The 112,153-nt window shown below is 71.1% G+C and carries 108 protein-coding genes, 12 tRNA genes, 1 other RNA gene and 1 pseudogene (1 of these 122 running past the window's edge); 54 read left to right on the plus strand and 68 right to left on the minus strand.

Annotated elements, in window-relative coordinates; all coding sequences use genetic code 11:
* The 5 genes from ACIQK6_RS10700 to ACIQK6_RS10720 all read right to left on the minus strand — a co-directional run.
* Positions 1-1,961: DEAD/DEAH box helicase (locus tag ACIQK6_RS10700; protein ID WP_402694688.1), on the minus strand; the 1,961-nt coding region annotated here is incomplete at its 3' end.
* A 308-nt stretch (positions 1,962-2,269) separates the two neighbouring features.
* Positions 2,270-2,815, minus strand: a complete 546-nt coding sequence (locus ACIQK6_RS10705) for a hypothetical protein (RefSeq protein ID WP_329100412.1) — start codon at positions 2,813-2,815, stop codon at positions 2,270-2,272.
* 177 nt (positions 2,816-2,992) lie between these two features.
* A complete protein-coding gene (gene crcB / locus ACIQK6_RS10710) occupies positions 2,993-3,367 on the minus strand; it encodes a fluoride efflux transporter CrcB (RefSeq protein WP_329100409.1) in 375 nt (124 codons plus the stop codon).
* Positions 3,364-3,849, minus strand: a complete 486-nt coding sequence (locus ACIQK6_RS10715; RefSeq protein ID WP_402694689.1) for a CrcB family protein — start codon at positions 3,847-3,849, stop codon at positions 3,364-3,366. The genes crcB and ACIQK6_RS10715 overlap by 4 nt, the downstream gene beginning before the upstream one ends.
* Positions 3,850-3,890: 41 nt before the next feature.
* Positions 3,891-4,241 carry a metallopeptidase family protein gene (locus tag ACIQK6_RS10720; protein ID WP_030012899.1) on the minus strand — a complete coding sequence of 117 codons (351 nt, stop codon included), beginning with the start codon at positions 4,239-4,241 and terminating at the stop codon, positions 3,891-3,893.
* Between the two features lie 103 nt (positions 4,242-4,344).
* Here ACIQK6_RS10720 and ACIQK6_RS10725 point away from each other — a divergent pair.
* From ACIQK6_RS10725 to ACIQK6_RS10735, 3 genes are all read left to right on the plus strand, one after another.
* A tRNA-Glu gene (locus tag ACIQK6_RS10725) sits at positions 4,345-4,417 on the plus strand.
* A gap of 39 nt (positions 4,418-4,456) precedes the next feature.
* Positions 4,457-4,530, plus strand: a tRNA-Asp gene (locus ACIQK6_RS10730).
* A 22-nt stretch (positions 4,531-4,552) separates the two neighbouring features.
* Positions 4,553-4,629: transfer RNA gene (locus ACIQK6_RS10735), tRNA-Phe, on the plus strand.
* Positions 4,630-4,667: 38 nt separating this feature from the next.
* On the opposite strand, the gene ACIQK6_RS10740 is transcribed toward ACIQK6_RS10735, so the two are convergent.
* Genes ACIQK6_RS10740 through ACIQK6_RS10750 form a run of 3 tightly spaced genes read right to left on the minus strand, consistent with a single transcriptional unit; the run spans position 4,668 to position 6,809 of the window.
* Complete coding sequence (locus ACIQK6_RS10740) at positions 4,668-5,513, minus strand: cytochrome c biogenesis CcdA family protein (RefSeq protein ID WP_402694690.1); 846 nt, start codon at positions 5,511-5,513, stop codon at positions 4,668-4,670.
* On the minus strand, positions 5,510-6,247 hold the full coding sequence (locus ACIQK6_RS10745; protein ID WP_329100404.1) for a thioredoxin domain-containing protein: 738 nt from the start codon (positions 6,245-6,247) through the stop codon (positions 5,510-5,512). Before ACIQK6_RS10745 ends, ACIQK6_RS10740 begins: the two co-directional genes overlap by 4 nt.
* A 58-nt stretch (positions 6,248-6,305) precedes the next feature.
* On the minus strand, positions 6,306-6,809 hold the full coding sequence (locus tag ACIQK6_RS10750; protein ID WP_402694691.1) for a hypothetical protein: 504 nt from the start codon (positions 6,807-6,809) through the stop codon (positions 6,306-6,308).
* 111 nt (positions 6,810-6,920) lie between these two features.
* On the opposite strand from ACIQK6_RS10750, the gene hrpA reads away from it, so the two are divergent.
* Complete coding sequence (hrpA, locus tag ACIQK6_RS10755) at positions 6,921-10,868, plus strand: ATP-dependent RNA helicase HrpA (RefSeq protein WP_402694692.1); 3,948 nt, start codon at positions 6,921-6,923, stop codon at positions 10,866-10,868.
* 69 nt (positions 10,869-10,937) lie between these two features.
* A tRNA-Asp gene (locus ACIQK6_RS10760) sits at positions 10,938-11,011 on the plus strand.
* A 672-nt stretch (positions 11,012-11,683) separates the two neighbouring features.
* Here ACIQK6_RS10760 and bldC read toward each other — a convergent pair.
* Complete coding sequence (gene bldC / locus ACIQK6_RS10765; protein WP_003949541.1) at positions 11,684-11,890, minus strand: developmental transcriptional regulator BldC; 207 nt, start codon at positions 11,888-11,890, stop codon at positions 11,684-11,686.
* Between the two features lie 567 nt (positions 11,891-12,457).
* Positions 12,458-13,312 (minus strand): hypothetical protein, encoded by an 855-nt coding sequence (locus ACIQK6_RS10770; RefSeq protein ID WP_329100399.1) that lies wholly within the window; start codon positions 13,310-13,312, stop codon positions 12,458-12,460.
* A 193-nt stretch (positions 13,313-13,505) separates the two neighbouring features.
* Here ACIQK6_RS10770 and ACIQK6_RS10775 point away from each other — a divergent pair, with 193 nt between their 5' ends.
* Both ACIQK6_RS10775 and ACIQK6_RS10780 read left to right on the plus strand, forming a co-directional pair.
* Positions 13,506-14,600 (plus strand): amino acid dehydrogenase, encoded by a 1,095-nt coding sequence (locus ACIQK6_RS10775; RefSeq protein WP_329100398.1) that lies wholly within the window; start codon positions 13,506-13,508, stop codon positions 14,598-14,600.
* A 290-nt stretch (positions 14,601-14,890) separates the two neighbouring features.
* Positions 14,891-15,154: a DUF3073 domain-containing protein gene (locus ACIQK6_RS10780; protein ID WP_150261950.1), complete on the plus strand. Its 264-nt coding sequence runs from the start codon at positions 14,891-14,893 to the stop codon at positions 15,152-15,154.
* 80 nt (positions 15,155-15,234) lie between these two features.
* On the opposite strand, the gene purM is transcribed toward ACIQK6_RS10780, so the two are convergent.
* Positions 15,235-16,305: a phosphoribosylformylglycinamidine cyclo-ligase gene (gene purM / locus ACIQK6_RS10785; RefSeq protein WP_402694693.1), complete on the minus strand. Its 1,071-nt coding sequence runs from the start codon at positions 16,303-16,305 to the stop codon at positions 15,235-15,237.
* Positions 16,306-16,396: 91 nt separating this feature from the next.
* Positions 16,397-17,914 carry an amidophosphoribosyltransferase gene (purF, locus tag ACIQK6_RS10790; protein ID WP_030009390.1) on the minus strand — a complete coding sequence of 506 codons (1,518 nt, stop codon included), beginning with the start codon at positions 17,912-17,914 and terminating at the stop codon, positions 16,397-16,399.
* A gap of 149 nt (positions 17,915-18,063) precedes the next feature.
* Between purF and ACIQK6_RS10795 the strand changes: the two genes are divergently transcribed.
* Both ACIQK6_RS10795 and ACIQK6_RS10800 read left to right on the plus strand, forming a co-directional pair.
* Complete coding sequence (locus tag ACIQK6_RS10795) at positions 18,064-18,159, plus strand: putative leader peptide (RefSeq protein WP_324617183.1); 96 nt, start codon at positions 18,064-18,066, stop codon at positions 18,157-18,159.
* A gap of 118 nt (positions 18,160-18,277) precedes the next feature.
* A complete protein-coding gene (locus tag ACIQK6_RS10800) occupies positions 18,278-19,711 on the plus strand; it encodes a sulfatase (protein WP_402694694.1) in 1,434 nt (477 codons plus the stop codon).
* Positions 19,712-19,744: 33 nt separating this feature from the next.
* Here the strand turns inward: ACIQK6_RS10800 and ACIQK6_RS10805 are convergent, their stop codons facing one another.
* From ACIQK6_RS10805 to purS, 6 genes are all read right to left on the minus strand, one after another.
* Entirely contained in the window at positions 19,745-20,551 is an 807-nt protein-coding gene (locus ACIQK6_RS10805) for an META domain-containing protein (RefSeq protein ID WP_402694695.1), read from the minus strand.
* A gap of 50 nt (positions 20,552-20,601) precedes the next feature.
* On the minus strand, positions 20,602-21,390 hold the full coding sequence (locus tag ACIQK6_RS10810; RefSeq protein WP_402694696.1) for a sterol carrier family protein: 789 nt from the start codon (positions 21,388-21,390) through the stop codon (positions 20,602-20,604).
* A 17-nt stretch (positions 21,391-21,407) separates the two neighbouring features.
* Positions 21,408-22,676: a hypothetical protein gene (locus tag ACIQK6_RS10815; protein WP_402694697.1), complete on the minus strand. Its 1,269-nt coding sequence runs from the start codon at positions 22,674-22,676 to the stop codon at positions 21,408-21,410.
* Positions 22,677-22,818: 142 nt separating this feature from the next.
* The gene (gene purL / locus ACIQK6_RS10820; protein ID WP_329100384.1) at positions 22,819-25,068 is read right to left on the minus strand and encodes a phosphoribosylformylglycinamidine synthase subunit PurL; all 2,250 of its coding nucleotides are present in this window, start codon (positions 25,066-25,068) and stop codon (positions 22,819-22,821) included.
* Positions 25,065-25,745 carry a phosphoribosylformylglycinamidine synthase subunit PurQ gene (purQ, locus tag ACIQK6_RS10825; protein ID WP_266594917.1) on the minus strand — a complete coding sequence of 227 codons (681 nt, stop codon included), beginning with the start codon at positions 25,743-25,745 and terminating at the stop codon, positions 25,065-25,067. Before purQ ends, purL begins: the two co-directional genes overlap by 4 nt.
* 2 nt (positions 25,746-25,747) lie before the next feature.
* Complete coding sequence (purS, locus tag ACIQK6_RS10830) at positions 25,748-25,993, minus strand: phosphoribosylformylglycinamidine synthase subunit PurS (protein ID WP_030009438.1); 246 nt, start codon at positions 25,991-25,993, stop codon at positions 25,748-25,750.
* 326 nt (positions 25,994-26,319) lie between these two features.
* Between purS and ACIQK6_RS10835 the strand changes: the two genes are divergently transcribed.
* From ACIQK6_RS10835 to ACIQK6_RS10870, 8 genes are all read left to right on the plus strand, one after another.
* On the plus strand, positions 26,320-26,637 hold the full coding sequence (locus ACIQK6_RS10835; protein WP_329100382.1) for an Lsr2 family protein: 318 nt from the start codon (positions 26,320-26,322) through the stop codon (positions 26,635-26,637).
* Positions 26,638-26,725: 88 nt separating this feature from the next.
* A tRNA-Gly gene (locus ACIQK6_RS10840) sits at positions 26,726-26,797 on the plus strand.
* 79 nt (positions 26,798-26,876) lie between these two features.
* A tRNA-Gly gene (locus ACIQK6_RS10845) sits at positions 26,877-26,949 on the plus strand.
* Positions 26,950-27,092: 143 nt separating this feature from the next.
* Complete coding sequence (locus tag ACIQK6_RS10850) at positions 27,093-28,040, plus strand: ABC transporter ATP-binding protein (protein WP_402694698.1); 948 nt, start codon at positions 27,093-27,095, stop codon at positions 28,038-28,040.
* A complete protein-coding gene (locus tag ACIQK6_RS10855) occupies positions 28,037-28,801 on the plus strand; it encodes an ABC transporter permease (RefSeq protein WP_329100378.1) in 765 nt (254 codons plus the stop codon). The genes ACIQK6_RS10850 and ACIQK6_RS10855 overlap by 4 nt, the downstream gene beginning before the upstream one ends.
* Before the next feature lie 22 nt (positions 28,802-28,823).
* Positions 28,824-30,065, plus strand: coding sequence for a histidine kinase (locus ACIQK6_RS10860; protein ID WP_329100376.1), 1,242 nt, complete (start codon positions 28,824-28,826; stop codon positions 30,063-30,065).
* Positions 30,062-30,673: a response regulator transcription factor gene (locus ACIQK6_RS10865; protein ID WP_327384496.1), complete on the plus strand. Its 612-nt coding sequence runs from the start codon at positions 30,062-30,064 to the stop codon at positions 30,671-30,673. The genes ACIQK6_RS10860 and ACIQK6_RS10865 overlap by 4 nt, the downstream gene beginning before the upstream one ends.
* 22 nt (positions 30,674-30,695) lie before the next feature.
* A tRNA-Gly gene (locus tag ACIQK6_RS10870) sits at positions 30,696-30,768 on the plus strand.
* Between the two features lie 47 nt (positions 30,769-30,815).
* Here ACIQK6_RS10870 and ACIQK6_RS10875 read toward each other — a convergent pair.
* From ACIQK6_RS10875 to ffs, 6 genes are all read right to left on the minus strand, one after another.
* Complete coding sequence (locus tag ACIQK6_RS10875; protein WP_402694699.1) at positions 30,816-31,721, minus strand: phosphoribosylaminoimidazolesuccinocarboxamide synthase; 906 nt, start codon at positions 31,719-31,721, stop codon at positions 30,816-30,818.
* A gap of 155 nt (positions 31,722-31,876) precedes the next feature.
* Positions 31,877-33,364: a N,N-dimethylformamidase beta subunit family domain-containing protein gene (locus tag ACIQK6_RS10880; protein ID WP_266594910.1), complete on the minus strand. Its 1,488-nt coding sequence runs from the start codon at positions 33,362-33,364 to the stop codon at positions 31,877-31,879.
* A gap of 242 nt (positions 33,365-33,606) precedes the next feature.
* Positions 33,607-35,430, minus strand: coding sequence for a hypothetical protein (locus tag ACIQK6_RS10885; protein ID WP_329100372.1), 1,824 nt, complete (start codon positions 35,428-35,430; stop codon positions 33,607-33,609).
* A 309-nt stretch (positions 35,431-35,739) separates the two neighbouring features.
* Positions 35,740-36,993 carry a phosphoribosylamine--glycine ligase gene (purD, locus tag ACIQK6_RS10890; protein WP_329100370.1) on the minus strand — a complete coding sequence of 418 codons (1,254 nt, stop codon included), beginning with the start codon at positions 36,991-36,993 and terminating at the stop codon, positions 35,740-35,742.
* 61 nt (positions 36,994-37,054) lie between these two features.
* Positions 37,055-39,226, minus strand: a complete 2,172-nt coding sequence (locus tag ACIQK6_RS10895) for a DNA polymerase III subunit gamma and tau (protein ID WP_329100368.1) — start codon at positions 39,224-39,226, stop codon at positions 37,055-37,057.
* Between the two features lie 77 nt (positions 39,227-39,303).
* An RNA gene (ffs, locus tag ACIQK6_RS10900) (signal recognition particle sRNA small type) lies at positions 39,304-39,402 on the minus strand.
* A 107-nt stretch (positions 39,403-39,509) separates the two neighbouring features.
* Here ffs and ACIQK6_RS10905 point away from each other — a divergent pair.
* Positions 39,510-39,594, plus strand: a tRNA-Ser gene (locus ACIQK6_RS10905).
* Positions 39,595-39,968: 374 nt separating this feature from the next.
* Entirely contained in the window at positions 39,969-40,418 is a 450-nt protein-coding gene (locus tag ACIQK6_RS10910; protein ID WP_329100366.1) for a hypothetical protein, read from the plus strand.
* Positions 40,419-40,574: 156 nt separating this feature from the next.
* Here ACIQK6_RS10910 and ACIQK6_RS10915 read toward each other — a convergent pair whose 3' ends face one another.
* The 3 genes from ACIQK6_RS10915 to ACIQK6_RS10925 are packed head-to-tail and all read right to left on the minus strand — an operon-like array spanning position 40,575 to position 42,413.
* Positions 40,575-40,799, minus strand: a complete 225-nt coding sequence (locus tag ACIQK6_RS10915) for a hypothetical protein (RefSeq protein ID WP_329100363.1) — start codon at positions 40,797-40,799, stop codon at positions 40,575-40,577.
* A 31-nt stretch (positions 40,800-40,830) separates the two neighbouring features.
* Positions 40,831-41,844 carry a CU044_5270 family protein gene (locus ACIQK6_RS10920; protein WP_329100361.1) on the minus strand — a complete coding sequence of 338 codons (1,014 nt, stop codon included), beginning with the start codon at positions 41,842-41,844 and terminating at the stop codon, positions 40,831-40,833.
* On the minus strand, positions 41,841-42,413 hold the full coding sequence (locus ACIQK6_RS10925) for an RNA polymerase sigma factor (RefSeq protein WP_329100359.1): 573 nt from the start codon (positions 42,411-42,413) through the stop codon (positions 41,841-41,843). Before ACIQK6_RS10925 ends, ACIQK6_RS10920 begins: the two co-directional genes overlap by 4 nt.
* Before the next feature lie 394 nt (positions 42,414-42,807).
* On the opposite strand from ACIQK6_RS10925, the gene ACIQK6_RS10930 reads away from it, so the two are divergent.
* On the plus strand, positions 42,808-43,767 hold the full coding sequence (locus ACIQK6_RS10930; RefSeq protein ID WP_329100357.1) for a phosphorothioated DNA-binding restriction endonuclease: 960 nt from the start codon (positions 42,808-42,810) through the stop codon (positions 43,765-43,767).
* A 109-nt stretch (positions 43,768-43,876) separates the two neighbouring features.
* A complete protein-coding gene (locus ACIQK6_RS10935) occupies positions 43,877-44,656 on the plus strand; it encodes an ATP-grasp domain-containing protein (protein ID WP_329100354.1) in 780 nt (259 codons plus the stop codon).
* 34 nt (positions 44,657-44,690) lie between these two features.
* Here the strand turns inward: ACIQK6_RS10935 and ACIQK6_RS10940 are convergent, their stop codons facing one another.
* The 3 genes from ACIQK6_RS10940 to ACIQK6_RS10950 all read right to left on the minus strand — a co-directional run bounded on the left by ACIQK6_RS10940 (position 44,691) and on the right by ACIQK6_RS10950 (position 46,801).
* Positions 44,691-45,038: a DoxX family protein gene (locus ACIQK6_RS10940; protein ID WP_329100352.1), complete on the minus strand. Its 348-nt coding sequence runs from the start codon at positions 45,036-45,038 to the stop codon at positions 44,691-44,693.
* Between the two features lie 123 nt (positions 45,039-45,161).
* Positions 45,162-45,734, minus strand: coding sequence for a hypothetical protein (locus tag ACIQK6_RS10945; protein ID WP_329100350.1), 573 nt, complete (start codon positions 45,732-45,734; stop codon positions 45,162-45,164).
* Between the two features lie 254 nt (positions 45,735-45,988).
* On the minus strand, positions 45,989-46,801 hold the full coding sequence (locus tag ACIQK6_RS10950) for a VOC family protein (protein ID WP_329100347.1): 813 nt from the start codon (positions 46,799-46,801) through the stop codon (positions 45,989-45,991).
* Between the two features lie 112 nt (positions 46,802-46,913).
* Here ACIQK6_RS10950 and ACIQK6_RS10955 point away from each other — a divergent pair, with 112 nt between their 5' ends.
* On the plus strand, positions 46,914-47,552 hold the full coding sequence (locus ACIQK6_RS10955; RefSeq protein ID WP_329100345.1) for an HhH-GPD-type base excision DNA repair protein: 639 nt from the start codon (positions 46,914-46,916) through the stop codon (positions 47,550-47,552).
* A gap of 82 nt (positions 47,553-47,634) precedes the next feature.
* Positions 47,635-48,108 carry a cupin domain-containing protein gene (locus tag ACIQK6_RS10960; protein ID WP_329100343.1) on the plus strand — a complete coding sequence of 158 codons (474 nt, stop codon included), beginning with the start codon at positions 47,635-47,637 and terminating at the stop codon, positions 48,106-48,108.
* Here ACIQK6_RS10960 and opcA read toward each other — a convergent pair.
* A complete protein-coding gene (gene opcA, locus ACIQK6_RS10965) occupies positions 48,057-48,989 on the minus strand; it encodes a glucose-6-phosphate dehydrogenase assembly protein OpcA (protein ID WP_329100340.1) in 933 nt (310 codons plus the stop codon). The two genes, ACIQK6_RS10960 and opcA, sit on opposite strands and share 52 nt — an antisense overlap.
* 20 nt (positions 48,990-49,009) lie before the next feature.
* Positions 49,010-50,629: a helicase HerA-like domain-containing protein gene (locus ACIQK6_RS10970; RefSeq protein WP_402694700.1), complete on the minus strand. Its 1,620-nt coding sequence runs from the start codon at positions 50,627-50,629 to the stop codon at positions 49,010-49,012.
* A gap of 88 nt (positions 50,630-50,717) precedes the next feature.
* Between ACIQK6_RS10970 and ACIQK6_RS10975 the strand changes: the two genes are divergently transcribed.
* On the plus strand, positions 50,718-51,014 hold the full coding sequence (locus tag ACIQK6_RS10975; RefSeq protein WP_030010424.1) for a type II toxin-antitoxin system VapB family antitoxin: 297 nt from the start codon (positions 50,718-50,720) through the stop codon (positions 51,012-51,014).
* Positions 51,015-51,107: 93 nt separating this feature from the next.
* Positions 51,108-51,779 (plus strand): LytR C-terminal domain-containing protein, encoded by a 672-nt coding sequence (locus ACIQK6_RS10980; RefSeq protein WP_329100336.1) that lies wholly within the window; start codon positions 51,108-51,110, stop codon positions 51,777-51,779.
* A gap of 105 nt (positions 51,780-51,884) precedes the next feature.
* Here the strand turns inward: ACIQK6_RS10980 and upp are convergent, their stop codons facing one another.
* Positions 51,885-52,520, minus strand: coding sequence for a uracil phosphoribosyltransferase (gene upp / locus ACIQK6_RS10985; RefSeq protein WP_329100334.1), 636 nt, complete (start codon positions 52,518-52,520; stop codon positions 51,885-51,887).
* A 164-nt stretch (positions 52,521-52,684) separates the two neighbouring features.
* Here upp and ACIQK6_RS10990 point away from each other — a divergent pair, with 164 nt between their 5' ends.
* From ACIQK6_RS10990 to ACIQK6_RS11035, 10 genes are all read left to right on the plus strand, one after another.
* Positions 52,685-53,677, plus strand: a complete 993-nt coding sequence (locus ACIQK6_RS10990; protein ID WP_329100333.1) for a universal stress protein — start codon at positions 52,685-52,687, stop codon at positions 53,675-53,677.
* 81 nt (positions 53,678-53,758) lie between these two features.
* Complete coding sequence (locus ACIQK6_RS10995; protein WP_030768873.1) at positions 53,759-53,938, plus strand: hypothetical protein; 180 nt, start codon at positions 53,759-53,761, stop codon at positions 53,936-53,938.
* Between the two features lie 274 nt (positions 53,939-54,212).
* Positions 54,213-54,761, plus strand: a complete 549-nt coding sequence (locus ACIQK6_RS11000) for a hypothetical protein (RefSeq protein WP_329100331.1) — start codon at positions 54,213-54,215, stop codon at positions 54,759-54,761.
* A gap of 56 nt (positions 54,762-54,817) precedes the next feature.
* Complete coding sequence (tadA, locus tag ACIQK6_RS11005) at positions 54,818-55,246, plus strand: tRNA adenosine(34) deaminase TadA (RefSeq protein ID WP_329107794.1); 429 nt, start codon at positions 54,818-54,820, stop codon at positions 55,244-55,246.
* Between the two features lie 120 nt (positions 55,247-55,366).
* Positions 55,367-55,451: transfer RNA gene (locus ACIQK6_RS11010), tRNA-Ser, on the plus strand.
* Between the two features lie 75 nt (positions 55,452-55,526).
* Positions 55,527-55,850, plus strand: a complete 324-nt coding sequence (locus ACIQK6_RS11015; RefSeq protein WP_329100329.1) for a hypothetical protein — start codon at positions 55,527-55,529, stop codon at positions 55,848-55,850.
* Positions 55,851-56,316: 466 nt separating this feature from the next.
* Entirely contained in the window at positions 56,317-56,478 is a 162-nt protein-coding gene (locus ACIQK6_RS11020; RefSeq protein WP_167745563.1) for a hypothetical protein, read from the plus strand.
* A 228-nt stretch (positions 56,479-56,706) separates the two neighbouring features.
* Positions 56,707-57,597, plus strand: coding sequence for an RNA polymerase sigma factor SigF (locus ACIQK6_RS11025; protein ID WP_329100327.1), 891 nt, complete (start codon positions 56,707-56,709; stop codon positions 57,595-57,597).
* Positions 57,598-57,827: 230 nt separating this feature from the next.
* Positions 57,828-58,679, plus strand: coding sequence for an RNA polymerase sigma factor SigF (locus ACIQK6_RS11030; protein ID WP_329100325.1), 852 nt, complete (start codon positions 57,828-57,830; stop codon positions 58,677-58,679).
* Between the two features lie 50 nt (positions 58,680-58,729).
* Positions 58,730-59,542 (plus strand): hypothetical protein, encoded by an 813-nt coding sequence (locus ACIQK6_RS11035; protein ID WP_329100323.1) that lies wholly within the window; start codon positions 58,730-58,732, stop codon positions 59,540-59,542.
* Between the two features lie 31 nt (positions 59,543-59,573).
* Here ACIQK6_RS11035 and ACIQK6_RS11040 read toward each other — a convergent pair whose 3' ends face one another.
* On the minus strand, positions 59,574-59,810 hold the full coding sequence (locus tag ACIQK6_RS11040; protein WP_329100322.1) for a hypothetical protein: 237 nt from the start codon (positions 59,808-59,810) through the stop codon (positions 59,574-59,576).
* A 254-nt stretch (positions 59,811-60,064) separates the two neighbouring features.
* On the opposite strand from ACIQK6_RS11040, the gene ACIQK6_RS11045 reads away from it, so the two are divergent.
* Together ACIQK6_RS11045 and ACIQK6_RS11050 are read left to right on the plus strand one after the other, a co-directional pair.
* Positions 60,065-60,457, plus strand: coding sequence for a MarR family transcriptional regulator (locus ACIQK6_RS11045; RefSeq protein ID WP_329107792.1), 393 nt, complete (start codon positions 60,065-60,067; stop codon positions 60,455-60,457).
* Positions 60,458-60,471: 14 nt separating this feature from the next.
* Positions 60,472-62,097 carry an MDR family MFS transporter gene (locus ACIQK6_RS11050; protein WP_329100320.1) on the plus strand — a complete coding sequence of 542 codons (1,626 nt, stop codon included), beginning with the start codon at positions 60,472-60,474 and terminating at the stop codon, positions 62,095-62,097.
* Here ACIQK6_RS11050 and ACIQK6_RS11055 read toward each other — a convergent pair.
* The 9 genes from ACIQK6_RS11055 to ACIQK6_RS11095 form a co-directional block, all read right to left on the minus strand.
* On the minus strand, positions 62,087-62,746 hold the full coding sequence (locus ACIQK6_RS11055; RefSeq protein ID WP_329100318.1) for a TetR/AcrR family transcriptional regulator: 660 nt from the start codon (positions 62,744-62,746) through the stop codon (positions 62,087-62,089). The genes ACIQK6_RS11050 and ACIQK6_RS11055 overlap by 11 nt on opposite strands.
* An 89-nt stretch (positions 62,747-62,835) precedes the next feature.
* Positions 62,836-65,049: an ArnT family glycosyltransferase gene (locus ACIQK6_RS11060; RefSeq protein WP_402694701.1), complete on the minus strand. Its 2,214-nt coding sequence runs from the start codon at positions 65,047-65,049 to the stop codon at positions 62,836-62,838.
* Positions 65,046-66,314 (minus strand): glycosyltransferase, encoded by a 1,269-nt coding sequence (locus ACIQK6_RS11065; RefSeq protein WP_329100315.1) that lies wholly within the window; start codon positions 66,312-66,314, stop codon positions 65,046-65,048. Before ACIQK6_RS11065 ends, ACIQK6_RS11060 begins: the two co-directional genes overlap by 4 nt.
* Before the next feature lie 25 nt (positions 66,315-66,339).
* Positions 66,340-67,803, minus strand: a complete 1,464-nt coding sequence (locus ACIQK6_RS11070; RefSeq protein ID WP_402694702.1) for a sensor histidine kinase — start codon at positions 67,801-67,803, stop codon at positions 66,340-66,342.
* A gap of 74 nt (positions 67,804-67,877) precedes the next feature.
* Positions 67,878-68,645, minus strand: a complete 768-nt coding sequence (locus ACIQK6_RS11075; RefSeq protein WP_329100313.1) for a response regulator transcription factor — start codon at positions 68,643-68,645, stop codon at positions 67,878-67,880.
* A gap of 152 nt (positions 68,646-68,797) precedes the next feature.
* Positions 68,798-69,679 carry an amidohydrolase family protein gene (locus ACIQK6_RS11080; RefSeq protein WP_402694703.1) on the minus strand — a complete coding sequence of 294 codons (882 nt, stop codon included), beginning with the start codon at positions 69,677-69,679 and terminating at the stop codon, positions 68,798-68,800.
* Positions 69,663-69,959, minus strand: a complete 297-nt coding sequence (locus ACIQK6_RS11085) for an antibiotic biosynthesis monooxygenase (protein WP_329100311.1) — start codon at positions 69,957-69,959, stop codon at positions 69,663-69,665. The genes ACIQK6_RS11080 and ACIQK6_RS11085 overlap by 17 nt, the downstream gene beginning before the upstream one ends.
* Before the next feature lie 192 nt (positions 69,960-70,151).
* The gene (locus ACIQK6_RS11090) at positions 70,152-71,045 is read right to left on the minus strand and encodes a DUF2797 domain-containing protein (protein WP_329100310.1); all 894 of its coding nucleotides are present in this window, start codon (positions 71,043-71,045) and stop codon (positions 70,152-70,154) included.
* On the minus strand, positions 71,042-71,476 hold the full coding sequence (locus ACIQK6_RS11095) for an Lrp/AsnC family transcriptional regulator (RefSeq protein ID WP_329100309.1): 435 nt from the start codon (positions 71,474-71,476) through the stop codon (positions 71,042-71,044). Before ACIQK6_RS11095 ends, ACIQK6_RS11090 begins: the two co-directional genes overlap by 4 nt.
* Positions 71,477-71,583: 107 nt before the next feature.
* Here ACIQK6_RS11095 and ACIQK6_RS11100 point away from each other — a divergent pair, with 107 nt between their 5' ends.
* Positions 71,584-72,495 (plus strand): SMP-30/gluconolactonase/LRE family protein, encoded by a 912-nt coding sequence (locus ACIQK6_RS11100; protein WP_329100308.1) that lies wholly within the window; start codon positions 71,584-71,586, stop codon positions 72,493-72,495.
* Between the two features lie 12 nt (positions 72,496-72,507).
* Here the strand turns inward: ACIQK6_RS11100 and ACIQK6_RS11105 are convergent, their stop codons facing one another.
* On the minus strand, positions 72,508-72,873 hold the full coding sequence (locus ACIQK6_RS11105) for a PH domain-containing protein (protein ID WP_329100307.1): 366 nt from the start codon (positions 72,871-72,873) through the stop codon (positions 72,508-72,510).
* Positions 72,874-73,156: 283 nt separating this feature from the next.
* Between ACIQK6_RS11105 and ACIQK6_RS11110 the strand changes: the two genes are divergently transcribed.
* Positions 73,157-73,552, plus strand: coding sequence for a DUF6188 family protein (locus ACIQK6_RS11110; protein WP_402694704.1), 396 nt, complete (start codon positions 73,157-73,159; stop codon positions 73,550-73,552).
* A gap of 451 nt (positions 73,553-74,003) precedes the next feature.
* A complete protein-coding gene (locus ACIQK6_RS11115; protein ID WP_329100305.1) occupies positions 74,004-74,147 on the plus strand; it encodes a hypothetical protein in 144 nt (47 codons plus the stop codon).
* Between the two features lie 344 nt (positions 74,148-74,491).
* Here ACIQK6_RS11115 and ACIQK6_RS11120 read toward each other — a convergent pair.
* Positions 74,492-74,564: transfer RNA gene (locus ACIQK6_RS11120), tRNA-Arg, on the minus strand.
* A 218-nt stretch (positions 74,565-74,782) separates the two neighbouring features.
* A tRNA-Ser gene (locus ACIQK6_RS11125) sits at positions 74,783-74,873 on the minus strand.
* 188 nt (positions 74,874-75,061) lie between these two features.
* On the opposite strand from ACIQK6_RS11125, the gene ACIQK6_RS11130 reads away from it, so the two are divergent.
* From ACIQK6_RS11130 to ACIQK6_RS11140, 3 genes are all read left to right on the plus strand, one after another.
* The gene (locus tag ACIQK6_RS11130; protein WP_329100304.1) at positions 75,062-75,487 is read left to right on the plus strand and encodes an SSI family serine proteinase inhibitor; all 426 of its coding nucleotides are present in this window, start codon (positions 75,062-75,064) and stop codon (positions 75,485-75,487) included.
* 120 nt (positions 75,488-75,607) lie between these two features.
* Complete coding sequence (locus ACIQK6_RS11135; RefSeq protein ID WP_402694705.1) at positions 75,608-78,967, plus strand: PAS domain-containing protein; 3,360 nt, start codon at positions 75,608-75,610, stop codon at positions 78,965-78,967.
* Between the two features lie 13 nt (positions 78,968-78,980).
* Entirely contained in the window at positions 78,981-79,556 is a 576-nt protein-coding gene (locus ACIQK6_RS11140) for an antibiotic biosynthesis monooxygenase (RefSeq protein WP_329100302.1), read from the plus strand.
* A gap of 13 nt (positions 79,557-79,569) precedes the next feature.
* Here ACIQK6_RS11140 and ACIQK6_RS11145 read toward each other — a convergent pair whose 3' ends face one another.
* From ACIQK6_RS11145 to ACIQK6_RS11205, 13 genes are all read right to left on the minus strand, one after another.
* Entirely contained in the window at positions 79,570-81,219 is a 1,650-nt protein-coding gene (locus ACIQK6_RS11145; protein WP_402694706.1) for a long-chain fatty acid--CoA ligase, read from the minus strand.
* 160 nt (positions 81,220-81,379) lie between these two features.
* On the minus strand, positions 81,380-81,913 hold the full coding sequence (locus ACIQK6_RS11150) for a SigE family RNA polymerase sigma factor (RefSeq protein ID WP_329100300.1): 534 nt from the start codon (positions 81,911-81,913) through the stop codon (positions 81,380-81,382).
* Between the two features lie 134 nt (positions 81,914-82,047).
* Entirely contained in the window at positions 82,048-83,214 is a 1,167-nt protein-coding gene (locus tag ACIQK6_RS11155; protein ID WP_329100299.1) for a lipid-transfer protein, read from the minus strand.
* Complete coding sequence (locus ACIQK6_RS11160; protein ID WP_329100298.1) at positions 83,211-83,624, minus strand: MaoC family dehydratase; 414 nt, start codon at positions 83,622-83,624, stop codon at positions 83,211-83,213. Before ACIQK6_RS11160 ends, ACIQK6_RS11155 begins: the two co-directional genes overlap by 4 nt.
* Entirely contained in the window at positions 83,621-84,652 is a 1,032-nt protein-coding gene (locus ACIQK6_RS11165; RefSeq protein WP_402694707.1) for an acyl-CoA dehydrogenase family protein, read from the minus strand. Before ACIQK6_RS11165 ends, ACIQK6_RS11160 begins: the two co-directional genes overlap by 4 nt.
* Positions 84,652-85,665 carry an OB-fold domain-containing protein gene (locus tag ACIQK6_RS11170; RefSeq protein ID WP_329100296.1) on the minus strand — a complete coding sequence of 338 codons (1,014 nt, stop codon included), beginning with the start codon at positions 85,663-85,665 and terminating at the stop codon, positions 84,652-84,654. Before ACIQK6_RS11170 ends, ACIQK6_RS11165 begins: the two co-directional genes overlap by 1 nt.
* A complete protein-coding gene (locus tag ACIQK6_RS11175) occupies positions 85,662-86,813 on the minus strand; it encodes an acyl-CoA dehydrogenase family protein (RefSeq protein WP_402694708.1) in 1,152 nt (383 codons plus the stop codon). The genes ACIQK6_RS11170 and ACIQK6_RS11175 overlap by 4 nt, the downstream gene beginning before the upstream one ends.
* Positions 86,814-86,977: 164 nt before the next feature.
* Positions 86,978-87,274, minus strand: coding sequence for a hypothetical protein (locus ACIQK6_RS11180; protein WP_329100294.1), 297 nt, complete (start codon positions 87,272-87,274; stop codon positions 86,978-86,980).
* A 636-nt stretch (positions 87,275-87,910) separates the two neighbouring features.
* Positions 87,911-88,402 carry a DUF6344 domain-containing protein gene (locus ACIQK6_RS11185; protein ID WP_329100293.1) on the minus strand — a complete coding sequence of 164 codons (492 nt, stop codon included), beginning with the start codon at positions 88,400-88,402 and terminating at the stop codon, positions 87,911-87,913.
* A gap of 354 nt (positions 88,403-88,756) precedes the next feature.
* Positions 88,757-88,882, minus strand: coding sequence for a hypothetical protein (locus ACIQK6_RS11190; protein ID WP_329100292.1), 126 nt, complete (start codon positions 88,880-88,882; stop codon positions 88,757-88,759).
* Positions 88,879-89,547 carry an ATP-binding cassette domain-containing protein gene (locus tag ACIQK6_RS11195; RefSeq protein WP_329100291.1) on the minus strand — a complete coding sequence of 223 codons (669 nt, stop codon included), beginning with the start codon at positions 89,545-89,547 and terminating at the stop codon, positions 88,879-88,881. Before ACIQK6_RS11195 ends, ACIQK6_RS11190 begins: the two co-directional genes overlap by 4 nt.
* Positions 89,548-89,575: 28 nt before the next feature.
* Positions 89,576-91,666, minus strand: coding sequence for a bacteriocin-associated integral membrane family protein (locus tag ACIQK6_RS11200; protein ID WP_402694709.1), 2,091 nt, complete (start codon positions 91,664-91,666; stop codon positions 89,576-89,578).
* Between the two features lie 113 nt (positions 91,667-91,779).
* Positions 91,780-92,067, minus strand: a complete 288-nt coding sequence (locus ACIQK6_RS11205) for a lactococcin 972 family bacteriocin (RefSeq protein WP_329100289.1) — start codon at positions 92,065-92,067, stop codon at positions 91,780-91,782.
* A gap of 285 nt (positions 92,068-92,352) precedes the next feature.
* Between ACIQK6_RS11205 and ACIQK6_RS11210 the strand changes: the two genes are divergently transcribed.
* Positions 92,353-92,976, plus strand: a complete 624-nt coding sequence (locus tag ACIQK6_RS11210) for a hypothetical protein (RefSeq protein WP_402694710.1) — start codon at positions 92,353-92,355, stop codon at positions 92,974-92,976.
* A 105-nt stretch (positions 92,977-93,081) separates the two neighbouring features.
* Here the strand turns inward: ACIQK6_RS11210 and ACIQK6_RS11215 are convergent.
* The 6 genes from ACIQK6_RS11215 to ACIQK6_RS11240 all read right to left on the minus strand — a co-directional run bounded on the left by ACIQK6_RS11215 (position 93,082) and on the right by ACIQK6_RS11240 (position 98,621).
* Positions 93,082-93,169: transfer RNA gene (locus ACIQK6_RS11215), tRNA-Ser, on the minus strand.
* A 52-nt stretch (positions 93,170-93,221) separates the two neighbouring features.
* Positions 93,222-94,169: a peptidase gene (locus tag ACIQK6_RS11220; RefSeq protein ID WP_329100273.1), complete on the minus strand. Its 948-nt coding sequence runs from the start codon at positions 94,167-94,169 to the stop codon at positions 93,222-93,224.
* 275 nt (positions 94,170-94,444) lie between these two features.
* Complete coding sequence (locus ACIQK6_RS11225) at positions 94,445-95,491, minus strand: putative sulfate exporter family transporter (protein ID WP_329100272.1); 1,047 nt, start codon at positions 95,489-95,491, stop codon at positions 94,445-94,447.
* Positions 95,491-96,039 carry a cysteine dioxygenase family protein gene (locus ACIQK6_RS11230; protein ID WP_329100271.1) on the minus strand — a complete coding sequence of 183 codons (549 nt, stop codon included), beginning with the start codon at positions 96,037-96,039 and terminating at the stop codon, positions 95,491-95,493. Before ACIQK6_RS11230 ends, ACIQK6_RS11225 begins: the two co-directional genes overlap by 1 nt.
* A gap of 79 nt (positions 96,040-96,118) precedes the next feature.
* Positions 96,119-97,024, minus strand: a complete 906-nt coding sequence (locus ACIQK6_RS11235; RefSeq protein WP_329100270.1) for a LysR family transcriptional regulator — start codon at positions 97,022-97,024, stop codon at positions 96,119-96,121.
* A gap of 100 nt (positions 97,025-97,124) precedes the next feature.
* A complete protein-coding gene (locus ACIQK6_RS11240; RefSeq protein WP_329100269.1) occupies positions 97,125-98,621 on the minus strand; it encodes a trypsin-like peptidase domain-containing protein in 1,497 nt (498 codons plus the stop codon).
* A 240-nt stretch (positions 98,622-98,861) separates the two neighbouring features.
* Between ACIQK6_RS11240 and ACIQK6_RS11245 the strand changes: the two genes are divergently transcribed.
* The 3 genes and pseudogenes from ACIQK6_RS11245 (at position 98,862) to ACIQK6_RS11255 (ending at position 101,549) form a co-directional block, all read left to right on the plus strand.
* On the plus strand, positions 98,862-99,650 hold the full coding sequence (locus ACIQK6_RS11245; RefSeq protein WP_329107788.1) for a glycerophosphodiester phosphodiesterase: 789 nt from the start codon (positions 98,862-98,864) through the stop codon (positions 99,648-99,650).
* 59 nt (positions 99,651-99,709) lie between these two features.
* Positions 99,710-100,347: pseudogene (locus ACIQK6_RS11250) on the plus strand (ATP-binding protein).
* Positions 100,348-100,574: 227 nt separating this feature from the next.
* Entirely contained in the window at positions 100,575-101,549 is a 975-nt protein-coding gene (locus tag ACIQK6_RS11255; RefSeq protein WP_329100268.1) for a DUF5926 family protein, read from the plus strand.
* Positions 101,550-101,730: 181 nt separating this feature from the next.
* On the opposite strand, the gene ACIQK6_RS11260 is transcribed toward ACIQK6_RS11255, so the two are convergent.
* The gene (locus ACIQK6_RS11260; RefSeq protein WP_329100267.1) at positions 101,731-102,303 is read right to left on the minus strand and encodes a hypothetical protein; all 573 of its coding nucleotides are present in this window, start codon (positions 102,301-102,303) and stop codon (positions 101,731-101,733) included.
* A gap of 109 nt (positions 102,304-102,412) precedes the next feature.
* Positions 102,413-103,180: a bifunctional DNA primase/polymerase gene (locus ACIQK6_RS11265; protein WP_329100266.1), complete on the minus strand. Its 768-nt coding sequence runs from the start codon at positions 103,178-103,180 to the stop codon at positions 102,413-102,415.
* Between the two features lie 397 nt (positions 103,181-103,577).
* Between ACIQK6_RS11265 and ACIQK6_RS11270 the strand changes: the two genes are divergently transcribed.
* Positions 103,578-105,134, plus strand: a complete 1,557-nt coding sequence (locus ACIQK6_RS11270) for a PP2C family protein-serine/threonine phosphatase (protein WP_329100265.1) — start codon at positions 103,578-103,580, stop codon at positions 105,132-105,134.
* Positions 105,135-105,271: 137 nt separating this feature from the next.
* Positions 105,272-106,738, plus strand: a complete 1,467-nt coding sequence (locus tag ACIQK6_RS11275) for an aminopeptidase P family protein (RefSeq protein ID WP_329100264.1) — start codon at positions 105,272-105,274, stop codon at positions 106,736-106,738.
* A gap of 102 nt (positions 106,739-106,840) precedes the next feature.
* On the opposite strand, the gene ACIQK6_RS11280 is transcribed toward ACIQK6_RS11275, so the two are convergent.
* Complete coding sequence (locus ACIQK6_RS11280) at positions 106,841-107,284, minus strand: ATP-binding protein (protein ID WP_329100263.1); 444 nt, start codon at positions 107,282-107,284, stop codon at positions 106,841-106,843.
* A gap of 210 nt (positions 107,285-107,494) precedes the next feature.
* Here ACIQK6_RS11280 and ACIQK6_RS11285 point away from each other — a divergent pair, with 210 nt between their 5' ends.
* From ACIQK6_RS11285 to ACIQK6_RS11305, 5 genes are all read left to right on the plus strand, one after another.
* Complete coding sequence (locus tag ACIQK6_RS11285) at positions 107,495-108,337, plus strand: hypothetical protein (RefSeq protein ID WP_329100262.1); 843 nt, start codon at positions 107,495-107,497, stop codon at positions 108,335-108,337.
* 108 nt (positions 108,338-108,445) lie between these two features.
* Positions 108,446-109,171, plus strand: a complete 726-nt coding sequence (locus ACIQK6_RS11290; RefSeq protein WP_329100261.1) for a YcnI family protein — start codon at positions 108,446-108,448, stop codon at positions 109,169-109,171.
* Positions 109,172-109,240: 69 nt separating this feature from the next.
* Positions 109,241-109,894, plus strand: coding sequence for an SCO family protein (locus ACIQK6_RS11295; RefSeq protein ID WP_329100260.1), 654 nt, complete (start codon positions 109,241-109,243; stop codon positions 109,892-109,894).
* A complete protein-coding gene (locus ACIQK6_RS11300) occupies positions 109,891-110,370 on the plus strand; it encodes a copper chaperone PCu(A)C (RefSeq protein ID WP_329100259.1) in 480 nt (159 codons plus the stop codon). Before ACIQK6_RS11295 ends, ACIQK6_RS11300 begins: the two co-directional genes overlap by 4 nt.
* A 21-nt stretch (positions 110,371-110,391) precedes the next feature.
* On the plus strand, positions 110,392-112,153 hold the 5' portion of the coding sequence (locus ACIQK6_RS11305) for a copper resistance protein CopC (RefSeq protein WP_329100258.1). It continues 293 nt past the right edge of the window; 1,762 of the gene's 2,055 nt are visible here — the first part of the coding sequence; the start codon lies at positions 110,392-110,394; its stop codon lies beyond the right edge, outside the window.

Consider the following 112,153-nt stretch of genomic DNA (forward strand, 5'->3'; position numbering starts at 1 on the left):
ACACCGGAGCGGAAGCCACCCGACGGACGGTCATCGCGGCGGAAGCCACCACGCTCGCCACCACGGTCATCGCGGTTGAAGCCACCGGACGGACGGTCGTCACGACGGAAGCCACCACCGGACGGACGGTCGCCACCGGAGCGGAAGCCACCCGACGGACGGTCATCGCGGCGGAAGCCACCACGCTCGCCACCACGGTCATCGCGGTTGAAGCCACCGGACGGACGGCCACCGCGGTCACCGCGGTCACCGCGGTCGTCACGGCGGAAGCCACCACGGTCGCCACCGCGGTCGCCGCCACGGTTGTCGCGACGCTCGAAGTTGCCACGGTCGTCACGCTGGGCGCGGTGCTCCTCGCGGCGCTCCTGCGCCGCGATCTCGGCGGCAGCGGCAGCGGCGGCAGCCGCGACCTCGGCCTCGGCGGCCTCGGCCACCTCGGCGACAGCGGCCTCCGGGTCCTCGCCGCGCTCACGGGCGGAGCGGGCGACGAGGCGGTCGGCCTCCTCGCGCAGCTCGCCGGCACGGCGGGTCAGGCGCTCCAGCTGCTTGGTCAGCTCGGCGACCTCGCGCTCGGCCTGCTTGGCGGCGTTGTTGGCGGAGTCGGCTTGGACCTCGGTCAGCGAACGGGCACCGGTGATCTCGGCGACCTCCGGCTCGAAGGCGCCGGCGCCCTGGACGATGTGACGCGAGGCGTCGACGCCCGCGTCCTCCATCAGGCGGAAGATCTGGCGACGCTGATGCGGCAGCGCGAGGGAGACCACGACACCGGACTTGCCGGCGCGGGCGGTACGGCCCGAGCGGTGCAGGTAGTCCTTGTGGTCGCCGGCCGGGTCCACGTTCAGGACCAGGTCAATGCCGTCGACGTGGATGCCGCGGGCGGCGACGTCGGTGGCGACGAGCGCGTTGACGTAGCCGTCCTTGAAGTCGGCGAGGACGCGGGTACGGGCACCCTGCGTCATGCCGCCGTGCAGCGCGTCGGCCTTCACGCCGGCCTCGACGAGCTGCTCGGCGATGCGGTCGGCGCCCAGCTGGGTGCGGACGAAGATGATGGTGCGGCCCTTGCGGGCGGCGATGGCGGCCGTGACCGGCGCCTTGTCCTTCGGCTTCACGACGAGGACGTGGTGCGTCATGGTCGTGACGTTGCCCTGCGCGCTGTCGACCTCGTGCGTGACGGGGTTGGACAGGTAGCGCTTGACCAGCGTGCCGATCTCGTTCTCCATGGTGGCGGAGAAGAGCATGCGCTGGCCGCCGCCGGGAATCTGGTCGAGCAGCTCGGTGACCTCGGGCAGGAAGCCCAGGTCGGCCATCTGGTCGGCCTCGTCGAGGACCGCGACCTGGACGTTCTCCAGGGAGCAGGCGCCACGGTTGATGATGTCGCGCAGACGGCCCGGGGTGGCGACGAGGATGTCGACGCCGCGCTCCAGGGCGTAGATCTGGTTGCTCATGGAGGTACCGCCGCAGACGACCTTCATCTTCAGGCCGAGCACGTCGCCGTACGGCTGGAGGGCGTCCGCGACCTGCATCGCGAGCTCACGCGTCGGCGTGAGGATGATGGCGCGGGGCTTCTTCTTCTCGGTGAAACCGCCGGCGAGCTGCGCCAGGGTCGGCAGACCGAAGGAGAGGGTCTTGCCGGAGCCGGTGCGACCACGGCCGAGGATGTCCTTGCCGGCCAGGGCGTCCGGGATGGTCGCGGCCTGGATCGGGAAGGGGGTGGTGACGCCGTTCTGCGCGAGCTTGCGCACGACGCCCTCGGGGAGACCGAGGTCGCCGAAGGTGATCGAGGGCTCCGCGTCAGCGTCAGCGTCGTCGTCGAAGTCGGTGGTCGAGTCCTCGTAGGACCCGTCGGTGTTCACGTCGGCCTCAAGAGCCTCGATGATCTCGTTGGCCTCAGCGGCCTCGATCGCCTCGGTGACCACGAGGGCCTCGGCGTCGATCATCTCGTTGGAGTCGTTCTCGGGCATGACGGAACGGTCAGAGCTGGAAATGGACATGCGAAATGCGAAACCTTCCGGAGTCTCGGCACGCGCCCAAACTCCGTGAATCGCAAATCGACCGCCTCAATGCGGTCAGCCACGGCTAGGGAGAGTACGCGCCACACGGCGCTCTTCGGATTCGGCGCCGGGCAATGGGATCAAACGATCTATAACCATACGCACCCTCCTGGGGGTCTGGCAAGTCGCCCCCGCAGAAACGTCTCTGACCTGCGAAGACGCCTCCGGCATCGGTAGCGGACCGGGTCCTGCCGGACCCGGCCGGACGCCCGCCCGGCCTAGAGCTCGGGGGCCGGCTGGGTGGTCGGCTCCGGCTGCGGGCTCGGCGGCGCCAACGTGGGTTCCGTCACAGGGGGAGTCGTGGCCGGGGGTGCCGGGGTCGGGCTCGCCGACTGCTGTCCGCCGGCCGAACCGCCCGGGCCGCCGGGCCCACCGCCCGACCCGCCCGACCCGCCCGTGGTGGGTTGCTGCGGGCCCTGCCCGCCCGCGCCGCCGCCCGGTCCCGCTGACGGCGCGGGCACCCCCGGCCGGCCGGTCGGCGCGCCCGGGCTCGGCGAGGCTCCGGTCGCGCCGGAGGCCTTGCCGTCGTCCTTGTGCCGGCCGTCCTGGCTCCCCGTACCGTCCTTCGTGCCGTGCCCGTTGCCGCGGACCCCGGTGCCCCGTCCCGAGACGTTCCCCGGGCCGGCTTCGGCGCCGCTGCGGCGGTCCCCCGGAGCGGAGGGCCCGGGCTTCGCCGCGTTCTCACCGACACTCATGCAGCCGGCCGTCGCCGCGACCGCGAGCGCGGTGACGGCCAGTCGGAGGGAAGCGGACAACTGGCGCACGGGGGCACCTCCGGAGCCTGAGGGCGAACGTTCCGCATGAGCGGGTCAATGTGCCCAACTCCCTTTGACCCGTAAGGGACACGCCCTGCGACGAACACCCGGGGGCGGAGCCCAGTAACGGAGCCCCGGAGCGGAGCCCGGGAGCGGAGCCCCGGTGGAGCCCCCGAGCCGAACCCCTCAGCCGAAGAGCTGCCGCGCCACCTGCGACCCGAGGTGCACCGCGCCGAGCCCGACCAGCACCGACATCCCCACGTTCGCCGCGGCCAGGAACCCCCGGCCGCGCTCGGCCAGCCGCAGCGTCTCGTACGAGAACGTCGAATACGTGCTGAGCGCCCCGCACAGCCCGGCCCCGAGCAGCAACTGCAGCCGCGAGGGAGCGGCCCCCGCCAACGCCGCCCCGGTCAACCCCCCGAGCACCAGGCAGGCGACCGCGTTGACCACGAAGGTGCCCCAGGGGAAGAGGGAGTCGTGCCGCGCCTGCACCGCACGGTCCAACAGGTAGCGGAGCGGCGCGCCGACGGCCGCGCCCACCACCACGAGCAGCCAGTTCACCGCGGAACGCGCCCGCGCCCGCTTCCGGGCCCGCGGACCGCGAGCCGGGTCGCTGCAGCCGCCGCCCACACGGCGCCGAGCGCCGCCACCACCGTGAGCCCGCCGTAGGCCAGGGCGGTCCCCGTCTCCCCCTCGTCCAGGAGCCTCGAGAAGTCCACCGCGTAGGTGGAGAAGGTGGTGAAGCCGCCCAGCACGCCGACCCCGACGAAGGGCCGCAGCAGCGAATGCGGGGCCGTCCGGCCGCCCTCGCTGATCAGCACCATGAGCACGCCGATCAGCGCGCTGCCGGAGGCGTTGATCCACAGGGTCGCCCACGGGAAGGCCCCGGGCCCGGCCGGCCACAGCAGGGAGATCCCGTACCGTGCCGCGCCCCCGACCGCGCCGCCCGCCGCCACCGCCGCGAGCACCCGGCCCTGCGGCTCGGTGCGCTGCGCGGGTACGTGCAGGTCGACGTCCGGATCAATTGCCTCCGGATCATCCACCGCCCGCTCCGCCCCGTCGCCGGGCACCGGGAGCGGCCGCGTCACCCGTACCCCAGCGCGTGCAGCCGCTCGTCGTCGATCCCGAAGTGGTGGGCGATCTCGTGCACCACGGTGACCTCCGTCTCCGCGACCACGCTCTCCCGGTCCTCGCACATGCGCAACGTGGGATTGCGGTAGATGGTGATCCGGTCCGGCAGCACCCCGGCGTACCACTCGCCGCGGTCCGTCAGCGGAGTCCCCTCGTACAGACCGAGCAGCTCGGGATCGTCGGCGGGCGGCTCGTCCTCGACGAACACCGCCACGTTGTCCATCAGCCGCGTCAGCTCCGGCGGGATCCGGTCCAGGGCCTCTGCGACGAGCTCTTCGAACTCCTCGCGCGTCATCTCCAGCACCCGGCCATTGTCGCTCCGGGGGAAACCGTTTTGGCGATAGCTCCCCGGATCCCATATGCTTCTCACGTCCCCGACGCGCTGAGAAGTGCCCGGCGGGCCTTTAGCCCTCATCGTCTAGTGGCCCAGGACGCCGCCCTTTCAAGGCGGTAGCACGGGTTCGAATCCCGTTGGGGGTACGCATTACCGTGTGCAAGACTTGGTCTCGCACACTGCAAGGTCCTGTGGAGCAGTTGGTTAGCTCGCCACCCTGTCAAGGTGGAGGTCGCGGGTTCAAGTCCCGTCAGGATCGCTGAAACCGGAAACGGTTTCGTGGCTGGGTAGCTCAGTTGGTACGAGCGATCGCCTGAAAAGCGATAGGTCGCCGGTTCGACCCCGGCCCCAGCCACCATCAAGAAGGCCCCGTCCATCGGACGGGGCCTTCTGTGGTTACTCCCCTTCGGTCTCGGCCGCCGCCGCCCGCTCCCTGCGGCGCCACTGCACCACGCCGACGGCCGCCGCTCCGGCGGCGACCAGGGCGAGCAGCGCCCCGTCCGGAACCGCGTCGGCCAGCGCGCGGACCCGCTGCTCCACGGCGAACGAGTCGTCCACGTCCAGCAGCCCCGGCAGCGCGCTCGCCCCGTCGTAGGCGAGGAACAGCACGCCCAGGGTGATGAAGAACAGCCCGGACAGCAGCGAGGTGGTGTGCAGCTCGAAGCGGCCGACGCGCAGGACCCGGCCGCGCAGCCAGCGCCGCCGGCCCAGGTCGAACCGCTCCCACAGCAGCGCCAGTACGAACAGCGGTACGGCCATCCCCAGGGCGTAGACCGCGAGCAGCAGGCCGCCGTAGACGGGGCTGCCGCTCACCGCCGCGACCGTCAGGACGCTGCCCAGGATCGGGCCGGCGCAGAACCCGGCCAGCCCGTAGACCGCGCCGAGCGCGTACACCGACAGAACGGTGGTCGGCCGGATCCGGCCCGACAGCTCCGAGATCCGCTTCGGGGCGAAGCCGAGGCCCAGGATCTGCGCGAGGCCGAGCGCGATGATCAGCCAGCCGCCCGCCAGCACGAGCTGGTCGCGGTTGCCGTGGAAGAACCGCCCTGCGTACGAGCCGGCCGCCCCCAGCGGTACCAGGGTGCTCGCGAGGCCCGCGTAGAAGATCCCGGTGCGCGCCAGGAGCCGCGAGGTGGAGTCGATGGAGTACGCGAAGAAGGCCGGCAGCAGCAGGGCGCTGCAGGGGCTGAGCAGCGCGAGGAGGCCGCCCAGCAGGGCGGCCAGGTATCCGATGTCGGTCACTGCTCCGCCGCCTCGGCCTTCGCCCTGGCGATGGCGGCCGTGAAGGTGTCGAGCGGCTGGGCACCGGCAATGGGCTTGCCGTTCAGCAGGAAGGACGGGGTGGAGGTGACGCCGATGCGGTAGCCCTCCTCCTGGTCCTTCTTCAGGGCCGCCGTGGCCTGCTCGCCGGCCATGTCCGCCTTGAAGCGCTCCAGATCGGGCACCCCGGCCTCCCGGGCCAGCTCCACGAGCCGGGGCTCGGCGAAGCCCTTCTCCTTCGAGCCGCCGGCGTAGGCGGCGGCGTGGAAGGCGTCGAAGCGGTCCTGCTGCCCGGCCGCCCAGGCGGCCTTGGCCGCGGCCTCGGACTCGGCGCCGAAGATCGGGAAGTTGCGCCACTCGATGCGCAGGGTGCCGTCCTCGACGTACTTCTTCACCAGTTCGGGCTCGGTGTCCCGGGCGAACTTGCCGCAGTAGCCGCACTTGAAGTCGGAGTACTCGATGAGCACGACGGGCGCGTCGGCACGGCCGACGGCGAGCTTGTCGCCGGACTCGCGCCGGGCCAGTGCCTTGAGCTCAGCGGCGGGGTCGGTCCGGGGCGCGGCGACGGCGCCGGACCCGGCCGAACCGGTCTCGGCGGGAGCGGTGGCCTGCCAGGAGACGAGACCGAGGGCGATCGCGGCGAGGGCCACCCCGGCGGAGAACAGCAGGGGTTTGGCGGAGGACTTCTTGGCGGAGGGCTTCTTGGAAGAGGGCATGCGGGTGCTCCAGTGCTGCGGGTGGGTGGGAATGGACGGACCGGTGGGACCGGTCCGTCTAGACCCGCATCACGCAGAGCTCCAGCCGGTCGGGGGCCGGGCGGTCGGGACCGCGTACGGGGGTCCGTACGGGCACGGCCGCGGCCGGACCGGCCTCCTCGGGCGCCGCCCGGACCGGCGGGACCTGGGCGTGCTCGCCCCAGGCGCGCGCGGGGACGGCGGGCGTACCGCCGCGCTCGGGGGCCACCGGGGCGCAGGCGGGCCCGCCCGTGCCGTCGGTGGAGACGGCCGCGCGGGGCCGCGCCGCGGCCGGGTCGTTGGCCGGAGCCGGGACGGCCGCCGAAGCAGGAGCCGGGGCCAGGACCGGGGCCGGAGCCGGGACCGAGGCAGAAGCCGGGTACAGGACCGGGGCCGGGGTCAGGACCGGGGCCGGGGTCGAGTCCGCGGCCGGTGTCTGAGCCGTCCGGGCCGCCGGGTCGACCGCCACCGCCGGGGCCGCACAGCCCAGGAGTACCGCCAGGACCACGCCGAGCAGGTGCCAGACGTGACGGGGGCGGGACAAGGTGGGCTGCCTCTCACTCGTACGACCGACGGACTCGTCCCGAAATGGTACGGGTCCGCCCCACAAATGCGTTCGCCACCCGGAGGGCCCAGGTGAGATCCTCGACCAGGTATGTCTACTTCCTTCGCCGCCCTGCAGACGCTTCTCGGTGAGATCTCCCTCCGTGACGCGCACCGCCTCGGCCGCCGCCTCGAAGGCGCCCGCCGTATCCGCAAGCCCGAGGCCAAGCAGGCCGTGCTCGACGAGATCGCCGCGGAGGCCACCAAGGCCGCCGAGCGACTGGCCGGCCGTGCCTCGCGGATGCCGGAGGTCACGTATCCCGAAAACCTGCCCGTCAGCCAGAAGAAGGATGAGATCGCCGAGGCGATACGCGACCACCAGGTCGTGATCGTCGCGGGCGAGACCGGGTCCGGCAAGACCACGCAGATCCCCAAGATCTGCATGGAGCTGGGCCGCGGCGTCCGGGGCATGATCGGGCACACCCAGCCCCGCCGGATCGCCGCCCGCACGGTCGCGGAGCGGATCGCCGAGGAGCTGAAGTCCGAGATCGGCCAGACCGTCGGCTGGAAGGTCCGCTTCACCGACCAGGTGGACCAGGACGCGACCTTCGTGAAGCTGATGACGGACGGCATCCTGCTCGCCGAGATCCAGACGGACCGCGAGCTGCGCGCCTACGACACGATCATCATCGACGAGGCCCACGAGCGCTCGCTGAACATCGACTTCCTGCTGGGCTACCTGGCCACGCTGCTGCCCAAGCGCCCCGACCTCAAGGTCGTCATCACCTCGGCCACCATCGATCCCGAGCGCTTCTCCCGGCACTTCGGCGACGCCCCGATCGTCGAGGTCAGCGGGCGCACGTATCCGGTGGAGGTGCGCTACCGGCCGCTCCTGGAAGAGGACGCCGAGGACGGCGACGACTCCGACCGGGACCAGATCACCGCGATCTGCGAGGCCGTGGACGAGCTCCAGTCGGAGGGTCCGGGCGACATCCTGGTCTTCCTCTCCGGCGAGCGGGAGATCCGCGACACGGCGGACGCCCTGACCAAACGGAACCTCCGTTCCACCGAGGTCCTCCCCCTCTACGCACGCCTCTCGCACGCCGAGCAGCACCGCGTCTTCCAGCAGCACACCGGCCGCCGGATCGTGCTCGCGACCAACGTCGCCGAGACCTCGCTGACCGTCCCCGGCATCAAGTACGTGATCGACCCGGGCACCGCCCGGATCTCCCGCTACAGCCACCGCACCAAGGTCCAGCGCCTGCCGATCGAGCGGATCTCGCAGGCCAGCGCCAACCAGCGCAAGGGCCGCTGCGGACGTACCAGCGACGGAATCTGCATCCGGCTGTACTCCGAGGGCGACTTCGACGCGCGTCCCGAGTTCACCGACGCCGAGATCCTCCGGACGAACCTGGCCTCCGTCATCCTCCAGATGACCGCGGCCGGCCTCGGCGAGATCGAGAAGTTCCCCTTCATCGACCCGCCGGACCACCGCAACATCCGCGACGGCGTGCAGCTCCTCCAGGAGCTCGGCGCGCTCGAGACGGCCGAGAAGTCCTCCCCGGAGGGGAAGAAGGGGCAGCGCCTGACGCAGATGGGCCGCCAGCTCTCCCAGCTCCCGGTGGACCCGCGGCTGGCCCGCATGGTCATCGAGGCCGACAAGAACAACTGCGTCCGCGAGGTCATGGTCATCGCGGCGGCCCTGTCCATCCAGGACCCGCGCGAACGGCCCTCGGACAAGCAGACCCAGGCCGACCAGAACCACGCCCGCTTCAAGGACGAGACCAGCGACTTCCTCTCGTTCCTGAACATGTGGCGCTACGTGCGGGAGCAGCAGAAGGAGCGCGGCTCGTCCTCGTTCCGCCGGATGTGCAAGCAGGAGTACCTGAACTTCCTGCGGATCCGCGAGTGGCAGGACATCTACTCCCAGCTGCGCACGGTCGCCAAGGGCATGGGCATCCACGTCAACGAGGCCGACGCCCCCGAGCAGGTCGTCCACGTGTCGCTGCTGTCCGGACTGCTCTCGCACATCGGGCTCAAGGACACCGACAAGAACGAGTACCTCGGTGCCCGGAGCGCCAAGTTCGCGATCTTCCCGGGGTCGTCGCTCTTCAAGAAGCAGCCGAAGTTCGTGATGTCGGCCGAGCTGGTGGAGACCTCGCGGCTGTGGGCCCGGGTGAACGCCAAGGTGGAGCCCGAGTGGGTGGAGCCGCTGGCGCAGCACCTGGTCAAGCGCACGTACAGCGAGCCGCACTGGGAGAAGGACCAGGCGGCCGTGATGGCGTACGAGAAGGTCACGCTGTACGGCGTACCGATCGTGGCCCAGCGGAAGATCAACTACGGCCGGATCGACGCCGAGGTCTCGCGCGAGCTGTTCATCCGCAACGCGCTGGTCGAGGGCGACTGGCGCACCCACCACAAGTTCTACGCCGACAACCGCAAGCTCCTCACCGAGGTGGAGGAGCTGGAGAACCGGGCCCGTCGCCGCGACATCGTGGTGGACGACGAGACGCTCTTCGACTTCTACGACCAGAAGATCCCCGCCCACGTGGTCTCGGGGGCGCACTTCGACTCCTGGTGGAAGCACAAGAAGCGCGAGGAGCCCGAACTCCTCGACTTCGAGCGGGAGATGCTGCTGACCGAGAAGGCGGCCGGGGTCACCAAGGCCGATTACCCGGACTCCTGGCGCCAGGGTCAGCTGAAGTTCCGGGTGACCTACCAGTTCGAGCCGGGCGCGGACGCCGACGGCGTGACCGTCCACATCCCGCTCCAGGTGCTGAACCAGGTCACCGACGAGGGTTTCGACTGGCAGATCCCGGGCCTGCGCGAGGAGGTCGTCACCGAGCTGATCCGCTCGCTGCCGAAGCCGATCCGCCGGCACTACGTGCCCGCGCCGAACTTCGCCGGCCGCTTCCTGGACACGGCGGTGCCCCTGCAGGAGCCGCTGCCGGTCACCCTCGCGCGCGAGCTCCAGCGGATGGTCGGGGTCCCGGTGTCGGCCGAGGACTTCGACCTCACCCGGATCCCGGACCATCTGAAGATCACCTTCCGGATCGTCGACGAGCGCCGCAAGAACCTCGCCGAGGACAAGGACCTGGAGGCCCTGCGCCTGAGGCTGAAGCCGAAGGCCCGCCAGGCCCTCTCCAAGGCCGCCGCGGCCACCGCCGAACGGGCGGGCGGGGAGTCGGTGGAGCGGACCGGGCTGACCGACTGGACGATCGGCACGCTGACCAAGGTCTTCGAGACCCGGCGCGCCGGTCAGCCGGTGAAGGCGTACCCGGCGCTGGTGGACGAGGGCACGAGCGTGTCCGTACGGCTCTTCGACACCGAGGCCGAGCAGCAGCAGGCCATGTGGCTGGGCACCCGGCGGCTCATCCTGCTGAACATCCCGGTGAACCCGGCGAAGTTCGCCTCGGACCACCTGACCAACCAGCAGAAGCTGGCCCTGTCCAGGAACCCGCACGGTTCCATCCAGGCGCTCTTCGACGACTGCGCGACCGCGGCGACCGACAAGCTGATCGCCGACCACGGTGGCCCCGCATGGGACGAGGCGGACTTCCGGAAGCTCTACGAAGCCGTCCGCGCCGACCTGGTGGACACGACCGTGCGCACGGTCGGCCAGGTGCAGCAGGTGCTGGCCGCCTGGCAGGCCTGTGAGCGCCGGCTGAAGGCCACGGGCAGCCTGGCGCTGGTCGCGAACATCCAGGACGTCAAGACGCAGCTGGCGGCCCTCATGCCGGCCGGTTTCGTGACGCTCACGGGGCTGCGCCGACTGGCGGACCTGATGCGCTACCTGGTGGCGGTGGACCGACGGCTCCAGCAGATGCCCACGGGCGTCCAGCGCGACACCACGCGCATGGAGAAGGTCCACGAGATGCAGGACGAGTACGCCTGGCTGCTGGAGCAGTTGCCGAAGGGGCGGCCCGTCCCGTCCACGGTCACCGACATCCGCTGGATGATCGAGGAACTTCGCGTCAGTTACTTCGCGCACGCACTCGGGACGGCTTACCCGATCTCCGACAAGCGGATCGTGAAGGCGGTGGACGCGGCGGCTCCGTGATCCGGTTCGACTGCACCCCCTGAGCTGCGGTACAGTCTGATTCGCAGCCGCCGAGCGGCCGCAAATCTAGGACCTGTGGAGCAGTTGGTTAGCTCGCCACCCTGTCAAGGTGGAGGTCGCGGGTTCAAGTCCCGTCAGGTTCGCAGAAACGTCAGGGCCCGTATCCCTCTGGGGATACGGGCCCTGACGCGTTGGCGGGCGACACCGCCCGGGCGGCCTTGGAGGTCGCCCGGAGGCCGTGGAGCACCCGCAGTGCCCGTGGACACCTCCGGGTCGTGTCCGCCGCGTCTGCGGGGCGGACACGAGCGCGCCCCGGGCCCCCCTCCGAACCCGCCCCGGCCCCTCCTGCTCCTCCTGCCCCTCGTGCTCCTCCTGCCCGCCTGCTCCCTGCCCCCTCCGGAGCCGTGGGGTCGTGGGGTCGTGGGAGCCTTCCCGGCCGACCGTCACCCGGAATCCCCCGTTCGCATGATGCGCCTCTCGATGCGGGTCCCCTTTACGGGGTGCAATACCGGATATACAAGAGTGATCATCTGTGACGGGAGTCACCGGATGAGTTTTTGGGACTCACACTTTTATCGCACCTATACGCCTGCTCGATAGAATATGTGCAATGGCACCTACCCCGCCGGCGCTCCCGTGCGCGCTCGAGACCGCCCTGACCTGGGCATAAAAAGATCGCGCTGGACCCGGCGGAGTCCAGCGCGATCGAACGACCTCGGACCTGTTGGGGCAGGCCCAGCCGTATGAAGCTATGTGGGTTTCATCGGATTGGGGGACCCGATATAGACCCGTTAAAGCGGGGTGTTTGCGCGACCTCAGGCCTCGCTGCGCTGCTGCGGAATTCCCGCGAGCAGTGCGCGAACCTCGGCCTCGCGGTACCGGCGGTGTCCACCCAGGGTGCGGATGGACGTGAGCTTGCCAGCCTTGGCCCAGCGGGTGACCGTCTTCGGGTCCACGCGGAACATCGTGGCAACCTCAGCCGGGGTCAGCAGCGGCTCGGCATCAGGGGTGCGAGCGGTCATGAGCGGCCTCCTCGGGAGAACCGAACCATCTCGGTTCTTTCCTCTAAATTCTGCACCTTGGCCCGCGTTGCCCGAAATGGACATACGCGGGCCGAGTCGGTTATAGGACGAACGGCTTGTCCTCGGCACTACAACTACACCATCCGTCCAGCCTCGACGGCCAAACCGACGGAATTGCCCTCCGAGGTGTTCATCAGCGGCGGAAGCCGATGGACCGTCCCATAACGGACAGTCACCCCACTGTGACGATCAGTCACAGAGCGATCAGGAGTCACCAGACCCCCCATAGAGTGCAATGCCGAGCATTCCGCCCTTAGTTGGGCGGAAGGAACCCTCCCCGGACTCCTTGTCCTATTTTGGCACGAGGGTAGGGGAAGGGCGCAAGGGTGTAGTTAGTGCGGTCCGTCACGCTTGGGCCAATGGCCCGTATCGGGACGTAGGTCCTGGCACTACGTCCCAAATGCCATGATCAAGCCTCTGATCAGCCACTATTGACCGATCGACCGATACCGGACGATACGCACTAACCCCTTCTAGGTGAAACCAGCCACACAGGCACCTTTCGGCCTAATTCGCGAAAAGCCGCTCCCGGACCGCCCGCCACCGCTCCGCCAACTCCTCGTAGACCTCGGTCGCGCCCCGCGCGTCCCCGGCCCGCAGGGCCGCGATACCCGCCGCGAGGTCCCCGGCCGAGCGGTCGGCCGCCAGTCGATCCGCCGGCAGGGCGTGCAGCAGCCCTCCGTAGTCCAGCTCGACCATCGAGCGCGGGTGGAACTCCTCCAGCCAGCTCCCCACCTCCACCAGTCCGTCGGCGAGCATCCCGTACCCCTCCGCGTCCCGCAGGGTCCGCAGCGCGCGGGCGAGCCGCCGCCGGGCCTGGACCATCGGCGTGCGGTAGCGCAGCCGCTCGCCGGGCACGTGGTCCCGCTCCTCGTCCGCCACCAGCACGAACCAACGCAGCGGAACCTGCCACACCCCCGTACGGATCCAGGGGCGCGCGTCCGGGTTCCGTTCGCGCCAGCGCTCGTAGTCCTCGGCCGCCCGGCGGCGCGCTCCCGGTGGCAGCGCGGCGTCCAGCACCGGCCGCGGAAACCACTCGACGAGTTCCTGGAGGGCCAGCCAGCCGCGGAGCCGGGTGCGCCACGGGCAGACCAGCAGCACCCCGTCGACCACCGCCGTGAAGGCGTCCGCGCTCTCGTGGGCCGGCACCCCCACCAGCGGGACCCGCACCAAGTCCGACAGTGACCTGCGCAGTTCGTCCTGGGCGGTCGGGGCCGCCCCGCGCCGGGCGTAGTCGGCCCAATGCGTGCGCTCCGGCTCGGCGAAGGCCGCCAAGGGCTCGTAGACGCGCAGGTAGGAGGCGTACGGGACGGTCGGCGCCGAGCGCGCGGACGGCAGCGGGAGTTCGGAGGATTCGCTCACGCTCTCGTATTGCCCCTCCGCGGGGTCGGGTTCACCTCCGGACGCTGCCGCCCGCGCGCACCACGGGAGTGTTTCGATCCTCGGACAGCTCACCTACGGGCGGCCCCCAGGTCTTACTCTGCTCCCAGCACGCCCTCCCCCACCCGCAGGGCGGGCGTCTTTCCGCCGCATCTCTTCCATGGGAGTCACCACCGTGACCGAAATGACCGACGGCGTCCTGCACACCCTGTTCCGTACGGAGCAGGGCGGCCACGAGCAAGTCGTGCTGTGCCAGGACCGCGCCACCGGCCTGAAGGCCGTCATCGCCATCCACTCCACCGCCCTGGGCCCCGCCCTCGGCGGTACGCGCTTCCACGCGTACGCCTCCGACGAGGAGGCCGTCCTGGACGCGCTGAACCTCTCGCGCGGCATGTCGTACAAGAACGCCATGGCCGGCCTCGGCCTCGGCGGCGGCAAGGCCGTGATCATCGGCGACCCGGACGCCATCAAGACCGAGGAACTGCTGCTGGCCTACGGCCGGTTCGTGGAGTCCCTCGGCGGCCGCTATGTGACCGCCTGCGACGTCGGCACCTACGTGGCCGACATGGACGTCGTGGCCCGCGAGACCCGCTGGGCGACCGGCCGCTCCCCCGAGAACGGCGGCGCGGGCGACTCCTCGGTCCTCACCGCCTTCGGTGTCTTCCAGGGCATGCGCGCCAGCGCCCAGCACCTGTGGGGCGACCCGACCCTGCGCGGGCGCAAGGTCGGCGTGGCCGGTGTCGGCAAGGTCGGGCACTACCTGGTCGAGCACCTGCTGGAGGACGGCGCCGAGGTCGTGATCACGGACGTGCGGGAAGAGTCCGTCCGCCGGATCCTGGACAAGCACCCCGGCAAGGTCACCGCCGTGGCGGACACGGACGCGCTGATCCGCACCGAGGGCCTGGACATCTACGCCCCCTGCGCGCTCGGCGGTGCCCTGAACGACGAGACCGTCCCGGCGCTCACCGCGACGATCGTCTGCGGTGCGGCGAACAACCAGCTCGCCCACCCGGGCATCGAGAAGGACCTCTCGGACCGCGGGATCCTCTACGCGCCCGACTACGTGGTCAACGCGGGCGGTGTCATCCAGGTCGCCGACGAGCTGCGCGGCTTCGACTTCGACCGCTGCAAGGCCAAGGCGACGAAGATCTTCGACACCACGCTGGAGATCTTTGCTCGTGCGAAGGCGGACGGCATTCCGCCGGCCGCTGCGGCCGACCGGATCGCCGAGCAGCGGATGGCCGACGGCCGCGCCGCGCGCGCCGTCTAGGCCCTTCCGGGGGCCTTCGGGTGCGCCCGCCGGGGTGCGGCGAGACGGAACTCACTGCACTTCGGCGGGTCGCCCGCCAGGAAAAGGTTAAAATCGCAGCTGACCAGCGAGGACGGGGCGCCTTGTTGGTTCTGCACCGGGGCGCGTCATGCGGGCGGCGTACCGTATGGCCGCGGAAGCAGGTACCGTTAAACCCCTACGGACGGTCTCTCCACGGAGAGCCCGCTCCGAACCATGAACGCGTGTCAGACTCTGGGGCCGTCGAGCCCCGTCACCGAGGGGGTCGAGCCATGGGGCGCGGCCGGGCAAAGGCCAAGCAGACGAAGGTCGCCCGCCAGCTGAAGTACAGCAGCGGCGGGACTGACCTCTCGCGTCTGGCCAACGAGCTGGGCGCATCGACCGTGGAACCGCTGCCTGTCAGCGAGCCGGTCGAGGTAGACGACGACGAGCTGGACGAGGACGACCCGTACGCTCGGTACGCGGACCTCTACAACACGGATGACGACGACGAGGACGAAGAGTCCGGACCGTCGTCACAGCGTCGCGGCGCTTGACGCCCTGAGGCGTCTGCACGACAGACAAAAAGACTGAAACCCGGTCCAGGGCATCGCCCCGGGCCGGGTTTCAGTGCTGCTCAGCTCGCGTAGGAACCGGTCATGGTCGCACCCTCGGCGTGGTCGCCGCGGTCCAGGATCTCTCCCGCGACCCACGCGTCGACACCCCGGTCGGCCAGCGCGGTCAGCGCCACGTCCACCGACTCCTGCGGAACGACGGCCATCATGCCGACACCCATGTTCAGGGTCTTCTCCAGCTCCAACTGCTCCACCTGACCGGCCTTGCCGACCAGGTCGAAGATGGCGCCGGGGGCCCAGGTCGAACGGTCGACCGTGGCGTGCAGGTGGTCCGGGATGACCCGGGCCAGGTTCGCCGCGAGGCCGCCGCCGGTGATGTGCGAGTAGGCGTGCACCTCGGCCGTACGGGTGAGGGCCATGCAGTCCAGCGAGTAGATCTTGGTGGGCTCCAGGAGCTCCTCGCCGAGGGTGCGGCCGAGCTCCTCCACGTGACCCTCCAGCGACATCTTGGCGCGCTCGAAGAGGACGTGACGGACGAGCGAGTACCCGTTCGAGTGAAGGCCGGACGAAGCCATCGCGATGACGGCGTCACCCGTACGGATGCGATCCGCACCGAGCAGGCGGTCGTACTCGACGACGCCCGTTCCGGCACCGGCCACGTCGAAGTCGTCCGGACCCAGCAGGCCGGGGTGCTCGGCGGTCTCGCCGCCCACCAGGGCGCAGCCGGCGAGGACACAGCCCTCGGCGATGCCCTTCACGATCGCCGCGACACGCTCGGGGTGCACCTTGCCGACGCAGATGTAGTCGGTCATGAAGAGCGGCTCGGCACCGCAGACGACGATGTCGTCCATGACCATCGCCACCAGGTCGTGGCCGATGGTGTCGTACACGCCGAGCTGGCGGGCGATGTCCACCTTGGTGCCGACGCCGTCGGTGGCCGAGGCGAGCAGCGGGCGCTCGTAGCGCTTGAGGGCGGAGGCGTCGAAGAGGCCGGCGAAGCCGCCGAGGCCGCCGAGGACCTCGGGGCGCTGCGTCTTCTTCACCCACTCCTTCATCAGCTCGACGGCGCGGTCGCCCGCTTCGATGTCCACGCCTGCGGCTGCGTAGCTGGCACCGGTGGTCTTCTCTGTCATGACAGGAGAGAGCTTTCGTGTCGTTACTGCGTGTGGTGCCGGGCCCTGGGAGAAGCCTCAAAGACAGGGCCCGGCGCAGGTTGAGCCAGGGCTACGGGCGGCGGAGCGCGTCGGCGGCGTCCGTGCCGCCCGCGAGCTCGGACTCCAGCAGCTGCTTGCCCAGGAGCTGCGGGTCGGGCAGCTCCATCGGGTACTCGCCGTCGAAGCAGGCACGGCAGAGGTTGGGCTTCTGGATGGTGGTCGCCTCGACCATCGCGTCGAGCGAAATGTACGAGAGCGAGTCCGCACCCAGGGAAGTGGCGATCTCGTCGACCGTCATGCCGTTGGCGATCAGCTCGGCCCGGGTGGCGAAGTCGATGCCGAAGAAGCACGGCCACTTCACCGGCGGCGAGGAGATCCGGATGTGGACCTCCGCCGCACCGGCCTCGCGGAGCATCTTGACCAGCGCGCGCTGGGTGTTGCCGCGGACGATCGAGTCGTCGACGACCACCAGGCGCTTGCCGCGGATGACTTCCTTGAGGGGGTTGAGCTTGAGCCGGATGCCGAGCTGGCGGATCGTCTGCGAGGGCTGGATGAAGGTCCGGCCCACGTAGGCGTTCTTGACCAGGCCGGATCCGTACGGGATCCCGCTGGCTTCGGCGTATCCGACGGCGGCGGGCGTGCCGGATTCCGGCGTCGCTATCACCAGATCGGCGTCGACCGGGGCTTCCTTGGCCAGGCGCCGACCCATCTCGACACGCGAGAGGTAGACGTTCCGGCCGGCGATGTCGGTGTCCGGGCGCGCCAGGTAGACGTACTCGAAGACACAGCCCTTGGGCTTCGCTTCCGCGAATCGAGAGGTGCGCAGACCGTTCTCGTCGATCGCGATGAGCTCGCCCGGCTCGACCTCGCGGACGAAGCTGGCGCCGCAGATGTCGAGGGCGGCGGTCTCGCTCGCGACCACCCAGCCGCGCTCCAGGCGGCCGAGGACCAGCGGGCGGATGCCCTGCGGGTCACGGGCGGTGTAGAGGGTCCCCTCGTCCATGAAGACGAGGGAGAAGGCGCCCTTGACCTGAGGCAGGACCTTGGCGGCCGACTCCTCGATGGTCAGGGGCTTGCCCTCGTCGTCGGTCTGACCGGCGAGCAGGGCGGTGACCAGGTCGGTGTCATTGGTGGCCGCCACCTGGGTGGCACGGCCGTCCTGACGGGGGAGGTCGGCGACCATCTCGGCAAGCTCGGCGGTGTTCACCAGGTTGCCGTTGTGACCCAGGGCAATGGAGCCGTGGGCGGTCGCGCGGAAGGTCGGCTGGGCGTTCTCCCAGACGGAGGCCCCGGTGGTCGAATAGCGGGCGTGACCGACCGCGATATGACCTTGGAGCGAGCCGAGAGAGGTTTCGTCGAAGACTTGGGAAACGAGGCCCATGTCCTTGAAGACGAGGATCTGGGAACCGTTGCTCACAGCGATTCCCGCGGACTCTTGTCCACGGTGCTGCAGGGCATACAGTCCGAAGTAGGTGAGCTTGGCGACCTCTTCACCCGGAGCCCAGACACCGAAGACGCCGCAAGCGTCCTGGGGGCCCTTTTCGCCGGGGAGCAGGTCGTGGTTGAGTCGTCCATCACCACGAGGCACGCTCCCGAGTGTAGGCGAGATCGACCACTGGTCCGAATTGGGGACGGCCGGGAAATGTCACAGCACAGAGGGTGACCGATCCATTCCGTCTCGGTATCCGGAATGCCCTTGTTGACAGGCGCATGGGCATTCGTACAGGCTCTCGCCCCATGCAGCCCCTCGGTGACCGTACCGTCACCCTCGTCGAGCGCCGGCACGTGGACCTTGTCCGTGTCGCGAGCGCCATCTGTCGCTGTTCTGCGTAGTCACACGCCGATTTCCGTTCTTTTCTTTTCCTGACCTCTGTCCGAAGCCCGCCCTGCCGTGCCGCGCGCCGTCCCGCGCCGCCCGGGGCGGGCCGTCGGGCCGTGCCTTGGAGTACCCGTGACCTCGTACGAACCCAACCTGTCCCGGCGCGCCTTCGGCGGTGCGGTCGGTGTGAGCGCTGCCGCGGCGGCGGTGGGGCTGGGCGCCTCCCCGGCCGCGGCCGCCCCGGCCGCCGGGGACGGCCGGAACCTGCCTCAGGAGCGGGAGTTCCGGGCCGGGCGGCCCCGGCCGTCCCGCCGACCGAACATCCTGTTCGTCCTCGGCGACGACCTGGGCTGGGCCGACCTCTCCTCGTACGGCTCCCCGCACATCAAGACCCCGAACCTGGACCGACTCGCCCGCCAGGGCGTCCGGTTCACCGATGCCTACTCGGGCTCCGCGACCTGCTCGCCGACCCGGTTCAGCCTCTACACCGGGCGCTACCCGGGCCGGACGAAGGGCGGGCTGGCTGAGCCGATCGCCGACAAGTCGGTCGGCCTGGACCCCACGCACCCGACGCTGGCCTCGCTGCTGAAGTCCGCCGGCTACGCCACCGCGCTGATCGGCAAGTGGCACGCGGGCTACCTGCCCGACTACAGCCCGACCAGGTCCGGCTGGGACGAGTTCTTCGGAAACTTCGGCGGCGCCCTGGAGTACTACTCCAAGCTGGGCCTGGGCGGTGAGTACGACCTGTACGAGGGCGACGCCGAGTACAAGGACCTGCGCTACTACACCCGGATCATCACCGAGCGGGCGAGCGAGTACGTCTCGCGCGACCACCACGGCAAGCCGTGGCTGCTGAACCTCAACTTCACCACCCCGCACTGGCCGTGGATCGCCGACGGGGACACCGAGCAGAGCGCCGAGATCGTCCGCCGGATCAAGGCTGGCGACGGGCGCGCCCTGTGGCACCAGGACGGTGGCTCGATCGAGAGGTACAAGGAGATGGTCGAGGACCTCGACCGCTCGATCGGCGAGGTGCTGAAGGCCCTCAAGCGCTCCGGCCAGGAGGAGGACACCCTCGTCGTCTTCTCCAGCGACAACGGCGGCGAGCGCTTCTCGTACAACTGGCCGCTGTCCGGCAACAAGGCCTCCCTGCAGGAGGGCGGGATCCGCGTGCCCAACATCGCGCGCTGGCCCGCCCGGCTGGACGGCGGGCAGGTCAGCCACGTCCCGGTGTTCAGCCCGGACTGGACGGCGACGCTGTTGGAGGTCGCCGGGGCGCGCCCGCACCCCGCCCACCCGCTGGACGGGGTGAGCCTGGCCGGGTACCTGCTGCGCGGTGAGAAGGTCGCCGAGCGGGACCTGTTCTGGCGGGTTCGGGGCGAGCGGGCGCTGCGCCGCGGGGACTGGAAGTACTACCGCGGCAAGGCGGGCAAGGACCAACTGTTCAACCTGGCCGGGGACGTCCGCGAGCAGGCCGACAGGGCCGCCGTGGAGCCGGCCCGGCTGGCGCAGCTGCGGGCGGCCTGGGAGAAGGTGGACGCCGGGCTGCTGCCCTACCCGGGCTGACCGCCGCCGCCCCCGCCGCCCCCGCCGCCGCTGTCACTCGGCGGCGGAGGCCGCCTTCGCGGTCAGGCCCTTGCCGTCGGATGCGGTGAGGGTGAGGGTCCGGCCCTCGATCTTCGCGGTGAGCGGGCCGCTGCCGAACAGCTCGGTCAGTGTCCGCTCGACCTCGCCCACCGCTCCCTCGCAGGCCATCTTGGTCGAGGTCAGCGGCCCGAAGGTGATCGTGGAGCCCTCCACGGTGGCCTTCGCGCTGAACCGGTTGCAGCCCAGGATGCCGCTCACGGTGAAGTCCGGGGCGATCGTGAACCGTGCCTTCCCGGCCGCCTCGGTGGGCAGGGAGGCCGCGGTCCCGCCGCTGACCAGGGCCTCCACGGTCCACTCGGTCGTGGTGAGCGGGGCGTCCGTGACCGCGGGCGCCGACGTCATGGCGATGGTGCTCCCGTCGGCGGTCTTCAGGGTGAGCCGGTCGGGTCCCCGGTCGATCGCCAACTTGCCCCGGAACAGATGGGCGAAGGCCGTCTCGAACTCCATGTCCGCGCAGGCCATGGTGGTCGAGTCGCCGGGTGTCACGGTCACCGCGGAGGAGCCGTCGAAGGCCGCCTGCGCGGTGAAGCCGTTGCAGCCGTAGTTGCCCTTGACCTGGTTCCGGCCGATGTCGAGGTGGGCGGACTCGGGCGCGTGCAGGGTACGGCCGCCCGTGGTCAGGGACTCGACGGCCCAGGAACCCACGGGATCGGGCAGCCGGACGCCGCGGCCGTCCTCGGACCGGCCGCAGCCGGCCAGGGCGAGCGCGAGGGCGAGGGCCAGGGCCGTGGAGGCGGGGACGTACCGGATTCCGGGCATGTCCCTGGGACGGAGCGGGCGGCGCGACGGTTCCACCGTGATCGCTCCCCTCAGCCCATCAGCGGGAGCAGCGCCGACAGATCGGCCCGCTCGCCACTGGCCCGTACGTGGGCCCCGTCGACGGCGGCGGCCCATCCCGTACGGCCGGTCGCGAGCCGGATCCAGGTCAGCGGGTCGGTCTCCACCACGTTCGGCGGGGTGCCGCGGGTGTGCCGCGGGCCCTCGATGCACTGGACCACCGCGAAGGGCGGGACGCGGACCTCGACGGAGCCGCCCGGTGCTTTGAGGGCGAGGGCGTCGGCGAGCAGCCGGGTGCAGGCGGCCAGGGCCTGCCGGTCGATCGGGACGTCCAGTCCGGCGGCCCGGTTCAGGTCGTCGGTGTGGACCACCAGTTCCACGGTCCGGGTGACCAGGAAATCGGCCAGGGTCATGTCCCCGATCCACAGGTCCAGCACGCGGTCGCCCGGATTCGCCGCGAGCGCCTGCGCCATCCGGGCGGCCGCCCGGTCGTACAGCTCGGGCAGCGGGGCCCCGGTCAGGGTCTCCCGGGCCGCTTCGGAGATCTTCCCGGCGAGGGAGGCGGTGGCGAAGGGCCACTCGACCGCCGACAGCTCCGCGACGGCGGCCGGCGGGCGGGCCAGGACCCCCGCCAGTGAGTCGGCGATCCACGCGATGTGCCCGGCGAGTTCGGCCACGGTCCAGTCCCCGAGCCCGCTGGGCCGGGCCAGCTGCTCGGGTCCGAGGTCCGCCACGGCCCCGACGACGTGCGCGAACTGTGCGGTGACGGCCGCGCGGATCTTCGCGGGGTCGTACGTTCGGGTGCGGGTCCTGGATGCCATGCGGCGAGTCTGCCGGATCAGTCGCCGCCGCCGCAGCCGCCGCCGCAGCTGCTTCCACAACTGCTGCCGCAACTGCTGCTGCCGCAGCCGCTGGAGGAAGTCCCGCAGCCGGAGCCGACGGAACCGCCGGCGGCGGCCTTGGCCCGGCGCGCCGCCCGCTCCTCGCGGCCCTTCAGGACGTACGAGTGCCCGGACTCGCGCCACTGGCGAAGGGTGTGCCGGCGGCGCGGGTGCAGCGGTACGGCCAGCACGCTGGTGGTGATCTGGGTGTTGCCGTAGTACGCCGCGTACTCCAGGACGACCTCCGCGCCCTCGAAGGGCGCGCCGTACAGGACCGCCTCGAACGGCTCGCTGTAGTGGTTGATGTCGTGGTGCTCCGTGCGGAGCTTGTCCTCGGATCCGCCGAGCAGGGTCCGTACGCGGTCGACGGTGTTGTCGATGTGGTCGCGGAAGGCGATCAGGGGCTTCCCCGACCGGTCCCGGACGTCCGCGTACAGCCAGCTGTACGTAAGGGAGTCGGCCCGGATCCCGACCCGCAGGGCGGGTTGCGGTCCGGCGTGCAGGCGCCGGGCGGCCCGGCGGGCGCCGATGCCCCGGCCGAGCAGCGCCGTGGCGGGCACCAGCAGCAGGAGGGCCAGGACCTGTTGTCCCGTGGCGTCGTACGGGTGCTCCGGGTCCGCGCCGAGGTCCCGGGCCAGGGCCCACCACAGGAGGGCCGCCGCGGCGAGGCAGAGCCCGCCGCCGGTCAGGGTCATCGGCAGGCCGCGGCGGCGGTGGCGCCGGGGCAGTTCGTCGGGGAGTTCCCGGCGGCCGTCCCCGGCGGCGGCGAGCGCGAGGGCGCACTGCGCGCGGCGGGCCCGCAACCGCAGCAGCGCCCCCGTGAAGGCCGCGCTGCACAGGGCGACGACCAGCCAGGACCCGACCCGGCCCGGACCGTCCGACTCGGGCAGAGCGGCCAGCTCGAACAGCGTGTACCCGGCCAGCGCGGGAGCGGCCAGGACGGTCGCGGCCGGGATCATCCGGTACCAGAGGGGCAGGCCGACCAGCAGGACGGCGGCCGGGTACCCGTCCCAGGAGGTACCGGGGTCCGGCACCTGCGAATCGGTCCACCCCAGCAGGACGAGCGCGACGAGCACCGGCAGGACCAGCGCCCACGCGCCGAAGACCGGCCCGAAGACGGCCGGGACGGCCGCCTTCCGCCATCGCTCGGCGTCCTCGGTGCGCCAGACGGGCACGCCTCCGTCAGGTATCGCGGCTTCCGGCAGGTACTTCACCATGTCGCTCACGGCGTCAGTATGAGGGCGGGAACCCGCAGGTCAGAAGGGGTTCTCGGGCTACGGAATCGCTACGGCCGCTTCCCCGCGGGCCCCGACGTCGAAGCCCCGCACGGCACTCCGTGCGGGGCTTCGACAGGGCTGTCGCGGGGGATCAGGCCAGCAGCGCCGGGATGGTCGTCTCGTGGGCCTCGCGGAGCTCGGCCAGGGGGAGGGTGAACTCGCCCTGGATCTCGATCTCCTCGCCGTCCACCACACCGATGCGGGCGACCGGCAGGCCGCGCGCACCGCACATGTCGGTGAAGCGGAGCTCCTCGCTGCGCGGGACGGCCACGATGGCCCGGCCGGCGGACTCGGAGAACAGGAAGGTGAAGGCGTCCAGACCCTCGGGCACCACGATCCGGGCACCGTTGCCGCCGCGCAGGCAGGACTCGGTGAGCGCCTGGATCACGCCGCCGTCGGACAGGTCGTGCGCGGCGTCGATCATGCCGTCGCGCGAGGCGGAGATCAGGATCTCGGCGAGCAGCTTCTCGCGGCCCAGGTCCACCTTCGGCGGCATGCCGCCGAGGTGGTCGTGGACGACCTGGGACCAGGCCGAACCGCCGAACTCCTCGGCCGTGTCGCCCAGCAGGTACAGCAGCTGGCCGGCCTCCTTGAAGGCCATCGGCGTACGGCGGTTGACGTCGTCGATCACACCGAGGACCGCGACGACCGGGGTCGGGTGGATCGCGGTGTCGCCGGTCTGGTTGTACAGCGAGACGTTGCCACCGGTGACCGGGGTGCCCAGCTCCAGGCAGCCGTCCGCAAGCCCGCGGCAGGCCTCGGCGAACTGCCACATGACGTCCGGGTCCTCGGGGGAACCGAAGTTCAGGCAGTCAGAGATGGCCAGCGGCTTGGCGCCGGTCGCCGCCACGTTGCGGTACGACTCCGCCAGCGCCAACTGCGCGCCCGTGTACGGGTCGAGCTTGGCGAAGCGGCCGTTGCCGTCCGTGGCCATGGCGACGCCGAGGTTGGACTCCTCGTCGATGCGGACCATGCCGGCGTCCTCGGGCTGCGAGAGCACCGTGTTGCCCTGCACGAAGCGGTCGTACTGGTCGGTGACCCACGACTTGGACGCCTGGTTCGGGGACGAGACCAGGGCCAGGACCTGCGCGCGCAGTTCCTCGGAGGTCTGCGGCCGCGGCAGCTTGCCCGCGTCGTCCGCCTGGAGCGCGTCCTGCCAGGAGGGGCGCGCGTAGGGGCGGTTGTAGACGGGGCCCTCGTGGGCGACGGTGCCCGGGGGCACGTCCACGATCTGCTCGCCGTGCCAGAAGATCTCCAGGCGCTCGCCCTCGGTCACCTCACCGATGACGGTGGCGATGACGTCCCACTTCTCGCAGATCTCCATGAAGCGGTCGACGTGCTGCGGCTCGACGATCGCGCACATGCGCTCCTGCGACTCGCTCATGAGGATTTCCTCGGGCGAGAGCGTCGCGTCGCGCAGCGGCACGGTGTCCAGCTCGACCCGCATGCCGCCGGAGCCGGCGGAGGCGAGCTCGGAGGTCGCGCAGGAGAGCCCGGCGCCGCCGAGATCCTGGATGCCCGCGACCAGCTTCTCCTTGAAGATCTCCAGGGTGCACTCGATGAGGAGCTTCTCCTGGAAGGGGTCGCCGACCTGAACGGCGGGGCGCTTGGTGGGCTTGGTGTCGTCGAAGGTCTCGGACGCGAGGACCGAGACGCCGCCGATGCCGTCGCCGCCGGTGCGGGCGCCGTAGAGGATGACCTTGTTGCCGGGGCCGGACGCCTTGGCGAGGTGGATGTCCTCGTGCTTCATCACACCGATGCAGCCGGCGTTGACCAGCGGGTTGCCCTGGTAGCAGGCGTCGAAGACGACCTCGCCGCCGATGTTGGGCAGGCCCAGGCAGTTGCCGTAGCCGCCGATGCCCGCGACGACGCCGGGCAGGACGCGCCGGGTGTCGGGGTGGTCGGCAGCGCCGAAGCGCAGCGGGTCCACGACCGCGACCGGGCGGGCGCCCATCGCGAGGATGTCGCGGACGATGCCGCCGATGCCGGTGGCCGCGCCCTGGTAGGGCTCGATGTACGACGGGTGGTTGTGCGACTCGACCTTGAAGGTGACCGCGTAGCCCTGGCCGACGTCGACGACGCCGGCGTTCTCGCCGATGCCGACGAGCATGGCGTCGTTCTGGGGGGCCTTCTCACCGAACTGCTTCAGGTGGACCTTGCTGCTCTTGTACGAGCAGTGCTCGGACCACATGACCGAGTACATGGCGAGCTCGGCGCCCGTGGGGCGGCGGCCGAGGATCTCCCGGATCCGGGCGTACTCGTCCTCTTTGAGGCCGAGTTCCTTCCAGGGCTGGGAAGCGTCCGGGGTTTCGGTGGCGTTCTTGACGGTGTCGAGGCTCATGCGCTGACCAGCTTCTTCAGGACCGAGGTGAAGAACGGGAGGCCGTCGGTGCGGCCCGTCCCGATCAGCGGCTCGACCGCGTGCTCGGGGTGCGGCATGAGGCCGACGATGTTGCCCGCGGCATTGGTGATGCCTGCGATGTCGCGCAGCGAACCGTTCGGGTTGCCGTCCAGGTAGCGGAAGGCCACTCGGCCTTCGGCCTCCAGTTCGTCGAGCGTGCGCTCGTCGGCGGTGTAACGGCCGTCCATGTTCTTGAGCGGTACGGAGATCTCCTGGCCGGCGGTGTAGTCGCCGGTCCACGCGGTCTCCGCGTTCTCCACCCGCAGCTTCTGGTCGCGGCAGATGAAGTGCAGGTGGTTGTTCCGGAGCATCGCCCCCGGCAGCAGGTGGGCCTCGGTGAGGACCTGGAAGCCGTTGCAGATGCCCAGGACGGGCATGCCGCCCTTGGCCTGCTCGATGATGGTCTCCATCACCGGCGAGAAGCGGGAGATGGCCCCGGCGCGCAGGTAGTCCCCGTAGGAGAAGCCGCCCGCGAGGACGACCGCGTCGACCTGGTGCAGGTCCTTGTCGCGGTGCCACAGCGAAACCGGCTCGGCCCCCGCGAGGCGGACGGCGCGCAGCGAGTCACGGTCGTCGAGCGTTCCGGGGAACGTGACGACTCCGATGCGAGTGGTCACCGTCAGGCCTCGACCTTCACGGTGAAGTCTTCGATGACGGTGTTGGCGAGGAACGTTTCGGCCATCTTGTGGATGCGGTCGAGGGCGGCCTGGTCGACCGGTCCCTCCACCTCGAGCTCGAAGCGCTTCCCCTGGCGGACGTCGGCGATCCCTTCGAATCCCAGGCGCGGCAGTGCACGCTGCACCGCCTGGCCCTGGGGGTCGAGGATCTCCGGCTTGAGCATGACGTCGACTACGACGCGTGCCATCGGGCACTCCCGTGTGTGGTTGGTGCGAAGGCGGTTCCATCAGCGTACCCGGCAGAAATTTCTACGCGGGTAGATATCCTCGGGCCGTGATCACCGGGGCGTTTCGGCTTCACCAACGCTTCGCAAAATCCGCCGGAAAACCATGCGCCCAGCATTGCGGCGGGACACGCGGAGAGAATTAACTGGGCTTCGCATTGCAATGGGAATCGCGGTACAAAGGAATCACTCCGGATTCCGGATGAAAGTTGCATTGCCCCGAAACATCCACACAGGCGACATCACCGCACGTCAGCAGGTGGTGACGTCGCACGAAGGGACCGATATCCGTGGCGCAGCGCGTAGTAGTCACGTTCTCCGACGACATCGATGGCGGAGAAGCGACGGAAACGGTCGTGTTCGCTCTGGACGGAAAGTCCTACGAGATCGACCTCAATGCGGCGAACGCAAAGAAACTGCGGAAGGGCCTCGCCCCCTTCGTGGCCGCCGGCCGTCGTCAGTCGCGCTCGGGGAAGGCCTTCAAGCACACCGCCGTCGCCCCGGACCCGGCGGTCGTCCGCGCCTGGGCCCGGTCGAACCAGTTCGAGGTGCCCCCGCGCGGGCGCATCCCGAAGGCGATCTACGAGGCCTACAACGAGGCCCACTGAGCGTCGATTTGCCATGCACCCCCATCTGTCGGCTAGTGTGTGGATCACGCCAAGGGGCCAGGCCGCAGGTCAAAGCCTCCGAGGTCGTGCGGGTGTAGTTCAGTAGCAGAACATCCCTCTTCCAGAGGGAAGGCGCAGTGTGCGATTCCTGTCACCCGCTCTGCATCACTTCCGGACCACTATTGTGGATCGGGTAGAGTGATGCACGCATCGCCTCACGGCAGTGCAATGCAGTGCATGCGGACGTAGCTCAGTTGGTAGAGCACCACCTTGCCAAGGTGGATGTCGCGCGTTCGAGTCGCGTCGTCCGCTCTGTATGTAGAAGGCCCTGATCATTGCGATCGGGGCCTTCTTCGTATTGCCCCGCCTCCGGCCACGGGCACCCTGACAAATGTCATCGCCGATCATGACAGCGCGCACTGCCGACCCGGTCCGGGCGCCGCGACGCTTGAGTCATGACTGACACCGTGATCGAAGCCCGGGACCTGCGCCGCGGCTACACCGGAGGGTTCGAGGCCGTACGGGGCGTCTCCTTCTCCGTGGCGCGGGGCGAGATCTTCGCCCTGCTCGGCACCAACGGCGCGGGCAAGACCTCCACCGTCGAGCTGCTGGAGGGACTGGCCGCGCCGAGCGGCGGGCAGGTCCGCGTCTTCGGCCTCGACCCCCTCACCCGGCGGGCCGAGGTCCGGCCGCGCACCGGGGTCATGCTCCAGGAGGGTGGCTTCCCCTCCGACCTGTCGGTCACCGAGACGGTACGGATGTGGGGCGGGGTCACCACCGGTGCCCGCCCGGCGGCCGAGGTGCTGGAGCTCGTCGGTCTGGCCGCACGGTCCTCCGTACGCGTGAAGCAACTGTCCGGTGGTGAGCGGCGGCGCCTCGACCTGGCGCTGGCCCTGCTCGGCCGGCCCGAGGTGCTCTTCCTGGACGAGCCCACCACCGGCATGGACCCCGAAGGGCGCCGGGACACCTGGGCCCTGGTGCGCGAGCTGCAGGAGCAGGGCACCACGGTGCTGCTGACCACGCACTACCTGGAAGAGGCCGAGGAGCTCGCGGACCGCCTCGCGATCCTCCACGAGGGCGAGCTGGTCCTGTCCGGCACTCCGCCCGAGGTGACCGCCACCCGGCCGGCCCGGATCCACTTCACCCTGCCCGACGGGGTGCCCGCCGCACGGCTGCCTCTCTCGTTGCGGGCGGCCGCCTCCGGGCAGCGCGTGGAGATCCGTACCGAAGGGCTCCAGGAGGACCTGACCGAACTGCTCGGCTGGGCCCGGGAGAACGGTGTGCAACTGGCCGGGCTCGACGCCCGGTCCGCCTCCCTGGAGGAGGCCTTCCTGGAGATCGCCCAGAACCGCCGGAGCGCCGGCGACCGCAGCGACGACGACACGATGGCGGGGACCCGATGAACACGCTCACCCTGAACGCCGGCCGGATCACCGCGCTCGGCCGCTCCGAACTCACCCTGCTGGTGCGCAACCGGGCCACGCTCGGCGTGGCCCTCCTGATGCCCCTGCTGATGGTGTTCATCCTGCGCTCGTCCCTCAGCGGCGTCGAAGGCGCCCAGGCCGTCGGCGAGGCCACCCTGACCGGCGGGATCGGCATGGTGCTGCTCCTCGTCGTCTACATGAACCTGGTCTCCGCCTACGTCGCCCGGCGCGAGGAGCTCGTCCTCAAGCGGCTGCGCACCGGCGAGGCCCGGGACCTGGAGATCCTGGCCGGGACCGCGCTGCCCGCCGTCTGCCTGGCCCTCGGCCAGATAGCCGTCCTCGCGGTCGCCGGGGCGGTCGCCCTGGACGTGCGGATGCCGCAGAACCCGCTGCTGCTCGTGGCCGCCGTCCTCGCCGGCCTCCTGCTGCTCGCCGCGCTGTCCGCGGTGACCAGCTCCTTCACCCGCACCGTGGAGACCGCGGGGCTCACCACGCTGCCGCTGTTCCTGGCGACCGTGCTCGGCTCGGGGCTGTTCACGCCGACGGACTCGCTGCCCGACCTGGCGGCCTCCCTGTGCGAACTGCTGCCGCTGAGCGGCGTGATGACCCTCGTACGGGCCGGCTGGAGCGGTGGCGCGGAGGGCGGGGACCTGCTGGGGGCCGGGCTGAACACGCTGGCCTGGATCGTGATCAGCGTGTTTGCTGTCCAGCGGTGGTTCCGCTGGGAACCGCGTCGCTAGAACGAGTCGGGGGACGGGAACCGTGTCGAAGCTGACCGGGTGGTGGAAGAACCGCAGCAGCGCGGGAAAGGTCGAGCTGTACACGCGGTGGTCGTTCCACCTGTTCGTGCTCATCGAGATCTCGTCGTTCGGAATGCCGGCGCTGGGCTCCGCCGTCGAGAACTCCTCCGACCGGGCGCTGCCCTTCTCGCTCTTCCTGATGCTGTGCGCCCACTCGGTGCTGTGCGGGGTGCTCTCGTCCAAGGCGCTCACCTGGGTGGTGGGGCGGCGCGAACGCCCCACCCGGCTGGCGGTGACCACGGCCTCCCTGACGGGCGCGGCCGTCCTGGGGATCCTCGCCCTGAAGGCGGTCGGGAAGATCGACGAGCCGGCGTTGGCCCCGATGCTGGTGTTGGGGCTCACCTGCTTCACCGCCGGATCTCTGGTGCTCTGCATGCGATCGGTGCGGAGCATGCGGTACGTCGCCCCGGTCGCGGCGACCGGCACGGGGGTGACCGCGCTCGCCCTGGGCCTGCCGGCCGCACACGCCCTGGGGTACTTCGTCGGGGTGCTGATGTGCTGCCTGTTCTTCAGCGCCACCAGCGGGTTCTCGGGCTGGCTGCTGAGGACCGTCTACGAGCTGGACCGCTCCCGCGAGGTCCAGGCGCGGCTGGCGGTGGCCGAGGAGCGGCTGCGCTTCGGTCGCGACCTGCACGACGTGATGGGCCGCAACCTGGCCGTGATCGCCCTCAAGAGCGAGCTGGCCGTCCAACTGGCCCGGCGCGGACGCCCCGAGGCGGTGGAGCAGATGATCGAGGTCCAGCGGATCGCCCGGGAGTCCCAGCGGGAAGTACGGGACGTGGTGCGCGGCTACCGGGAGGCGGACCTCTCGGTGGAGCTGGAAGGTGCGCGCGGGGTGCTGAGCGCGGCCGGAATGGACTGCCGGGTCGACTTCCGGCCCGACCGGGAGCTGCCCTCCGAAGTCCAGTCGGCGCTCGGCTGGGTGGTCCGCGAGGCCACGACGAACGTGCTGCGGCACGGGGACGCACAGCGCTGCCGGATCCGGCTGACGGCTCCGGAGAGCGGACCCGTGACGCTGGTGGTGGAGAACGACGGCGCGCCGGAGGCCCCTGCCGGGCCGCCCGGCTCGGGACTGGCCGGGCTGCGGGAACGGCTCGCCGTGCTGGAAGGGACGCTGGAGGCGGGGCTGGTCGGCGACGGCCGGTTCCGGCTGCGGGCGGAGATACCGGGCCCACGGCTCGAAGGACTGGAGGTGCGGGCGTGAGCCCCGTACGCGTACTGCTCGCCGACGACGAGCACTTGATCCGTGGGGCGCTGGCCGCGCTCCTCGCGCTGGAGGACGACCTGCTGGTCGTCGCGGAGGCGGCGTCCGGCCCCGAAGCGCTGGCGATGGCGCGGGCGCACCGCCCGGACGTGGCGGTGCTGGACCTGCAGATGCCGGGGGCGGACGGTGTGAGTGTCGCCACATCCCTGCGGGCCGAGCTCCCCGACTGCAAGACGATGATCGTGACCAGTCACGGGCGCCCCGGACACCTGAAGCGGGCCCTGGCGGCGGGGGTGCGGGCCTTCGCCCCGAAGACGGTCTCGGCGCAGCGGCTGGCCGAACTGATCCGGACCGTGCACGCCGGAGGCCGTTACGTGGACCCGGAATTGGCGGCCGACGCGATCAGCGCCGGTGACTCCCCGCTGACCGCCCGGGAGGCCGAAGTGCTGGAGCTGGCGGGGGACGGGGCGCCGATCGCGGAGATCGCGGAGCGGGCCTCGCTCTCACAGGGGACCGTCCGCAACTACCTGTCCTCGGCGGCCACGAAGCTGGGTGCCGAGAACCGGCACACGGCAGTGCGTCTCGCGAGGGAGCGGGGTTGGGTATAGTAGGTCTCGCCTTACGGCGCTTGCGGACATAGCTCAGTTGGTAGAGCACCACCTTGCCAAGGTGGATGTCGCGCGTTCGAGTCGCGTTGTCCGCTCTGTAAGGAAGAAGCCCCGGTCCTCGGACCGGGGCTTCTTCGTTTCCCTACGACCAGTCCAGGCCGGTCAGGCGCTCGTACGCCTCGATGTACTTCGCGCGGGTCTGCGCGACGACCTGCGTCGGGAGGGCCGGCGGCGGCAGTTCGCCCTTCGGGTCCCAGCCGGAGGCCGCGGAGGCCAGCCAGTCGCGGACGTACTGCTTGTCGAAGGAAGGCTGCGAACGGCCCGGCTCCCACTGATCGGCCGGCCAGAAGCGGGAGGAATCCGGGGTCAGCACCTCGTCCGCGGCGACCAGGGTGCCGTCCTTCGGGTCGAAACCGAACTCGAACTTGGTGTCGGCCAGGATGATCCCGCGCTCGCGGGCGATGTCCCGGGCGCGGCCGTACACGGCGAGGGTGGTCTGGCGCAGCAGCGCGGCCGTCTCGGCGCCGGTGGTGCGCGCGACCTCCTCGTAGGAGACGTTCTCGTCGTGCTCGCCGACCTCGGCCTTGGCGGCCGGGGTGAAGATCGGACCGGGCAGCTCGGAGCCGTCCACGAGGCCCTCGGGGAGGCCGAGGCCGCACACCGTACGGGTCTGCTTGTACTCGGCGAGACCCGAACCGGTGAGGTAGCCGCGGGCCACGCACTCGACCGGGACCATGTCGAGGTTCTTGCAGATCAGGGTACGGCCGGTCCAGTCGGCGGGAGCGCCGGCGGGCAGGTCGGTGGAGATGACGTGGTTCGGGACGAGGTCCGCGAGCTGGTCGAACCACCACAGGGAGAGCTGCGTCAGGACGCGGCCCTTGTCCGGGATCTCCGTGGGCAGCACCCAGTCGAAGGCGGACATGCGGTCGCTGGCGACCATGACGAGGCGGCCGTCCTCGTCACGGTAGAGGTCGCGCACCTTGCCGGTGTGGAGGTGGACGAGGCCCGGAACCTGAACCGGCTCGGGCTTTTCGACGAATCCGGACACGGGGTCTCCCTGTAGATCTGTATGAAGCGCACCCCGATTCTCCCGCACCGGGCCCGCTCCGGCGGACGGGGGTGGTCCGGCCCCAGTTCCCGCCCCAGGCCCACGGCGGGTCCGCGGCGGGTCCGGCGTGGGTCCGCGGCGGGTCCCGCGGCGGGTCAGTCGTGCTTGCAAATCCGGTCGAGGAGATTGGCCGTGGCCCGCTGCACGCGCTCGTCCACGTGGCCGGGGCGGTCGAGGGCCGGGGACCAGGCGAACGTGCCGGAGGCGAAGACCAGCGCGCCGCTGGGCGCCCGATAGAGGGAGGTCTCCTGGTGCCGGCGGTGGCCCTCGCTGTCGAGGTACGGAGAGTGCGCCAGCAGGATCCGGTCCTGGTGCTCGGGGAGCTGGGTGCGCGGGAAGTAGCGGTCGGCCTCACCCGCGACCAGGCCGGGCAGCTCGTCGTTCTCGCCCGCGCCGGTGGAGTCCCAGAGCCAGTGGGTGGCGTTGCGCACGATCAGCGGCGCGGGTTCGGGGACCCGGCCCGCGTACTGGATGCCGAGCAGCTGCTGCTCCGGTCGGTCGACCTCGCGCCACAGGCTGGGGCGGCCCGGTCCGCGCCGTTTTCGACAGGTGAGGAGCCGGTCGGCGACCCCGGAGGGCGACGGGCCGAGCTCGACCTGCCAGTACATGGTGTTGGCGGAGAGGAAGACGAGCGAGGTGCCGTGCCGGCGGGCACGCTCGACGGTGCGGCGCATGGGGGCCGACCAGTACTCGTCGTGGCCGGGGAAGACCAGGCCGCGGTAGCGGGTGGGGTCGACGCGGCCGGCGTGCAGGTCACGGGTGTCGGCGTAGGCGATGTCGTAGCCGTAGCGCTCGGCCCAGCGGATGAAGTCGTAGGCGTGGCCGACGTGCAGGGGCAGGCCCGCACCCGCGTAGGGGCGGTCGAAGGAGACGGTGACGGCGGCGTCCTGCTCACCCAGCAACCGGCCCTCCTCGTCCCAGGCGTGGTAGAGGCTGGCGCCGCTGCGACCGTCCTCCGGATAGAGGTTGTAGGCCTGCCAGGTGATGTCGGGGAGTAGGAGCAGGAGGTCGGCGGGGTGGTCGTCGCGGACCGTGAAGGGGATGTGGGAGCGGTAGCCGTCGGCGGTGGTGAGGACGGCGACGTACGCGCCGACGCTCCAGTAGGAGGGCACCTGGAGGCGCCAGGACAACCACCAGTGGTGGCAGGAGACGGTGCGGTCGGCGGCGAGCGGGGCCGGCTGGACGATGCCGGAGAGCCGGGGGCTCGTGGTGATCTTGGAGGCTCCGTCGCCGCCGTAGTGGCCGATCCGGTAGACGTCGACGGAGAACTGCTGGGGCGGGTCGACGGTGATGTGGAAGTCGATGGCCTCGCCGGGAGCCACACCGCCGGTGGAGGCGAAGCCCTTGATCTGGCGGTGCACGTCGTCGGCGGTGCGGGGACCGCCGTTGCCGCGGGCGCGCGGGATCTGGCCGGTTCCGGCGGCCGCGGCGGCCGGGTCCACGTACCAGGGCACGACCTGGCCGGTGTCGTCGAAGTAGAGCTCACTGCCCCGGAACCAGGGCAGGGGGCCCTGCCCGAAGGGGTCGGACACCGCGTGCGCGAGCGCACCTGACTCCCAACGACGGATCTGGTCCGCACCCATGACCGCTCCCCTCCCTCGATCCCCCCAACGGGCGTACATCGCCTCGGTGCACGGCTCCTGGCTGAGCCGAGGCGGTGTTCCTCGGCACCCGCTCCGGGACGTCCAGCCGCGACCGGTCCCAGCACATCACATAACGCACGCAGTCCGTCACTGTTCGTCGCGAATTGACGTGATCGGAACACTGACGTCCGGTTGCCCGTACGGGCCGTAGCGCTCCCGGGGGCGACGCTCCTCGGCCCGCCTCAGACCAAGCGGACCGGCTTCTCCGGGCGGATGCCGAGGGCCGAGAGCCAGTCCCGCAGCGGCTCCGGGTTCCCCTCCTCGACCAGGCACAGCACGCGCGGCGCCAGGTCGGAACGGCGTTCGCCGCCCACCAGCAGGACCGGCCCGTCCAGCCAGTCCAGCCCAGGGGTAGCCCTGGCCGAGTCCACGGCCGCGCAGCACACCATCGCCGTGACGTGGTCGGCCAGCAGGTCCCGGCCGCTGCGCGGCGGCTGGAGCGGGAACAGCGGGACGGTGTCCGTCCCGCGCGCCTTCCCGGCCCCGGCGGCCGGTCCGGCGGCCCGCTCCTCGCGGGCCAGCTCACCGGTGATCCGGCCGGCCAGCGCCTCACCGGCCGCACCCTCGCCGCCCAGGTCGGTGAGGTAGCCCAACACCCGCTCCAGGGTGGGCCCGGCGAAGGCGTCCGCGGTGGGTGGGGGCGAGTCGGCGGCCGCGAGCGTGGCGGGACCCGCCGCTCCGGCCGCTCCGGCCGCTCCCGAGGAACCCGAAGCACCCGAGGAACCGGGGCGGGCCGCGGCCCCGGCAGAGCCGCTCGGCGCGGCAGGGGTCGCGGGAGCGGCCCCTGGGGCCGACGCGGCCGGGGCGGGGGAGCCCGAAGGGCCCCCGGGCAGCCCCGCCGGGACGGCCAGGGCGTCCAACGCCGCGTGCAGGCGGGCCGCCTCCGTCCGCCACTTGCGGTCCACGACCTCCTCCGGATACGCCGCCCAGTCCACCGGGGACCAGTCCGGCCCGGCCTCGGCCGGCCCTCCGTGGAAGAGCCGTGCAGCCAACAGGGAGGTCGCCTCGTCGATCAGCCCGGGCTGATCCAACAGGTCGCAGGCGGGGCGCTCGCCCAGCCGCGAGGTGAACCCCTCGGCCAGCCGGTCCCGCCGGGAGAGCTCGGTCAGTGCGGAGACCACCCCGGCGTCGAGGTGCGCGGGCCAGCGACCCATCCGCCAGGCGGGGAGCGCGACCCGGGTCAGCAGCCGGTCCCAGCCCGCGTAGGCCAGGCCGACCTGCTCCTGGGCGACGATGCGCAGCCCGTAGTCCACTCCCTGTGCACGCTCCGAGGCGGCCGCGGCCACCCCGCGCTCCATTTCGGCGGCGTCCGTCCGGCACAGCCGCAGCAGCAGCCGGGCCGGCGGGGCGATCCAGCCGAGGCCGCGCCGACCGCCCACGTCCACGGCCGCGTCCAGGCCGCGCACGAAGCCGCGCGCGTCGGCTATGTCCGGGTGCGCGGAAGGGCCCGTACCGGCGACGACGGGCGCGAGGACCGCCCGTAGCTCAGCGACCCGCATCCACCACAGGAAGGGCGAGCCGATCACCAGCACCGGGGCCGCGCCCGGCTCGGACTCCGGCCCGACGGCTCCGGGCGCGGCGCCGAAGACGCGGGCCGCGCCGCGGCGGTGGGCCGCGTGGCTCCGGTCCTCCAGCCAGCTGTCGCAGTCCGGCGTCAGGGCTATGGCGGAGGGCGGCGGCACGTCCATCCGGTCGGCCAGGTCCCGCACCAGCCGGTAGAGATCGGGCGCGGCGGCCTCCGAGAGGGGCACCGTCGGCGTCACGGCGGGGCTCGCCCGCAGCACCACCGCGGCGAAGGCACCGCCGACGAGCAGCACGATCGCGGCGAGCACGCACACGACGAGGGTCACCGCGGGCCAGGGATCACCGGCCAGCCGGCCCGTCGCCCTGGCGGCCACCAGGACCACCGCGAGGGCGGCGGGCAGCAGCGCGGCCGCCAAGGCCCTGCTGCGCACGCGCAGCACGGCCAGGGCGCGGGAACGCGCGGACGGTGCACCCGCTTCCATGATCGAACCTGTTCCGGACACGGCCGGACCTCACCCCCTCTGCCCTGCGGCGACGTTGCTCACTCCCCCACTGTGACACCCGCCACTGACATCGCAATGCCGGTGGGCCAAGTGCCGGAATGCTTGGCATCGCACCCTAGTTGGGGCACGCGCGGGAGTCAGGCAGACCGGAGGACGATCACCCGATGGAATGGCTTTGGGTAAAGCTGGCTGCGTTCGAACGCGGCCGGATGCAGTCGCACGCGGACACGCCCGCGGGCCCGGGCGCACGAGGTGCACACCGGGCCCGCGGGTCTGCGGAGCTGCTGGTCAGCGGCCCTCGGCCGCCTTGGCGGCAATATCCGTACGGTGCTGCGAGCCGTCGAGACGGATCCGCGCCACCGCCTTATACGCCTTCTCTCGCGCCTGCGCCAGGTCGGAACCGGTCGCCGTCACCGACAGCACTCGGCCGCCCGCGCTGACCACCGCGTCGCCCTCGTGCCGCGTCCCGGCGTGCAGCACGTAGGCGTCCGGCCCGTCCTCGGCGGCCACCTCGGCCAGGCCCTCGATCGGGTCCCCGGTGCGGGGGGTCTCGGGGTAGTTGTGGGAGGCGATGACCACCGTGACGGCCGCGTCCTCGCGCCAGACCAGCGGGGGCACGGCGTCCAGGGTGCCCTTGGCGGCGCCCAGCAGCACGCCGGCGAGCGGCGTGCGCAACCGGGCCAAGACCACCTGGGTCTCGGGGTCGCCGAAGCGCGCGTTGAACTCGATGACGCGGGTACCGCGGCTGGTGATCGCGAGGCCCGCGTAGAGCAGCCCGGAGAAGGGGGTGCCGCGGCGGCGGAGCTCGTCGACGGTCGGCTGGAGGACCAGCTCCATGACCTCGTCGACCAGCTTCGGGTCGGCCCAGGGCAGCGGGGAGTACGCGCCCATGCCGCCGGTGTTGGGGCCCTCGTCGCCGTCCAGGGCGCGCTTGAAGTCCTGCGCCGGCTGGAGCGGGACCACGGTGACGCCGTCGGTGATGGCGAAGAGGGAGACCTCGGGCCCGTCGAGGTACTCCTCGATGACCACCCGGTCGCAGCCGAGCGCGTGCGCGCGGGCGGCGGCCAGGTCCTCGGTGACCACGACGCCCTTGCCGGCGGCGAGGCCGTCGTCCTTGACGACGTACGGGGCGCCGAAGGCGTCGAGGGCCTCGTCCACCTCTTCGGGCGTGGTGCAGACGTAGCTGCGCGCGGTCGGGACCCCGGCCGCGGCCATCACGTCCTTGGCGAAGGCCTTGGAGCCTTCGAGCTGCGCCGCCTCGGCCGACGGGCCGAAGACGGGGATCCCGGCGGCACGCACGGCGTCGGCGACGCCGGCGACCAGCGGGGCCTCCGGGCCGACGACGACCAGGTCGGCTTCGAGTTCGGTGGCCAGAGCGGCGACGGCAGCGCCGTCGAGGGCATCGACCGGGCGGAGCTCGGCCACCTCGGCGATGCCGGCGTTGCCGGGAGCGCAGTACAGCGCGGAGACGGCGGAGTCGAGGGACAGAGAGCGGCACAGGGCGTGTTCGCGGGCGCCGCCGCCGATGACGAGGACCTTCACGCTGCTCAGCCTAGCCGGGACCGAGCGGTCGCCTTCGTGCGGCCACCCAATCAGGACCCGGCTACTCGTTTGTGTATTCCTCCACAACGGTGGCTCCGAGCTCGCGCACGATCAGGTCGTGCCCGGTCAGGGCGCTCTCGACGAGGTCGGGATCGTCCTCCTCCGCGAAGTCGTCCTCGGGGGCGACGGGCGGGGGCGCCTGCTGTACGGGGGGCTGCGGGGCGGGAGCCGACTGCTGGGGCGGCTGCTGCGGCGCGTACGGCGCGGCGGTCGGGGCCTGCGGGGCGGGGGCCTGCTGCTGAGCCGGGGCCGGCGGCGGGTTGTAGGCGGGGGCGGGCGCGGCCGGGGCCCCGTACGAGGAGCCGTACGAGGAGGTCGGGACCGGGGCCGGGGCTCCGCCGCCGATGACGGCCTCGATCTTCCAGTTGACCTGGAACTGCTCGGCCAGGACCGCCTTCAGGACGTCCTCGCTGCCGCTGCTGGCGAAGTTGTCGCGGGCCCCGACATTGGGGAAGCCCAGCTGGAGGGTGGTCCCGTCGAAGCCGGTGACCTGGGCGTTCTGGCTGAGCAGGATCCAGGTGAAGCGACGGCGGTTCTTGACGGCCTCCAACACGCCGGGCCACATCGCCTGCACCTGCCCGGCGCCGGCGGCCATGCCGGGGGAGGGCGCGGGGGCCGCGGCGGCCGGGGCGGGGGTGGCGGCCGGGGCGGCGGGAGCGGGGGCCGGGGCGGACGCGGCCGCGCTGGGCCAGGCACCCGCGGCGGCCGCCGGCGCCGTTCCGGGCCAGGCACCGGGCGCGCCGCTCCCGGGCTGCGCGGCGCCCGGCCAGGCGCCGGGGGCGGGAGCGGGGGCCGGGGTCGGTGCGGGAGCGGCAGCGGCAGCGGGCGCCGGCGCGGCCTGGACGGGCTCGGGAGCCCGTACCGGAGCAGGTGCGGGAGCGGGAGCGGCGGCGCGCGCGGCGGCCGCACCCCCACCGGGACCGGCGGGCGCCATGGAATGCGCCTCGGGCCCGGGCACGTAGCCCATGGCGGGCGCGGTGGCCGGCGGCGCGGCGAACGCCGCAGCGGCGGGCGGGCCGCTGCGCTCCAGCCGGTCGAGCCGGGCCTGGAAGGACCGCTCGTCGTCGAAGGCGGCGGGCAGCAGCACCCGGGCGCAGATCAGCTCCAGCTGCAGCCGCGGCGAGGTCGCGCCCCGCATCTCGGTGAGCCCGGCGTTGACCAGGTCGGCGGCGCGCGACAGCTCGGCGGCCCCGAACACGGACGCCTGGGCCTGCATCCGCTCCACCACATCGGCGGGGGCGTCGATCAACCCCTTCTCCCCGGCGTCCGGCACGGCGGCCAGGATCACCAGGTCGCGCAGCCGCTCCAGCAGGTCGGCGACGAACCGGCGCGGGTCGTTCCCGCCCTCGACGACCCGGTCGACGACCTCGAAGGCGGCCGCCCCGTCCCCGGCGGCGAAGGCGTCGACGACGGAGTCGAGCAGCGAGCCGTCGGTGTAGCCGAGCAACGAAGTGGCCATGGCATACGTCACACCGTCGTCGGTCGCGCCGGCGAGGAGCTGGTCCATGACGGACATCGAGTCGCGCACGGACCCGGCGCCGGCACGCACGACCAGCGGCAGCACGCCGTCCTCGACCTTGGCGCCCTCGCGCCCGCAGACGTCACCCAGGTACTCCCGCAGGGTGCCGGGCGGCACGAGCCGGAAGGGATAGTGGTGCGTCCTGGACCGGATGGTCCCGATCACCTTCTCCGGCTCCGTCGTGGCGAAGATGAACTTGAGGTGCTCCGGCGGCTCCTCGACCACCTTCAGCAGGGCGTTGAAGCCCGCCGAGGTGACCATGTGGGCCTCGTCGATGATGTAGATCTTGTAGCGGCTGGAAGCCGGCCCGAAGAAGGCCTTCTCGCGCAGGTCACGGGCGTCGTCCACACCACCGTGCGAGGCGGCGTCGATCTCGATGACGTCGATGGACCCCGGCCCGTTCCTGGCCAGGTCCCGGCAGGACTGGCACTCCCCGCAGGGGGTGGGGGTGGGACCCTGCTCACAGTTCAGACACCGGGCGAGGATGCGCGCGCTGGTCGTCTTGCCGCAGCCGCGCGGCCCGCTGAACAGGTACGCGTGATTGACCCGGTTGTTCCGCAGGGCCTGCATCAGCGGGGCAGTGACATGCTCCTGCCCGATGACCTCGGCGAACGACTCGGGGCGATAGCGGCGGTACAGCGCAAGGGACGACACGTATACGAGGTTATCCGGGCCCACCGACATCAGCGGCCCGCCGAAGCCCTTCCGGCGCCTCCCGCACGGCGCCCGTAACGCAAAGCGCCCCCCACGCACCCGCCAGAGCCCACTTACCCTTGCTGCCTTCCGGCCCTGGGGGAGTTGGGTGAGATAGCGCCACGTGAGGGGCTGGCCCCACCCTAGCGGATGGAGGGCCCCGGAATCGAGCCGGACCCCGACCTGCCCTCGGCCCGACGATCACGTTCGCGAGCACCCCTCAACGTCTTGTATTGTTTGCCGCGGAGGATTCGCCTAGTGGCCTAGGGCGCACGCTTGGAAAGCGTGTTGGGGGCAACCCCTCACGAGTTCGAATCTCGTATCCTCCGCACTCGCCCGCCAGGGCAGCCGAAGGACCCGACCGCATAGCGGTCGGGTCCTTCGTCGTTCCGCGGTTGCAGTTTTGGTTGCAGTTGCTCCCTGGCATCCCGAGGGCTCGAATCGGCCGCCATACCTCTGCGGGGTCTGCTGGTGGCTTCAGCGAGGCCCGCCGGCATCAGCTGGGGATCAGGGAACCGACGTATCGGTGGGAGCGATCCAGTGAACAAGCCCGGCCTGGTCCCGGCCATCGAGCAGGCGATCGGCGTCCTGGAACCCGTCTACCGCGGCAAGGCGGACGAGTCGGACCTGTACGAGGCATCCCTGCTCGTCGTGTGCATCGATGCCGCTAGGGCGGCGGGCCGAAGGCCGAACCACGCTCCTCATGCAGGACGGCACGAGCCCGGCTATCGCGCTGCGCTTCCGCCGGTCCCCCGGCAGGCTGTGGTCCGGCGATTCCACCCGCGCGGTGGTGAGCTTCACGGACACACAAAAGAAGCTGGAGATCCACCTGGGCGTGTACGTGGCGGCCACCACGTCGAAGGTGGCGCATGAGTGCGACGTCGCGGTTCTGGACCACCAGGAGGCCGAGCGGAGCCGCCGGGCCATGGTCCACCCCCGGGGCAAGGGGCTCGTCGCCGCGATCGAGGCGAAGCACTACGGCACCTCACCCGGCCTCGGGATCGGCCGCGGGTTCTCGGGACTGGCAAAGGAGATGGGCGGCAAGAAGTGCTCGCTGGTCTTCCCATCGCAGAGCTCCACCACTCGGCGCTCTGATCGCCAGAAGGGACAGCGAGGCATACCCCCGGTTGCTTCCAGGGACGACGGCCGCTGACCGGCTTCGCGCCAAGCTCGACCAGGCCATCCGCAACTGGAAGGACCAGCTGTAGGGGCGCGGCGCCGGTCTGCGCATGGCGCAGGGCGCCAGCGGAGTTCCCACTGGCGCCTTCCAAGACGACCCGGTGTACCGTCCCGACGAAGGCGTCCGTCGTCACCAGTCGTCGGTGTCCCCGTACTTCCCCGGGTGCTGGGCGCGGTCCACAGCCTGTGCGCAGGCGTCAGCGAACGCGGCCTTCACGGCCGCCTCGTCGGTGCCACGAACATGCGCCTCGACTTCCTCCCCGGCTCCCGGCCGCCGGACCGTGCGCCACGCCGACGGGCGGTCGGTACAGGCGTCGGTCTCGACCTTCAGTACGCTCCGCGGCAAGTCGGCCATATTTTCGATTCATTTGGCCCGAACATGCCCGCTAGTGCCCCGGCGCCCGCCCCGCCACGTCCGTAACGCCCCGGTCGACGATGGCCACGGATGTCACCGGCGTTCCCGCCTTCCCCCATGCGCTGTCCTTGAGGAGCACGGTCCGCTCGCCCAACAGGCGCAGGCCTTCCTTGTCGAAGATCCATTCGGTTCGCTCCCCGTTGTGAACGCGGGCAACCGCAACACCCGTCCGCCCGGCAGCATCCGTCGCCTCGGGAACCAGCACAACGCCGGGGATCCGGGCGGCAGCACGATAGAGAGCAGCACTCACGGCAGGCGGAGCCTCCACGGTCCGCAGCAGGTCACCGATCGCTACGAATGCTTCCTGATCTGGGCCGGTGGTGGATTCGGAGTCGGCCCCGTGGTTGAGGCGGGTGTCCGCGTAGATCACCTCCAACAGACGATCAGGGTCAGTCGGAAGGGTCTCAAGGAAGCGATAGGTAGGGCCGTTGATGCTGGCCTTGTCCTTGCCTCGCACCGGATCCGTCGTGGTGCCCCTCGCGTTACGGGTGAGCGTGCCGACCGCCCCGTCCACAGACACCCAGTGCTCAGCAGATTCGTCCGTTCGGGCTGCCTCCATTCCTCCGTTCTTGGTCTCGGACAGAGACGTGGAGTGCCCCCTGGTCTTCGTGTACAGAAACTGACCGTCCCGGACGGTTGGAGCGGGTGCCGCCTGCGCCGCCAGAGCCACGCGATCCAGAAGCTGTACGGCCGCCGGCTCCGTCCGAGCAACGGTTGGGCGCTTCTCTGAACCGTCTACACCGAAGGCGACGGCAACGGCGACGGCAACGGCACACGTCGCGGCACCCAGCACTAGGACCAAGGTCCGGGGGCGTCGGGACCTCGCGCTGGCGACGTGCCCGTTCCCAGCTGTTTCGCGCATCAGGTGCTCCTTGATCCGGTGATGTCCGTGGAACGGCAGCTCGGTTTCGGAGAGGCCGGGAAGGCTCCGGATGATCTCCGCGCGCTCGAACGGATCGAGTCGTGTGTTGTCGGGGGAGTTCACAGATTCCCCTTCCGTGCGACTGAAGACGCGGGGGCGCACCTGGAAGCCGGAGCGGCCTCGAGATAGGCGGCAGTGAGTTTGCGTAGACGGGCACGGGCACGGGCACGGGAGAGCCGGGAACGCACGGTACCGACGGGCACGCCACACGCCTGTGCAACTTCGTCGTGACTGAGGCCGGACCAGACGGATAGAAGGAGGGCCTCGCGATCCGTACGCCGTAGTCGGCTCAGGACGGCAAGGGCGGCAGCGGCCTCGGCCGCGTCTGCGATGCGGGACACGACAGCCTCCGCCAAGTCGGGGACGGTATCGGGTGGCGGAAGACGGGCTATCGCATCGCCGTGACGACGCGCAGCCCGGCGGGTGTTCCGCAGGACGTTGGTGGCGATTCCGAAAAGCCATGCCCGATGGCTCGTGACGCCTTCAAGCGCTTCACGTAACCGCCACGCCTCGAGAAAAGTGAGGGAGACGATGTCCTCGGCCTCCGCGCGATCGCCGGTCATGCGGGCGGCGTACGCGTAGACCGACCGGGCGTGTGCGTCGTAGATTTCCGCGAACAGTTGGTGGTCCACACTGGATAGTGTCCGCGCGCCTCACCCCGTTGCATGTGACCCTCGTCACACGCTCAAGGGTGGCGCCACCCGACGTCCTCCAGGCAAAGGTTCATCAGGCTGGCGCGAGCTTCTTGGGCCCGAGTCCCAGCACGTGCACTTCGCGCAAGTCGGGGCGGTAAACAGCGCTCACCAAGGGCCGCTTGCCGCCCTCCTTGATCGCCACGGAATGCGCGGGTTCGATTCCCGACCACGCTGGCCCCTGGGCGCCGACCAAGCGGCACACCATGGTTCGTGGTTGCGTTTACTTCGGACCTTTACCTACGAGTCCTTACGGCGCCCTCGGACGGGCCAGACACATGCCCGTGACGGGCCCCGGCCGGCGTTCAGTTCGGCGCAACTACGATCACCGCTCATGGACTGGCTGGAGCGGACCGCGACACTGCGGCAGTGGACCAAGGGCGGGGCTCGCGCTCCGCACAAGCCGCTGCTCTTCCTCTACGCCCTCGGCCGGTTCCAGCAGGACGCGGACGGCGAGCTGATCTACAGCGCCGTGGAAGAGGAGCTACAGCGGCTGCTGGCCGAGTACGGTCCGCCCAACAAGACGACGCCCGCCTACCCCTTCCACCATCTGACCAGCGACGGGGTCTGGGAAGTGCGCACCCGAGACGGACTCGGCAGTCCTGGCAGCGCGGTGCGCGAGCTGCGGGCGACGGGGGCCGCGGGGCGGCTGGCGCCGGAGCTGCGGACGGCGCTGCGGCGGGAGCCGTCGCTGCTGGGCCGGATGGCGCGCGTACTGCTGGACCTGCACTTCCCGCCCTCCCTGCACGGCGAGCTGTGCGAAGCGACGGGACTGGAGCTGGAGCCGGCGGAGACCGGGCGGCCGTCGCCAGCGCGCCGGTCGAGGGACCGGCGGATGCGGGAGCTGGTGCTGACGGCCTACGAGTACCAGTGCGCCTTCTGCGGTTACGACGGCCGGATCGGCGCGGTTCCGGTCGGGCTGGAGGCCGCACACGTGCGCTGGTGGGCGTTCGGCGGCCCGGACGACGTCGACAACGGCCTGTGCCTGTGCTCACTGCACCACAAACTCTTCGACAAGGGCGTCCTCGGTGTGGGTGACGGCCACCGCATCCTCGTCTCGCAGCGCTTCGTCGGGCACAGCCCCGCGGCCCGCGAGCACGTCATAGCCCTCGCCGGCCGCCCCCTCATCGGTCCGCAGCCGGGCGTCCGCCCGGTGGCGGCGCACCACCGCTCTTGGCACACCAGCCAGGTCTTCCACGGAACCCCGCGTCCCGGCGCAGATGTTCCGCGAAGTCGATCTCACGAGGACTCACGCAACCGCCCGCAGATCGGCCCTCGTACTTCCACGGGTTGAGCAGGAGCGCGCCGGTCCGGGCCGGGTGCTAGGCGCTCCCGGCTCCGACGGCCACCCGGCGCAGGGCGTAGTTCAGGGGCCGGACCGCCGGTCGCCGCACAATGGCCGGATGACGGACGAGGTGTTTCTGATACCGGCTCGGCCGACCGCCACGGCCGGGCTGCTCGCCGAGGCAGCCGCGCGCCGGGGGATGGCCGTGCGGGCCCTCGGCCCCGGCTTCGGCGAACTGGCCGGCCGGGCCGTGCACTGGTGCGGTGGTCCGCACGCCGCCGCGCGGGTGGCCGGCGCGCTCGGGCTGGGGCTGCTGGAGCCGCCCGACGACTGGCTCACGCGGCTGCCCGAGCGGTTCACGGGCCGCCGGATCGAGCTGACCACCCTGGGCCGGGCGGCGCGGGAGCTGACCGGATCCGGGCGGCCGGCGTTCGTGAAGCCGCCGCGCGAGAAGTCCTTCCCGCCCGCCGTGTACGGGCCCGGCTCGCCGCTGCCCCGGTCCCTGCCCGCCGCCACCCCCGTGCTGGTCTCGGAGGTGGTGGACTTCGCCGCCGAGTACCGGCTGTTCCTGCTCGACGGGGAGGTCGTCGCCGGGAGCCGGTACGCCGTCCATGGGCACCTGGACCCCGCTCCCCTCGACGAGGACGCGCGCGGGGCGGACGTACGCGGCTTCGCGGCCGCGCTGCTCGCCGCGACCGGCACCGGGCTGCCCAGCGCCGTCACCGTCGACGTCGGCCTCGTCGGAGCGACGGGCCGGTACGCCGTGGTCGAGGCCAACATGCCGTGGTTCTCCAACAGTTACGCCGCCCGGCCCGAGGCCGTCCTGGACGTGGTGCTGCGCGCGGCCGGGCCGCTGCACCGCGTCCGCGCCGCCGACCTGCCCCACGTGACCCCGTAGGAGGAGTCCGTGGGCCGCCCTCCCCCGCTCCCGTTCAGCCCGTGAAGCCGAGGGCCAGGGCCACGACCGCCGGGGCCGCGTAGATCACCGGGAAGGCAACGTGGGCGTAGGACTTCGCCCGCAGCACCGTGATCACGGCGCCCGCGAAGTACAGGGCGACCCCGATCGCCGCCGCGATGCCGATCGCGGGGACGAAGACGCCCACCGCCAGGCCCGCCGCGCCGGCCGCCTTCGCGGTGGCGAGCCGGGTCCACCACGAGCGCGGAACCCCGTACTCGACCAGCGGCTCCACGACCCACTTCGCCTCGAAGAACATCGAAGCCGCCGAGAATCCGACCATGAACGCGCCGACCAGGGCGAAGACAACAGCAGTGGTGGACATCCGAGCTCCCCTCGGGCGGGCGCCGGTGCGGACTCGCTCCGGTCTGTTCCCCGCCTGCTTCACTCCACTGACCCGCCCCGCCGCACCGATGTGACAGGCCGCGCGAAAAAGTCTCGCCCGCGCTCAGGGGCTGCCGGGGACGTAGACGTCGAGGGCGGGGAAGCAAACGGCGTTGTCCGCGCTGCAGATCTCCCGGTCGCCCGGCGAGAGCTGGCGGGTGGGGCGTTCGTACGTGAGCAGGCTCAGCGTCCGGCCCGAGGCGAAGACGGCCGTGGCGTCGCGGACCGGGCCCGTGCCGGGGCTCTGCGGCCCGCGTCCGACGTACGCGTACGGGGCATGGCCGCCGTCCACGACGGCGAAGTAGACCGTGGGCCCCGCGTGGTACGTGACGCCCTCGGTCACCAGCCGGATCCCGATCCGCGCCCAGGACTTCGGCAAGGGGTTGCAGGTGGTGCTCGCGCGGGCATCGCGCACCACGGCCAGGCAGTAGTTCCCGTCGTCGGGCATCCAGGCGAGCTCGCCCGCGTCGCCGGCCGGTTCGCGGTGGATCACGATGACGGATCCGTCGTCCGGAACACGGGCGTCCGAGCCCGCGCGGGCGGCCTCCAGCAGGGCTCCGTCGGCGGCCGTGACCTTCGCGTCCCCGACCGGCTGCGCGGGCCCGGACGGCCCGGACGCCCGCGGCGGCTGGGACACCGTCGGGGATGGTGCCGGTGCCGGTGGCGCCGACGTCACGGGCACCGGTGCGGGCTGCGCCGGGACCGCGGGCGGCGAGAGCGCCGGCGCGGACGGCAGGGTGCACGCGGCCGTCGCGAGGATGGCCAGTCCGCATCCCGCAGCAGCGAGCATCGTCGCGCGTCTCATGGAAATCCGCCCCCGTGTAGCTCGAACCCGTGTGCCGGGGGCAGTCTGCCGTGTCGCCGGGTCCGGCGACACGGCGGGGACGTCGCTCAGCCGAAGCTCGGCATCTCACCCACTGTTGTCGACATGTCGATCACGGCGAAAGCGGCGCCCTGCGGGTCCGTGACCGCCGCGAACCGGCCGAACGGGCTGTCCATCGGGCCGAAGTGCAGCTTCCCGCCGTGCTTCTGGGTCTTCGACACCGCCTCGTCGCAGTCCGGCACCCCGAAGTAGACCTGGATGTAAGGCGGCACTTCCGGCGGGAAGTCGTCGTCCATCTTCATCCGGCCCAGCACCGGGTTCCCGGCGCCTTCGACGCTGAAGACCTTGAAGTCCATGCCAGCCATCTCGGGGTCCTCGCCCGGATCCATCTGCTGAGCGCCGTAGGGGAAGACCTTCGGCAGGAAGGCGTCCGCCTTGGCCGGGTCCCGGGTGAAGACCTCCGCCCACGCGTACGATCCCGACTCGCCCATCTTCTCGAAGCCCTTGTGCTCGCCCGGCTGCCAGACGCCGAAGACCGCACCGCTCGGCTCCTTCGCGATCAGCATCGTGCCGAAGGCGCCCACCTGCATCGGGCCCATCAGCACCTCGCCGCCATTGGTCCTCACCTTCTCGGCGGTGGCCGCCGCGTCGGGCGAAGCGAAGTACAGACACCACTGGGAGGGTGCGTCGGCCCCCGGCATCGGCGGGACCACGGCCGCGACGGCCTTGCCGTCGGAGTAGGCCTGCGTGTAGTTGCCGTACTCGCTGCTGGCCTCGCCGAAGGTCCAGCCCAGCACGTCCGCGTAGAAGGTCTTGGCCCCCTCCACGTCGGCGAACATCGCGTCCACCCAGCACGGAGCGCCTTCGGAGAACTCGGACATGATCGATCGACTCCTCGTCTCGTACCTGTCGTCGTCGTAGACGGTCGTACTCACGCTAGGCGCGCGGTGCGGCGACCGCGCGGGGAGCGCGCCCAGGCGGGACGCTGGAGCCATGGACAAGGACATCACCATCCGGCTGGCACAGCAGCCGGAGGCCGACGCGCTGCTCGGCCGGAGCCCGCTCGCCGCACTCGTCGGAATGCTGCTGGACCAGCAGGTGCCGATGGAGTGGGCGTTCTCGGGGCCCTGGACGATCGCCCAGCGGCTGGGCGGCGACGATCTCGACGCGCACGCCATCGCCGCGTACGACCCGGAGGCCTTCGCGGCCCTGCTCTCCGAGAAGCCCGCCGTCCACCGGTATCCGGGATCGATGGCGACGCGCGTCCAGCAGTTGTGCGCGTACCTCGTCGAGCACTACGACGGGAACGCCGAGGCGGTCTGGGCCGACGCCGCGACGGGTCAGGAGCTGCTGAAACGCCTCAAGGCGCTGCCGGGCTTCGGGGAGCAGAAGGCGCAGATCTTCCTCGCCCTGCTGGGCAAGCGGTTCGGCGTGCGTCCGACGGGCTGGCGGGAGGCCGCGGGCGGCTACGGCCAGGCGAACGTCTACCGTTCCGCAGCCGACATCACGGGACCGGAGTCCCTGGCCAAGGTGCGGGCGCACAAGCAGGAGATGAAGGCCTCCGCAAAGGCCACGAAGGCCGCAAAGGCTACGAAGGCCGCGAGGGCCACCGGGGCCGCGGGCGGCTCCTGATCCCGGGCCACCGAATTGACCGGCCGCATAGGCCGTTGATTGACCCCTGATTCCGGTCGCTCAAGATCGTAGATTGGTGGACATGACAGAGATCGCGACCCGCGCCGCCACCGCCGAAGCCATCCAGGATGCCCCCGGCAGCCTCATCACCCTGCTCACCGACACCGCTGAACTCACCTGCAACACCGCCACCTTCGACGAGGGAGCGGCGGGTGCCCCGGTGCACTTCCACACCAAGGCCACCGAGTTCTTCCACGTCACCGCCGGCCGGCTCGACATCCTCGTCGACGACGAGATCCACACCCTGGGCGCCGGCGACTTCATCGCGGTCCCGCCGGGCGTGAAGCACGCCTTCGCCCCCGCCGCCGGCCACACCGCCGCCGTCTTCGTCGGCTTCACCCCCGGCATGGGCCGCTTCGACTACTACCGGCTCCTCGGCCGGGTCAACGCGGGCGAGGCCACCGTGCAGGACATCAAGGACAGCTCGGCGACCTACGACAACCACTACGCGGAGAGCCCCGTCTGGAGCGGCCGCCGCCGCAGCGCGGAGCCGTAGACCACGTCCGCGTCGAGGCGGCGCAGTTCCTCCGCGATCAGTTCGGCGCCGCTGCGGATCTTCAGTGCCACCCTCCGGTCGGGGCTCTCCGGCAGGCTCAAGGTAGCCAACACGCCCGCGGGCCGGTCCACCCGGATCTCCCCGCCCGCGGTCTGCAGGCTGACCCCGGTGATCACCGGACCCTCGGTCGCCACCCGCGCCACCGGCACCCCCAGCCGGTCCTCCAACCAGCGCGCCAGCAGCTCCGCGCTCGCGTTGTCGGGCTCGCTCTCCACCGCCGCGCCGGTCACCGGCAGCGGCTTCTGGTCCAGGGCCGCGGCCAGCAGCGAGCGCCACGGCGTGAGGCGGGTCCAGGCCAGGTCGGTGTCGCCGGGCTGGTAGCCGGCGGCCCGCTCGTCGAGCACGCCGACCGGGTCGAAGGCGGCGGCCGCGTCCGTGATCCGGCGCTGTGCGAGCGCGCCCAGCGGATCCCGCGCCAGGTCGGTGGGCGCGTCGGCCGGCCACCAAGCCACCACGGGTGCATCCGGCAGGAGCAGCGGGAGGACGACCGAGCCGGCGTGCTCGGTCAACGCCCCGTGCAGGCGCAGCAGCACGATCTCGCCGGTCCCGGCGTCGGAACCGACCCGCAGTTCGGCGTCGACCCGGTTCGCACGGAGCTTGTGCGGGCCGCGCGAGGACCGCCTGATCACCGCGATGATGCGGCAGGGATGTTCGCGCGAGGCCTCGGAGGCCGCGCGCACGGCGTCGTAGGCGTTCTCCTCGTCGGTGGCGAGGAGGAGGGTCAGCACCAGCCCCATGGTCGGGCTGCCTATCGCCCGGCGGGCTTCGAGCAGCGCCCGGTTGACCTTGCTGGACGTGGTGTCGGTGAGTTCGGTCCGCATGCACCGAGTCTGTCACCGCGTCACCGGCGCCTGCGCGCCGTCCCGAAGATAGAGCGCGAGATCTCCCGGCCCAACTGTGTCCCGATCGACCGGGCCAGCGAGCGGAACAGCCCGCTCCCCACCACCTGCTCGGCCAGCGAGGGATCCGGCTTCGGGGCGCTGCGCGCGGCCCGCGCGGCCGCTTTCTGCGCCTCCTCGTCCTGCTTCTCGGCCTCGGCGGCGGCCGCGGCGGCCTCCGCCCGCGCCTCCGCGGCGGCCTGTTCGGCGCTGATCTTCTCGTACGCCGACTCGCGGTCGACCGGCTCCGCGTAGCGCGACCAGAGCAAGGAGGACTTCACGGCCTGCTCCAGGTCCGCCGCCGCGATCGGCCCCATCAGCGACTGCGGGGCCCGCAGCCGGGTCGCCGCGACCGGGGTGGGGGCGCCGTTCTCGCTGAGCACGGTGACGACCGCCTCGCCGGTCCCCAGCCCGGTGAGCAGTTCCTCCAGGTCGTACGCGGAGCGGGGGAAGGTCTTCACGGTCGCCTTCAGCGCCTTGGCGTCGTCGGGGGTGAAGGCGCGCAGCGCGTGCTGCACCCGGTTGCCGAGCTGGGCGAGGACGTCCGACGGCACGTCCTTGGGGGTCTGGGTGACGAAGAAGACGCCGACGCCCTTGGAGCGGATGAGCCGGACCGTCTGGGTGATGGCCGCGAGGAAGGCCTTCGAAGCCCCGTTGAAGAGCAGGTGCGCCTCGTCGAAGAAGAAGACGAGTTTGGGCTTCTCCAGGTCGCCGACCTCCGGCAGGTCGTCGTAGAGGTCGGCGAGCAGCCACATCAGGAAGGTGGAAAAGAGCTGCGGCTTGTCCTGGACCGCCGGGAGTTCCAGTACGGAGACCAGTCCGCGCCCGTCGGCGGCCGTCCGCAGGAACTCGCTGGTGTCGAACTCGGGCTCGCCGAAGAACTCCGACGCGCCCTGCTGCTCGAAGGCGGTGAGCGCCCGCAGGATCACCCCTGCCGTCACCGTGGACAGGCCACCGATCCCCTTGAGTTCGGGTTTGCCCTGGTCGGAGACGAGGAAGGCGACGACCGCGCGCAGGTCCTTGAGGTCGATCAGCTCCAGGCCCTTGGTGTCGGCGTAATGGAAGATCAGGCCGAGGGACTGCTCCTGGGTCTGGTTGAGCTGGAGCACCTTCGACATCAGCACCGGGCCGAAGCCGGTGACCGTGGACCGCAGCGGCACCCCCGGGCCGATCCCGCCCAGCGAGTAGAACGCGCAGGGGTATCCGGTGGGCTCCCACGACTGGGCCACGTCCCGGGCCCGTTCGTCGATCCGCTCGCCCGCCGTCCCGGGCGCCGAGATCCCCGAGAGGTCGCCCTTGATGTCCGCGAGGAAGACGGGGACGCCGCCCGCCGAGAGCTGTTCGGCGATGAGCTGGAGCGTCTTGGTCTTGCCGGTTCCGGTGGCTCCGGCGACCAGACCGTGCCGGTTCAGCATCGCCAGGGGGATGCGGATCTGACGGTCGGGCAGGCAGTCGCCGTCCCAGAGGAGGGCCCCGAGGTCGAGCGCGGGGCCGGTGAACGCGTACCCGGCGGCGATCTCCGCGGACGGGCCCGCCGGGTCCGTCCGGTCCGCCGGAGGGGCGGGGTCGGTGCTCTCGCTCATGATTCACTCCCCAAATAGCAGTGTTCGTCACTTTTGCACCGCCGTCACGAGGCTGCGCCCGCACGCACCGGCCCGGTAGGCTTTCCGTGTGATCTTCAAGCGCATCGGAAGCGGACGGCCCTACCCGGACCACGGCAGGGAAACCACCCGGCAGTGGGCGGACGTCGCGCCGCGCCCGGTCCGGCTCGACCAGCTCGTGACGACCAAGGGCCAGCTGGACCTCGAAACGCTGCTCGCCGAGGACTCCACCTTCTACGGCGACCTGTTCGCGCACGTCGTGAAGTGGCGGGGCGACCTTTACCTGGAGGACGGGCTGCACCGCGCCGTGCGCGCCGCCCTCCAGCAGCGCCAGGTGCTGCACGCGCGCGTCCTCGAGATGGACTGACGACTTCTCCCGGATTGCGCCTTTCGGGTCACCATTGACCTATCAGCAGATCATTTAGTAGGCATCGACACCGGGTCGCACTACGCTGCGCCCATGAGCATGCTCACTCCCCCCGGCATGGGCGGAAAGTACCGCGTCACGGGAGCCGCCTACCCCCGTATGAGTCGTAAGCGGAGCCGTACCCGGATCGTCCTCGCCGTGCTCGGCTCGATCCTTGCGCTGGCCCTGGTCGGCTACGGGGCCCTGCAGCTCATCGACGTGTTCCGGGGCGACAGCCCCAAACGGAACACGGCTGCGGGTGCCAAGGACTGCCCGACGACGCCTCCCGGTGCCGCTGCCAAGGGCGGCCCCGGCGCCGCCTCCACCGCCCCGGCCGCCGCCAAACCGGCGGTCGTGCTCCCCCCGCCCGGGGAGATCACGGTCAACGTCTACAACGCGACACCGCGCGCGGGCCTGGCCAAGGCCGTCGGTGACGAGCTGGCCAAACGCGGCTTCGTGATCGGCCACGTGGGCAACGCCCCGGCCGACTTCGACAAGAAGGTCCCCGGCACGGGGATACTGCTGGGCTCCCCCGCGACCGACAAGGCGGTCTTCGCCGTGCTCGGCACGCAGCTCGCCGGCACCACCCAGCAGACCGACACCCGGGAGACCGCGGACGTCGACCTGATCCTGGGCGACGCCTTCAAGGAGCTGAGTACGAAGGAGGACGCGGACAAGGCGCTGGCCCTCCTGGCCAACCCCGCGCCCGCGCCCAAGAACTGCTGACGCGCCGACGGCGGCGGTCCGGACGCGCCGGACCGCACGTCCGACGTACCGGACCGCACGTCCGACGTACCGGACCGCCGCGCCGTCCTACTCCGCCGAGCCGTCCTACTCCGCCGAGCCGTACATCCGGTCGCCGGCGTCGCCCAGGCCCGGCACGATGTAGCCGTGCTCGTTGAGCCGCTCGTCCACCGCGGCCGTCACCACCGTCACCGGCGTGCCCGCCAGCTCGCGCTCCATGATCTCGACGCCCTCGGGCGCGGCCAGCAGCACCACGGCCGTGACGTCGTCGGCGCCGCGCTTGATCAGCTCCTGGATCGCCGCGACCAGCGTGCCGCCGGTGGCGAGCATCGGGTCGACGACGTAGACCTGGCGACCCGAGAGGTCCTCCGGCATGCGCGTCGCGTACGTGGAGGCCTCCAGGGTCTCCTCGTTGCGGACCATGCCCATGAAGCCCACCTCGGCGGTCGGCAGCAGCCGCACCATGCCGTCGAGCATGCCAAGGCCCGCCCGCAGGATCGGGACGATCAACGGCCGGGGGGCCGAGAGCTTCACGCCCGTGGTCGGGGCGACCGGGGTCTCGATGTCGGCCCGCTCCGTGCGCACGTCCCGGGTGGCCTCGTAGGCGAGCAGGGTCACCAGCTCGTCGGCGAGCCGCCGGAAGGTGGCGGAGTCGGTGCGCTTGTCGCGCAGGGTGGTGAGTTTGTGCGCCACCAAGGGGTGATCGACGACCTGCAAACGCACAACATCCTCCAAAACTCAGCCTGCGACCTGCAAAAACGGTCGCACGACGCGACCTGCACCCAAAAGGCTACGCGCTGACGCGGCTCCATCGCGTCCGAAGCGACGGCCGGGCCCGCCGCGTCCCTGCGGATGCGACCCGCGCGGACGCCCAGCAGGCTGGACGGATGAGCAACACACCGGTGATCGCGGCCGTCGACGGGTCGGACCACAGCCTGCGGGCCCTGGAGTGGGCGCGGAAGGAGGCCGTCCGGCACGACTGCGGGCTGCTGGTCGCCCATGTACTGCCCGATCACGCCCAGTTGTACGCCGGGCGCCGGGCCTCGCTGCACGACGCCTCCGAACCGGAGGAGATCCCCGACCCCGTGCGCGACTGGGTCCGGTCCCTGCTCGGCGCCGGCGGCCCCGGGCTGCCCGAGGGAGTCGCGTACGAGGCCCTGGAGGGCTCCGTGCCCGAGGCGCTGCGCGTGATCGGCTCGCAGGCCCGGATGCTGGTGATGGGATCCCGGGGCCACGGCGGCTTCGCCAGCCTGCTGCTCGGCTCCAGCAGCCGGGCCGTGGCCAGCACGGCCGCGTGCCCGGTGGTCGTGGTCCCGCACGCGGAGCGCGGCGCCGCGGACGCCGAGGCCGAGGCCGCCGGCGACGCCACCGGCGACGCCGACGCGGGCGCGGGCGCCGAGCAGTCGGCCGGGCGGGTGGTGCTCGGGCTACACGCCGCCGAGACGCCCGAGGACGTACTGACCTTCGCGTTCACCGAGGCCGCCGTGCGGGGGACCACCGTCCAGGTGGTCTCCGCGTACGCCATCCCGCCCTCGCCGAACCTGGTGATCGACACCCCCTTCACCGTGATCCCGCCCGAGGGGCTGGCCGACGAGGGGGACGGCGTACCGGCCGAACGGGAGATGCTGCGGTCCCAGACGGAGCGGCTGGCGCCGCTGCGCGAGCGGTTTCCCGACGTCCCCGTCGAACAGGCAGCGGTGCCCGGGGACCCGGCGGGCCGGCTGGTCATCGCCTCCCGCGCGGCGGCACTGGTCGTGGTGGGCCGCCACCACCCGCGGCGCACCGCCATGTCGCTGGCGATCGGCTCGGTGGCCCATGCGGTGCTCCACCACGCGCACGGCCCGGTGGCGGTGGTCCCGACGCTGAAGGACGACGTCTGACCTGCGGCGGGGTGGCATCAAACGAGCCGTCCGGGGGAAGGTGGGTGCAGGGGGGACGACCGACCAGCCAGGTGGTGGCCGATGCCCGACAGGCAGCCGAAGGACGAGGTGCCGGAGACCGCGGCGCAGCGCCGAGCACGCCGCGCGCAGTTCCTGCGCGACCTGATGGAGGCTCGCGAGCTGCGCGATCGCGTCCAGCCCCGCCGCGCCCGAGCGGCCCGTATGCGCCAGCAGATGCGCATGCGCACCTTCCGCTGGTGATCCGGGCCCCGGCACGCCGCGACACGTCCGGGCCGCACCACCCGCCCCACGCCCCTCCCCACGACCCCGCCGCCCCCGCGCCGCAACCCCGTACAGCCCCCGCCGGTGCACGGCGCGGCGCGACGCAAGCGCGGAAGACCTCTCGCAAAGCCGCCGTTTCTGCCACGATGCCGATTGGGCGGGGTACGGACGGCGAGCAGCACGGCCGCTGTGCCCCAACCTCCGGCCGGGGGGACCTCCAACCGGCACGCCTAAGACCAGTGGGAGAGTCACGGTGTATTTCGCCGCACTGCTCGCGCGCACCGAAGACGGGTGGGAAGCGAGCGACATGGAACTCGACGACGTCGAGTCCCTCAGTGATCTGATCGATCTCGCCCGGTCCGCCGCTGTCGACGACGACACGGTGGTCGCCCTCATCGAGCAGGAGGACGCCTGGTTCGGCGTCGTCCGCGTGGACGGCGAGGAGGACCCGCGGTACTTCGTATCGAACGCCTCCGCGGCCGCCCGCAGCTCCTACGGCTCGATGCTGACCAAAGAGCTGCTGGGCAGCGACGAGGAGGACGACGAACTCGACGACCTGGACCTGGACGGCACCGAGGACGGCGAGGAGGATGCCGTCACCGCGTTCGCGGACGATGACGCCGACGAGGACGAGGTGGGTGGGACCGGTGCGGAACCGGTACCAGCCGGTCCGCTCGGTGACCCCCGACTGCTGGATGATCTCGGGGTGACCAACAAACAACTGATGACCCTGGACGGGGACGCGCTCTCGGAGATCGCCGATTCCCTCGGCGCCACCGAGGTCCTGGAGGCCGTCCGCTAGTGCTCCCTGCGAACACCGACGGTCCCGATCCCGTACGGGACCCGTGGCGGGACTCCATGCGCCTGGCGCTCCAGGAGGCCGCCCTGGCGGTGCCGGCCGGCGATGTGCCGGTCGGCGCCGTCGTGCTGGGCCCGGACGGGCAAATCCTCGCCACCGGGTACAACGAACGCGAAGCGACCGGCGACCCCACCGCGCACGCCGAGGTCGTGGCACTGCGCCGGGCGGCCGCCGAACTCGGAGAGTGGCGTCTTCCGGGGTGCACCCTCGTGGTGACCCTGGAGCCGTGCGTCATGTGCGCGGGCGCGCTCGTCCAGTCGCGCGTCGCCCGGGTCGTCTACGGCGCGGACGACGAGAAGGCGGGCGCCGCCGGGTCGCTGTGGGACCTCGTACGGGACCGCAGGCTCAACCACCGTCCCGAGGTGGTCCGGGGCGTCCTGGCCGACGAGTGCGCGCGGCAGCTGACGGACTTCTTCCGCGACCTCTGAGCCGGACCGCAGCTCGGGGCCCGGAGCCGAGGGCCCGGAAAAGGCCTGCTCACGCCGGCCGCGACGCCCTCGGACCTACCGATTTCAGCGGATGGGGTTCCTTAGGCTAGGATCCATCTCGGTAGTGTGTCCGAGTGGCCGAAGGAGCTCGCCTCGAAAGCGAGTATGGGGCAACCCATCGGGGGTTCAAATCCCTCCACTACCGCTTCGATCGAGAGCCCCGCCCCGCAAGGGTCGGGGCTCTCGGCGTATTCCGATCCCCTCTCCGGAGGACACCAGCGTGACCGCCCGCCCCTTCGGCCGTTGTCACGGCATGACCAAGACCCAGCGCATGCTCGCCGCCATCGCCCTCGCGGGGGCCGCCGCGGGCCTCGCCGCACCCGCAGCCTCGGCCGCCCCGGTCTCCCCCCTCACCCTCCCGGACCTGCCGGCCGCCGCCCCGGGGATGCCGGCCGGGGCGCAGCCCACGTCGGTCCAGGAGATCGGGTCGCAGCTCAGCGCCGGGGCGAACCAGCTCAACGCGCTGATGGAGCTGCCCAACCACCTGGCCCCCGTCATCGCGCCCGTACAGCCCCTCACCGACCTGGCCGGCGGCCTGGAGTAGCCACGGGGGCCGGAGCCACCCCCGTACGCCTCTCGCGCGCCCCCTGTACGCCCCCGAACGCGCCCGAGCCCCCGTACGCCCCTGCGGCCCCGCACGCAGGCGCGGGGGCGCACGGGTGCAACGCGAAGAAGGCCCCGACCGGAGTCGGGACCTTCGACACGTGGAACGGGGGAAGCGGCGTCGGGGGACAAGCCGCTTCCCCCGACGAGGACGGACCTGCCGGTCCGGGCCGCGGTCAGGGGGAAGCTCGCGGCCCGGACCCCGCAGTGAGGCCCTGTCCCTCACCCACCGGTTTCCTGCCAGAACCGGTGGGCTCACACCCATCCTGCGCCCGTCGCAGGCGCACGCTCCGCGGCAAAGGACCCGGGGTACCGGGCCATTGGTCCTTAAAGGACAGGTGAGTGTCCAATCTTGACCGGTTAGAATCACCCGACTTGCTCGGACCGGTTGGGGAGGCCGCCCGCACGTGGACACCAAGAAGCTCATCACGGGTGCCCTCACCGTGTTCGCCCTCTTCGTGATCATCACCCAGCCGAAGCGTGCGGCCGAGATCGTGGAAATAGGCTTCCAGGGGATATCGGATGCCGCCTCCGGCATCGGCGAGTTCATGACCGAACTGGTGCGCTGACCCGTACGCTGAAGCGGTTCCCGGACTTCCGGCCCCCCACTCCGACGGGTGGGGGGCTTTTGCATACCCACCACTGCGCGTATTGCCCTGATATGCCCAACTTGCCGTCAACACGGCGATATACGGTGCTTGCACATAGTGCACATCTCTTGTGATGCTATGACCGCTTTTGATGGATGAGATGACTGAAGGGGTGGCGTGACCGTGCCGGCCAGTACTGCGCCTCAAGTGCCACCCCAGCAGGACCCCCAGGTGCCGCCCCAGTCGGAGCCCCAGCGGGAACACCGTCAGGGACACCGCCAGGAGTCCCGCCAGGAGCCGCCCGAGGAGCCCCCGGTCGCGCCGAGACCGCCGAGCAGGGGCGCGGACACCCGGGCGCTCACCCAGGTCCTCTTCGGCCAGCTGAAGGGCCTGCAGCCGGGCACCAGCGAGCACAGCCGGGTGCGCGGGGCCCTCATCGAGGCCAACCTCCCGCTCGTCCGGTACGCGGCCGCCCGCTTCCGCAGCCGCAACGAGCCGATGGAGGACGTGGTCCAGGTCGGCACCATCGGCCTGATCAACGCCATCGACCGGTTCGACCCGGACCGGGGCGTGCAGTTCCCGACCTTCGCGATGCCGACCGTCGTGGGCGAGATCAAGCGGTACTTCCGCGACAACGTCCGCACCGTCCACGTACCGCGCCGCCTCCACGAGCTCTGGGTCCAGGTCAACGCCGCCACCGAGGACCTCACGACCCTCCACGGCCGCACCCCGACCACCGCCGAGATCGCCGAGCGGCTGCGCATCACCGAGGACGAGGTGCTGTCCTGCATCGAGGCCGGGCGCAGCTACCACGCGACCTCCCTGGAAGCCGCCCAGGAGGGCGACGGCATGCCCGGACTGCTGGACCGCCTCGGCTACGAGGACCCGGAGCTGGCCGGGGTCGAGCACCGGGACCTCGTCCGCCACCTCCTCGTACAACTGCCGGAACGCGAGCAACGGATCCTGCTCCTGCGGTACTACAACAACCTGACGCAGTCACAGATCAGCGTGGAGCTCGGCGTCTCCCAGATGCACGTCTCCCGACTCCTCGCCCGGAGCTTCGCCCGACTGAGATCCGCAAACAGGATCGAGGCGTAACCGGAACGAGTGTAGATCATTCGCAAGTATCCCGACATATCGGGCTGATCGCCTTCTTCTCCACTCTGTCGCTGGAGATATATGTCGACATGGCGCTACAGCGCGTTGCCGACATGTGACATTCTGCGTGAACCGCGTTTGCCGCAGCCCCGCCTCCGGTATTCAGGTGGAGGCTGCGTTCCTCCGACGGGCGCGCAGTACGCGACCGTCCGCGACCTCAAGGGGGTGGCATGTCCGTAGACCAGGGCAGCTCCAAGGTGCTCACGCTCGTCAAGAGCGCGCCAGCGCCCACAGCACCTGCAGCGTCCGACCGCTCGGAAGCCATCGACACCCGCACCCTCTCCCGCTCCCTCTTCCAGCGGCTCGCCGGCCTGGATGCGGACAGCCCCGAACGGGCGTACGTACGTGACACCCTGATCGAGCTGAACCTGCCTCTCGTGCGCTACGCAGCCGCCCGATTCCGCAGCCGCAACGAGCCGATGGAAGACATCGTCCAGGTCGGCACCATCGGCCTGATCAAGGCGATCGACCGCTTCGACTGCGAACGCGGCGTCGAGTTCCCGACGTTCGCGATGCCGACCGTCGTGGGCGAGATCAAGCGGTTCTTCCGGGACACCTCCTGGTCCGTCCGCGTCCCGCGCCGGCTCCAGGAACTGCGCCTGGCGCTGACCAAGGCCAGCGACGAGCTCGCCCAGAAGTTGGACCGCTCGCCGACCGTGCCGGAACTCGCCGCCGTGCTCGGGGTCTCGGAGGAGGACGTCGTCGACGGCCTCGCCGTCGGCAACGCCTACACCGCCTCCTCGCTCGACTCGCCCTCCCCCGAGGACGAGGGCGGCGAGGGCTCCCTCGCGGACCGCCTCGGCTACGAGGACACCGCGCTGGAGGGTGTCGAGTACCGCGAGTCCCTGAAGCCGCTGCTCGCCAAACTCCCGCCCCGGGAGCGGCAGATCATCATGCTGCGCTTCTTCGCGAACATGACGCAGTCGCAGATCGGCGAGGAGGTCGGCATCTCCCAGATGCACGTCTCCCGGCTACTGACCCGCACCCTCGCGCAACTGCGGGTGGGCCTCATCGGGGAGTGACCCGGCGCCTCGCACTTCCCAATTGACGATGCGTCAGGAAAACTGGCGCGATGCGAAGGGGATCGCGAGCGGCCGCCACCACCCTGCTCGCCCTGTGCTGCACGGCCGCCGCCGGCCTCACCGGCTGCGGCGGCCCGGCGCGGGACGGCCATGTCGCCGTGGGCGCCGCGGCCCCGGGCCCCGAACGGGGCGCGGGGGAGAACGTGGCACCGCAGGGTCAGGTGGAGTTCCAGCAGCTCGGCGGCCCGGACGTGGCGGGCGGAGCCGCACAGTCCGCCACGACCTCCAGTACGTCGACCGGTACCGCGGGATCCGGAACCCCGGGCGGCCCCACCGCGGGCGGAGCCACGACCACCGGCCCCGGCGGCTCCGCAGGCCCCACCGGCACTTCCGCAGGGCCGGGCAGGACCCCACCGTCGCCCGGCACCCCCGGCACGCCGACAACGCCCACCGTGCCGAGTTCGGCGACCCCGCCGACCCCGCCGACCTCGCCGGGCACCCCGCCGGGCCCGCCCGACAGGCCCGGGACGACACCGCCGGCCCCGCCGCCGTCCACACCGGCCCGGCTGACGCTGTCCGCGCCGGTCAGGGCGGCCACGGCCGACCGCTGGTGCGAGCGGGTCACCGTGACCTTCACCAACACCGGAACCACCCCGGCCCGTTCGGGCACGGTCAGCTTCGCGACGCACATCATCGGCGCCCTCGGCGTCGACTGGGCCACGATCACCACGAACCAGCCCCTGCCGGCACCCCTGGCGGGCGGAGCCTCGAAGGCGCAGACCTACACGGTGTGCGTGGAGTCCTGGCGGGTGCCGCTGGGCATGCACGTGGACACCCAGAAGGTCACCGCGACCTGGAACTGAGTCATGCTCCCCCGGCCCGCGCCGGGCGCCGTCAGCGCAAGACCACCCAGGCGACCGCGCCGATCACGAGGACGAGCGCGACGATCAGTCCGATCTTCGCGGTCGAGTTCGAGGATCCGGCCTGCTGCTCGGCGCGCCGCTGCTGACGGGCTCCCGGACCCGCCTGACGGGCGGGTGCGGCCTCCTCGACGAAGGCCTTGAACATCTGCGTGCTGCCCGCGGGGTCGTAGTTGCCCTCGGGGACCTGTGAGTTGCGGTTGTCAGCCATGGAGCAGGACCCTAGCCGGTTTTCCGATTCCTTTACCGCCCCACTCCCCAGATTCATTTGCCTGTAGCAACCATGCGCTTCTATGGTTGCCTCAAGCAACAAGATGGGGGAACCCGGTGATCGTGCAGACCGCTCCGACCTCGCAGAGCACCCCGACCGCTTCGCCTGCTCCTGCGGGCCCAGTCACACCGGCGGGCCCGGCCGCTCAAGCAGGCCCGGTCACACCGGCAGCTACGACCGCTCCGTACGCGGAGCTGGCCCGCCAGCTCACCGCAATCGGCGCGGTCAAGCGCGAGCTCGCCCGCAGCCTGCCCCCGGACTGCCCGCCCGGCGCCGCCGTCGTCCTCACCCTGCTCGACCGGCACGGGGAGATGCGGCTGAGCCGACTCACCGAGTTCATGGGGGTCGACATTTCGGTGACCAGCCGGCACGTCACGCACATCGCCGACCGCGGCTGGATCGAGCGGGAGACCGATCCGGGCGATGGGCGCTGCCGGATCCTGCGGCTCACCCCGGCCGGCCGGGCGCTCCTCGCCGAAATCGGCGCCCGCTGCACGGCCTCGCTGGAAAGAGTCCTCCACGACTGGTCCCTCCAGGACATCGACGTACTCAACACCCTGCTGGCCCGACTCCGATCGAGCTTCTAGAAGTAAGGAAAGACATGGCCCAGTCGGAGACGACGACCGACACCCCACCCGTACCCACGGACACCTCCGTGACCATGACCCACCCGCAGATCATGAAGGCGCTGTCCGGGCTGATGCTCGGCATGTTCGTGGCGATCCTGTCGTCCACGATCGTCTCCAACGCCCTCCCCCAGATCATCAGCGACCTCGGCGGCACCCAGTCCTCGTACACCTGGGTGGTCACCGCCGCCCTGCTGTCGATGACGGCCGCCACCCCGCTGTGGGGCAAGCTGTCCGACCTCTTCAGCAAGAAGCTGCTGGTCCAGATATCCCTCGTGATCTACGTCCTCGGCTCCGTGGTCGCGGGCATGTCCCAGAACACCGGCACGTTGATCGCCTGCCGCGTGGTCCAGGGCATCGGCGTCGGCGGCCTGTCCGCCCTGGCGCAGATCGTGATGGCCGCGATGATCTCCCCGCGCGAGCGCGGCCGGTACAGCGGCTACTTGGGCGCGGTCTTCGCCGTCGCCACCGTGGGCGGCCCCCTGCTGGGAGGTGTCATCACCGACACCGAGTGGCTGGGCTGGCGCTGGTGCTTCTACGTCGGCGTGCCGTTCGCGATCATCGCGCTGATCGTGCTCCAGCGCACCCTGCACCTCCCGGTCGTGCGCCGCGACGTCAAGGTCGACTGGCTGGGCGCCTTCCTGATCAGCGGTGCCGTCTCGCTGCTGCTGATCTGGGTCACGCAAGCCGGTGACTCCTACGAGTGGATCTCCTGGCAGACCTGGGCGATGACGGGCGGTGCGCTCGCGCTCGGCCTGCTCTTCCTCCTCGTCGAGTCCCGCGCGAGCGACCCGATCATCCCGCTGCGGCTGTTCCGCAACAAGACCATCAGCCTGGCCTCGGCGGCCTCCCTGTTCGTGGGCATCGCGATGTTCTCGGGGACCGTGTTTTTCAGCCAGTTCTTCCAGTTGGCCCGCGGTGAGTCCCCGACGATGTCCGGAATCCTCACGATTCCGATGATCGCCGGCCTCTTCGTCTCCTCCACCCTTTCCGGTCAGGTGATCACCAAGACCGGCAAGTGGAAGGCCTGGCTCGTCTCTGGCGGCGTCCTGCTGACGGCCGGTCTGGGTCTGCTCGGCACCCTCCGCTACGACACCCCCTACTGGCACATCGCGATCTACATGGCGGTGACCGGCCTCGGTCTCGGCATGATGATGCAGAACCTCGTCCTCGCCACCCAGAACCAGGTAGCCCCCGAGGACCTGGGCGCAGCCAGCTCGGTCGTCACCTTCTTCCGCTCCCTCGGCGGCGCCGTGGGCGTCTCCGCGCTGGGCGCGGTCATGGCCAACCGGGTCACCCACTACGTCCAGGACGGCCTCACGGCCCTCGGGCCGAAGGCCGCGGCCCTGGGCCACGGCGGCACCGCCGGGGGCGGGATCCCCGACCTGGACAAGCTGCCCGCGCCGTTCCGCGAGGTCATCGAGTCCGCGTACGGGCACGGCGTCGGCGACGTCTTCCTCTACGCCGCCCCGTTCGCGCTGCTCGGCCTGGTCCTGGTGGTGTTCATCAAGGAGGTCGCCCTGAAGTCGAAGCCGGCGGCCCACGCCCCGGCCGCGGCCTCCGACGAGGCGGCCCCCGCCGAGGCCGTCATCAAGGCCTAGTCGTCGGTGCCCGACCCGTCGCGGCCTTGGCCTGGATGCCCGCGATCAGGACGTCGAGCGCGAGGCAGAAGTCGCCCTCCGGCGCCCGCCGGACCGTCCCGCCGCATCCGTGCAGGAACTGCGAGACGGCCAGGTGGGCGCCGGTCCGTGCGGCGTCCACCAGGCCGGTGGCGTCCAACAGCCGCTGGAGGGCGGCGTCGAAGGCCCGCGCGTGCGGGCCGATGTTCGGGAACGCGGCGGTGAGCGGAGCCACCCACGTGTGGTCCGCCAACACCCGCCGGTAGCCGCGGGCCAGCGCCTGCAGCTGGCCCGGCCAGCCCGTCCCGCCGCCCTCCGCCGCCGCACCCTCCGTGGCTGCGGTCGGCGACCTGAGCTCGCCGAACGCGCGGTCGAGGGCGAGTTCGAGCAGGTCCTGCTTGGTGTCCACGTACCAGTACAGGGACATCGCGGTCACCCCGAGCCCGGCGGCGAGCCGCCGCATCGAGAACCGGGCCAGCCCGTCGGCGTCGAGCAGCCGCACGGTGGCGGCGGTGATCCGGTCGCGGTCCAATCCGGAGGGTGCGTCGCTGCGGCGTCGGGCGGGTGCGGCAGGCCTGGCGGCCAGCCACACACTGGTCCGGGTCTCGCCCGGATCGGCCGCGGTCACCATGCAGGCACCCTCCTCACGACAGGCGGATCGGTCCGGAATGCCCGATCCGCCCTCTTGATGCTAGGGGGTGTCCTGCCGATCGGGTCGGATCAGGTCGTCGGGGCCGTCAGGTCGTAGAAGGTGGCTCCGCCGACCGTGGTCTCCTTGAAGTTGGCCTTGATCCAGGTCTCGATCTCCGTGCTGGTGCCGCCGCCCGGACCGCCCGGACCGCCGCCTGCGCCGCCCCGCCCGCCACCTCCGGGCATGCCGCCCTCGGCGCCGCCGGCGCCGGTGCTCTGGCCGATGAACCAGTGGACCTTCCCGTCCCGCACGTACTTCTGGAACTGCTCCAGGGTCGGCGAGGGGTCGCTGCCGTTGAAGCCGCCGATCGGCATGACGGGTACCCCGGAGGCCAGCTGGTAGCTCGCCGCGTTCTGGGAACCGATCGCGGCCGCCGCCCAGGTGTACTCGTCGGCGTCGGTGGTGAGGGCCTTCTTGGCCTCCGCGCTCACCCGGGCGCCGTTCAGCAGGCCGCCCGGGCCACCCTGGCCGCCGACACCGAACCGCTCGCCACCACGACCGTCCAGGCCCTGCGGCATTCCGCCCGGGGGCATCGCGCCCGGGGCCGTCCCGCCCTGGGGCATCCCGCCCTGGGGCATCGCACCCTGCTGCCCGCCGCCCTGTCGGCCGCCGTTCGCCGTCCCGCCCTGGCCGCCCGGGCCGCCCTGGAACATCTCACCGAACCGACCCGTGCCACCCGGTCCACCGGGGCCGCCCATCATCCCGCCGGGGCCGCCCCGGCCACCCGCCACCGCCGGTCCGGCAGTCACGATCGAGCCGGTGTGCGCGGTGCTCACGGTGGTCAGGCAGTACGCGAACGGCCCGGCCAGCACCGCCGCCAAGCCCAGTCCCGCCGCGGCCTGGAGGGCTCGGCGCCCCGCCTGCGCGGCGAACGGCAGCGCGGCCGCGGCGAGCAACCCGCCCACCAGGACCGCCCAGCGCAGCCACGGCAGGTAGCCGGTGGCGCGGCCGAGCAGCACGAACGACCAGACCGCCGTCAGGGCCAGCGTGCCGGACAGGGTGATCGCGGCGGCCTTGCCGCTCCGCTCCTCCCACAGCACGGCGGCCCCCATGCCGATCAGTGCCGCCACGAACGGCGCCAGCGCCACGGTGTAGTACTCGTGGAAGATGCCCTGCATGTAGCTGAAGACGACCGCGGTGATCAGCATCGAGCCGCCCCAGGCCAGGAACGCCGCCCGGGCCATGCCCTCCAGGGAGTCGGTCGCCCGGCGGGCCCGCCAGGTGACCACCAGACCGGCCACCAGCAGGATCAGGGCCGCCGGCAGCAGCCAGGCGATCTGCCCGCCGATGTTGCCCGAGAAGAGCCGGTCGATGCCGGTCTCCCCCCAGCCTCCGCCACCGCCGCCACCACCGGCGCCGCCCCGGCCGCCGCCGCCGACGCTGCCGGTCTCGTTGCCGTTGATCCGGCCGAGGCCGTTGTAGCCGAGGGTCAGCTCCAGGAAGGAGTTGTTCTGCGAGCCGCCGATGTACGGGCGGGAGGAGGCCGGCCACAGTTCGACGACGGCGACCCACCAGCCGCCGGCCACCACCATCGCGAGCCCCGCCAGCAGCAACTGGCCGAGCCGCTTGCGCAGCCGGGTGGGCGCGCAGACGGCGTACAGGAGGGCCAGCGGCGGCAGGATGACGAAGGCCTGCAGGGTCTTGGTGAGGAAGGCGAAGCCGACCGCCACCCCGGCCCAGACCAGCCACTGGGTGCGGGCTCCGTCGAGGGCGCGCAGCACGCAGTACACGGTGACGGTCAGCAGCAGGGTCAGCAGCGCGTCGGGGTTGTTGAAGCGGAACATCAGCGCGGCAACGGGCGTCAGCGCGAAGGCGGCACCGCTCAGCAGCCCGGCCCCGGGACCGAACTGGCGGCGCACGGCGGCGTACAGCACACCGGTGGTCGCGACGCCCATCAGGGCTTGCGGTACGAGGATCTGCCAGGAGCCGAGCCCGAAGAGCCGGACGGACAGCATCATCGGCCACAGGGCCGCCGGGGGCTTGTCAACGGTGATGGAGTTGCCGGCGTCGGAGGAGCCGAAGAAGAAGGCCTTCCAGCTCTCGCTGCCCGCCTGCACGGCTGCGGAGTAGAAGGAGTTGGCGTAGCCGGAGGAGCCGAGGTCCCACAGGAGCAGGACGGCAGTGGCGATCAGTAGTCCTGCGAGGGAAGGGAGTTCCCAACGGGGGCGGTCGACCGCAGCGCGGCGACCGGTAGCGGCGCGGGCTTCTGGGACCGGGAAGAGCGAGGGTGCTGCCGTGGTCATCGGATGTCGTCCTTCACGGGAGTGTCGCGCCGCTCGGGAAAGACCCAGGCGCGGAAGAGCAGGAAGCGCAGCACGGTGGCCGCGAGGTTGGCAGTGATCAATACGGCCAGTTCGGTGCTGTGTGCGGGATCGGCGGAGGCCGCCCCGAGCGCGGCGAGGGAGCCGCTGGTGAGGGCCAGCCCGATGCCGAACACCACGAGGCCCTGGGCCTGGTGGCGCACGGCCCGGTCCCGGCCGCGCACCCCGAAGGTGAGCCGGCGGTTGGCGGCGGTGTTGGCGAGCGCGGAGAGCAGCAGTGCGGCGCCGTTGGCGAACTGCGGGCCGGTCCCGGCGCGGAAAGCGGAGTACAGGAGCAGGTAGAGCACGGTGGACAGCGCTCCGACGGCACAGAAGCCGAGCAGTTGGCGGGCGAGGCCGCCCTCCACTCCGGGTAGTGCGGCGCGGTCGCGCGGATCGTCGCCGAAGGGGCGGGCGAGCCGGTCCAGCGGGAGCGCTCCGACTGCCAGTGCCCGGCCCACGCGCCAGACGCCCTTGAGGTCCTCGGTGGCGGTCCGGACGATGTGGACGGTGGAGTCGGGGTCATCGACCCAGTCCACCGGCACCTCGTGGATCCGCAGCCCGGCCCGTTCGGCGAGTACGAGCAGTTCGGTGTCGAAGAACCAGCCCGTGTCCTCCACCAGCGGCAGCAGCCGCTCGGCGACCTCGCGCCGGATCGCCTTGAATCCGCACTGCGCGTCGCTGAACCGGGCGGCCAGGGAGGACCTCAGGAGGAGGTTGTAGGCGCGCGAAATGAACTCCCGCTTCGCGCCGCGCACCACCCGTGAGGACCGGGCCAGACGGGTGCCGATGGCGAGGTCGGAGTGGCCGGAGATCAGCGGTGCGACCAGCGGCAGCAGGGCGTTGAGATCGGTGGAGAGGTCCACGTCCATGTAGGCGAGGACGGGGGCGTCGGAACCGGACCACACCTGGCGCAGGGCCCTGCCCCGGCCCTTCTCCTCCAGGCGGGTGCTGCGTACGCCGTCCAGTGCTGCGGCGAGCCCCCGCGCGACCTCAGGGGTGCGGTCGGTGCTCGCGTTGTCGGCGACCGTGATCCGGAAGGGATAGGGGAAGGTCCGACTGAGGTGCTCGTGCAGTCTGCGGACGCACGGGCCGAGGTCCTTCTCCTCGTTGAAGACGGGGATCACCACGTCGAGGACGGGCTCGCCGGGCACGGGCGCGAGGGGCGCCCGTGCCGGAAGGGCCCCGGGGGGTGTGTCGGTTCGCATGGTCCGACATTCGCCGGGCGCCCTGTCACCGCTGTGTGCTGAGCCTGTGTCCTGCCTGTGAGTCCGCACGGTCCGCTTCCGCGTGCGGCAGCAGGACCTCGAAGCAGGTCCGCCCGGGCTCGCTCCGTACGCCGACCCGCCCGCCGTGCGCCGTGACCACGGCTTGGACGATGGCCAGCCCGAGCCCGGTGGAACCCGCCGCACGGGAGCGGGAGGCGTCACCGCGGGCGAAGCGCTCGAAAACGTGGGGGAGCAGGTCGGGTGCGATTCCGGGCCCGTCGTCCTCGATCCGCAGCCGGACGGCGGATGTTTCACGTGAAACGTGCGCGGTGACGGTGGTCCCTGGTGGGGTGTGGGTACGGGCATTGGCGAGCAGGTTGACCAGGACCTGCTGCATCCGTGCCGGGTCGGCCCGGATCGGTGCCGGCTCGTCGGGCAGGTTCAGGCGCCAGTGATGTTCGGGGCCCGCGGCCCGGGCGTCACTGACGGCGTCGATCACGAGCGGGGCCAGGTCGGTGTCGGAGTCGCCGGTGGGCAGCGGGCGGCCGGCGTCGAGCCGGGCCAGCAACAGCAGGTCTTCGACCAGGCCCGTCATCCGGGTGGCCTCGGACTCGATCCGACCCAGGGCGTGCCGGGTGTCGGGGCCGGGTTCCTCCCGCCCCCGTCGGGTCAGTTCGGCGTAGCCGCGGATGGAGGCCAGCGGGGTGCGCAGCTCGTGGCTGGCGTCGGCGACGAACTGCCGGACCCGCATCTCGCTCTCCTGGCGGGCGGTGAGGGCGGAGGAGACATGGCCCAGCATCCGGTTGAGGGCCGCGCCGACCTGACCCACTTCGGTACGGGGATCGGCCTCGGCGTCCGGTACCCGCTCGTGGAGGGCAGGCTCGCCCTTGTGCAGGGGCAGTTCGGAGACCCGGGTAGCGGTGGCGGCCACCCGGCGCAGCGGGCGCAGAGCGACCCCGACCAGCGCCTGCCCGGCGAGGGAGGCCGCGATCAGCCCGGCGAGCGTGACGCAGAGCTCTACGCCGATCAGGGTGCGCACGGTGGAATCGACGTTGCTCAGCGGGAACGCGAGGGCCAGGCTCCCTTCGGGGGAGACCAGCACCCGGTAGCTACCGAGACCCGGGAACTCGGCATCCACCGGCCCGGGCGTGCCCTGCGCGGATTTCCGCGCGGCCTGGGCGAGGGCTTTGCCCTGTTCCTCGGTCAGCGGGGGAGGCGGGTCGGCCGACCATCCGTCGCCACGGGCGTTGCGGGCGGTCCCCAGGACGGTCCCGGCGGGATCCAGGCGGACCCCGGCGGCGTCCAGCGGGCTACCGGGAGCCACGACGAAGCCTGCGCTGTTCTCCCGGGCCGGCTTCCCGCCGGGCGCCCGGACGGCCATCTTCACGGAGGTCTTCAGCTGATCGTCGAGTTCGGTGACCAGGTACGAGCGCAGGGCGAACGTGGTGACGGTCCCGATGGCCGCGCCCACCACGGCGATCAGTGCCACCGCGGAGACGACGAGCCGGGTGCGCAGCGACCAGGGCCGGCGGCCACGTGGTCGCCGGTTCCTGCCCGGTGCCACTACTCGCCCGGCTTGATCAGGTAACCGGCGCCGCGGCGCGTGTGGATCATCCGGGGCAGACCGGGGCCGCTCTCCAGCTTCCTGCGCAGGTAGGAGATGTAGAGCTCGACCACATTGGCCTGGCCGCCGAAGTCGTAGGACCACACCCGGTCCAGGATCTGCGCCTTGCTCAGCACGCGCCGGGGGTTGCGCATCAAGTAGCGCAGCAGCTCGAACTCGGTGGCGGTCAGGTGGATCTCCTGACCGCCCCGCACCACCTCGTGGCTGTCCTCGTCCAGCCGAAGATCGCCGACGGCCAGCACCGAACCGCCGCGCGCGGCCTGCGCCGCGCCGGAGCGCCGGACCAGGCCGCGCAGCCGGGCCACGACCTCCTCCAGGCTGAAGGGCTTGGTGACGTAGTCGTCGCCGCCCGCCGTGAGGCCCGCGATACGGTCCTCCAACGAGTCCTTGGCGGTCAGGAACAGCACGGGAACCTGGGGGATCTCCCGGCGCAGGCGCCCGAGGACGGCCAGCCCGTCCATATCGGGAAGCATGACGTCGAGGATGACCACGTCGGGCCGGAACTCCCGCGCCGCCCGCACCGCGCCCGCCCCGTCGCCGGCACTGCGGACCTCGCAACCCTCGTAGCGCAGGGCCATGGACAGCAGCTCGGAGAGTGAGGCCTCGTCGTCGACGACGAGTACCCGGCAGGGGCCGCCGTCGGGCCGCACCAGGGCCGTGGGGTGGTGGGTGGACGTGGACGCATGGGAGGTGGTCGTCGCAGTCATACCGGACACGCTGTCCCGCGCCTCTGAGAGCGCCCTTGTGCCAATCTGTGAATTTCCTGAGAAAGAGCATCCGCAAAGAGAGGCGGGGCGCCGGTGCCGGACACCGGGGCGGGGGCGGGGGCGGAACAAGGACCGGGGCTGGGGCTGGGTCGTCAGCCGTCGAGGCGGAACAGCCGGGCGCCGTTGTCGTGGCAGACCGCCCGCAGCCAGTCGTCACCGAGGCCGAGCCGCCCGAGCGCGGCGAGCTGGTGCTCGTAGGGGTAGGGGATGTTCGGGAAGTCGGTGCCGAGGAGGATCCGGTCACCGAGGTCCACGAGACGACCGAGGTCCCCGGACGGGAAGCCGTACATTTGCTCGGAGAAGTCGGTGAAGGCCATGGTGGTGTCCAGGCGCACCTCGGCGTAACGATCGGCGAGGTCGAGGAAATCGGTGTACTCGGGCATGCCCATGTGGGCAATGACCAGCGGCAGCCTCGGGTGGCGGGCCAGTAGCCGGGCGATCGGCTCGGGCCCGGTGTGCTTGCCCGGGACGGGGCCGGACGCACAGTGGATCACGATCGGGATGCGTGCCTCGGCGAGCAGCCCCCAGACGGGGTCGAGCCGGTCGTCGTTCGGGTCGTAGCCCCCGACCTGGAGGTGCGACTTGAAGATCCGGGCCCCGGACTCGACGGCCTGGCGGACGTACGCGCTCACGCCCTCCTCCGGGAAGAACGTCGCGGTCTGCAAGCAGTCGGGGGTGCGGGCGGCGAAGTCTGCGGACCAGGCGTTGAGCCAGGCGGCCATCGCCGGTTTGTGCGGGTAGAGCATGGCGGTGAAGGCCCGGACCCCGAACTCCCGCAGGAGCGCGACGCGCTGCTCCTCCTCGTGCCGGTAGGTGATGGGCCACTCGACGCCGGTCAGCGGGCCGACCGCGTCGAAGTAGTCCCACACCTTGTCCAGGACGCGCTCGGGCATGAAGTGGGTGTGGATGTCGACCAGTCCGGGCAGCCCGAGCCGCTCGCGGAAGGCGCGGACCGCCTCAGCCGTTGCGGACAAAGCCGTGGCTCCGCTCGACGGTCGCGACGTGCAGGGTGTAGCTCTCGTACCAGTCGGATCGGCCCTGCTTCATGGCCGCCTGGTGCTCCAGGTCCTTGCGCCACACGGTGAGGGATTCGTGGTCGCGGAAGTAGGCGACGGTGATGCCGAGACCTCCGGGAGTACGCGCGGACTCGTAGCCGAGATATCCCGGGTTCGTCCCGACGATCTCCTTCATCCGCGCGAGGGTCTCGGGATATCCGCTGTCGTCGTCGGTGCGGATGTTGCTGAAAACAGCCATGACATAAGGGGGTTCAAAGGCCGGTACCGGCTGAAGGTCCATGTCGACCACCCTCGGCGGAGCGCCCCGGCATGTCCACCGGAATCGGCCCCGGAAGGCCAAAGGGATCCAAGTTTTGACCTTGGCCGCCACGATCCGAGCCGCGCTCCGAGCCGCGCTCCGCGTCCTGGTCCACGCCTCGGTCCGCCGGTGTCAGAACAGCCCGTCCTGCTCGGCCGGAGCCGCGGAGGCGGACGGGATCGGCGCCGTCGGAACCGAGGTCACGGCCTCGTCCCCCGGAGCGGTGAGCTCCCAGCCCGCCAACAGCCGGGTGTCCACCACGAGTCCGTCCGCGAGGTGCAGATCGGGCCCGGCCGCTCCCGCCAACCGGCCCACGACAGAACCGCCGGACACCATCTCGGTGAGGACCAGCGCCGGCCCGGGCAGGCTCGGCAGGGTGTCCAGCCCGAACGCCCGTGCGTGGTCGACCACTTCGCACTCCACCCGCTCCAGCGACTCCGGCCACCCGGGGAGCGCCGCCGCCCGTGCGTGCAGTTCGGCGACCTCGCGGGCCCGCTCGGGCGCAGCCGGCACATGGGCCCGTACGCCGCGCTTACGGGCGTACGCGATCCGGTCGGGCACCCCGAGCGCCGCCCGCAGCAATTCCTCGGTGCGCCGGGTGGCCATCAGTGGACCGCGCCCGAGCCAGGCCCAGGCCACCGCCCCCTGCTCCAGCAGCCGGGCCGAACCGCGCTCCTCGGCGGTGATCCCGACCTTGACCATGCCGGGACCGAACCAGGCAAGGTAGACCCGGTAGGTGCGCGGATCGGCAGCGTTGGTGTCGGCCGCCACGGAGAACGACCGGTCGAGGCGAGCGCACTCGGGGCACTGGGCATTCCCGGCACGGCCCGGCACGATGTCCGCGGTGGGGCAGGGGGTCCGTCTTCCGGCCCGTCGCACACCGAGGCAGTGCCGCTCCCCGCGTGCCACGAAGGCGATCCGCTGCCCGTACGCGAGCTCGCTCACCCGCTCGCCGCGCCCCTCCCCGTACCACCCGATGGCGGGGCGGCCGTCCTTCCACCGGATCCCGGTGCACCACCAGGTCACAGCGGGAGAGGTCGCTCGAAGAAGGTGTCCAGGACGACGGTGGCGTGCGTACCGCTGACCCCGTCGATGGCATAGAGGCGGCGCAGCACGTCCTGCAGTTGTTCGGTCGAGGCCGTACGCACCTTGACCAGCAAAGACGCACTGCCCGCGATGATGTGCGCCTCTTGGATCTCGGGGATCGCGGCGAAATCGGCACCGGACTCGCCCATCCAGGCGTTGGAGTCGACCATCACGTAGGCCAGGACTCCGCTGCCGACGGCCGCCGGGTCGACGTCGACGGTGGTCCGCCGGATCACCCCGCGTTCGCGCAGTTTCCGTACCCGCTCGTGGGTGGCCCCCGCCGAAAGCCCGACTGCCGTACCGAGAGCGGCGTACGACTGGCCGGCGTCCTGCTGCAGGCGCTGGACGAGCGCACGGTCGATGTCGTCCACGCAATCTTCCTCTCATGGGCCTGTCGACCCTTGCGAAGACAGTACCTGATCCTGCAATCTCACCATCAGGCCGAACCGAATTCGGCGTGACTCTTTCAGGGGGAATCATGTCTGCCATAGCCGACCTCACCTTGTACGAGATTCTGAACGAACGCTTCCAGACCGGCCGCTGCGCCAACGGCGACGCCCGGCTGGACCGGCTCTACGATGACTGCCGCTGGGCGGAGGGACCGCTCTACCTGCCCGCCTGGCGGCAACTGGTGTGGAGCGACATCCCCAACGACCGGATGCTGCGCTGGGACGAGGCGACGGGCGCGGTCTCCGTCTTCCGCTCCCCGGCCGGCCACTCCAATGGCAACACCCTGGACCGCGAAGGCCGCCTGATCACCTGTGAACAAGGCAACCGGCGCGTCACCCGCACCGAACCCGACGGCAGCCTGACCGTCATCGCCGACCGCATCGACGGCAAACGGTTCAACAGCCCGAACGACGCGGTCGTCCGCTCGGACGGCTCCATCTGGTTCTCCGACCCGGACTTCGGCATCACCAGCGACTACGAGGGCCACCGCGCACCCAGCGAGATCGGCGCCTGCAACCTCTACCGGGCCGACCCCTCGACCGGCGAGGTTCGGACCGCCGCCGACGGCTTCCTCGGCCCCAACGGCCTGGTCTTCTCACCCGACGAGAGCGAGCTGTACGCCGCGGACACCCGGGCCGGCCACATCCGCGCCTTCAAGGTCTCCGACGACGGCACCCTCACCGCCGACCGCGTCTTCGCCAACTGTCCCGGGGTCGACAACATCCGCTTCGACGACGAGGGGCGGCTGTGGGTGGCCGCCATGGAGAACGGCGTCCAGTGCTACGCCGCGGACGGCACCCTGATCGGCCGCCTCCGCATCCCCGAACCGGTCTCGAACATCGCCTTCGGCGGCCCCAAGAACAACCGCCTCTTCATCACCGCCACCACCTCCCTCTACTCCCTGGTGATGTCGGTGACGGGCCTGCCCCGGGTCCTCTGAGGGCCGGGCCGCCTACCGGGCGACGAACTGGGTCAGGATCGCCTGCACCTCGTAGATGTCGACGCCCTTGGTGAAGGTCTTCTCGATCGGCGCCGAGCTGCCGGATATCCAAATCTTGAGCTCGGCGTCGAGATCGAAGTGCCCGGCCGTCTCGACGGAGAAGTGCGTGATGCTCCGGTACGGGATGGAGTGGTACTCCACCTTCTTCCCCGTGAGCCCCTGCTTGTCGACGAGCACCAGCCGCCGGTCGGTGAACAGGATCGTGTCCCGGATCAGCAGGTACGCGGCATGGACCTGCTCCCCCTGTCCCAGCAGCCGCGCATAGTCCCGCTGCGCCGACACGGGGTCGACGGTGTGCGCGTTCCCGAACAGTCCCATGAGTGCCCCCGTTGTCCAGCTCCGGATTTCCGGCTTCGAACGATCTCCACAAACCGTACCGAGGCAGGCCCCTCGTCCACGTCCCCCGCCAGAGCCATCCCACCCCTGACATCCCCCGGGGGACCCCGTCCCCATCAGGGAGGAGACGGCGAGCCGTCAGGACATACGACAGAGGCCCCCCAGGTTTTCTGCTGGGGGCCTCTGTCCTGCTGTGCACGCCTGGCCGCTGCACCCACGATCTAAGGTTCCATGGTCGGTAGGTTGTGGAGGTGGGCGATGCGGCATGAAGGTTCCGGCAGCTTTGGTCGGCGCTCGAGTGGAGCGCACGGCATTCGATCAGCAGGTGAGGCTGAGCTTCGGCGCGCTGGACCCGGATGAGGGATACCGGTTGGACGCCGAATTGGTACTGGAGACGCCATTCCTGTTCCGAGACGCTGCTGGCGAATGGCACGAACTGGACCCGGGGACAGGGATGGGCCTTGCTCCCGTCTTGGCGTTGTTCGGGCAGTCCGTCACTACAGTCGACGTGAGTGGTCGTGGTGTGTTGGTCATCGACTTCCACGATGGCGCCGGACTCTGGATCGGCCCGGACCCACACTTCGAGTCCTGGCATCTGACCGGGCGTGGCATCGATGGGATCACTGTCGGTCCGGGAAGCGAGGACGTGTGGGAGCGCTGAATCGCGGCACGAGGTCGTTGGCGCGGGTTTGGCCGGCGGCCTGACCAGGCTGGGCCGGTCGTAAGCACGGGCGTCCGAGCTTCGGCAAGACGGCTGAACGACGCGCCCATCAGCCACGACGAGACCGGCACCGACGCGGAGCGACCACACCGGCCGCCGCCACATCGCGGCAGCAGCTGCTCCCCGCCCGCCCGTTCCCGTTGGTGCGTTCGCCTCACGCACCCGCCGTCCGTGACGCCGGTGGAACGGCGCCCGGCCCGACTCGGTCCCGGCATTCGGACGGCCCGCAAGCGGATCAAGACGTGGTCGGTGTTCAAAGCGGATCAGTTCCTGGCGGACGGGATCGCGCGGGGAGATCACCTCTTCGCGGCGTGGATGCTCGTGCTGTGCCTCCGGCTGCGGCGTGGTGAGGTGCTGGGCCTGACCTGGAAGTCGATCGACTTCGATGCCGGTGAGCGACTCGGACGACTTCCTGCCGCTGCCGGCGCTCTGCCTCAAGGCGCTGCGGATGCGGCGGGCCCAGCAGATCGGGGACCGTGTGGCCGCCGGCGAGCTGTGGCAGGACGGTCACGGCCTGGCGTTCACGGCGAAGTAGGGGACGCCGATCGAGCCGGGGAACCCGACCCGGATGTTCGCGCTGCGGCCCCGGCCCGCCGGTCTCCGGGTGATCCCGCTCCGGAACACCGGCACACGTGCAGCTCGCTCCTGGTCACGCCCAAGGTCCACCCGAAGGTGGCCCAGCGGATCCTGCGGCACACGCAGATCGCCATGACGATGGAGGTGTACGCCGAGGAGAGCCAGGAAGAGGTGCGGAAGCAATCGGCAAGCTGTCCGAAGCGATGGGCGGCGGTAGCGGCTGAGGCGGTTGCTGTACTTCGCTGCTGGACGGCCGGAAACGGCAGGGGCCCCGGACTTTCGTCCGGGGCCCCTGGCCTGCTGTGCACTCGGCAGGATTCGAACCTGCAACCTTCTGATCCGTAGTCAGATGCTCTATCCGTTAAGCTACGAGTGCTTGGGCTTCCCGGGGTTTTGCGCCCCGTTGGCCTTGCGAGAACAACAATACATGGACCTCGCCGGGACGCGAAATCCATTACCCAAACCGCTGCTGACCTGCGGAAATGAGCCGGATGGAGATCATCCGGATGGGTTCACGCAGAGGGCGGAGCGGACCGGATTGCCCCGGAACGCATCGAAGCCCCGGTCCGTCAGGACCGGGGCTTCGATGAGGTGCGGAGGCGGAGGGATTTGAACCCTCGATGGGTGGTAAGACCCAAACCGCATTAGCAGTGCGGCGCCATAGACCGGACTAGGCGACGCCTCCAGCACACCCCCGCGTACGAGGGTGCGTGCAGATGATGACACAGGCGCAGGGCCCCTCACCAATCCGCTCCCACGGTACAAGGCGGGACGGCCGGAGGGCAAAGCCTTAAAGCAGCCGCGGCACGCAACGTCAGCGCGCCCGAATCGTTGGGCAGGCGTACGACGTGTACGGACGACCTGGAGTGCCCCATGCTGCGTCTCGCCGCCTTCGCCGTCACCTCCGCCCTGGCCGCCTCGGTGGCCGGGCCGTTGCCCCCGCTCCCGCTGGGCCGGCTGCTGGGGACGCCCGACCGCCTCACCATCGCCATGGCAGACACCGGAAACCGCCGGTTGGACCGGGAGTACCGGCTCGAATGCGGCCCCGCCGGCGGCGACCACCCGGAGGCGGAAGGGGCCTGCGCCCGGCTGGATCAGTTCGCCCAGGAGGGGAAGGACCCCTTCGTCCCCGTCTCCAAGCGGCAGATCTGCACCATGCAGTACGGGGGTCCCGCCACCGCCCGGATCACCGGAACCTGGAACGGCCACAAGGTGGACGCCACGTTCCGGCGGACCAACGGATGCGAAATCCGCCGCTGGGACGAGTTGGAACCTCTGCTTCCGAGTGGGCGTTCCTGACCTGGGAGGATGCGCAGGATGGGCGGTATCCACCACACATCGGCCACCCCATCGCGGGCCTGTGGCCTTAGACTCCTCCCGTGACTTGCCGGTAGTTGTTGGTCAGGGAGGAAGCTCGTCGTGAGCAGCAGGCCATCCCGAGGCGCTGCTCGCCTCGCAGCAATACTCGATGCCCTTCCGGACGCGCTGTTGCTCGTCAACGCCAACGGCACGGTCGTCAACGCCAATTCGATCGCGCTCGAAATCATGGAGAGCCCCGGAACCGGGCTCGTCGGCCGGGGCGTGCTCGACCTCCTGCCCGAGTTCGACTCCAAGCTGATCCCCGGCTCCATGCGCCGGCCCGGCGAGGACGACGGCAGCCGCACGAAACCCAAGCGGATGATCGCGCGCCGTACCGACGGCTCCGAGTTCCCCGTCGAGCTCACCAGCGCCCATCTCGACGGACGCGATGCCTACCGCGAGCCGCAACCCTCGTACACGGGTGACGAGCTGCTGATGCTCGTGGTCCGTGACCTCTCGCAGACCGTGGACACCGAGGCCGAACTGGCCCGGTCGCAGCGACAGACCGAGATGATCCTGCGCGCCGCCGCCGAGGGCGTCGTAGGCACCGACACCGACGGACGGGTGGTGCTGGTGAACCCGGCCGCCGCCCAGATCCTCGGCTACCGCGCCACCGACCTCGGTAACCGCGAACTGCACGGCCTCATCCAGCACTCGCGCGCCGACGGCTCTCCCTTCCCCTTCGAAGAGTCCCCGCTCGCCGACACCCTGCGCAGCGGGCGCAAGCACCGCGTCCGCGGGCAGGTGCTGTGGAACAAGGCCGGGCAGCCGGTCTCCGTCGACCTGACCACCTCGCCCGTACGCGACGGGGAGCAGCTCGTCGGCGCCGTCATGACCTTCACCGACCGGCGGCCCTACGACGCCCTCGCCGCGCGGCACGCACAGCTGATGGCCGTCCTCGGCGAATCCCTGCGGGGGCCGCTGGACGAGTTGCGCGGTGAGCTGGCGACGCTGGCCGCCGACGACGCCGGACAGCTGTGGCCCGAGGCCAACCAGCTGCTGCACCACCTGGCTGCCGGGTACTCACGGATGACCACGCTGGTGGACAACGTCCTCGGCTACCAGCGTCTGGACACCGGCCGGGACCGACTCACGAAGAAGAAGGTCCTGATCAACACCGTCGTCACGGCGGGCGTCGACGGAGCCGTCGAGCTGATCGGTCCGGGCCGCGCGCAGTTCGCCGTCCACGCGCCGACCATCGAGGCCGAGGTGGACGCGGACCGGATCTCGACCGCACTCGCCCACCTGGTCGCGGACGTGGCCGGGGTGGACGCGACCGGCAAGACCCGCCAGGGCAGCGGCTACAGCGACTCGACGATCGTGGTGGCCGCCGCGCAGCGCGGCGATGTCGTACGGATCGAGGTGCGCGGACCGTACGAGGGCGGGAGCCCGGTCCACGAGCCGATCGTGCGGGGGATCGTGGCCGCCCACGGCGGCGTGCTGCAGACGGTGGAGGTTCCGGGCGCGCCCGGCGGGGCGTACGTGCTGGAGCTTCCGCTCGGCTCGGGTGCCGGGACGGTGGTCCTGCCGGAGCCGGCGGAAGAGCCCCCGGCCGGTCCTGCCACGGACGGCGAGGGCACGGACGGCGCAGGCACGGCCGGGGGCGCGGCTCCCGGCAAGGTCTCCGGCGGCCGGCGTGGCCGGCGCGGGGTGGACGCCTTCCTGGACGACGAGAACACCGGCCCCAAGCCGGCTCAGGCCGCTCAGGCCGCTCAGGCCGCTCAGGGTGGCGCGCTGGCGCTGCCTTCCGGGCGGCGGCGCGCGGGCGAGGCCGGCGAAGCTCCCGAGACGGGGCCCGAACTCGCACAGTCCCCGGTGAATCCGGCGGGGCTCGGCACCGGACGCAGGCGCGGCCGGGCCGGTGACGGCAGCAATGAGGCCGAAGGCGCCGGTGGGCCCGACGGGCCCGGGCGGCCCGTGCCCCCGCGGGGCACCGCCATGCCCGCGCTCCCGCCCGTTCCCGCTGTGCCCCCGGTTCCGGTGACCGAGCATCCCGCCGGGCGGCGCCGGGCACTGGGCCCGGCCGGTCCGGCCCAGCCCGGCGGCCCCGTCCCCGCGACCGGGCTCGGGCCGGCGCCCGCTCCCGCGCGGCCCATCGCACCCGAGGGCGGCTTCGCGCTGCCCGCCGGCCCAACACCGGCTCCCGCCGCGGCCGACTCCGAAGTCGACGCCCCGGGCGGGCGGCGTGGTCGCCGGGTACTGGGCGCCCCGGGCGCCGAGCCCGAGGCCGCCACCGCCGCCATTGCTGCCGCCGCCGCGCAGCCCGATGAGTCCGCAGAGAACCCGACCGGGCGGCGCCGCGCGCTCGCCGGCGCCCCGGCGTGGCCGGTTCCGGCGGCCCGCACCGCTCCCGAGGACGACGAGGCCTCCGGCCAGGTCGCGGTCCCCGGTGCGCGTCGGCCGCAGGACGCCCCTGCGGAGGGCCAGGCCGCGCAGCCGATCAGCGTGCGCGCCCTCGGCACCCTCGGCCAGGGCATTTCCGTCGACCCGGGTGGCTCCGGCCCGGCTTCCGGGTCCGGTGCGGCTTCCGGGTCCGGCCGCCGTCGCCGGCTCGCCGAGCCCGCCCCGCAGGGCCGTGCCTTCGCGATAGGGGCGCCCGAGGCCGGCGCCGACGAGGGCCCCGAGCCGCTGGACGGCCCGGGAGGCGCCGTCGAGGTCGTCAACCGACCCGTGCCGCGTCCCATGGACGACGAGCTGCCGCCGGAGCCCCTGGACAACCCGCGCCGGCTCCTGGTGTGGCCCGCACCCGATGTGCAGACGCAGCAGGCGCTGAGCGACCGCGGCTACCGGCCGGTGATCGTGCACTCCCGCGAGGAGGTGGACGCGCAGATCGCCGCGTTCCCCGCCGCGCTGTTCGTCGACCCGCTGACCGGGCCGATCACCCGGACGGCCCTGCAGTCCCTGCGCCAGGCCGCGGTGGCCGCTGAGGTCCCCGTACTGGTCACGGCCGGGCTGGGGCATGCCACGCGCGAGGCGGCGTACGGCGCCGACCCTGCCGTGCTGCTGAAGGCACTGGCGCCGCGTGACAGCGAACAGCACCCCTCCCGGGTGCTGCTGATCGAGGAGCACGACGAGATCGCGACCGCGCTGACCGCCGCCCTGGAACGGCGCGGCATGCAGGTCGCACGGGCGAGTGCCGACAACGACGCCGTGGAACTGGCGACGCGGATGCGGCCCAACCTGGTGGTCATGGACCTCATGCAGGTGCGCCGTCGGCGGGCCGGGATCGTGGATTGGCTGCGCGCCAACGGGCAGCTGAACCGCACCCCTCTGGTCGTCTACACCGCGACCGGTATCGACCCGGCCGAACTGCCGCGGCTCGCCTCCGGCGAGAGCGTCCTCTTCCTCGCGGAACGGTCCACCACCGCGGACGTCCAGGGCCGCATCGTGGACCTCCTGGCCAAGATCGGCACCAACTAGTAATCCTGGGCCGATGGCCATCATCAACACGAGCGAGCACACCGTCCCCGCCGACAACGGGGAGGTGAACCTGCTCATCGCACGGCAGGTGGAGCCCGGCCACGAGGAGACCTTCGAGGCCTGGGCCCACGGCATCCTGGAGACCGCCGCGGGCTTCCCGGACCACCTCGGGTACGGACTCTTCCGGCCGGCGACGGAGGGCGGGCCGTGGTTCCTGGTCCACCGCTTCCGCAATCAGGCCGCGTTCCAGCGCTGGCAGGACTCCCCGGAGCGGGCGCAGTGGTTCGCCAACTGCCTCGGCCACCACCACACGGAGATAGCCCGCCGGGAACTGCACGGCATGGAGACCTGGTTCGCCAAGCCGGGTACGACCCGGCCCGCGCCGCCTCGGTGGAAGATGGCGATCAGCTCGGGGCTGGCAATCTTCCCGATCTCACTGATCGGCAACGCGGTGCTCGGGCCGTACCTGGTCAATCTGCACTTCGTGTTGCGGACGGCCGCCTTCGCCGTCGTGTTCAGCACCCTGATGACCTACGTGGCCATGCCCGCAGTCAGTAGGCTGCTGCGGCCATGGCTCACCCGGGGTTAGGCGCCCGCGGTCGTCAGTCGAGCTTGGTCACGTCCAGCGCGCCGTCCGCGTACTGCTTGCGGATCACCTTTTTGTCGAACTTGCCGACACTGGTCTTCGGCACTGCCTCGATGAACGTCCAGCGCTCCGGCAGCTGCCACTTGGCGACGGTCCGGGAGAGGAACTCGCGCAGACCCGTGTAGTTCACGCTCGCGCCCTCCTTGAGGACGACCGTGGCCAGCGGGCGCTCTCCCCACTTCTCGTCGGGAACGGCGACGACGGCGGCCTCGGCGACCTCGGGGTGCGCCATCAGCGCGTTCTCCAGGTCCACGCTGGAGATCCACTCACCGCCGGACTTGATGACGTCCTTGGCGCGGTCGGTGAGGGTGAGGAAACCGTCTGCGCTGATCACGCCGACATCGCCGGTCTTGAGCCAGCCGTCGGCGCTGAACTTGTCGTCGGGCCGGAAGGATTCGCCGGACGCGCCGCCGTAGTAGGAGCTAGCGATCCAGTTGCCGCGCACCTCCAGCTCGCCCGCGGACTCCCCGTCCCAGGGCAGGAGGTCTCCGGCGGGGCCGATCAGCCGGGCCTCGACGCCCGCCGGGAAACGGCCCTGGGTGATCCGGTAGGGCCACTCCTCCTCGGCGCTCAGGCCGGCCGGCGGGTGCGCCATCGTGCCCAGCGGCGAGGTCTCGGTCATGCCCCAGGCGTGGCAGACACGGACTCCGAGCTTGTCGTACGCCTCCATCAGGGCGGGCGGACAGGCCGAACCGCCGATGGTGACCTGCTTCATCGAAGTCAGGTCGCGCGGGTTGGCGGTGACCTCGGCCAGCAGTCCCTGCCAGATGGTGGGGACGGCCGCGGCGTGCGTGGGCCTCTCCCGCTCGATCATCTCCGCGAGCGGGGCGGGCTGCAGGAAGCGGTCCGGCATCAGCATGTTGATACCGGTCATGAAGGTGGCGTGCGGCAGCCCCCAGGCGTTCACATGGAACTGCGGGACCACGACGAGAGTGGTGTCCCGGTCCGTCAGGCCCATCGACTCGGCCATGTTGACCTGCATGGAGTGCAGGTAGACCGAGCGGTGGGAGAAGACGACGCCCTTGGGCTCCCCGGTGGTGCCGGAGGTGTAGCACATCGCCGCGGCCTGGCGCTCGTCCAGCTCGGGCCAGTCGAAGCTGTCGGAGGCGTCGACGAGGAGCTCCTCGTACTCGTGCACGCGCACGTTCAGGCCTTCGAGCGCGGAGCGGTCGCCGATGCCGGTGACCACCACGTGCTCGATGGTCGGCAGGTGCGGCAGCAGCGGCGCGAGCAGGGGCAGCAGCGTGCCGTTGACCAGTACCACCCGGTCGGCGGCGTGGTTGACGATGAAGACCAGCTGCTCAGGAGGGAGCCGCAGGTTGAGGGTGTGCAGGACCGCACCCATGGAGGGGATTGCGAAGTACGCCTCGACGTGCTCGGCGTTGTTCCACATCAGGGTGGCGACCCGCTCGTCCTGCTGCACTCCGAGCGCGTCGCGTAGCGCGCCGGCAAGACGGGTGGCGCGGTTGCCGATCTCGGCGAAGCTGCGGCGCTGCGGCTCGGCCTCCCCGGTCCAGGTCGTGACCTGGGACTTCCCGTGGATCGTCATCCCGTGTCGGAGTATGCGGGTGACGAGGAGCGGTACGTCCTGCATGGTGCTGAGCAAAGCGTCCTCCCGGTGAGCGCTGCGGCGCTGCGGCGGCTACGGATGCTGCCGATTCTGCGCACGTACCGGTCGGCATGTCACTACCCGGGAGTAGAAACCAGGGCGTGTTTCACGTGAAACATCCCCGGACGTCCTCACGTTTCACGTGAAACGCCATCCGTCACCGGACCGGCGTGAGCTCCGGGTCCTCGCGGAGTTTGCCCAGCGCGCGGGAGACCGCGCTCTTGACCGTACCGACGGACACCCCGAGCAGCTCCGCCGTCTGCACCTCGCTCAGGTCCTCGTAGTACCGCAGGACGACCATGGCCCGCTGCCGGTCGGGCAGCCGGGTCACCGCGCGCCACATCGCGTCGCGCAGCGCCTGCGCCTCGGCGGGGTCGCCGGCCGGGACCGCCTCGGGCTCCGGGAGCTCGTCGCATGCGAACTCGTCGACCCTGCGCTTACGCCACTGGGAGGTACGGGTGTTGACGAGGGTCCGACGGACGTAGCCGTCCAGGGCGCGGTGGTCCTCGATCCGGTCCCAGGCCACGTACGTCTTGGCGAGGGCGGTCTGGAGCAGGTCCTCCGCATCGCACGGGTTGGCGGTGAGGGAGCGCGCGGTGCGCATCAGGACCGTGCCGCGGGTCCGGACGTACGCCGAGAACGACGGGTACGGCGTCGGATTCGAGGCGAGTGTGCACACAGGCGTGGTCATGTCTCCACGCTAGGAGCGCCCGCCCGCCCTGGGATCGGCCGCAGGTGCCGATGGTGGATCCACCTCAGGTTGTAGGAACAGGGCCGTCCCCACCCCCTGAAGGTGGAGGGGGCGGGGGCCACGGGGCCCGGGGCTCAGCTGTCGGCGCCGAGGATCAGGCCGGAGGTCGGGACCCCGGTACCGGCCGTGACGAGAGCGTGTGACGCCCCCGCGACCTGGTTGACGGAGGTACCGCGCAGCTGGCGGACGGCCTCGGCGATGCCGTTCATCCCGTGCAGGTACGCCTCTCCGAGCTGGCCGCCGTGGGTGTTGAGCGGCAGCGCGTCCGCGGCCACGAAATCCGCGGCCTCGCCCGGCGCGCAGAAGCCGAACTCCTCCAGCTGCATCAGCACGAAGGGGGTGAAGTGGTCGTAGAGGATGCCGACGTCGATGTCCGAGGGCCGTAGCCCACTGGTCCGCCACAGCTGGCGGGCGACCACGTCCATCTCCGGCAGCCCGGTGAGGTCGTCACGGTAAAAGGAGGTCATGCCCTCCTGGCGGCGCCCGGCGCCCTGCGCGGCCGCGGTGATCACGGCGGGCGCGTGTCTCAGGTCCCGGGCGCGCTCGGCCCTGGTGACGACGACGGCCTGGCCGCCGTCCGTCTCCTGGCAGCAGTCCAGCAGCCGCAGCGGCTCCACGATCCAGCGCGAGGCGGCGTGGTCGGCGAGGGTGATGGGCTTGCCGTAGAAGTAGGCGGCGGGGTTGTTCGCGGCGTGCCGGCGGTCGGTGACCGCGACGTGCCCGAACGCCTCGGGGGTGAGGTTGTAGGTGTGCAGGTAGCGCTGGGCGGTCATGGCCACCCAGGAGGCGGGAGTCAGCAGCCCCCACGGCAGCGACCAGCCGAGCGCCGCCCCTTCCGCCGAGGGCTCCCGCTGCTGGACCCCGGAGCCGAAGCGGCGCCCGGAGCGCTCGTTGAAGGCGCGGTAGCAGACGACGACCTCCGCGACCCCGGTGGCGACGGCGAGGGCGGCCTGCTGGACGGTGGCGCAGGCAGCACCGCCGCCGTAGTGGATGCGGGAGAAGAAGGACAGGTCCCCGATGCCCGCCGCCTGGGCGACGGTGATCTCGGGGCTGGTGTCCATGGTGAAGGTGACCATGCCGTCGACATCGGCGGGGGTGAGTCCGGCGTCGTCCAGGGCGGCGTGCACCGCCTCGACGGCGAGCTTGAGCTCACTGCGGCCGGAATCCTTGGAGAACTCGGTCGCTCCGATGCCGACGATGGCGGCGCGGCCGCCGAGATCGTCGCGGGTGCGGACGCTCATGCCGGCACCTCCGCGGTGACCGTTCCCGTGACGTGGTGCCCGAGGCCGTTGGCCCCGACGACCCGGATCTCGACGGTGGTTCCGGAGGCGGTGGCCCCGGACGCAGCGGTGACGGAGACGTCGGTGACGGTGCCGGTGAGGGTCATCGTGTCGCCGGGGTAGTTGGGGGCGCCCAGGCGGATGGCCACCTTGCGCAGGACGGCGTGCGGCCCGAGGTGGTCGGTGACGTAGCGGCCGACCAGGCCGTTCGTGGTCAGGATGTTCATGAAGATGTCCGGGGAGCCCTTCTCCTGCGCGAGCGCCGCGTCGTGGTGCACGTCCTGGTAGTCGCGGGAGGCGATCGCGCCCGCAACGATCAGCGTGCGGGTGACCGGGATCTCCAGTGGCGGGAGCGTGTCGCCGATGTTCATGCCTGTTCTCCCTCGGCTATCGCAGCTCCGAGCTCGGCCAGCAGTTCGCTGCCGCAGCCCAGATAGGCGTCCAGTTGGCGTCCCCACAGGAAGTGCCGGTGGACGGGGTGGTCCAGGTCGGCACCCATGCCGCCGTGCAGGTGCTGGCCCGCGTGCACGACCCGCTTGCCCGCCTCCGAGGCCCACCAGGCGGCCGTCAGCGCGTGCTCGTGTGCCGGAAGGCCCTGGTCGATGCGCCAGGCCGCCTCGTACGTGGTGACCCGGATCGCCTCGGTGTCCATGTGGGCGTCGGCCGCGCGCAACATGACCCCTTGATGGGTGGAGAGCGGTCTGCCGAACTGCTCCCGGGTGGAGGTGTATTCCACCGCGCGGGCGAGAGAGCCCGCGCACACGCCCGCCTGGAGCCCGGCGAAGGCGGTACGGGCGGCGGCGAGCGTGCCCTCGTACGCACCTTCCGAACCGAGGCGCTCGCCCTCGGCCGCGGTCAGCACCAGCCGGCCCGCCGACCACGGGGCGGTGGTCTCCACCGGGGAGGTCCGCACACCGGGCGCGTCAGTCCGTACGAGCCACAGCGCCCGGTCCGTGTCCGGGACCAGTACGTGCGTGGCGTCGCGCAGCCACGGCACGGCGGGGGCGGTCCCGGTGAGCCGGCAGCCCTCGGCGGTGATCCGGCCGCGCGCCGGGAACGCACCGGTGGCCACGGCCTCACCCGTGCCGAGGGCGGGCAGCAGGCGGGCACGCTGATCGGGGCTGCCGTGCGCGGCCACGGGAAGGATCCCGTACACGCAGGTGGCGGCGTACGGGACCTGTGCGGTGGTGCGGCCCTGTTCCTCCAGTAGCAGGACCAGCCCGAGCAGGCCGATCTCCTCGACCGCGGCGATCAGTCCGGCCGCGGTGAGTGCCTTCCACAGCTCGGCGTCGCTGCCGGTGCCGGCTTCGGCGAGGCGCTCGTGGGTGGCGAGATCGGAGAAGATCCGAGCGGCGAGACCGGCCGCGGCGGCCTGCTCCTCGGTGGGGTGGAAGTCCATCAGCCCTCGCTCCCGCGGAAGACGGGGAGTTCGAGGCCGGCGTCGACGCGCAGGAACTCCAGCTGGACGGGGAGACCGATGCGCACCTTGTCGTGGGGCACGCCGGTGATGTTGCTGATCATCCGGACCCCTTCGGCGAGCTCGACGAGTGCGACCGCGTAGGGCGGGTCGAAGGCCGGGAAGGTCGGGTGGTGCATGACGACGTAACTGAACACCGTGCCGGCGCCGGAGGCCTCGACCGCGTCCCAGTCGGGGCTCGCGCAGGCGTTGCAGCCGGGGAGCCACGGGAAGCGGAGGGCGGCGCAGGAACTGCAGCGCTGGATCAGCAGCTTGTGGTCGCGCACCCCGTCCCAGAACCCTTGGTTGTCGCGGTTGACCACGGGGCGGGGGCGCTGCGAGGGGGGCCGCTGTGCCGGGGGCCGCCGCACCGGTCCGGCGGCGGGCGCGTACTTGAGGATGCGGAAGCGGTGGGTGCCTGCGAGCTCCCCGTCCGCCTGGACGTCCATGCGGGTGGTCACGAAGTGGCCGGTACCGAGCTTGGTCGTCTTGCGGGGCGACACGGTCTCGATGACGGCGTCGAAGGTGATCGCGGCGCCGGGGCGCAGGGGGCGGTGGTACTCCTGCTCGCAGTCGGTGGCGACCACGGAGGCGAAGCCGGCGCCGTCGAGGAGCGCGAGGAGCTCGTCGTAGGCGGAGGAGCGGTCCGCGTGGCCGGAGAGGCCGCCCATGGTCCAGGCCTGGAGCATGGTGGGCGGCGCGATGGCGTCCGGACCGGTGTAGGCGGGGTTGGCATCGCCCATCGCCTCGCACCAGTGGCGGATCATCGGCTCGTTGACCACGTCCTTGCCCCGGGCCGCGGTGGCGGCCGGCTGCCCCTCGAAGGCCGCCAACAGCGTGTGGAACCGGGCAGCCTCCTCGGCCCCGGCCACGACCCCGGTCTCGGCTCCGGTCGCTGCCGTGCCCCCGGCCGTGTCCGCGTCGTTCACGTCCGCGTCCGCGTCGTCCGCCGTCATCGTTTCCTCCCCTTCATGCCGAGCCGCATCATGGCGACGATCTCCCGCTGGACCTCGCTGACCCCGCCGCCGAACGTGTTGATCTGGGCGGCCCGGTTCATCCGTTCGAGCTCGCCGCCCGCGAACGCCGCGGGCCCGCGGATCAGGGCCTCCTCACCCACCACCTCCTGGCACATCCGGTACACCTCGACGGTGGACTCGGTACCGAGGAACTTCACCCCGCTGGCATCGCCGGGGGCCAGTGCGCCGCTGCCCACGTCCTGGACGAGCCGCCAGTTGAGGAGGCGTACGGCGGCCAGCCGTGCGTGCGCCTCGGCGAGCCGGGACCGCACCCAGGGGAGGTCCGCGGGGCGGTCACCGGTGACCGGGTCGGGGGTGCGGGCGTAATCGCGCGCGTACGCGTAGAAGTCCTCGGCCTGCATGCCGATGGCTGCGAGGGCGACGCGCTCGTGGTTGAGCTGGTTGGTGATCAGACCCCAGCCGCCGTGCTCGGGGCCGACGAGATGGCCGGCGGGCACGCGGACGCCGTCGTAGTACGTGGCCGTGGTGGTGAGCCCGCCGACGGTGTCGATCGGAGTCCAGGAGAAGCCCGGGGCGTCGGTGGGCACCAGGATGATCGAGATGCCCTTGTGTTTGGGGGCCTCGGGGTCCGTGCGGCAGGCGAGCCAGATCCAGTCCGCGTTCTGGGCGTTGGAGGTGAACACCTTCTGCCCGTCGATCAGCCAGTCGGATCCGTCGCGGACCGCGCGCGTGCGCAGGGCGGCGAGGTCGGTGCCGGCCTCGGGTTCGGAGTAGCCGATGGCGAAGACGACGTCACCCGCCAGGATCCGGGGGAGGAAGTAGTCCTTCTGCTCCTCGGTCCCGTACTTCATCAGGGTCGGGCCGACGGTGTTGAGGGTGACCATGGAGACGGGGGCACCGGCCCGGTAGGCCTCGTCGAAGAAGACGAACTGCTCGTCGGCGCCCCGTCCCCGGCCGCCGTACTCGACGGGCCAACCGAGGCCGAGGAGCCCGTCGGCGCCTATGCGGCGCAGGAGTTCGCGCTGGCGGGCCGGATCATCGGGGAGGCCGTCCGGTAGCAGGTCCTTGAAGTACGCGCGCAGTTCGGCGCGGAGCCGCAACTGACCTTCGGTCGGGGCGAGGTGCACGGCGCTGGCCTCCCGGCGTCACATCATCGAGGAAACCTGACTGTCCGTCAGATTCACCCGCGATGTCAAGGTCGGGGGGCATGCGTGAGGACGCCCGCGCTACCGGACCCCAGCCGGTCCGGTCGCACGGGCGCCCTCAAGAATCGGAGCGGCTCAGGCCGCGGCTACCACCAGGGGACGAAGTTGACCGCGACGGTCGTATTGGACTGGTCGATCGCGGTGAGGGCCGAGCCGTTCACCTGAGCCGTGTTGTTCTGGTTGGATGCGCCGGAGCCGGTGGCCACCTGCTGCGATGTTGACGAGTTGCCGTTGTTGTCCCCGCCCACGCCACTGCCGATGACGCCGGCCACGCTCGCGTTCGACCCGTCGTTGTCCGCCGACGCCACCCCGCCGAAGAGAGCGACGGCGAGGGGGAGCGCCGCGACGGCGGCGATGACGCGGGCGGTACGGATGCTTGCCATGTCTACATTCCTCCAGAAAACCGAAGTAGGAATCCGTCCAAGGCAGTTGGCCGACCGCCTCGGTCGTTCGTTCCATGTGGTGACGACGTCGCGAGACCAGAGTTGCCCACCGAATCCCCGGCGAACCATCCCGGAGTCCCCGATTCCCCCGCAAGCATGACCAACATCGGATAAACCTCGTTCGCGCCCCCGAAGCCCCAGGTCAGCGCAGTGGAACCAGTCGAATCCCACACCGCGCAAGGGATGAAGCGTTCCGCCAGATCGCCGTGTTCCGAACATGCCGAAAAGGGCCGCGCCGTCCGGGAACCCCACCGTCTCCCGGGCCTGCGGCCCTGCAATGCCAAGCTTCACGCCCTTTGCGCGCCCCGGCGCAAGCCGGGGTGGTTCATCCGTGCCCAGCCCTCGGGGCACCCTCGTAGCGCGATCCACGGTCACGACCGACCGGGCTCCAGCGCCTGTTACCGGGCCTGCTGCTGCTCTTACGGCTACTTCTTGCGGCTGCTCTCGTCCTTGCTCGTGCCCGGCAGCGGCGCGTACACCTGCGAGCCGGACCCTGCGACCGCCCTGCGCTCTCGTGGACTCCATGTACAGGGCTTCGGTACTGCGGTACTGCGGGACTACAAGGCGTACGGGGGGCTACGCAGCGAGCGCGAGGGCGTCCCGAGCTGCACCGACGGCGGCCGCGGGTCCTGAGGATCCCCCGGTGAGCACCGGGCCGGCTGCGGCAGGGACCGCGGCGTGTACTGAGGTGCGTACTGCAGCGGTCGCTGTGGCCGAGGTCAGCGTTCGGGAGGCGGTACCGGCACCGGCACCGGCACCCATGGCCGCGGCGGTGGTGGAGCGTCGTACGGAAGGGGTCTTGCCGTGCGCTTCGGCGTGGATCCGCTGCTTGATGGTCGGCGGCAGCGAACCGCCCCGCATCATCGCCCGCCAGGTCCTCCGGGCCGTGACGGCCGGCCGGCGTACGGCGGTGGCCGGGCTGCCGGCAGCGGCAGCGACGGGGGCCGGGGCGGAGGCGGGGGCGGAAGCCGGAGCCGACTTCCCCGTGATGCCGAAGCCGGAAAGGACGACCCCCAGAACGGCGAGGACGGCGGTCCAGATCGACGTGAGGATGCTGCGGTGAGTCATGACGAGGTGCCTCGATTCACGATGTTCGGACGGGCGGATCTGAATACATTCGTCATGATGTGGCCGCAACCGCACCGCCACTGCGCCCCGCGCCGATCTTCCGACAAACACCACTCGGACGGCCCAAGAGCGTGACTCAGACCTCCGGCCGAACTCCCAGGAAACACCGGACACCCCGCCTCCGAACCAGCCCTGACCTGCATGTTCGCTTCAGCACGCCACCGAGCGACCGGCAAGCCGGGAATCCCTTCGCCCGCCTTGCACCGGCGGGTTGCGTACCGGAGGCGTGAACGCGGAAGCAGGCCCGGGTCGGCGACCCGGGCCTGCTTCAGATGAGGGGAGGAACACGGAGCCTCAGAAGATCTGGAGCCCGATCCGGCCGAGGATGGTCCCGGCGTGCGTGCCGTAGACGGCCAGCACCGCAATGCCTGCGAGGAGCACAGCGCCGATCACGGCACGACGGACAAGGCGGGCGTTCATGAGAACTGCCTTTCTTTCACGGGTACGGGTTGTGTGGCGTCGCCGACGGTCAGGACCACGTCGCAGCGGTCGCGGACCGCGTCGTCGTGGGTGGCGATGACGACGGCGCAGCCCTCTTCGCACATCGTGCGGAGGATCTCGACGACCATAGAAGTGTTGTCGTGGTCGAGGGCGCCCGTCGGTTCGTCGGCGAGGACGAGGGCGGGCTGCTTGACGATGAGGCGGGCCAGCGCGACGCGCTGCTGCTCCCCGCCGCTGAGCCGGTGGACCTGCTCCTTCTCCCGTCCGGCCAGCCCGACCCGCTCCAGGGCCTCGGCGACGGTCGGAGCGCCCTTCCGCACTCGTCTCGGCTTCATCGCGACCTCCAGGTTGGCCGCGACGCTCGCGTTCTCGATCAGCGCGTAGTTCTGGAAGAGGTACCCGAGCACGTCACGCCGGTAGTGCCGGGTGGCGCGCGGGCCGAAGCCGGTGATGTCGCGGCCCTCGTGCCGGATCGCCCCGGAACTCGGTGCGTCGAGCAGGCCCAGGCAGTTGAGCAGCGTCGACTTGCCGGAGCCGCTCGGGCCCGTGAGCGCCAGCATCTGGCGGCGCTCCACGGTGAAGGAGAGATCGGACCAGAGGGTTCGCGGGCCAAATGATTTGGACAGGCTCTCGATCTCGATCATGTGGAAGCTCCTGCAGAAAGGTGGGGGGTCACGACTCGGTCGCCCCTTCCTTGACGATCCGGCGGTGGAAGACGACGAGGGCCACGAGCACGGCCGCGACCTCGACGGCGACGAGCACACCGGTGACACCGAGGTCGAGTCCGGTGAATTCGGCGGTCGGACGGGGGGCGGGGATGCCGAGGGATTCGTACCGTGCGGCGTCCTGGTTCTGCTGCCACACCTGGAAGGGCACCCATCCGGCGAGCAGTACGGCGAGGACGCCTTCGACCAGCAGGACGGGGCGGTGGGTGGCTGCGAAGGTCCAGCCGCTGATGTGGCGGGCGAAGATCGCCTGGGCGTTCTTGCGCGAGTGGACGATGCAGACGCCGACTCCGGTGATGAGCAGCACCGCCACGGCCACCGCCAGGTTGAACAGCTGGAGCCGGAAGTCCCCGACCACCTTGCGCAGTTCCAGCGCGGCGTCCTGCCCCACGGGAGTCATGGCGGTGACGTACAACTCGAGGTGCCGCTTCTGGACGCCGGCCGTGACGTCGTCCGGGTTGTGGAAGACGATGCTCCGCTGCGAGGCGTAGCTGGTGTAGCCCTTGTCGCTCAGGAAGGGCGCGCCGTTGGGGAACACGATGATGACGGGGTCCGTCACCAGGGAATCCTCTGCTCCGGGATTGTCCGCGGCGTGCGACTTGCCTCGCGGGTTGTAGGTGAAGACACGCTGTCCGTCCTTCGACGGGAGGGTCTTCACCTGGGCGGGAGCGATCTTGCCCGGGTCACTCGGGCTCAGCCACGTCGGAGTGAGCTCCTTCAGGCGGCCGGTGTGCTGTGCGAGGCCCTCGGGGATCAGGAGCCTGATCTGGTCGGGTGCCGCGGCGGTCGGTTCGATCCTTCGCCCCGCCGCGTCGAGGACGGGCTGCTTGGCGAGGAAGGATTCGTTGACGACGAGCAGGTCGCCCTTGGTCAGGCCCGGTATGCCCGCCGAGAGCCGGAGGTCCCGGTGCCCGGCGACGATGATCTGTCCGTCCCGGTCGGCCTGGCGCAACCAGGGGCCCACGTTCTCGTCCAGGCTGCGCAAGGCGGTGTCGCTCGCCAGACTGCCGTTGAATCGGATCGACGTGGCATCGCCGATCTTCGCGTACGCCTCTCGGCTCTCCTGGCGGGCCAGCACGTCCTGCGCGCCCAGCACGACGGCCGTCGCGATGCTGAGGGCGAGCAGGAGCGCGGGTATCCGTACGAGATAGGCGCTCACCGACGCGGCGCGCGCGGGCAGCTCGCCCTTGAGGGCACGCAGTACGTCGGTCTGGAAGGTCAGCCAGAGCATCGCGCAGTGGGTGACGAGGGCGATGAGGCTCAGGGCGAAGGTGCAGCCGAGGGCGATCGAGGCGAACTGGCCGATCCAGGTGAGACCGTTGTAGAGGCCGAGGAGCAGCAGGGTCGCGGCGGACACCGCGGCGCAGGCGACGGCCCAGAACGCCCCGAGTTGCCGCATGTCGCGCAGCAGGATCTGCCCGAACGACTTCCCCTGGAGCCGCTGCACTCCGTAGGCCTTGGCGTTGAGCAGGACGCTCGCACCGGTCATCGTCACCACGGCGAGGGCGACCACGAAGAACGAGCGGTAGAGCGCGCTGTCGGCGTAGACGGTGGTCAGCTGCGCCAAGGAGAAGGGCTGGTTGACGGAGGCGACGAGCCCGAGGTCGTCAAGGGATCGGGTCAGTGAGGCAGCGGCCGACTCCGGTCCGAAGACGTAGTAGAAACCGCGCGGGTCGCGCTGACCCAGCTCCGCGACGGGGTGCACGTCGGTGTGGTAGCCGCGGCTGAACGCGGGATAGCCGCCCTTCAGCCAGTCGGAGTGCGGGCCGCCGGGTGCGAGGTAGAGGTGGCGGCGATTGGACGGATCCTTGAGGTCGGGGACCTCGCGCGCGATCGTCGCGTTGTTCTTCGCGGCGAATTCGGCAATCGCGCCGGCGACCTGCGAGCCACTGGCCGCGCCGTCGGAGTCCGTCACCCAGACGACGGCGGAGTGCCCGAGGGCCCAGTCCTCATCGAGGCTCCGGAGGAAGAGGAAAGAGAGGGTCGCGGAGAACGCCAGTACGACGGCGTGGGCGAACTTGATACCTCGATGCAGCATCTATTGCCTAGCTAGGGGCACTTCTGGAGCGCGATTCGTGGGGGGCGAGCCGTCCGCCCGTACGTGCGGACGGCTCATCGCTGCAAGGCCGGGTCGTGGGACCCGGACTCAGATCAGCAGGAGGTGTTGTAGTACGACTTGTTGCCGCTCAGCTTCACCTTGGCCGAGGTGATGGACCAGGAGCCCTTGGCGGCCTCGTCGCTGTCGATGTAGGCGCCGACGGAGGTCGAGCCGTGGCACTTGGAGCCGTGGTAGTAGTCCGACCACACAGTGGCGGTGCCCGCACCGTAGTTCCACTCGCCGCCACCGACGTACGAGGTGGTCGCGAGGGCCGGAACGGCACCGGCGATGACGAGGGCGCCGGCGGCAACCGCGATCTTCATGCTGCGCTTGATCTGCACTGCAAACATCCTTTTTTCACGCACTAATGATCATCAGAAAATGATCTCTGCGGAGAGTGCCGCAACAGCTCAACGCACGTCAACCGGCCATATGGCTCAAAGCCGTTGGTACGCTTGGGCTCCACTATGGCGTGATGATCATCACGCGCGGCGGGTCGGAGCACCCTCGACCACACGGCCTTGCGGCTGATCGTGACCGCACCAAGGTGACACGTGTCAACATCGACCGGCGCGGGGCCGGAAAACCCCTCGCACGCCCTACTCCGGCGAAGAACAATGCCGGGCATGGGGACAGACATACACGGGTTCATCGAGTGCCGCTGGGATCGCTGGCTGGACGAGGACGACCGCAGCTGGGACGGTGCGATCGACCTCGATCACCTCTACAACGGGCGCTCGTACATCGCCTTCGGGTCCCTGTTCGGCGTGCGCGACACCACGTCCTTCCGCCCTCTCGCCGATGACCGCGGCCTACCCGCTGACGTGTCTCCGGAGGCCCTTGCCGGCTTCGAGTCCTGGAGCCCGGACTCGACCGGTGCGTCTTGGATCACCTGGGCGGAGCTGGCGGCCACGGACTGGGACGAGGCCGCGAACGAGGTGGACGAATGCGTCCATGAGTACCGCCGTGGTCCGGACGGGACCTGGCTACTGCACGGCCGGAACACCAGCCTCGACCGCTTCGCCCGGCTCGCCGGCGTCACCGACCCCCACTCCCTCTACCGCGCGGGCCGCACCTACCCCGAGGGCACCGAGTGGCCCGACGGCGATCGCCTCTTCCGCATCGGACGCCTCCGACGCAAGCGCGCCGTGCCCGACGACGACTGGGGTGCCGTGTGGTCGGTCATGAGGACCCTGGCGAGCCTGCACGGCGACGAGGGTGTCCGCCTGGTCGTCTGGTTCGACGCCTGACTCCGCCCGGCGGTGCGCACGTGAGCAGGCGTGGGGACAGCTCGCCTGCAGAAAGGGGTACCACCAGATCGGTGGCACCCCTTCTGAGCTGGGCCTCGGCCCGCTTGGCGGTGGGTGTGGGATTTGAACCCACGGTGACTCGCGCCACGACGGTTTTCAAGACCGTTCCCTTAGGCCGCTCGGGCAACCCACCTGGCCGGTACAGAGTACCGGCCAGGTGGGGGTGGCGGGAGCGGCTCAAGGGGTCAGGACGTCTGCGCCTTGTCGTAGGCCGCCTTCGCCTCGTTGCCGAAGTACGGGCCGTACATCCGGTTCGGGAGGAAGTTGTATCCGAAGCTGTTCACCGAGACCTGGGTGCCCAGGCCCGTGGCCTCGTTGAAGTCCTGGAACCAAGGGCCGCCACTGGATCCGCCGGTCATGTTGCAGCCCAGGCCGTGGTCCTTCGTCAGCAGGAAGTCCTTGCCACTGTTGCCGCTGCAGTAGACCAGCTTGGTGCCGTCGTACGGTGCCGCCGCGGGGAAGCCGAAGGCGTACATCTTCTTGTTGTAGCCGCCGTTGAAGGCGATGCCCTGGGCTCCGACGGCCTGGCTGAGGGTCTGCCCGTTCAGCGGGGCGACGACGGCGAGGCCGACGTCCATGTTCATGTCCTCGCTCGCGGCCCACTGGTCGGTGGCGAAGGTCTTGGTGGCCGACCACTGGCCGTAGGGGGCGGAGCCGTTGTTGTAGGCGGGGACGAAGACCCAGTTCGTGTGCCAGGCCCCCTGGTACTTGACGCAGTGACCGGCCGTGATGACCGTGCTGCCGTTGGCGCTGGTGACCGAGTCGCCGGAGCAGGATGCGGTGCGGTCGCCCATCGTGAAGAAGACGCGCCCCGAGGTCTTCACCACGGCGCCGGCGCCCGTCCAGGCGCCGCCCGCCTGCGGGAAGGCCGTGGGGGACGCCGCCGCCGTCGGGGCGACGGTCGTGGGGGTCGCCGACGTGGCGACCGGGGTGCGGGCCGCGCCGGGGACCGCCGTCACGTCGAGCGGGGCGGCGGCGCGCATCCGCTCGACGGTCCAGAAGCCTTGGGTGTGTTCTTGCCGGAAGGACGCGGGGGCCTCTGCGGCGACCGAGGGACCGGCCGCCGTCAGGGCGCCCGCGACCAGGGCGCCGGCCGCGAGCAAGACGGACAAGGCCGTGCGATGACGATTCACGCATGACTCCTTCTGCCGTGCCCGGGCCGGGTGGCGAAGCCGGGCAGGGTGGGGGTGAAGAGCGGTCGGTGCGGATCGGCTGTGCGCGGTTCGCGGTGCGTCGTGCGTCGTGCGTCGTGCGTCGTGCGTCGTGCGTCGTGCGGATTACCGGGCAGGGTGGCACGGGTGCGTCGCAATGTCAGCGGGCAGTCTGAACGTTCGGTCGGTTCCGGCCAGGAAATGGCCAACTCTCCGCCGTTGCACCGCCGTACGACGCCTGGCGGTGCCCTACGGCGTCATACGGTCAGCATCACGCCCGCGTACGAAACCCCCGCCACGACCACCCACGCCCCGAGCCCCAGTGCCGCGGCCCGCCCGCCGGTCCGGGCCAGCGTCGGCAGGTGCACCGCGCTCCCCAGGCCGAACAGCGCCGCCGCCAGCAGGGCCTCCTGGGCGGTGTGCGCCCACTCCAGCGCTACGTCGGGCAGTACCCCGGTGGCGCGCAGTGCAGCCGCGGCCAGGAACCCGAGGACGAACAGCGGCACCGGCGCCGGCCTGCGGCCCGAGGCGGTGCGCACCCCGCGGCGCCGGGCCCGTACCGAGAAGGCCACGGCCGCCACGAGCGGGGCGAGCAGCGCCACGCGCATCAGCTTGACCAGCACCGCCTCGCCCAGGGCGGCAGGGCCCGCGGTCTGCGCGGTGGCCACGACCTGGCCCACGTCGTGGACCCCGGCGCCGACCCACCGCCCGAAGGCGGGGTCGGAGAGCCCCAACGACCCCTGGAGGAGCGGGAGTATGCCTATGGCGAGCGTCCCGCAGAGGGTGACCAGTGCCACCGAGGCGGCCACGTCCTCCTCGTCGCTGCCGGACACCTCACTCACCGCGCCGATCGCCGAGGCACCGCAGATCGAGTACCCGGTGGCGATCAACAGTGGCTGATCGCCCGGAAGTCCCAGCCGGCGGCCCAGCCAGAGGGTGCCGAAGAAGGTGGCCGCGACCACGCCGACCACCATGGCGACGGTGGCCCAGCCCAGCCGGAGCACCTGGTCCAGCCCCAGGCCGAGGCCCAGCAGGACGATGCCCATCCGCATGAGCCGACGGCCGGCCAGGGAGAGTCCCGGGCGCGCGGCCCCGCGTACGAACGTCCGCAGGCCCGGCAGGTGCGCCACCGCGATGCCCAGCACCACTGATGCGGTCAGCATCGGCACGGCGGGCACGAGGCGGTGAACGCACCAGGCCGTCAGCGCGCCGCCCGCGGCCATCGCCAACCCGGGCCACGGAGTGGGTGTTTCACGTGAAACATCCCGGGTCGCCGTGCTGTGTGGGCGGTGGAGGAGGGCCATCAGTCGACGGGGAGCGTGTAGACGCGACGGATGCTGGTGCCCAGCCGGGAGACATCGGCCCCGTAGACGTGCACCGATATCGCCTTGCTCGTACAGGAGTTGCGCACCTTGTGGATGTCTCCGGGCGGGGCGAACCCACAGACGTCGCCCTGGGCATTGACCACGTCCTCGGTGGCGACCAGCCGGGCGGGACCTGCACCGGGCGCGAGCCGGAAACGGCGTTCGCTCTCCTCGCCCTGGTGCACCCCGGCCACACACCAGGACACGTGGTCGTGGATGCAGGTCTCCTGCCCGGGCAGCCACACCAGTGCCACTACGGAGAAGCTGCCGTCGGCCTCAGCATGCAGGACGTGCTGCCGGTACCGCTCCGGGTCGCCTTCCTGCTGCGCCGGAGTCAGCAGGTCGGGCGCACCCAGGTGCGGGGCGAGTCGTTCGCCCACCAGGTACGCGGTGAGGTCGGGAGCCAGCCCCCGCTCCACGACGGTGCGGATCTCACTGACGAGGGCGGCCATCCTCGTGGTGGTGCGGGCCGGCATGGTGGTGGTCATATCGGCAGCGTGCTGCCGAGCTTCCATCACGTCCAACGACAGTTATGACCTGAAATCCCAAGCGCAGCTTATGGGTTGGTCAGCAGCCGACCCGGTTCGCCGCCACCTGTTTCAGCGCGTTGAGCACCACGGCCGTCGCAGGGATCCGCAGGTGGTCGCGGTAGACGTACGCGGCGATGTGCCGGCGCGCGGCCGGCTGGAGGGGCCGGCCGCAGACCCGGCTCAGTGAGAGGGAGGGCAATACCAGCGCGGGCATCATCGCCACGCCCAGTCCTTGTGCGACCAGGCTCTGTACGACCAGGTTGTCATCGGTGGCGAAGCGGATGTCGGGCACGAAGCCCAGCTCCGCGCACTCGTGCAGCAGGTTCGCCCGGCAGCGCGGACAGCCCGCGATCCACCGCTCCTCGGCAAGGTCGGCCAGGTACACGGCGCGGCGGCGGGCCAGCGGATGCCCCGTGGGGAGCAGTACCGTCAGCTGATCCTCCATCAACCTGACCTCGGCGACCTCCTCCGGGATCTCTTCGTGCAGGCCGGGATAGGTGAAGGCCAGGGTGATGTCGCACTCCCCGCGCTCCAACCGGCGCAGCGACTCGGGGGGCTCGCCTTCCAGCAGTTCCACCTGTATGCCCGGATGGTCCTTGGCCAGGCCGCTCAGGGCCTCGGGGACGAGGGTGACATTGGCGCTGGGGAAGCCGCACAGCCTGACCCGGCCGGTGCGCAGCCGAGCGTACGCCCTCAGCTGGGCCTCGGCCGCGGAGAGGTTCCCGAGGATGGTCTCGGCGTGCCGGGACAGGGATTCCCCGGCCTCGGTGAGCTGCATCTTGCGGCCCACGCGGGTGAACAGCGGGGTGCCGACGGCGCGTTCGAGCGCCTTCATCTGCTGGGTGATGGCGGGCTGGGTGTACCCGAGCACGCGGGCGGCAGCGGAGTACGACCCGGAGGCGACCACCGCGTGAAAGGTCCGTATGTGCCGAGAATCGAACACGAGCGAAGCATAAGCGGACGTTGCAGGGGCCGTAGGCGGAATTCCGCCTACGGCCCCCTCTTCATCGGTCGCCGCCGCGACCAGTGGTGCTCGGGTGCTGCTACTTGTCGCCGACCCGCGAGCCGAGCACGATGTCGACCGTGGTCGGCTTGCCACCGCGCAGGTAGGTCAGCTTCACGGTGTCGCCGGGCTTGTACGTCCAGATCATGCTGATCAGGGTCGGGCCGCTGTCGACCGGCTTGCCGCCGAACTCGGTGATGACGTCGCCGGGCTTGAGGCCCGCCTTGCCGGCCGGGCCGTTCGGGTCGACCAGCTCGTTGGAGGCCGCGCCCTGCTCGGAGATCTTGGCGCCCTCGGACTTGGCCTGGAGGTCGACCGAGACCGAGATCACCGGGTAGACCGGCTTGCCCGTCTTGATCAGTGATTCGGCGACGTTCTTCGCCTGGTTGATCGGGATGGCGAAGCCGAGGCCGATCGAACCGGCCTGGCCGCCGCCGAAGCCGCCGTTGCCCGCCGACTGGATCGCGGAGTTGATGCCGATGACCGCGCCGCGCCCGTCGAGCAGCGGACCGCCCGAGTTGCCCGGGTTGATCGAGGCGTCCGTTTGAAGGGCGCTCATGTACGAGTTCTTGCTGCCGCTGCCGTCTCCGGAGGCGACCGGGCGGTTCTTGGCGCTCACGATGCCGGTGGTGACCGTGTTCGACAGGCCGAAGGGGGCGCCGATCGCGATGGTCGAGTCGCCGACCGCGACCTTGTCGGAGTCGCCGAGGGGCAGCGGCTTGAGGCCGGCCGGCGGGTTCTTCAGCTTGAGGACGGCGACGTCGTAACCCTGGGCACGGCCCACGACCTCGGCGTCGTACCGCTTGCCGTCGGAGAACGTGGCAGAGAGCTTGCCGCCGTTGGCGGCGGAGGCCACGACGTGGTTGTTGGTGAGGATGTGGCCCTGCTGGTCGTAGACGAACCCGGTGCCGGTGCCGCCTTCGCCGTCGCCGGCCGAGGCCTCGATGGTGACCACGCTGGGCAGGGCACCTGCGGCCAGGCCGGCGATGGAGCCGGCCTCGCGCTTGATGTCCTTGGGGGTGTTCCCGGCGCTGATCGTGGTGGAGCCGGTGCCGTTGTCGCTGCGCTCGGCAGCCCAGTAACCGACGCCGCCGCCGATGCCGCCCGCGAGGAGGGCCGCCACGAGCACGGCCGCGACCAGGCCGCCCCTGCCCTTCGGCTTGGGCGCGGGGGCGCCGTCGGCAGTCAGGGGAGCACCCCAGGCACCTCCGCCGTGGCCGCCGCCCGCACCGTACGCCGGCACCGTGGGCGGCGGGGGCGGCCATCCCTCGGCTCCGTGCGCGGCCGGGGCAGGAGCCTGGCCGTAGGCCGGGGGCGCCTGTGCGGGGGCCTGGCCGTAAGCCGGGGGCGCCTGTGCGGGCGGAATCTGCTGGGTGGGCTCGGTGCCGGGCGCCGGGGTCGGCGGAATCTGCTGGGTCACCGGCTCGCCGGCGGCGGGCGCGGGGGCCGCATCCTGCGTCTCGGAGGCCGGAGCAGGGGGTACGGACGGGGCCGCGGGGGGTGTCGGGGCCGCGGTGCCCTCGTTCTCGGTGCTCACAGCGCTCTCTCCTCGTCACACACGGCTTCGGAAAATTCTCTGGCGATATCGGTCCGATTGAACGTTCGACGTGCCGCACAAGTTCCTGGGCAAAGCCTTTCCCATGACCCGTCAGAGCACTGTAAGCCGGACCTGTGCATCTCTCATCGTTCTTTATATCCGACATTTCGGATGCACTCTCGAGGTCGAGCTCGACGCCCGGGCACCTGTCGGTGGCACCATGACCCGGTGACCCACGCAATGCCGCGCACCATCCAGGTCGTCGCCCACCGCGGCGCCTCGGAGGATGCCCCCGAGCACACCCTGGCCGCCTACCGCAAGGCCATCGAGGACGGGGCCGACGGCCTCGAATGCGATGTCCGGCTGACCGCGGACGGCCATCTGGTCCTGGTCCACGACCGCCGGGTGAACCGCACCTCGAACGGTCGCGGCGCCGTCTCCGCCCTGGAGCTGGCCGATCTCGCCGCCCTCGACTTCGGCTCTTGGAAGGACCGCGAGGAGTCCCCCGACTGGGACGCGGACCCCGAGCGCACCTCCGTCCTCACCCTGGAGCGCCTGCTGGAGCTGGTTTCCGACGCCGGACGACCGGTACAGCTCGCGATCGAGACGAAGCATCCGACCCGCTGGGCCGGACAGGTGGAGGAGCGCCTCCTCACCCTCCTCAAGCGCTTCGGTCTGGACGCCCCGCCCGTCGAGGGTCCACACCCCGTGCGGGTCATGAGCTTCTCCGCACGCTCCCTGCACCGGATCCAGGCGTCCGCGCCGACGATCCCGACCGTGTACCTGATGCAGTTCATCTCGCCGCGGATGCGGGACGGGCGACTGCCGGCCGGCGTGACGATCGCCGGTCCCGGGATGCGGATCGTGCGCAATCACCCCGCCTTCATCCACAAGCTCCAGGGCGCGGGCCACTCCGTGCACGTATGGACAGTGAACGAACCCGAAGACGTTCAGCTCTGCGCTGATCTGGGCGTGGAAGCAATCATCACGAACAGACCCCGCCAAGTTCTGTCCCAACTCGGGCGCTGAAGTCCCCTTTTGCACACCCGCCACCCCCAACTCGTCCGTCACAGGGTGTGCTCCGGCGCATCCGCTCCGCATTCGGTCGACATGAATGCATCAGAGGTGCACGCTTCGGGCTCCTTCGACGGTTTCCGGTCCAGGCCATTGGGGCATCCAGACCATGCGTGGGGCTAAGGAGGTTCCGGGGGTGGCGTTGGTGGTGGCACAAGAAGTGCCCACGTCGTCGTGCATGGACGTACGCCATGGTCCTGCGGGCGTGGGCGAGGCGCGACACCGGATGCGCGAGCAACTGCGCATCAGCGGGGTGCCCGAATCGATCGTGGACGATGCCGTACTGATCCTTTCCGAACTGCTCAGCAACGCCTGTCGACACGGCAGGCCGCTCGGCTCTCGGGAAGTCGGAGACGGGGAGATACGCGCCGCATGGCGCGTGGACAGAGCGGGACGACTGACGGTCGAGGTCACGGACGGAGGGGGGCCCACCCGCCCGGTTCCTGCCACGCCCTCGGTCACCGCGCGGGGCGGCCGGGGACTGAACATCATCAGCGCCTTGGCCCAGGACTGGGGTGTCCGGGACGGAGCGGCGGGTGAGGTCACCGTGTGGGTGATCGTTGCCTGTGGGCCCCGGCACGAGGATTTCGCTACGCGCGTTGCGCCCCCGGCGATCGACTTCAGCACGGCGTTCGACGACCTCGATCCCTGAACCCGGGATCCCGACCGCACCACGGACACGTAGGCACGACCAACACGACCAACACGAGAGCAAGGCAGCACGACAGCAACACAGCAGCACCGGCCATCGCACAGGCGGCCGTCCGGGAGCGCACGCCGACCGTGCTCCCGGCCGCACCCAACCGGTTCCGGCGGTACGAACGGCTAGGCTCGCGCCCAGACACGACGCCGTACCGCCGCAACCGGGAGACACGCACGATGGCCAAGAAGCGCCCCGCAGCCAAGACCGCAAAGCCGCAGCTCAACAACGGTGAGATCCCCGTCGTGGGCGCCCGCGAGCCCTGCCCCTGCGGATCCGGCCGCCGCTACAAGGCCTGCCACGGCGCAGCCGCCGCGCACGCCGTCACCGAGCACGTGCGACGCCCCTTCGAGGGACTGCCGGGTGAGTGCGACTGGGTCGCCCTGCGCGAACTGGTGCCCGCCGCCACCGTCCCGCTGTCCCTCAAGGGCGGCCTGCCCGAGGGCGTCCCCTCCGTCACGCTGGTGACCGTACTGCCCATGGCCTGGCCGGCGCTGCGCCGCGAGGACGGGTCCGTCCTCCTCGGCCTGCAGAACGACTCGTCCTCCGGAGACCTCGGCCGCGACATGGCCGACACCCTGGAGCGTGCCCTCGTAGCGGAGCCCGGTACGCCGGTTGCCGCCCGCCGGGTTCCCGCCGAGGGTCCCCGACTTCAGGATCTCCTGGACGCCGACGGCGGTTTCGAGCCGGTTGTGCACACCGGGTTCGAATTCTGGATTCCGGAATCCGAGAGCGCCCAGAACGCCTCCCCGGAGATCGCCGCCTCACTGGAGCGCGCCAACGCGGCTGCCATTCCCACCGTCAAGCTGACCGGCGTGGACGCCGCCTACTGGTGCGAGACGCCGGACAAGAACCACCTGCGCTGGGTCATGCCGCACCCCGAGGAGAAGCTGCTCGACGCCCTCGCGCGGCTGCACGCGGCCGGTACCACCTCGCTCGGCGAGGGCACGAAGCTCGTCGGATCCTTCCGCGCCCACGGTCTCATGGTTCCCGTCTGGGACCTGCCCACCGGGGTCACGGCCGACGACGTCGAGAAGCCCGCGGCGGAGTTCGCGGAGCGGCTGGCCGGGGCTCTGGCCACGGACGCCCCGCTGACCACGGAGGAGCGCCGGGCGCGTGGCGGACTCACCAACCGCCAGGTGACGCTCAGCTGACCGAGCGCCCGCGCGAAGCCGGTGACCGGAGTCACAACTCCCGCTAATCGTCTGCAAATCGGTGTCTGAATATCGGAGATCGAATTTGCGAACAGGCGATCTCTTGTTACCGTTCTTGTAGCCCGGTCGCTGGTGCATCCCCCGTCGCCAGCGACCGGGCCCTTGATTTTCAGGGGTGCGGTCAACCGTCACCCGGCACCGGTGAGTTGCTCCCGGACCTCAAGAGCAGTTCCCCTTCATCATCCGGAACTGCAAACTCCGCTACAGCCGAGTAACTCTCCGGATCGCCCGCCGAGACTTCCTTCGGCGTCTCGCACAAGCCCGGTTCGTCGCCCGCGCCCACCGCACACCGGATCTGTACCGTGCGCCCGGCCGGACCCATCACCGTCAGCGCGGCGTCCAGCGCGCGACCACTCGTGTTCCGGTAGTAACTCCGGCCCCATGTCTGGCCTTCACCGATCAACACACAGGTTTGTGCCTCCACCCCGTGCGGTGACAACAGTTCGGGGCCGCAGTGGGAATCCGTACGGGGCCGTTCGGCCGGGCCGGGTTGCTGCGGGCCAACCGTCGGCGCCGAGCGCGCGGGCGCCGAGGGAGATGTGCGGGAGGAGGCCGAAAGCCCGAGTGTCGAGAACAGGCCGCCACCTTTTCCGTCCTCCTGACCGGCGAAATCCGGCTCGGCGATCGCCCCGGCGAGCGGGAGCGACAAGATGATCAACACACCGGCGCCGATACCGATCAGGCGGAGATTCATTTGCCGAAGATAGCGAGGAGGGAATGGGGCGCGGAGATCCCCGCGCCCAATTCCCTTGGAAACTCGCCCCACCGACACCCGTACGAGTGATCCTCACAGGCCCGGCACGTCAGTACGCCAGCCTGCTACCGCCGCCCGGCGCACCGCTGCTGGCCTCGACCAGCGCGTCCAAGACCGCCTCGATCTCGGGCAGCCAGAGGTTTCCCGCCCGCGCCCGCGCCTGCGGCAACTGCGCGTGCGCCGACCGCGCCCACGGCCGCTGCACCGCCGCCTGCGCCCGCGGCTCCCGTTCCCAACGCACCTGGCCACCGCTGGACGCGGCGGACGGCGGCAGCAACAGGTAGCCGCCCTCACCGTGGAAGCGCAGGGAGGAGGGCACGTGGTCCTTCGCGTACAGGAGTTCACCGAGCCGCTCCAGCGAGTACGGCGCCACCAGCAGTGCCCAGCGGGTGGGCGTGGCCACGACCGGACCGAGCCGCATGCCTTGCGCGTCCAGTCGTACGAGGGCGCGCGCCGCCGCGCCCGCCGGCAGGCTCACCGCGCACGGGGCGGTCCCGCCGGTGGCCATCAAGACGGGGGCGGCGGGCCGGTTGGTCCACCACCATTCCACCATCCGGGAGTCGGTGGTGGCGGCGAGCAGTCCGGGATCGAAGGGATGCGCGCCTGGGACGGCGCAGTCGGGGTCGGGGCAGGCGCATCGCTTGCCGTCCGTCCCGGACCGACCGACGCCGGGCAGGACGGGCCACTGCCAGGTGGTGGCGCAGACGAGCGCCGCATCGAGGAGAGCGGACGTGCTGCCGCTCTGTCCGGGGTCGGGGCGCAGGGATTGAAAGCGATCGCGGAGCCGCTGGAGACGCCTTCCGAGGATCTCGCGCATGTGCGCTCGTTCCTTTCCGTTGAACGCCGAGGGCCACATCACACCATGTAACCGATTTCTCACCACACGTACAGGTTTCGCGTCACTGTCCGCCAGAAGCAGGTTCACACGGTTCGTGCAGTCTTCTTTCAGGTCCATCAAACGTCCCGCGGGGGTGGAGCGCGACCCGCGCCGGCCACCGAGATCGGCGGCCGCCGCTAAGGACGACGGCCCGCGCCGGGTGGTTCCGTGCGACGCCAACTGGCCTCGCACATCACCGAGTACGTACCCGAGGCCCCCGCGGAGCCCGCTCAGTCGATCGCAAAAACCGACCGCTTCCCGCTTTTTCCGGCCAAGTTCTAGCCTTGGCTCGACGGTGAGTTGCCGTCTCACGGACACCAGGATTCCCACCGGGGCAATGCTGGACATGCATCCATGTGTGCGTGTAGATGTGGATTCCTTGATGGCGGCGCAGCACGATCTGGGGGTTTGCGATGCTATTTGGCGAATCGCACCAGGTGGAAAGGCGGACGCCATGAGCGCCCCGCATCTGCCGAAAGTGGCTGGAATCGATCCAGCAGCAACCGCGTCGCCGCACACTGCGGCGCCCGCGCCCGCCCGGACCACCCCCGCACCAGCCCCTGCGCCCGGCGGCCCGGGCAGTGTCATCCAGGACCGGCTGGCGGGCATGGTCTCGGACCTCACCACCCTGCACGAGCTCACCGAGCGCCTCGCCCGTACCAGTGACCTCAACACCTCGCTGCGCGAATTCCTGCGCGCCGGAGCCTCGCTTGTCGGCGCCCGCCGCGGTCTGGTCGTCCTGGAGCCCTCCGACGGACTCGGCCCGACCAGCACGATCGGCCTCGGGCTCGGCCACGCGGAGCTCGGCCACATCGAGACCGTGCCGCGCAGCGCCACCTCCTACGGCCGGATCCTCGACGGTCTGCCGGACGCACAGGGCGGCTCCGATTTCCTGCCCGAACCGGGCGCGCCCCCCGGATCCGGGGGCTTCGCCGCCCCTGTGGACCCCCGCCACCGTGAGGTCGCCGCCCGGCTCGGCTACGCCGCGAGCTACTCGCTCCCCCTCACCGCCGAGGCCACCGGTCGGCTCGGCGCGGCCGTCTGGCTCTACGACGAGCAGGCCGAGCCGAGCGACCGCCAGCGCGACCTCGCCGGGCTGTACGTGCGGCACGCCGCGGAGCACCTGGCCCGGATGTTGGAGGTGGAGCGCTCCCGCTCCCACCTGGCCACCGTCTCCGAGGAGCTGCTGCCGAGCCGGCTCCCCCGGATCCCCGGGGTACAGCTCGCGGCCCGCCACCACACGGGGCCGCTCGGCGGGGGCGACTGGTACGACGCCCTGCCGCTGCCCGAGGGCGCCCTGGGACTGGCCGTCGGCTCCGTCACCGGATCCGGACCGAGCGCCGTCGCCGCGATGGGGCGGCTGCGCGCATCGCTGCGCGCCTACGCCGTCATGGAGGGCGAGGACCCCGTAGCGGTCCTGTCCGACCTGGAGCTGCTGCTGCGCCTCACCGAACCGGCCCGTGCCGCCACCGCCCTCTTCGCCTACTGCGAACCCGCCGGGGGGCCGCAGTCCGAAGGCCGGGGCAGCAAGATCATCCTGGCTGGTGCCGGACACACCCCGCCGCTGCTGATCGGCGAGCACCGCACCGAGTACGTGGAGACCTCGCTCTCCGCGCCGCTGGGCATGCTGTCCTGCTGGGAAGCGCCGAGCGTGGAGATCGAACCTGCACCCGGAGAAACGGTGCTTCTCTACACTGACGGGCTGCTGCACCACACCGGCGACCCGATGGACCGGGCGTACGCCCGGCTGCACGCCGCGGCTGCAGGGGTCCCGCGCAGCGTCCGCGAGGACCCGGCAGCCCTGTGCGAGCACATCCTGCGGACCGTGCTGCCCGGCGGGGTGCCGACCGATGCCCCCGAGGACATCGTGCTGCTCGCGGCCCGGTTCGAATGAGACGCGGAGCCCGTTCGAGGCCCGGAGCCCGTTCCGGATCGTGATGGATTCCACGATCCGGAACGGCTCTCTACGCACACGCATACGATGGATGCGGTCCACACCCAGGTCCGTACCGTCGTAGCTGAGGAGAAGACGTGGCTGACGAGCTCACCCCGGAGACCCCGGAAGAAGAGCAGCCCAAGAAGACGCACAAGCAGCGCAAGAACGGTCTGTACCCGGGCGTCAGCGACGAACTCGCCGAGAACATGCGCAGCGGCTGGGCCGACACCGAGCTGCACGGGCTGGAGCCCATCGCCCAGGCCGCGCACACCCTCGCCCGCCGCGACGCGCTGTCCCGGCGCTTCCCGGGCGAGCGCCTCGTCATCCCCGCGGGCCGCCTGAAGACCCGCTCGAACGACACCGAGTACCCCTTCCGGGCCTCGACCGAGTACGCGTACCTCACCGGCGACCAGACCGAGAACGGCGTCCTGGTCCTGGAACCCACCGGGCCGGCCGGTCACACCGCGACCGTCTACCTGCTGCCGCGCTCCGACCGGGAGAACGGCGAGTTCTGGCTGTCCGGCCAGGGCGAGCTGTGGGTCGGCCGCCGGCACTCCCTCGCCGAGGCCGAGCAGCTCCTGGGCATCCCCGCGCAGGACGTCCGCAAGCTCGCCGAGGCCCTCACCGAGGCCGAGGGCCCGGTCCGCGCCGTGCGCGGCCACGACGCGGTGATCGAGTCCGCCCTCACCGACAAGGTGACCAAGGAACGCGACGAGGAACTGCGCGTCTACCTCTCCGAGGCCCGCGCCGTGAAGGACGCGTTCGAGATCGGCGAACTGCAGAAGGCCGTCGACTCCACCGTCCGTGGCTTCGAGGACGTCGTGAAGGTCCTGGACAAGGCCGAGGCCACGTCCGAGCGCTACATCGAGGGCACCTTCTTCCTGCGCGCCCGGGTCGAGGGCAACGACGTCGGCTACGGCTCCATCTGCGCCGCCGGCCCGCACGCCTGCACGCTGCACTGGGTCCGTAACGACGGCGACGTCCGCTCCGGTGACCTGCTGCTGCTCGACGCCGGTGTGGAGACCCACTCCCTCTACACCGCCGACGTCACTCGGACGCTGCCGATCAACGGCGCGTACACCGACATCCAGCGCAAGATCTACGACGCGGTCTACGAGTCCCAGGAAGCCGGCATCGCCGCGGTGAAGCCGGGTGCGAAGTTCCGCGACTTCCACGACGCCTCCCAGCACGTGCTGGCCGAGAAGCTCGTCGAGTGGGGCCTGCTGGAGGGTCCGGTCGAGCGCGTCCTGGAGCTGGGCCTGCAGCGCCGCTGGACCCTGCACGGCACCGGCCACATGCTCGGCATGGACGTCCACGACTGCGCCGCCGCGCGCACCGAGGCGTACGTCGAAGGCACACTGGAACCGGGCATGTGCCTGACCGTGGAGCCGGGTCTCTACTTCCAGGCCGACGACCTGACCGTGCCCGAGGAGTACCGCGGCATCGGCGTCCGGATCGAGGACGACATCCTCGTCACGGAGGACGGCAACCGGAACCTGTCGGCCGGGCTGCCCCGCGCCTCGGCCGACGTCGAGGCCTGGATGGCGCGCCTGAAGGGCTGACGCCCCCGCGTCGCATACGGGTGGGCGGGATTCCTGTGGGGGGTCCCGCCCATCGGCGTTCCCAGCACACCCGACCCAGCAGGCTTACGGCGCTTACGACGCCTACGACACCTTCAGCAGCGTGTCGTCGCGCCACTTGAGGATCTTGTCGAAACTCACCACCGCGCCGCGGCCCGGCCGGTTGCGGAAGCGGACGTGATCGGCGAGTTCGGTGATCAAGTGCAGGCCCCGGCCGTGTTCGGCCAGAGAGGGTCTGCGGCGGGCCACCGTCGCGGGCGGGAACCCCGGACCGGAATCGGTCACCTCGATGCGGCAGCAGTCCCCGTCCAGATAGGCCGCGACGTGGTACGCCTCGCCATCGTCCGGGATTTCGCCGCCCCCGCCGTGCTCCACCGCGTTCGCACACGCCTCGCCCAGCGCCACCGAGAGATCGAAGGAGATGTCCGGGTCCACCCCCGCGGTCTCCATCGTCCCCAGCAGCAATCGCCTGGCGAGCGGCACGCTCGCGGCTTCGCGCCTCAAGTGGAGAGACCACCAGATGCTCATACGGTTACCTATTGCCGCCCGCGAGGGGGCGTAAGCGCCCTGCGGCCGTCCGAGACCGCAATACGCCCGTTCGGCCGATGCGGCTTTCCCAGAGAGCGGTGTATGCGGCTGTCCGCAGGGGGCCCGGACGGTCCTCGCACAGAGGACTCATGTGGACCTTCCGGACCTGCCGTATGAAGGTCCTAAGCGCAGTGCGATGATGGCCCGGCCATGTCTGACCCCCATGCGACGCACGCCGGAGCCGGCCTCCGGCTGATCCGGGCCGCGGTGTTCACCGCGGTCTGTGTCGTGCTGTCCGCGACCGGGCACGCGCTGGCGTCCTGCGCCACCGTGCCCTGGTGGTCCCTCTGCCTCGGCTTCCTGGCCGTTTTCGCGGTCGCCGCCCCGCTCGCGGGTCGTCGGCGCTCGCTGCCCGGCATCGCCGCCGGGCTCGCCGCCGGACAACTCGGCCTGCACGCAATGTTCGGCCTCGGCCAGCACAGCGCCGCGGCCGCGCAGGCACCTGCCGGCTCCGCCGACGCCTCGCTCGCCGAGCTCGCCGCACGGCTGGTGTGCGGGGGCAACTCCGTACCGCTCAGCCCGGCCGACGCCCGGCAGATCCTGGAGGCCGCGGGCCTGGACCCGGCCGCCCTGGCCGAGCAGGCGGCACAGGTCGCGCAGGCCGGGCAGGTCGTGGCGCAGGGGCACGGCGCGCACGCGCACGTGGCCCGGGCCGTCACAGCGGCTCCCGCTACGGGCCTGTTCAGCCCGGCCATGCTGGCCGGGCACCTGCTGGCGGCACTCGCCGCGGGCTGGCTGCTCGGCCGCGGCGACGCCGCACTCTTCCGGCTGGTCGAGCTGTCCCGTCGCTCCGCCGAAGCCGCCCCGATCCGTCCGCTGCGGGCCGCACTGGCCTTCGTACGCGCCCTCGGCGCCGGGCTCCCGGGCTCGGCCACCCGTACCCCGCAGGACCCGCGGACCGGATCCGACCCCGCCCCCTGCACGGGGCGGGAAGCACTCCATCACACGGTGATCCGGCGCGGCCCACCCGTGGCACTCGCCCTCGCAGCCTGACGCGGCACCCTCCTTCCCGGACACAGAGCGGGATACCGGTGCCGCGAACTCCGCGCGCGCCCGTGCGCGGACCCACCGCCACCACTGCTTCCGTGGAGTGTTTCTGCCATGAAGACCTCTCGCGTCTCCATCGCCGCCGCCATCGCCGCCGGTTCCGTTCTCGTCCTCTCCGGCCCTGCCTTCGCCCACGTCGGCGTGCAGCCCGCCGGCGAGGCGGCCAAGGGCGGCTACGCGACGATCAACTTCAAGGTCCCCAACGAGCGGGACAACGCTTCGACCACCCAGCTGGAGGTCAACTTCCCGGTCGACCAGCCGCTCAGCTCCGTGATGCCGCAGGACGTTCCCGGCTGGACCGTGAAGGTCGAGACCAGTGACCTCGCCACGCCGCTGACCGTGCACGGAAAGCAGATCACCAAGGCCGTGACCAAGGTGACCTGGTCCGGCGGCAAGATCGAGCCCGGGAAGTTCCAGCAGTTCCCGCTCTCCGTGGGCAAGCTGCCCGAGAACGCCGACCAGATGGTCTTCAAGTCCATCCAGACGTACGACAACGGCGAGGTCGTCCGTTGGATCGAGGAGGCCAAGGAAGGCGCCGCGGAGCCGCAGAACCCCGCGCCCGTCCTGAAGCTGACCGCCCCCAAGGGCGATGACCACCACGGCGGCGGCGCGAAGGCCGACGAGCCGAAGAACGCCGACAAGGACGCCGAGCACGGCCACGACAAGGCCGCCGCAGAACACGGCTCCGACACCACCGCGCGCGTCCTCGGCGTCGCCGGCATCGTCGTCGGACTCGGCGGTGTCGCCTTCGGCATCGCCTCGCGCCGCCGCTCCGCCTGACCTGGCGTGCCCACGGGCGCTGCCCTTCCGAAACGTCCGTAGCATCCCCGATCCCAGGGACATTTCTTCATGCGCACCACACGTGTGACGGTCGCCGCGCTGCTCGCGGCGGCCGCACTCACCCTCACCGCCTGCGGCGGTGAGCCCGCCAAGACCGGCGGAGTCACCCAGATCTCCGGCGGTCAGAGCAACGCCAAGGCCGCGACCCTTCTGGATCGCCCCTTCACCAAGCCGGAGCTCGTCCTCACGGACACCACCGGCAACCCGTGGAACCTGCGCGAGCAGACCAAGGGCAAGCCGACCCTCATCTACTTCGGCTACACCAACTGCCCCGACGTGTGCCCGCTGACGATGAGCAACATCGCCGTCGCCAAGAAGGCGCTCCCCAAGGCCGACCAGGACAACCTCCAGGTCGTCTTCGTCACCACCGACCCTGAGAGGGACACTCCCGAGTCCCTCAGCGCGTGGCTCAAGTCGCAGGACCCGTCCTTCATCGGACTCACCGGGAACTTCGCGACCATCCAGGCCGCCGCACGCACGCTCGGCATCGGTATCGAGGCCGCCTCGACGGGAGCCGACGGCAAGGTCGTCTCCATGCACGGCGCCCAGGTCATCGCGTTCTCGCCCAAGACCGACGAGGGCTACGTCCTCTACGGCGAGAGCGCCACCGTCGATGACTACACCAAGGACCTGCCGAAGCTCATCAAGGGGGAGAACCCGTGAACGCCCGCACCACCCGCACCCTCGCCGCCGCCCTCTCCCTGACGGCAGTGCTCGCCATATCCGGCTGCTCCGGCAAAGCCGAACCGCAGCTGGTCGTCACGGGCGCCTTCATGCCGCAGCCCGTGAACGACAAGATGGCCGGCGGGTTCATGGTCATCGGCAACCCCACCGAAAACCCCGACAAGCTCATCGGCGCCACCTCTCCGCTCTCCGACGATCTCCAGATCCACGAGACCAAGGACCAGAAGATGCAGCAGGTCCAGTCAATGGACGTGCCGGCGGACGGTGAGCTCCGGTTGGAGCGCGGCGGCAACCACATCATGTTCATGGGGCTCAAGAGCACTCCCAAGGTCGGCGACAAGGTCGCCGTCGAGCTCCGCTTCGAGAAGGCCGGCTCTGTCAAGGTCGAGCTGGACGTGAAGGACCGGACGTACAACGCGCAGGCTCCGACATCCACGGCCGGCCACGGCCACTGACGGACCGAGGACTGACACGCCATGACGGCCACCGCCCCCGCCCCCTCCACGGCTCGCGCCACGGCATTGCTGCCGCGGCTCGCGCTGGTCCTCGCAGCCCTGCTGGCAACCCTGTTCACCGCGGCCTCACCGGCCGCGGCGCACGCCGCACTCACCGCGAGCGACCCCAAGGACGGGGCGGTGGTCGCCACGGCGCCCGCCCAGGTCACGCTCTCCTTCTCGGAGCAGGTCGCCATGGGCGACGACTCCATCCGCGTGCTCGACCCCCAGGGCAAGCGCGTGGACACCGGTGAACTACGCGACATGTGCAGCGGGAACACCATCCGCTACGGCACCGCACTGCACTCCGGGCTGCCGAACGGCACCTACACCGTCGCCTGGCAGGCCGTCTCGGCCGACAGCCATCCGATCTCCGGTGCCTTCACCTTCTCCATCGGCGCGCCCTCGGCCACCGATGTCACCCTGCCCACCGCACAGGCGGGCGGCGGGCCCGTCGGCATCGCGTACGGGGTCGCCCGCTACGCCGCCTACGCCGGGTTCACCGTCCTCGTGGGCGGTGCCGCGTTCATCCTGCTGTGCTGGCGCAGGGGGGCCGCCGAACGGCCGCTCCAGAAACTCGTAGTGCGCGCCTGGGTCACCCTGACCACCGCCACCCTCGTCATGCTGGTGCTACGGACCCCCTACACGGGGTCCGGCAACTTCTCCGATGTTTTCGATCTCGACGGGCTCCGGGCCGTCCTGCAGACCAAGACCGGGGCCTCGCTCGTCTCCAGGCTGCTCCTGCTGGGCGCGGCCGCCCTCTTCGTCGCGGTCCTCTTCGGCGTCTACGCGCGCCGCGTGGCGGGCCTCGGACCCGCTGAGGCCGACCGGGCCGAGGGAGCCGAGGGGGAGACCGACGGTGCCGATGAGGCCGGGAACCCGGACGACACCAGCGATCTCACCTTCGGGCTGGCCATCGGCGGCGCCGTCGTGTCCGGCGGTATCGCCGCCACCTGGGCCCTCTCGGAGCACGCCTCCACCGGGATCCAGCCCGGTATCGCCATGCCCGCCGACATCCTGCACCTGATGGCCGTCGCCACCTGGCTGGGCGGACTCGCCGCGCTGTTCGTCGCCCTCCACAAGGTCCCCGAGATCGAGCGCGCAGCCGTCCGCCGCTTCTCCCGAGTCGCCTTCGTCAGTGTCCTGGTGCTCGCCGTCACCGGCGTCTACCAGTCCTGGCGCCAGCTCGGCAGCTGGTCCGCCCTCACCGGCACCGAATACGGGCAGCTGCTGCTCCTGAAGATCGGCCTGGTCGCGGTGCTCCTCGGCATCGCCTACGTGTCCCGCACGTGGACCGCGCGGCTCGCCGATGCTCCCGCGGATGCCACGACCGCCGTCGCCGCCGTCGCCGCCGTAGGCCAGACCTCGGAGGATGTTTCACGTGAAACGGCCACCGGCGCCGCCTCGGAAGGCACCGGTGTTCCACGTGAAACAAAGCCCGTTCCCGTTCCTGTCCCCGCCGACCCGGAGCGTGCCGCCCAGCTCGCCCGGCAGCGTGCCGCACGCGAGAGCGCGCTGGAGAAGCGGGTGCGCGACGCCGACCCGGACCGCGCCGGCCTGCGCCGCTCGGTCCTCGCCGAGGCGGCCATCGCCGTGATCCTGCTCGCCGTCACCACCGTGCTCACCAGCACCGAGCCCGGGCGGACCGTGGAGCAGGAGACGGGCCGCGGTTCCACCGCCACAGCGGTCCCCGACCGGGCAGTCAAGATCACCTTGCCCTTCGACACCGGCGGTCCGAACGGCA

This window comes from Streptomyces sp. NPDC091682 (assembly GCF_044756625.1).
GTDB lineage: Bacteria > Actinomycetota > Actinomycetes > Streptomycetales > Streptomycetaceae > Streptomyces.

Excerpts from the sequence above, each read along its gene's own strand:
- ACIQK6_RS10745 (WP_329100404.1), bottom strand. The coding sequence starts at position 6,247 with ATGCCCTCTTCCAAGAAGCCCTCCGCCAAGAAGTCCTCCGCCAAACCC.
- hrpA (WP_402694692.1), top strand. The coding sequence starts at position 6,921 with ATGTCTACTTCCTTCGCCGCCCTGCAGACGCTTCTCGGTGAGATCTCC.
- bldC (WP_003949541.1), bottom strand. The coding sequence starts at position 11,890 with ATGACCGCTCGCACCCCTGATGCCGAGCCGCTGCTGACCCCGGCTGAG.
- ACIQK6_RS10780 (WP_150261950.1), top strand. The coding sequence starts at position 14,891 with ATGGGGCGCGGCCGGGCAAAGGCCAAGCAGACGAAGGTCGCCCGCCAG.
- purM (WP_402694693.1), bottom strand. The coding sequence starts at position 16,305 with ATGACAGAGAAGACCACCGGTGCCAGCTACGCAGCCGCAGGCGTGGAC.
- ACIQK6_RS10795 (WP_324617183.1), top strand. The coding sequence starts at position 18,064 with ATGCAGCCCCTCGGTGACCGTACCGTCACCCTCGTCGAGCGCCGGCAC.
- ACIQK6_RS10805 (WP_402694695.1), bottom strand. The coding sequence starts at position 20,551 with ATGCCCGGAATCCGGTACGTCCCCGCCTCCACGGCCCTGGCCCTCGCC.
- ACIQK6_RS10810 (WP_402694696.1), bottom strand. The coding sequence starts at position 21,390 with ATGGCATCCAGGACCCGCACCCGAACGTACGACCCCGCGAAGATCCGC.
- purL (WP_329100384.1), bottom strand. The coding sequence starts at position 25,068 with ATGAGCCTCGACACCGTCAAGAACGCCACCGAAACCCCGGACGCTTCC.
- purS (WP_030009438.1), bottom strand. The coding sequence starts at position 25,993 with ATGGCACGCGTCGTAGTCGACGTCATGCTCAAGCCGGAGATCCTCGAC.
- ACIQK6_RS10850 (WP_402694698.1), top strand. The coding sequence starts at position 27,093 with ATGACTGACACCGTGATCGAAGCCCGGGACCTGCGCCGCGGCTACACC.
- ACIQK6_RS10855 (WP_329100378.1), top strand. The coding sequence starts at position 28,037 with ATGAACACGCTCACCCTGAACGCCGGCCGGATCACCGCGCTCGGCCGC.
- ACIQK6_RS10880 (WP_266594910.1), bottom strand. The coding sequence starts at position 33,364 with ATGGGTGCGGACCAGATCCGTCGTTGGGAGTCAGGTGCGCTCGCGCAC.
- ACIQK6_RS10885 (WP_329100372.1), bottom strand. The coding sequence starts at position 35,430 with ATGGAAGCGGGTGCACCGTCCGCGCGTTCCCGCGCCCTGGCCGTGCTG.
- ACIQK6_RS10910 (WP_329100366.1), top strand. The coding sequence starts at position 39,969 with ATGCAGGACGGCACGAGCCCGGCTATCGCGCTGCGCTTCCGCCGGTCC.
- ACIQK6_RS10915 (WP_329100363.1), bottom strand. The coding sequence starts at position 40,799 with ATGGCCGACTTGCCGCGGAGCGTACTGAAGGTCGAGACCGACGCCTGT.
- ACIQK6_RS10930 (WP_329100357.1), top strand. The coding sequence starts at position 42,808 with ATGGACTGGCTGGAGCGGACCGCGACACTGCGGCAGTGGACCAAGGGC.
- ACIQK6_RS10935 (WP_329100354.1), top strand. The coding sequence starts at position 43,877 with ATGACGGACGAGGTGTTTCTGATACCGGCTCGGCCGACCGCCACGGCC.
- ACIQK6_RS10940 (WP_329100352.1), bottom strand. The coding sequence starts at position 45,038 with ATGTCCACCACTGCTGTTGTCTTCGCCCTGGTCGGCGCGTTCATGGTC.
- ACIQK6_RS10950 (WP_329100347.1), bottom strand. The coding sequence starts at position 46,801 with ATGTCCGAGTTCTCCGAAGGCGCTCCGTGCTGGGTGGACGCGATGTTC.
- ACIQK6_RS10955 (WP_329100345.1), top strand. The coding sequence starts at position 46,914 with ATGGACAAGGACATCACCATCCGGCTGGCACAGCAGCCGGAGGCCGAC.
- ACIQK6_RS10960 (WP_329100343.1), top strand. The coding sequence starts at position 47,635 with ATGACAGAGATCGCGACCCGCGCCGCCACCGCCGAAGCCATCCAGGAT.
- opcA (WP_329100340.1), bottom strand. The coding sequence starts at position 48,989 with ATGCGGACCGAACTCACCGACACCACGTCCAGCAAGGTCAACCGGGCG.
- ACIQK6_RS10970 (WP_402694700.1), bottom strand. The coding sequence starts at position 50,629 with ATGAGCGAGAGCACCGACCCCGCCCCTCCGGCGGACCGGACGGACCCG.
- ACIQK6_RS10980 (WP_329100336.1), top strand. The coding sequence starts at position 51,108 with ATGAGCATGCTCACTCCCCCCGGCATGGGCGGAAAGTACCGCGTCACG.
- ACIQK6_RS10990 (WP_329100333.1), top strand. The coding sequence starts at position 52,685 with ATGAGCAACACACCGGTGATCGCGGCCGTCGACGGGTCGGACCACAGC.
- ACIQK6_RS10995 (WP_030768873.1), top strand. The coding sequence starts at position 53,759 with ATGCCCGACAGGCAGCCGAAGGACGAGGTGCCGGAGACCGCGGCGCAG.
- tadA (WP_329107794.1), top strand. The coding sequence starts at position 54,818 with ATGCGCCTGGCGCTCCAGGAGGCCGCCCTGGCGGTGCCGGCCGGCGAT.
- ACIQK6_RS11030 (WP_329100325.1), top strand. The coding sequence starts at position 57,828 with ATGTCCGTAGACCAGGGCAGCTCCAAGGTGCTCACGCTCGTCAAGAGC.
- ACIQK6_RS11035 (WP_329100323.1), top strand. The coding sequence starts at position 58,730 with ATGCGAAGGGGATCGCGAGCGGCCGCCACCACCCTGCTCGCCCTGTGC.
- ACIQK6_RS11040 (WP_329100322.1), bottom strand. The coding sequence starts at position 59,810 with ATGGCTGACAACCGCAACTCACAGGTCCCCGAGGGCAACTACGACCCC.
- ACIQK6_RS11050 (WP_329100320.1), top strand. The coding sequence starts at position 60,472 with ATGGCCCAGTCGGAGACGACGACCGACACCCCACCCGTACCCACGGAC.
- ACIQK6_RS11055 (WP_329100318.1), bottom strand. The coding sequence starts at position 62,746 with ATGGTGACCGCGGCCGATCCGGGCGAGACCCGGACCAGTGTGTGGCTG.
- ACIQK6_RS11060 (WP_402694701.1), bottom strand. The coding sequence starts at position 65,049 with ATGACCACGGCAGCACCCTCGCTCTTCCCGGTCCCAGAAGCCCGCGCC.
- ACIQK6_RS11065 (WP_329100315.1), bottom strand. The coding sequence starts at position 66,314 with ATGCGAACCGACACACCCCCCGGGGCCCTTCCGGCACGGGCGCCCCTC.
- ACIQK6_RS11075 (WP_329100313.1), bottom strand. The coding sequence starts at position 68,645 with ATGACTGCGACGACCACCTCCCATGCGTCCACGTCCACCCACCACCCC.
- ACIQK6_RS11085 (WP_329100311.1), bottom strand. The coding sequence starts at position 69,959 with ATGGCTGTTTTCAGCAACATCCGCACCGACGACGACAGCGGATATCCC.
- ACIQK6_RS11100 (WP_329100308.1), top strand. The coding sequence starts at position 71,584 with ATGTCTGCCATAGCCGACCTCACCTTGTACGAGATTCTGAACGAACGC.
- ACIQK6_RS11105 (WP_329100307.1), bottom strand. The coding sequence starts at position 72,873 with ATGGGACTGTTCGGGAACGCGCACACCGTCGACCCCGTGTCGGCGCAG.
- ACIQK6_RS11110 (WP_402694704.1), top strand. The coding sequence starts at position 73,157 with ATGAAGGTTCCGGCAGCTTTGGTCGGCGCTCGAGTGGAGCGCACGGCA.
- ACIQK6_RS11130 (WP_329100304.1), top strand. The coding sequence starts at position 75,062 with ATGCTGCGTCTCGCCGCCTTCGCCGTCACCTCCGCCCTGGCCGCCTCG.
- ACIQK6_RS11140 (WP_329100302.1), top strand. The coding sequence starts at position 78,981 with ATGGCCATCATCAACACGAGCGAGCACACCGTCCCCGCCGACAACGGG.
- ACIQK6_RS11150 (WP_329100300.1), bottom strand. The coding sequence starts at position 81,913 with ATGACCACGCCTGTGTGCACACTCGCCTCGAATCCGACGCCGTACCCG.
- ACIQK6_RS11155 (WP_329100299.1), bottom strand. The coding sequence starts at position 83,214 with ATGAGCGTCCGCACCCGCGACGATCTCGGCGGCCGCGCCGCCATCGTC.
- ACIQK6_RS11160 (WP_329100298.1), bottom strand. The coding sequence starts at position 83,624 with ATGAACATCGGCGACACGCTCCCGCCACTGGAGATCCCGGTCACCCGC.
- ACIQK6_RS11165 (WP_402694707.1), bottom strand. The coding sequence starts at position 84,652 with ATGGACTTCCACCCCACCGAGGAGCAGGCCGCCGCGGCCGGTCTCGCC.
- ACIQK6_RS11170 (WP_329100296.1), bottom strand. The coding sequence starts at position 85,665 with ATGACGGCGGACGACGCGGACGCGGACGTGAACGACGCGGACACGGCC.
- ACIQK6_RS11180 (WP_329100294.1), bottom strand. The coding sequence starts at position 87,274 with ATGGCAAGCATCCGTACCGCCCGCGTCATCGCCGCCGTCGCGGCGCTC.
- ACIQK6_RS11185 (WP_329100293.1), bottom strand. The coding sequence starts at position 88,402 with ATGACTCACCGCAGCATCCTCACGTCGATCTGGACCGCCGTCCTCGCC.
- ACIQK6_RS11190 (WP_329100292.1), bottom strand. The coding sequence starts at position 88,882 with ATGAACGCCCGCCTTGTCCGTCGTGCCGTGATCGGCGCTGTGCTCCTC.
- ACIQK6_RS11195 (WP_329100291.1), bottom strand. The coding sequence starts at position 89,547 with ATGATCGAGATCGAGAGCCTGTCCAAATCATTTGGCCCGCGAACCCTC.
- ACIQK6_RS11200 (WP_402694709.1), bottom strand. The coding sequence starts at position 91,666 with ATGCTGCATCGAGGTATCAAGTTCGCCCACGCCGTCGTACTGGCGTTC.
- ACIQK6_RS11210 (WP_402694710.1), top strand. The coding sequence starts at position 92,353 with ATGGGGACAGACATACACGGGTTCATCGAGTGCCGCTGGGATCGCTGG.
- ACIQK6_RS11225 (WP_329100272.1), bottom strand. The coding sequence starts at position 95,491 with ATGGCCCTCCTCCACCGCCCACACAGCACGGCGACCCGGGATGTTTCA.
- ACIQK6_RS11230 (WP_329100271.1), bottom strand. The coding sequence starts at position 96,039 with ATGACCACCACCATGCCGGCCCGCACCACCACGAGGATGGCCGCCCTC.
- ACIQK6_RS11245 (WP_329107788.1), top strand. The coding sequence starts at position 98,862 with ATGCCGCGCACCATCCAGGTCGTCGCCCACCGCGGCGCCTCGGAGGAT.
- ACIQK6_RS11255 (WP_329100268.1), top strand. The coding sequence starts at position 100,575 with ATGGCCAAGAAGCGCCCCGCAGCCAAGACCGCAAAGCCGCAGCTCAAC.
- ACIQK6_RS11260 (WP_329100267.1), bottom strand. The coding sequence starts at position 102,303 with ATGAATCTCCGCCTGATCGGTATCGGCGCCGGTGTGTTGATCATCTTG.
- ACIQK6_RS11265 (WP_329100266.1), bottom strand. The coding sequence starts at position 103,180 with ATGCGCGAGATCCTCGGAAGGCGTCTCCAGCGGCTCCGCGATCGCTTT.
- ACIQK6_RS11270 (WP_329100265.1), top strand. The coding sequence starts at position 103,578 with ATGCTGGACATGCATCCATGTGTGCGTGTAGATGTGGATTCCTTGATG.
- ACIQK6_RS11280 (WP_329100263.1), bottom strand. The coding sequence starts at position 107,284 with ATGAGCATCTGGTGGTCTCTCCACTTGAGGCGCGAAGCCGCGAGCGTG.
- ACIQK6_RS11285 (WP_329100262.1), top strand. The coding sequence starts at position 107,495 with ATGTCTGACCCCCATGCGACGCACGCCGGAGCCGGCCTCCGGCTGATC.
- ACIQK6_RS11290 (WP_329100261.1), top strand. The coding sequence starts at position 108,446 with ATGAAGACCTCTCGCGTCTCCATCGCCGCCGCCATCGCCGCCGGTTCC.
- ACIQK6_RS11295 (WP_329100260.1), top strand. The coding sequence starts at position 109,241 with ATGCGCACCACACGTGTGACGGTCGCCGCGCTGCTCGCGGCGGCCGCA.